The sequence below is a fragment of the Maritalea mobilis genome (assembly GCF_004363175.1).
Lineage (GTDB): Bacteria > Pseudomonadota > Alphaproteobacteria > Rhizobiales > Devosiaceae > Maritalea > Maritalea mobilis.
In genome coordinates this window covers 623,972-737,872 of sequence record NZ_SNYR01000002.1, presented here as the reverse complement: position 1 = coordinate 737,872, position 113,901 = coordinate 623,972, and the positions used below count along the sequence as shown (strand labels likewise).

Here is a 113,901-nt window from a genome sequence, read left to right as displayed (position 1 = left end):
GATTCCAGTGTGCGCCTCGCCGTACCCTTGTTGCTGGCTTGTTTGGCTGGGCTATATTCTGAGCGTTCGGGCATTGTAGATATTGGCCTTGAAGGCAAGATGCTTGGCGCCGCTTTTGCGGCAGCCGCCACAGCTGCGGTCACAGGCAATGTGTGGTTGGGCCTTTTGGCGGCGATGGCCGTGTCGACATTCATGTCTATGATCCATGCTTTGGCTTCCATCAATTTCCGTGGCAACCAGATCATTTCGGGTGTTGCCCTCAACTTCTTGGCAGCAGGCTTCACTGTATTTCTGGGCCATGCATGGTTCCGCCGTGGCGGCACCACACCAAACTTGCGGCCTGATGAACGCTTCTCGACAATTGATTTGCCGTTCGCACAAGAATTCGGCCAAGTTCCGATCATCGGCGAAATTTACGAGCAATTGCTCTCCGGCCATTCGATCATTGTGTATTTCGCCTTCTTGGCGGTGCCGGTCACAGCCTTTGTGCTGTTCCGCACACGGTTCGGCTTGCGCTTGCGGGCTGTTGGCGAAAACCCAAAAGCTTTGGACACAGCAGGTATGTCTGTGTCGCTGTTGCGCTATCAAGCGTTGATCATCACAGGTCTATTGTGCGGCGTTGCGGGGGCCTATTTGTCCACTGCGCAGGGCGCCAACTTTTCTGAGAACATGACCTCAGGTCGTGGCTTTATTGCGCTGGCAGCGTTGATTTTCGCCAAGTGGCGTCCATGGCAAGCCATGTGGACTTGTTTGTTGTTTGGTGTGCTCAGTGCGTCACAAATTCGCTTGCAGGGTGTTGAATTCCCAATGATCGGTGAAGTGCCTGTGCAGTTTATCCAAGCGCTGCCTTACATTTTGACCGTTGTGCTGTTGGCTGGCTTTATCGGCCGCGCCAAAGCACCAAAGGCCATCGGCCAGCCTTATGTGAAGGAACGCTAAAATGGATGCGGTAAACCAAGCCCTTTACGATGCAGCCCAAGCCGTGCGCAAACATGCGCACGTGCCCTATTCCAACTTTCCAGTTGGTGCCGCCATTTTGGCAGATGATGGGCAAATCTATGCGGGCTGCAACATTGAAAACGCGGCTTACCCGCAAGGCAATTGCGCTGAAACCGCTGCTATTTCTGCGATGATTGGTGCAGGTGCGAAGAAAATCCATCGCATTTTTGTCATCGGCAAAGGCGTTGATCCAGTGACCCCATGTGGCGGCTGTCGCCAACGCATTCGCGAATTCGCGACACCTGATACGCAGATCACGTGCACAGGTGAAGATGGTGATGCCAAAAGCTACACCATGGATGAGATTTTGCCGGATTCCTTTGGCCCGGAATTTCTGGAGTAGGGACCAATGACCGCAAAATTTAACATGCGTTTGATTCAAGAACGCGCGGGCGATGAACCTATTGCTGCTGCGCTTGTTCTTGGATCAGGCTTCGCCGCGCTTGGCGAAATGCTGAAAGACCCTGTGACCATCAACTATGATGAGCTGCAGGGCTTTCCCGGTGGCGGCGTAACGGGCCATGGCAAAAATTTGCTGATTGGCGAGTTGGAAGGCAAGCGCGTGGCGCTGCTCACAGGTCGCGCGCATTATTATGAACATGGCAATGCAGCCGCTATGAAAATGGCAATTCAGACACTGGCAGGCTTGGGCATCGATACATTAATGCTCACCAACGCCGCCGGGTCTATTGTCAATGATATTCGTCCCGGCGATCTGATGCTGATCAATGATCACATCAACTTCTCCGGCCTCAACCCATTGATTGGGTTGGCGGGCGATAAGCGCTTCGTCAATATGGTGGACGCTTACGATCCGGCCCTGCGCCAAAAGGCCCTAGATATCGCCGAGCGCGATTTTTTGGACCTTAAACAAGGCGTTTATACATGGTATTCTGGCCCCTCATTTGAAACGCCCGCTGAGATCAAAATGATCCAAGGCTTTGGGGCTCAAGCGGTGGGTATGTCCACCGTGCCAGAATGTATTTTGGGCCGTTACTACGATATGCGCGTTTGGGGATGTTCATTCATCACCAATATGGGAGCGGGCATGTCGGATGAACATCTATCTCACGACCATACGCAAACCATGGTCGCATCTGGCGGAGAGCGCATGCAAAGTTTGCTGACAAAAATGATTGCAGAACTATGAGTTTAAAAGCAGTTGAAATGCCGCACGCGGCAGAAGAGCATAAACGCAATCCCGGTTTTGATTTGGATTTGGGTTGGTTGCGTCATGTGCGGATGAACCGCTCAGCATTGGAACGTCGGGCCGCCACCATCGGCACCCGCCGCTCAGTGAAAAAGCAATGGCAAGCCGCTTGGCTGCTTCACGCCATCACCAATATCGATTTGACCACCTTGAATGGTGACGACAGCAAAGGCCGCGTTGAACGCTTGTGCGCCAAAGCGCGCCAGCCTGTGCGCACCGATATTTTGAAGGCGCTGGGTGTTGAAGATTTGGTCATCACCCCAGGCGCGGTGTGTGTTTATCACAATTTTGTCGCCGATGCGGTGGCCGCGCTTGAAGGCACCAACATCCCGGTGGCTGCCGTTTCAACTGGTTTCCCTGCGGGCCTCACGCCCTTGGAAACCCGTATTGCTGAAATCGAAGCTTCAGTGAAAGCTGGCGCAAAAGAAATCGATATTGTGATCGAACGGCATCAAGTGCTGACGCAAGATTGGCAGGGTCTTTATGATCAGGTCAAAGCCTTCCGCGCTGCATGTGGTGAAGCACATTTGAAAACCATTTTGGGCACAGGCGAATTGGCCACCCAAACCAATGTCGCCAAAGCCTCCTTGGTGTGCATGATGGCCGGGGCTGATTTCATCAAAACCTCAACAGGCAAAGAAAAGGTCAACGCAGACTTGGTGACCTCGCTGTCCATGATCCGCATGATCCGCTGGTTCCATGAGGAAACAGGCATTGAGATTGGCTACAAGCCCGCGGGTGGCATTTCCAAGGCCAAAGATGCAATCACATATCTGGCGATGATGAAGGATGAGCTGGGCAATAAATGGCTCTCGCCACATCTGTTCCGCTTCGGCGCATCCAGCCTTTTGAACGACATTGAGCGGCAGCTCGAACATAATGTCACCGGGCGCTATGCGGCCGATTATCGTCAGCCTCTGGTTTAGGTGGGCAACATGAACGTTAAAGAGATTTTTGAAACCATGGAATATGGTCCTGCGCCGGAAGGCAGCGCCGAAGCACATGAATGGCTTGATGGCTATGGCCGCAAATTTGGTCATTTCATCAATGGCGAGTTCACCAAACCGGGCAAAACATTTGCCTCCACCAATCCTGCCAACGGCGAAGAATTGGCGCAAATCAGCCAAGCCAAAAAGGGTGACATTGATTTAGCCGTTTCTGCCGCACGCAAAGCCCAATCAGATTGGGAAGCTTTGTCTGGCTATGAGCGGGCCAAATATCTTTATGCCATCGCGCGGCAAGTGCAAAAGCATTCGCGGTTGTTTGCGGTGCTCGAGACCCTCGACAATGGCAAGCCGATCCGCGAAAGCCGTGATTTGGATATTCCATTGGTTGCGCGTCATTTCTATCACCATGCCGGGTGGGCGCAGCAGCGTGATCGCTTGTTCCCCAACCAGTCAGCCTACGGCGTTTGCGGACAAATCATCCCGTGGAACTTCCCACTATTGATGTTGTCGTGGAAAATCGCACCAGCCTTGGCTGCGGGTAACACAGTTGTGCTGAAACCAGCCGAATTCACGTCGCTGACCGCACTGTTGTTTGCTGAGATCTGTCAGGAAATCGGCTTGCCGAAAGGTGTCGTGAACATAGTGACGGGTGATGGCGACGCGGGCGAAGCCATCGTCAACCATGCGGGGATCGATAAAATCGCCTTCACGGGCTCCACAGGCGTGGGCAAGGCCATCCGCAACGCCACCGCGGGCACAGGAAAGGGCCTCTCGCTCGAGCTGGGCGGCAAGTCACCGTTCATCGTTTTTGAAGATGCAGATTTGGACAGCGCTGTTGAAGGCGTTGTGGACGCGATTTGGTTCAATCAGGGCCAAGTGTGTTGCGCCGGATCGCGCCTATTGGTGCAAGAAGCTGTTGAAGAGCGTTTCATCAAAAAGCTGAAAGCCCGCATGGCAACGTTGCGCGTGGGTGATCCGCTCGACAAAGCCATTGATATTGGCGCCTTGGTGGCGCCGGTGCAGGTGGCGCGGGTGCAGGATTTGATGAAAAAGGGCGAAGAGCAGGGCGCTGTTCGTTATCAGCCGGATGGCGCAATCCCATCCAATGGCTGCTTCGTTAAACCAACGCTTTACACCAATGTGCAGCCTGCCAACATCATTGCGGAAGAAGAAATCTTTGGTCCCGTTCTGGTCGCCATGAGCTTCCGCACGCCTGACGAAGCTGTAACCTTGGCCAACAATTCAAAATATGGATTGTCTGCCAGTATCTGGACAGAAAATATCAATCTCGCTTTGGATATTGCACCACGGGTGCAAGCCGGCGTTGTGTGGATCAACTCCACCAACAATTTCGACGCGGCTGTCGGCTTTGGTGGCTACAAAGAAAGTGGCTTTGGCCGTGAAGGCGGCAAAGAAGGCATGCGTGCCTATTTGCGTCCTGAATGGGAACTGAAGCTGAAATCTTTGGGCAAAACCCCAGCGCAAGCTAAGCCAAAATTGTTCGCAACCGACGGGATTGACCGCACCGCCAAACTTTATGTTGGCGGTAAGCAGGCTCGACCAGATGGCGGCTACGCCCGTTCCGTGGTGAACGCTGATGGCAAGCTGGTGGGCGAAGTCGGCGAAGGCAATCGCAAAGACATCCGCAACGCGGTGGAAGCTGCGCGTGGCGCGTTGGGGTGGGGAAGCAAAACCGCCCATCTGCGCGCGCAAATCCTCTACTATATGGGCGAAAATCTCGACTATCGCCGCAATGAATTTGCGGATCGACTACGCGAGATGACTGGCGCATCTACTGGGGCCGCGAAGAAAGAAGTTGAGCTTTCCATTGAACGCTTGTTCGCCTTCGCTGGTTGGGCCGACAAATATGACGGGGCGGTGCACAACCCGCCTGTGCGTCAAATGGCGGTAGCGATGGTTGAACCGATTGGCGTGATCGGCATCGCCGCACCAAATGAAAACCCGCTGCTTGGTGCCATCTCTTTGCTCGCGCCCTCTATGGCAATGGGCAACACCAGCGTGTTGATCCCCTCAGAAACCGCGCCATTGGCCATGACTGATTTTTATCAGATTTTGGACACAAGCGACGTGCCTGGCGGTGTTGTAAACATCGTAACCGGGGCCAAAGACGAGCTGACCAAAACCTTGGCCGAGCATGATGGCGTTGACGCCATGTTCTATTGCGGCGATGCTGAGGGTGGCAAAAAAGTTGAGCAATATTCGGTGCACAATCTCAAACAGACCTGGACCAATAAAGGCAAAGCCTTGGATTGGACCGATCGCGAGATTTGCGAAGGCGAATATTTCTTGGAGCGGAGCACTCAGGTCAAAAATGTTTGGGTGCCCTACGGCGCATAGGAGCCTGACCCATGAGCGACAAGGTTGAAGTTGAAAACGTAAACACACCGGGCAAAATCACTCGCGTCGACGCGGCGAAATATAACGCCATGTACAAAGCGATGATGCAGGTTTTGCCTCATGAGGCACCGGGCATGGTCGTCAAAGATGTGATTGCCGAGGCCAAAAAACATCTGCCGGATGATCTGTTCCCCGGGGGCAGCACCGCAGGCTGGTGGGTGAAATGCGTGCAGCTTGATCTTGAAGCGAAAAAGAAAATCGCGCGGGCGGAAAAACCGCCTGTGCGGCTTTATCGCCTAGACTAAAAGCCATCGAGGAAAATCCACATGTTCTTGCCGGCAGAAATCATCGCCAAAAAACGCGATGGTGAAACCCTTAGCCCTGCTGAAATCGGCGCCTTTATAGAAGGCGTGGTCAGCGGTGCGGTAAAGCCGGAACAAGCCGCCGCCTTCGCCATGGCAGTTTATTTCCAAAATATGGATATGGACGAGCGCGTGGCACTCACCTTGGCCATGCGCGACAGTGGTGAGGTGCTCAATTGGGATGAGTTGGACGGCCCCGTTATCGACAAACATTCCACTGGCGGCGTTGGCGACAATGTTTCCTTGATGCTGGCCCCAATCTGGGCCGCTTGTGGCGCTTATGTGCCGATGATCTCTGGCCGTGGCCTTGGCCATACGGGTGGCACGCTTGATAAATTTGATGCCATCCCCGGCTATCAAACCAGCGTAGATAATGCCTTGTTTCGCAAGGTTGTCGCCGAGGCAGGCTGCGCTATTGTGGGGCAAACCAGCAATCTCGCACCCGCCGACAAAATCCTTTACGCCATCCGCGATGTCACCGCGACGGTGGATAATATTTCCCTGATCACAGGCTCCATTCTGTCCAAAAAACTGGCTGCCGGATTAGATGCGTTGGTGCTTGATGTGAAGGTCGGCTCTGGTGCCTTTATGAAGTCAGCGGACGAGGCTAAAGCCTTGGCCGAAAGCCTTGTCCAAGTCGCCAATGGCGCAGGCGTGCGCACAAGCGCCTTGATCAGCGACATGAACCAGCCCCTCGCCAGCGCCGCAGGCAATGCGCTTGAAGTGCGGAACGCCGTGCAATTTCTCACAGGCGAACACCGCGGTGCCAATCTCGAGCAAGTGGTTTTAGAACTGGCCGCTCATGGCTTGATACATGGCGGCCTGTCAGCCAATCTGGATGCAGCACGGCAAAAGGCGCAAGATGTGTTGGATAATGGCAGGGCGGCAGAGCAGTTTGGCAAAATGATCAGCGGCCTCGGTGGCCCGACAGACTTTATGTCGCGAGCAGAACATTATTTGCCCAAGGCCAAAATCATTCGTGACGTGACGCTCGGCCAGTCTGGCTATGTCACCGAAATCAACGCCAAGCAGGTGGGCATGGGCGTGGTGATTTTGGGCGGTGGCCGCAAAGCGCCGGGCGATCCGCTGGATTATGCGGTTGGCTTCGACCAACTTGCCCCGCTTGGCCAAATGATTGAACAAGATACCCCCATCGCGCGTTTACATGCCACTAACGAAGCCCTGGCTGATGAAGCGGAAGAGCGATTGAAAGCGGCGTATAGCCTTGGCGATGCGCCGCAAACCCCGCCATTATTTTATGGCGTGATTGAGCAAAATTAGGAGGCCTTATGCCCCGAGCAATATTATGTGTGTTGGACAGTTTTGGCATTGGCGGCGCGCCTGATGCAGCAGATTTTGGCGACGAGGGCGCCAACACGCTCGGCCATATCGCCGACAAATGCGCCGCAGGTGAAGCCGACAAAGAAGGCTTACGCCAAGGCTCGCTCTTCTTGCCCAATATGGATATGCTGGGACTTGGCCTCGCCGCAAAAGCCGCGGTGGGCACCGTGCCGCCGGGGCTCAGCGAAGAGCACAAAGCAGGCGTCTGGGCACATGCCAAAGAAGTGTCGAAAGGTAAAGACACACCATCGGGCCATTGGGAAATTGCGGGCGTGCCAGTGTCATTCGATTGGGGCTATTTCCCCGAAACAGTACCTTGCTTTCCGCCGGACCTGATCGAAAAATTTATTGAAGAGGCCAGGCTGCCCGGAATTTTGGGCAACAAACATGCGTCTGGCACCACCATCATCGCGGAATTGGGCGAAGAGCATATCAAAACTGGCAAACCGATCTGTTACACCAGTGCCGATAGCGTGTTCCAAATCGCTGCCCATGAGCAGCATTTTGGCTTAGATCACCTTTATGAGATTTGCGAAATTGCTCGCAAATTGCTTGATCCCCTCAATATTGGCCGCGTGATCGCAAGGCCCTTTAATGGCGAAACGCCAGAGGAATTTCAGCGCACGGGCAACCGTCGTGACTTTTCCGTTTTGCCGCCAGAACCAACCCTTCTGGATCGCGCCAAAGAAGCGGGCCGCAAAGTGCTGGCCGTGGGCAAAATCTCGGATATTTACGCGGCGCAGGGCGTGACCCACAAGATCAAAGCCAGCGGCAACATGGCGCTTTTTGATGCGACATTGGATGCGATGGATATGGCGGAAGATGGTGACTTGATCTTCACCAACTTTGTCGATTTCGACATGGAATATGGCCACCGCCGCGATGTGCCCGGCTATGCCGCGGCCTTGGAAAAGTTTGATCGTCGTTTGCCCGAACTGGTCGCCAAAATGCGTCAGGATGATGTGTTGATCCTCACCGCAGATCATGGCTGCGATCCCACCTGGCTTGGTACGGATCATACACGTGAGCAGGTGCCCGTTTTATGTTTTTCCCCAATTTTGCACAAAGCCAGTGCAGGCGGGCGAGAAACATTTGCAGATATAGGTGAAAGCGTGGCAAGTTGGCTAAAACTGCCAGCCGGACCCTATGGTAAGAGCTTTTTGTAAGAGGTAGAATATGGAAAACGTCACCGTTGTCGAACACCCGTTGGTGCAACATAAATTGACCATTATGCGGGATAAAGAAACATCAACGGCGAGTTTCCGTCGGCTCTTGCAAGAAATCGCGCATTTGCTTTGCTATGAGGTAACCCGCGATCTCGAAACCGAGTTGATCGAAATTGAAACCCCAATCCAGAAAATGCAAAGCCCAGCCCTCAAAGGCAAAAAGCTTGTGTTCGCGTCTATCTTGCGGGCGGGCAATGGCTTGCTGGAAGGCATGTTGGATTTGGTGCCAAGCGCGCGCGTCTCCCACATCGGCCTTTATCGCGACCCGGAAACATTGGAAGCGATTGAATATTATTTCAAAGCTCCATCTGACATTGCAGACCGTTTGGTGGTTGTGGTTGACCCGATGTTGGCGACAGCCAATTCAGCCGTCACCGCGGTGGATCGCATCAAACGCCGTGGCGCCAACAATCTGCGCTTCTTGTGCTTGTTGGCTGCGCCAGAGGGCATCAAACGCTTCCAAGAAGCGCATCCAGATGTGCCGATCTACACTGCTGCGATTGACGAAAAGCTTAATGAAAAAGGCTATATCGTGCCGGGCTTGGGCGATGCGGGCGACCGTATGTACGGCACGCGCTAATGCAGCCTGAAGATTTGATGGGCGAGTGGCGGCTTTTGTCCGCCACTTTAACGGTGGCCGGTGAGGCCAATTCGATCCTTGACCCCAATCGTCATTTTATCAAGCTGTTCACTGCCAGCCACTTCGCCTTCTTTTCCCGTTTGCCAGAGCGGCCACGCTACACATTGCCGCCCAGCGATAGCAATCTGATCGCAGGCGGAAAGTCGTTTGATGCTGGCGGCGGTCGTTACGATCTTGAAGGCGACAACTATATTGAGCATATCGATTATTGCTCATTCCCCAATTATGAGGGCATTTCCATCGCCTTCACACTGTCGTTCGAAAATGGTGTGCTTACCCAGCAAGGCACCTATCCTTTGGTGAAATTGGGGCTGGGTGAGGTTGATGGTTATCTCGTCGAAACCTACGAGAAAATCTAAGCCTTTAGCGGCAGGCCCAGTGCGGTCAAATCTTCACGCAACTGTTCAGGGCTTTCAAAATGAATGGCCTTCATGCCGATATGTTCCGCAGCCACCACATTGGGATAGCTATCATCAATGAACACGCAGCTAGAGGCATCAAGGCTATAACGCTCCAAAAAGCGGTGATAAATCCGATAGTCAGGCTTCACCAATTTTTCTTGGCCCGAAACCAAAATGCCATCAAATTTTTGCAAAAACTTATAGTTTTCCAGCGTCAGCTGAAATTTCTCTTTTGAGTAATTGGTGATGGCAAAAGTTGGAATGTCTTCAGCAATCAGCTCTTCGTGGATTGCAACCGTACCCTCAAACAATCCTGCAATTGTTTCCAGCCAGCGCTTATCATAAGCCACAATCTGGTCTGTATAGGCGGGGAAACGGGCACACAACTCAGCAATGCCGTCGGCATAAAGTTTGCCTGCGTCAAACTCTAAATTCCACAAGCTGGAATAAACATTTTCGACAAACCAAATTGCTTCTTCTTCGGTGTCAAACACATTGCGATAAAGATTGAGCGGGTTCCAATCGATAAAAACACCGCCCAGATCAAACACGGGGATCAAATAATCAGACATGATTTTCCTGAAGATAGGGACCAGATGTGGCAACCCTAGATCAGTTGGATGATTCCATCAAACCGAGATCTGAAGAAGTACCGCTCTTTAAAGCTCAAGGTGGAATTGAACACATAGCCCACTACGGGTGACATGGAGTTCCATGCTTCACCCATCACCATATAACGGTTTTTATTGGCAGCGGCCACCTCTGGCGGCATGTCAACAAACTGGCTGCCGACTGACAAAATTGAACCGCCATTGTAGGTGCGTGACCAGATCACCCACGCTTTGCCATCACCGTCGATGCGTAAGCTGGTCACGCGCTGCACCAAATTTGCCGACTTGTAAGGTTTGATGGTGAATTCAGCCGCCTTGAAATAATCGTCCACGGTGGCGATGGCGATTTTGTCTTCCGCTCGGGCAACCAAATCAGCCACAGAACCGGCGACAACAGAAACTTTGCGATCAACAATGATGTAGGTGCTGAGGTCAATTGTACCCAAATAAAGCGTCAGCATCACAGGCAGAATAAGTGCAAATTCAACAGCAGAAACGCCGCGATCATTTGTGCAGAGCCATTTTAGTTTTTGGATTAAGTTGCGCAACATCAATCCACTCCTAAAATGGCTCGTTCATAAACACACGCGATGCGCCCATCAACATGGCGCTATCGCCATCTAAATGTCCTAGCTTGAACCCTAAAATGTTCAAGAAGGTTGGCCATTTATAATAAGTTTCCACCAGCACAACTTGATTGCGGCCGCCAGGTTTAAAACTGCTTGAAATCACCCATTTGCCGTCAGCATCAACAGGGTTAGTGGTTTTAGCGTTAGCAAAGCTATCAACAACTTGAACACGGATGCGAAGCTTATTGCAGTCAAACAAACCATAAGTCTTGTCGCACACTTTGGCCCGGAATTCTGGCATGTTATAGCCGCTGCGTTGCGCCTCTCCCGTGCGGACAACGCGTGTGGCATCCCCAACAGCGGTGTCTAATATCTGCGAAGCGAGCAGCACCAACCCGGTTTCAAGAATTGCGCCAATGATGGCGAAGAAGGGCAGGGCAAGCAGGCCAAACTCAACAACGGTTACGCCGCGCTCATCCGAGGCGAAGCGTTTAGCCTTCAACTGCTTGTAAGCTTTTCGACATGTTCTGGCGACTGACATCACTTGACCCTTGCTCTAAGTGAAGCAAGCATAGCGCTGTAAAATTACTGAATTCTTTCGATAATTCTTTGTAAGTGAAAGTAACAATCGCTTAGCGTGAAGCGGCTTCCACGATAGACTTAGAACCAGCAACTTCACCAAGATAATTTGTATCGTCGCCCATCATCAATGCAGGGCCACAATCTGGTGTGCATGAAACAGTATTGCGTTCTTCACCATTGTAAACCAGCACCAAATTATCTTCTTGCGACACCACTTCAACCTTCAAATCGGCGATTGGGTTGCCCACAGCATCTAGCGCGATCAAGTTGGTGTGCCCAAATGTTTTGCCTGTTAAAACAATGGTTTCTGGGTCTTGGATGGTTGCATCCGCAATGCCTGGATTGCCGATCACGATGGTTGAGGCTGCAGAAGGCAACCGCAAAATGCGCGCCATATTGACCTGCACATCAACGCTACCTTTTGGGTCGGCGGCGAAGCCCGCGCCAGTTGATGAAACCAACAGCCCTGCAACAACGGCTCCCGCGGCGGTCCAGGAACGGAGCACTTTATTGAGACGTATGCCAAGCATGACTTTAACCCTTTATTCAGCAAAAACTTTTCTGCATCATGGGGCAGAATGGTGAATAAAGTGCAAATGTGTTTTGCCCTTCGCATTGCGCAACGCTGAACGAACACATTATCTATATATATAGAACAATAAGGGCTGCTATTTGCCCCATTGATCGACGTGTCTGATGGGGTGGGTAACATGCTGCAAATGGCTAACTATCCAAATTAGTTGCAAATATTCCTGCTTTAACCACTTGATAATCATAAATATAGCAAGTCCGGTTATTATGCGTTGCTGCGTTTCGATTAACACAATTTCAAGACTCCGCGCCTAACGTTGAGCCTGAGTTCGATGGTGAGGATCGGACAATGTTTTGTCACGTTAGGGCGTGACGACGAGCAAGGAGCAACGAAATGAAATTGGTAAAACGTTTTTTGGCTGATGAGTCAGGCGCGACCGCAATCGAGTATGGCTTGATTGCCGCACTTATCGCTGTGGCCATCATCAGTGCTGCAGGCCTTTTGGGTACAAAACTTGATGATTTGTTCTCAGGTATCGCAGGCAAGTTGGTAGCACCTGCATAAGCCTCGGCTTACATGTTATCAAAAAGCGGGGAGCTGCAAAGCTCCCCTCTTTTTTGTCCTATCGCCGGTTTTTAACCTTTGACTAACCATAACTTAGCAGACTGCAGCCACGTCTTTTAAAATAGGTATGACCCCAATGAATGCGATCGTTCTTGCCATTTTTCCCATCATGATGGCTTTTTGTGCAGCTTATGATCTTCTCACCATGCGCATACCAAATTGGCTTTCGGCTGTTTTGATTGCGGGTTTTCTTGTTGCTGCATTGCTGGCGGGCTTTTCTTGGGAAACCATCGGAATGCACTTCGTGGCCTTTTTAATTGCGCTTGTGGTCTGCTTTATTCTGTTCATCCCTGGCTGGATTGGCGGCGGCGATGCAAAATTCGCGGCCAGCACCGTGTTGTGGATGGGCATGAGCCATGCCTTGTCTTACTTCTTTTATGCGGCGATAGCGGGCGGCGTGTTCACCTTGTTGATCTTGGTTTTCCGAAAATTTGTGAACGCAACACAATTGCCCAAATGGGATTGGCTGGTAAAATTGCATGACCCGAAAGTGGGCGTGCCTTATGGCGTGGCTTTGGCCATCGCCGCTCTATTGGCCTTCCCAAGCACCAATATTTTCTCAGCGCTTGCGCTAAGCTAAGCACTTATAATCGTGCAACTTTTCGTTAACGCTATTTGACAAGGCTCCATTAACCAAACCTTGACGCTTTAGGTCGATACTACCCCGGAATATCTGTGCGTATTGGGTGCAGAACCATTGAGTTTAACCGGGGAAATAGAAATGAAGCCGGCGCGTTTGATTCTCGTTTTAGTTGCTTTGATAGCAGGTGGCTTGGCAGCTTTTTTTGCCTTGAATTCAGGCGGGAGCCCAGATCCTTCACCACAAGTTGCTGAGGTCGAGCCCGTTCAAAAGGTCAAAGTTTTGATCGCCAGCCGCACCATTGGCATTGGCGAGCGGTTGGACCCAACAACAGTGATGTGGCAAGATTGGCCAGAAGAGGCCATTCGCCCAGAATTCATCACAGATGAACGCTTGCCAGACGCACCGCAGCAAATGCAGGGCACCATTTCCCGTTTTGAAATTTTTGAGGGCGAGCCCATTCGCGAAGCAAAATTGGTGCGCACAGGGCAAGGCTATTTGTCCGCAGTGATCGGCAAAGGCATGCGCGGCGTTTCCATTGAAGTGTCGGCAGAAAGTGGCGCAGGCGGCTTTATCGTGCCAAATGACCGCGTAGATGTGGTGCTCACACAGCGCAGCCGTACCGGCGATACATCGCAGACTATTTTGAACAATGCCCGTGTGCTGGCCATCGGCAAAAAGCTGGGCGAAGTCGGCCCAAATGGTGGCGGCGGAAATGGCGAGCAGGCCAGCCCAGAAGCGTTTGAAAACAACACAATTGCGACCTTGGAATTAACGCCACGCCAAGCAGAAGCCATCATCAACGCATCTCAAGTTGGCCAACTTTCATTGGTTTTGCGTTCAATCATTGACTTTGTTGATGGTCCGGCAACGGCAGGCACAGGCGATAATGCAAGTGTAAAACTGATCCGCGCTGGCCAGCAAACAAGCGCCTTGGCGGTTTCAGCTGAAAACTCAGCGCAAAACGAAACATCCGAAACAGAACAAAGTACCGGTGGTCCCGTATTTTCTGCGGTCCCAGCCCCGGTGGCACAACAGCCGCAACCAAATAGTGCACCAGCCGTGGTGAAGGAGTAATGGTGATGTCGAAAAATTCACAAGCCATTTTGAAATTCAAGGCATCAAAAGCATTTAGCAAAATGCTGGCGAAAAGCCTTTTGCTGCTCACCATGTTGTTGGCACCTCAAATGCTTATGCCGCAAGCCGCTATGGCCAACGCCACCATGCGTGTGTCCGCCAATCAAATCGGGCAAACTTATGCCGTGGAAGTGGGCGTAAACAAATCGCTCATCATTGATCTGCCTGTGTCTGCAAAAGAAGTGATCGTGTCTGAACCGCGCATCGCTAATGCGATTGTGCGCACTCAGCGCCGGGCCATTGTTCAAGGCCGCGCAGCGGGCGACACGAACATCATTTTCTTGGATGTGAAGGGCAATCCAATCGCTGTGTTGGATGTGACCGTAGGGGCGCAATCTGACGGCGGTTTGGAAAACACATTGGCAAGATTGTTGCCGGGATCATCCATCCAATCCACCATGGCTGAGGATCGTGTGGTGCTTTCTGGCACAGCGCGCAGCGATGCAGATGTGCAAAACGCCATCGCCATCGCCAAGCAATTCACCAACAATGAGGTTGTCTCAGTTGTTGAAGTGTCTGGCGCACAACAAGTCATGCTGAAAGTAATCGTTGCGGAAGTGCAGCGTGAAACCGTCAAACAGTTGGGCATTGATTTGAACGCCAGCCTCAATGTTGGCGGCGTCACCACCTCATTGCTCACCAGTCAGGGTCTTGGCGGCGTGTCGAACACAGTTGCGCCAAACAGCGGTAAACTTGGCTTCTCCTTCGGCAATCTATCTGTAGATGCCACTGTAAAGTCATTGGAACGTCGTGGTGCTTTGCGCACTTTGGCTGAACCGACCTTGACGGCATATTCTGGCAAAAGCGCAGAGTTCTTAGCTGGCGGTGAGTTCCCAATTCCAGTTGCCTTTGAAGATGGCAAAGTCACTTATGAATTTAAGCAGTTTGGTGTTGAGTTGAAATTCACCCCAACAGTTCATTCAAATAGCGACATCTCTATGGATGTTGACACCAAGGTGACCGAAGTGAACGTTGAGGGTGGTTACACGGCTGGCCCGGTCAACATTCCGGCCACCAAAGAGCGTAGCGCCAAAACTTCTGTGAAGCTGCCAACAGGTTCAACATTGGCTATTGCTGGTCTGATTGAAGAGAAAACACGTCAGCAATTCAACGAAGTGCCAGGTATCAGCAAGATCCCAATTTTGGGTGCCTTGTTCCGCTCTCGCGATTTTATTCGCTCTGAAACAGAATTGCTGATCTTGGTTACGCCATATCTGACTGCGCCAAGCCATGTGAACGACTACACATTGCCAACCGACAAACTGGAATTTGCGGGCGATGCGGAAGCCGTGTTCTTGGGCCATATGGAAAAACTATATGGCGTGGGTAATGGCCCTAAAGGCCAAAGCCTTAAAGGTGGCGTTGGATTTGTTCTGGATTGATTGCAAGCACTAAACGAGTTGGAAGTATAAATTATGTCAGATGATATTCGTCAGAATGTGAACGCCACATCGGATATTCCCTCTGGTGCGCGTTTGGTGCCACATATCACCATTCAGGCCTTTTGTGAGAATGCAATCACCGCCCAATCTGTGGAAAGCGCCATCAATGATCGGCGCATGCACAAGGTTGCTCTCACCACCCACAATGGTGGCATTGAAGCAGCGGTCGAAACTTACAAAATCAACCCGACCCCAAACTTGATCATCATTGAATCAAATTTGGCGGGCAATGATTTGCTGTCAGCACTCGATCGGTTGGCAGAAGTTTGCGACGCATCAACACGTGTTGTTGTGATCGGCAATGTGAATGATGTTGAACTCTATCGCCGCCTCATTCGCTATGGCGTTTCCGAATATATGGTCACGCCAGTGGAAACCCCTGCTTTGGTGGACACCATCACAGATTTGTTCGCCTCCGAAGGTGCAGAGCCGATTGGGCGCACCATTGCCTTTATCTCTGCAAAGGGCGGGGCAGGCTCATCCACAATCGCCCACAACACAGCTTGGTCTTTGAGCCAGCAGGTGCGGCGCGACGTGCTGATTATGGATATGGATTTGCCATTTGGCACAGCGGGCCTCAATTTCAATCAGGAACCGCCACACGGCATTGCAGATGCAGTGTTCTCCAATGATGATGTGGACGATGTGGTGATTGAACGCCTCATGTCCAAATGCGCCAACCATATCAATTTGTTGACCGCTCCGGCCAACCTCAATCGCGATTATGATTTCCATGAGCAGGCGTTCGAAAACATCATCGAGATCTGTCAGAAAAACATGCCACTTGTGGTGCTGGATTTACCACATGTGTGGAACGGTTGGGTGCGCCACACGCTTTCGACAGTTGATGAAGTTGTGGTGGTGGCCGAACCCGATTTGGCCAATTTGCGCAATGTAAAATTCATGATGGATACGCTCAAATCTTTGCGCATGTCAGAGGCGGAGCCAGTATTGTTGATGAACAAGGTTGGTGTGCCAAAACGGCCAGAATTGAGCACCTCCGAATTTGCAAACACCATTGAAGTCGACATTTTCGCCGAAGTTGCTTTTGAAGCTGGGCTTTTCGGTACGGCGGCCAACAATGGGCAAATGATCGCGGAAGTGAATGCCACGCACAAAATGAATGAGACATTCAATTCACTTGCGCGCCGGGTAAGCGGCAGAGACGCTTCAACCCATCAAGAGGCAAACGGCCTTTTGCCGGGCATTTTGAAAAAATTAAAGCTGGGATAACCCACGATTTAGCGTGAAGTAAGGTTAGTCATGTTTGGGAAACGCACAAGTTTTGGCGGAAATACAAATCAGCAACAGGCAAAGCCGCAGGCTCAGCCAAAGCCTGCTCCTGCGCCAGCCTCCAAGCCGATGGCGGAAAAGCCAAAAGCGCCGCCACAGGCTGCTGGCAAACCAAACCTGAAGCTGAACACGCCTAAAATTGGCAAGGAAGAAGTGGTTGATGTCGATAAGCCGGCAAAAGACCGGGGTGTCGATTCCGAATATTACAAAACCAAATCCTCCGTCTTCAACGCGCTGATTGACTCGATCGACTTGAGCCAATTGGCGACGATGGAGCAAGATTCCGCACGCGAAGAAATTCGCGACATTGTGTCAGAAATCATCACGTTGAAATCCATCGTAATGTCTATTTCTGAGCAGGAAGATTTGCTGGAAGACATCTGTAACGATGTGTTGGGCTATGGTCCGCTTGAGCCGCTTTTGGCGCGTGATGATATCGCGGATATCATGGTCAATGGCGCTGGCCGCACCTATATCGAGGTGGACGGCAAGGTGCGCCTCACCAATGTGCGCTTCCGCGATAATTCTCACTTGATGAATGTGTGCCAACGCATTGTGAGCCAGGTTGGCCGTCGTGTTGATGAATCAAGCCCGATATGTGACGCCCGTTTGCCTGACGGTTCTCGTGTGAACGTCATCGCGCCGCCACTCGCCATTGACGGCGCATCGCTCACCATTCGTAAGTTTAAAAAAGACAAGCTGACCCTCGACCAGTTGGTGAAGTTTGGCTCGATCTCGCCGGAAGGTGCTCGCGTGCTGCAAGTGCTTGGCCGTGTGCGTGCCAACATTCTGATTTCTGGTGGTACAGGTTCGGGTAAAACCACTTTGCTCAACTGTATGACGGGCTTTATCGAGCCGGATGAGCGGATCATCACCTGCGAAGATAGTGCGGAACTTCAACTGCAACAGCCACACGTTGTGCGGTTGGAAACACGTCCCCCCAACCTTGAAGGGGAAGGGGAGATCACCATGCGGGATTTGGTGAAAAACTGTTTGCGGATGCGTCCTGAGCGGATCATCGTGGGTGAGGTGCGTGGTCCTGAAGCATTTGACTTGCTGCAGGCCATGAACACAGGTCACGATGGCTCAATGGGCACTTTGCACGCCAACTCGCCGCGTGAAGCCCTCAGCCGTTTGGAATCTATGATCACCATGGGCGGTTATTCGCTGCCGTCGCGCACCATTCGCGAAATGATCGTGTCGTCAGTTGATGTGGTGGTGCAAGCAGCCCGTTTGCGCGATGGTTCGCGCCGGATCACCCACGTGTCTGAAGTGTTGGGCATGGAAGGTGACGTGATCGTAACGCAGGACGTGTTCCTCTACGACATTATCGGCGAAGATGCGAACAGCAACCTGATTGGTCGTCACCGCTCAACAGGCATCACCAAGCCGAAATTTGCTGAACGTGCGCGTTATTACAATGAAGAACTGAATCTGGTTGAAGCGCTTGAAGCCGCTGCAGTCAGCGATGATGAAATGAGAGGCTAGCCTATGTCACCGCTTCTTTTATTTTTGCTAACTGTGGTTGCCGTGGGGGCGTTGGGCTTTGCGCTCGTGCCGGGCATTGCTGGCGGCGGACGTGCTGGCAAGCGCATGAAGGCGCTCAAGCAATCTGATGGCCGCGTAAATGGGCGTCGCCAAAGCCGAGCTGATGTCGATGGCCGCAAAAGCCGCGACAAGCGCCGCAAGTCTTTGCAAGAAGTGCTTGATGAGCAAAATGAAGCGAATAAGAAGCGCAAAAAGCGCTCGCTGAAAAAGCGTCTTATCCAAGCGGGTATGAAGGGCAATGTTGCCGCGTTTTACCGGAATTCCGCCATTCTTGGCGTCGCCATCTTCATCTTCACCTGGTTTACGGGCGTGCCGCTTATGTTTGCCTTGGTGTTTGGCGCAGGTGGCTTTTATGTTTTGCCCCGTTGGTATGTGGCCCGCCGCACCAAAAAGTTCCGTTCGCAATTTTTGGATGAATTTCCAAACGCCATTGAAGCCATTGTGCGCGGCGTGAAGGCTGGTATGCCGATCAACGATTCCATGAAAGTGGTGGCAGCCGAAGCCAAAGAGCCAGTGCGCACAGAGTTTTTGCGCGTTGTTGAGCAGCAATCTGTCGGTAAAAATATCGGCGAAGCCATCCTGATTATGTTTGATCGGTTGCCCATTCCTGAAGTGAACTTCTTTGTGGTGGTGATCACGGTACAACAGCAATCAGGTGGTAACTTGTCTGAAGCATTGGGCAACTTGTCCACCGTATTGCGGAACCGCAAAAAGATGAAAGCCAAGGTGAAAGCCATGAGCTCTGAAGCCAAGGCGTCAGCAGGCATCATTGGCGCCTTGCCTTTCGTGGTGGCAGGCCTTGTGTCTTTGGTTAGCCCCACCTATTTGGGCCCACTCTTTTCAACACCTATCGGCAACATCTGGCTGGGTGTGGCTGGCCTGATGATGGGCATGGGCATTTTTGTGATGAACCGCATGGTTCAATTCGAATATTAAGCGCAACGCGAAAGTACGAATATGGAAAGCTTGGTCGAAACACTCACAGATCGTCAGTTCTTGGTAGCTGTGCTTGCTGCCATTTCAGCGGCTGCGATTGTGTTCACCTTTGGCGCCCAGTTCGCTGATGGCAAGGATATGAAAAGCCGTATCCGTAAGGTTGCTAGCGAACGCGAGCGCTTGCGGACTGATGAGCTTGCGCGCTTGCGGGGCGAAGACAAAAAAGCGGGCACCAATGCGCGCCGTAAAGATTTGATCCAGAAGGTCGTTGATAAGTTCTCGCTGAAAAAGGCTTTTGCTGATGAACAGACCGGGCTGAAATTGGCGCAAGCGGGCTATCGAGGCCCCAACGCGGTGATGACCTATGTGTTCTTGCGCTTTGTCATTCCCTTGGGCGTGTTCTTGTTTGCCCTGTTTTACATCAAGTTCATCTTCATGCCCGAAGGCATGTTGTTCTTGCAAATCGTATACGCTTTTGGCGCGGGTATTTTGTCGTCATATCTGCCGGTGATTTTGCTCACCAACCAGATTAAGAAGCGACAAGATTCCATCCGCCGCGCTTGGTCAGATTGTTTGGATCTGATGTTGCTCTGCGTGGAAAGCGGCATGTCGATTGAAGCGGCATTTCAAAAAGTGTCCAATGAAATTGTCAGCCAAAGCCCGGAGTTGGGCGAGGAAATGACCCTCACCACCGCCGAGCTGAACTTCTTGGAAAGCCGCGCAAAGGCTTATGAGAATATGGCGAAACGGATTAATTTGGACGAAGTAAAGTCGGTAATGACCGCGCTGATCCAGTCTGAACGTTATGGTACATCCGTGGGCACCTCGCTGCGTGTGATGGCGGAAGAGGGCCGGAACATGCGCATGATGGAAGCGGAGAAAAAGGCTGCTTCATTGCCGCCGAAGCTTACCGTGCCGCTTATTCTGTTTTTCTTGCCAGTTCTGTTTATCGTGATCATGTCACCTGCGATGATCACCGTTTTCTCAACACCTGGCCCCGCGTAAAACGGTAGTCAGAAGTTTGAATAAAAAAACACCCAATCGGAAAGCGCCGGTTGGGTGTTTTCGTTGATAGCGGTAAAAAGAAGCGCCTAGTTGGAGCTGCCTTTAATGCGGTCCCATTTGTTCTGCTGGGTCAGCAATGCGCGGATATAGGCCATATTGGCTTCAACATCTTCCGGCGGTAGCTCTCTGGCATAAATGCTACGTGCCCCATCAAACCGACCCTGTAGCCCAATCACAAGGGCAAGGTTTAACCGCACCTTGCGTGAGGCTTTCGGGAACGAGATCGCACGGCGAAGCGCTGCCTCTGCCTGATCCAACTGGTTGGACATGGCGAAAGACAAACCAAGATTGGCATAGAGTGATGGCTCATTCGGCGCAATCACCAGCGCTTGATTGTAAAGCGTACGGGCTTCCGCATTGCGGCCCATCTGGTCGAAAATAGCTCCCTTAACGCTCAAGGCGTTCCAATTGGGGCGTTCTGGCCGAATGGTCACATCCAGCACATTCAAGGCGCGATCAAATCGTCCATCTGCAGCCAGCGCCTTTGCGTAGGCGAGGGCCACGTCAAAATCGTTTTTATATTGCAGGCGCGCCTTTTCCAAAACGGAGACCGCTTGGCCAGTTTGGCCAACGGCGCGCAAAGCAGCCGCAAAATAAATTGCAGATTGTTTGTTGGGGCTCTTTTGATATTTCGCCCCCAAATCTTGCACGGCAGCGTGTTTGGCCGCATTGGACATGCCAGAAAAATCTGGCGTCGCAGTGCCACCGCCGCCAGCACCGCGGGGTGAAGCGCAAGCATTCAAGGCAATGGCGGCTACACCAGCAAGCGCCAATACTCTTAGTTTTTGCATTATGCTCTTTTGCCGATCCACCATGCTAACCTCTGCATAAATTGAGTGATGGGCACATTGCGCCATCCTCTTATGCAATAAATCATTAACCCTAATAGTCAGTTAAAATGCCGTGCGAATTGCGATCAGGAACAGGTTTGCATTGGGCAACATATCGCGCTAAATCTTGGTCAAACCAATTCAATCGAAAGCGAAAAAATGTCTGATTCAAAACCGATTATCGTCCATTGTCTTTGGCAGGATGAGGCGTTGCCAGATGGCTTGAATAAGCAGCAAAATGCTTGGGCCCAATCTCACAAATTTTCCGGCAAAAAAGGTGAATTGGTCGCGCTGCCACAAGAAGACGGCGCGGTTTCAGCATATCTGTTTGGCATGGGCGCACGCAAAGGCGCAGATCCTTTTGTCACCGGGTTGGCCGCAGCAGCGCTGCCTGAAGGTTCGTATGAACTGAAGGGCGATTTCGATAATGCGACGTTGGCCGCTACAGGATTCCGCTTGGGCGCCTATGATTTTGATAATTTCCGTAAATCCGCCAAAACTGTTTCGCTCAGCGCGCTTGAAGGTGCGGATGAAGCTGAAACCGATTTGTTGGTTGAAGCCGCCACGTTGGCTCGCGATTTGACCAATCGGCCCGCCAATGATTTGGGGCCGGAAACATATGAAAAAGAAATCCGCGCCTTCGCCGAAGGTCATGGCGCTAAAGTACGCTCAATCGTTGGTGATGATCTGCTGAAAGAAAATTTCCCGATGATCCACGCAGTGGGTCGCGCTTCCGCCGAAGCGCCGCGCTTGCTCGACTTTACATGGGGCGACGAAAGCGATCCAAAAATCACTTTGGTGGGCAAAGGCGTTGTGTTTGACACCGGTGGCTTGGACATTAAACCAGCGCCTTCCATGCTGTTGATGCGTAAAGATATGGGCGGCTCTGCCAACATTTTGGGCTTGGCCCATGCCATCATGAAAGCCAATTTGAAGGTGCGCTTGCGGGTGTTGATCCCCGTGGTAGAAAATGCCATTTCCGGCAACGCATTCCGCCCGGGCGACATTCTCAATTCACGCAATGGCATGACGGTTGAAATCGGCAACACAGATGCTGAAGGCCGCTTGGTGTTGGCTGATGCGCTGAGCTTGGCGGATGAAGAAAGCCCTGAAATGATCATCGACATGGCCACTTTGACTGGTGCTGCCCGCGTGGCGGTGGGCACCGATCTCGGCGCGCTCTATTCAACCGATGATGAATTGGCACAAGAATTTGTGGCCAAAGGTAAAGCCAATTCTGATGCATTGTGGCAAATGCCGCTATGGGATGAATATGACGCCATGCTCAAATCCACCATTGCGGATGTGAACCACATTTCAAACGGTCCCTTCGCGGGCTCCATCACCGCAGCCTTGTTCCTGCGCCGCTTTGTGAAAAACGCGAAAAGCTGGACCCATATGGACATTATGGCATGGTCGCCTACGGCGCGCCCAGGCAGGCCCATGGGCGCCACAGAGCAGGGGCAGCGCGCCGCCTATTTCATGCTGAAAGAACGCTACGGAAAAAAATAGGCGTTATCGCTTAATAGCCTTGAGCGGGGTCAACCACATGATCCAAGTGGCCATCCCGCTCATACTGGGCAATCTGCTTTGCCACCAAATTCACGCCCCCTTCAAATGAAGAAATAGCTGCAATATGTGGCGTGATGTAACAATTGTCCAAATCCCAGAGCGGGCTATCATTTGGCAAGGGCTCAGTTTTGAACACATCTAGGCTCGCTGCACCCAGAGTGCCATCCTGAAGGCAGGCAGCCACCTCTTCTTCATTCTGATGCCCACCGCGCGCGGCATTGATGATCACTGGACCATGCGGCAGCACAGAACGGCGCAGCTTTTCAAAAGTCGCACGACACAAAATGTCCTGCGTATCTGGCGTTAAGGGCAGCAAATTCACCAATATGTCGGTGTTGGCCAAAAAAGTGTCAAACTCGTTGGCGCCTGCATAAGTCGTCACATTCTCAATTTGCTTTTTGCTGCGGCTCCAGCCGTTCACCTGATAGCCAAGTGAGGCCAGTTTGTTCACGGCATCAGTGCCGAGCTGGCCAAGGCCCATCACCCCAACATGTATGTCGGTCGCTGGCGCGGGGTAATATTGGGTCCAATAATGTTTGCGCTGCTCAAATCGATAATGGGTCAGCTCGCGGTGGTGCATGCTCACATTAGCCACCACATAATCACTCATGCATTGCGTCAGCGTTTCGTCCACAAAGCGGGTGATCGGCACATCTTTTGGCAAATGGGGATGCTTCAATATAGGGTCAACGCCCGCGCCGAGCGAGAAAATCACCTCAAGATTTTCCAACCCATCAAACACATCATCGCGGGGTTTCCACACATATAGATATTTGATCTCTTTCGGATCAAAGGCATCGGCGGAGGTCACAACCTTTTGGTCTGGCATCTTCGCCCGAAACGCATCTGCCCACTCATTCTCATCAATGTTGCCCAAATGCACTAAAAGCGTCATGCCACGCCTCCAAATCTGTTGTGAAATAAAAAAAAGACCGCACCCTTATGGCACGGTCTTTTCAATGCATTCAAGCGTTTACAGGCAGCTTAGTTGCTTGTGTCTTCGCTTGTTGTTTCTTCTGCGGCTGGCGCCTCTTCTTCGGTTGCAGCAGGTGCTTCCTCAACTGGGGTAGCTTCCTCTTCAACAGGGGCAGCCTCTTCAGTTGCAGGCGCTGCTTCTTCAGAAGTGGTTTCTTCTGTCATTTCTTCGGTTGAAGTCGCGTCAGCATTCACATCTTCTTCATCAACCACTGCAGCTTCTTCAGCAGCAGGGAATGGAACAGGATTAGCATCCAATGTTTGCAAATAAGCCAACAAGTCAGCGCGATCAGTTTCTTTTCTCAAGCCAGCAAAGCTCATCTTGGTGCCAGCGGCAAAGCCTTTTGGATCTTCCAAGAATGCGTTCAACGCTTCGTAAGTCCAAACTTGGCCTTCAGCGCCTTTGGCGGCCAAATCGTCTGAATAGGTGAAGCCTTCATGCGCGCCGATGGTGCGGCCAACAATGCCGTAAAGCCCTGGGCCAACTTTGTTTGCGCCACCTTCTTCAAAGCTGTGACAAGCGGAACATTTTTTAACAACGTCCATGCCGTCTTCAGCAGAGGCTGCAACAAGCAGATCAGCCAATGGCACAGTTTCTTCTTCCACTTCAGCTACAGCAGCGCCGCCTTCTTCAGGCTCTTCCAATGTGTAGCCGCCGCCAGCGCCAGCATCAGTGTGGTAGATCGCCTCTGACAAAAAGCCAACGGCAAATACAAACACTAGGGTGCCCAAAGCAGCCCCAAAAAATTTTTCCAGATCAATCCGATTCATTGTTCAGCTTTCTCCGCGTCGCTTCCCCGCCAGCGACATATTCCGCCTGAGCCCATCTTTACGGTGAAAAGAGGACTAAATTGATTCTGCACGCCATCATAAACGTGCTTTTGCGCGCGGACCTTATCCATAAGCCGCTTTTTGCGCAACTCCCTTATGGCTTTCTGCGACATTTCGCATGATATTTTCTCAAATTTCCAGCAATAATCGCCACTCAATTGACTTCATGAATAAAAAAAATGAATAGTGCGCGGCGAAAAAACAAAAATTGAGGAAAAATCGATGCTTAAAGTGGCGTTTCAAGGTGAGTTGGGGGCTTTCGGACATGCAGCGGTGCGCGCTACATTTCCAAACGAACAAGAATTCCCTTGCACCACATTTGAGCAAACGGTTGCCGCGGTGCAAAATGGTGATGCCGATTATGCCATGGTGCCCGTGGAAAACTCCCTTTATGGCCGCATCACAGATATCCACCATTTGCTGCCCGAAAGCGGGTTGAAAATCATTGGCGAATATTTCCATCGCGTGAATATGAATTTGCTAGGGGTAAAAGGTGCAACTCTTGAGGACATCAAGGAAGTGCAAAGCCTTTCCGTTGCCCTTGGCCAGTGCCGGAAATTCATCAAAGATCATAATTTGATCCCTGTGAACTCGGTTGATACCGCCGGATCAGCCCGCGAAGTTGCGGAACGCGGCGACAAAAGTCGCGCTGCCATCGCGTCAAAATTGGCTGGCGAAATCTATGGGTTAGATTTGATCGCCAGCGATATTGAAGATGAAGACCATAACACCACGCGCTTTTTGATTATGTCGCGCGAGATGATTGAAGTGGATCCATCCAAACATAAGGTGAAGACCACCTTTGTGTTCCGCGTGCGCAACGTGGCGGCTGCGCTTTATAAAGCCATGGGCGGGTTTGCCACCAACGGCATCAACATGACCAAGCTGGAAAGCTACATGGTGGATGGCAGCTTCACGGCTACTCAGTTTTACGCCGATATTGAAGGCCACCCAGATGATCCAGGCGTGCAGGACGCCTTTGAGGAACTGGCTTTCTTCACCCATCATATTGATATTTTGGGCGTCTACCCGGCGGCAGAAAAGAGCGAATAGGGCGTTTGCGCTGAAAACTTTTGGCGCACCCCCTTGCACTTTAAAGCAAAGTGCATGATATAGGGCGTCGGGAGATTGGCGCGGACGAACCGCTCGCCAATCGGGTCAGGTCCGGAAGGAAGCAGCCCTAACGAGTTAGGAACGGGTCGTTGCCAGTCTCCTTTATATCTTTGCCCAAATATTTTGCGCCCCACCTCAGAATCGGTGTCAAATAGGCGTTAAATATCGAACGCACATCTATCAGGCAGGCAGAGTTGGCAGATCAAAATTCCTCATATGTAGTGCTCGCGCGTAAATATCGCCCAGAGAGCTTTGAGACCTTTATTGGTCAAGAGGCTATGGTGCAGACGTTGAAAAACGCGTTTGAGGCCAACCGGATCGCCCATGCCTTTATGCTCACTGGCGTGCGCGGGGTGGGTAAAACCACCACAGCGCGTATTCTTGCTCGTGCTCTCAATTTTGAAGATGATAATGGCCAACGCCCCAATCTCGAGTTGGCGGAAGAAGGCAAGCATTGCCGCGCGATCATTGAAAGCCGCCATGTTGATGTGGTGGAAATGGATGCGGCGTCGCATACGGGTATTGATGATATTCGCGAGATTATCGACAGTGTGCGCTATGGCCCTGTGTCCGCGCCATATAAAGTCTTTATCATCGACGAAGTGCACATGCTCTCCAAGGCAGCGTTCAACGGCTTGTTGAAAACGTTGGAAGAGCCGCCCCCATATGTGAAGTTTATCTTCGCCACCACCGAAATCCGCAAGGTGCCTGTCACCATTCTGTCGCGCTGTCAGCGGTTTGATTTGCGGCGCGTGGAAAGCGGCACGCTCAACACCTATTTGTCCGGCATTTTGGAACAAGAAGGTATTGCCTTCCAGCCGGACGCGTTGCAAATGATCATTCGCGCAGGCGAAGGTTCGGTGCGCGACAGCCTGTCTTTGCTGGACCAAGCCATTGCCCATGCGGGCGGCGAAATTGGCACAGAAACCGTCAAGCAAATGCTGGGTTTGGCCGACCGGGCTTTGATTTTGGATTTGTTTGAAACGCTCATGCGCGGCGATATGGCCGATGCATTGGAGCAAATGCGCCATCAATATGATGCAGGGGCAGACCCGCAAACCATCATTTCTGATCTGGCGACGGTGACCCATTTGGTCACCCGCTTAAAAGTTGTGCCCAGCGCGACGGACGATCCGGCGCTCACACCTGATGAAAAGCAGCGTGGCCGCGAAATGGCGCAAAAGCTGAGCGTTAAAGTACTGTCGCGGGCGTGGCAAATTCTCAATAAAGGCATTGCTGAGATCAATCACAGCCATGATGCGCTGCAGGCTGCTGAAATGGTGCTGATCCGTTTAGGTTACGCGTCAGACCTACCCTCACCGGATGAGTTGATCAAGAAAATTCAATCTAACCCGCAAGCTGCTGCGGCACCGCAGCATAGCGGCGGGGGCGGTGGTGAAGCACCACGGGCGATGGCAAATGGTGGTGGCATAAACGCCATCGGCCAAAAGGCACCAATGGCCTCGCGCGAGCAAAGTCCTTTGCGCGCCATGGCCACCAATCCAGATCCAACGCCAGCCGCTGTGCAGGAGCCGAAATTGGAGGTCAAATCCTATGAGGAATTGATCCAATTGGCTGGCGAAAACCGCGAATTGGTGCTTAAACATTCGCTTGAAGCGCACGCCAGTCCGGTTTCTTTCGCCAATGGCCGTATCGAATTGGCGCTGACCGACGAAGCAGACCACACATTCGTGCCGCTATTATCTGCCAAACTGCGTGAATGGACCAACCAGACTTGGATGGTGTCGGTCGCGCGGGAAAAGGCGGAAGATACGATTGCCGCCCAGCGCCAGCGCGCGCGTGATGCGCGGCAGAAAAAAGCTGAACAAATTCCTGAAGTGAAGGCCGTTTTGGACGCTTTTCCCGGCGCCAAATTGGTCAATATTCGCTCGTTAATTGATGAAGACCAGCCAGAAGATTGGCTGGATATCGAACTAGATAATGAAGAAGGTGACCAATGAAAGACATCATGGGCATGATGAAAAAAGCGCAAGAAATGCAGGCACGCATGGGCGAAATGCAGGCCGAGCTTGAGGCGCTTGAAGTTGTGGGCACAGCGGGCGGCGACGCCGTGCAAATCACATTGACCGGTAAAGGCGAAATGCGTGGCGTGAAAATCGACCCGAGCCTTCTTAAGGCGGATGAAGCCGAAATCGTAGAAGATTTGATCATCGCTGCCCACGCCGATGCGAAGCAAAAATCAGAGACTTTGGCACAGGAGAAAATGAAGGAAGTCACCGCTGGCTTGCCAATTCCTCCTGGCATGAAGATGCCGTTCTAAGCCAAGGACAATCTAAAATGTCCGGGCGCTCTGGCGGGCCAGAAATCGATCAGCTTATCCAATTGTTGGCGCGACTGCCGGGCCTTGGCCCGCGGTCAGCGCGCCGTGCTGTGCTGCACCTCATCAAGAAAAAAGAAACTTTGATGGTGCCCTTGGCCAGCGCATTAGATCGTGCTGTCGATAGCGTGATGACTTGCCAAAACTGCGGCAATGTCGACACCATTTCGCCTTGCCATATCTGTACTGATCCGAAGCGCATCGCCTCGGGCCTGCTGATCGTGGTGGAAGATGTGGCAGACCTTTGGGCGCTGGAACGGGCGGGCATTGGCGCCGCACTGTACCATGTGCTTGGCGGCACATTATCGCCGCTTGATGGCGTTGGACCAGAGGATTTGAACATCAACAGCTTAGTGCAACGAGTGGAAACTGGCGATATTTCCGAAATTGTGTTGGCGGTGAACGCCACGGTAGATGGACAAACTACCGCTCACTACATCACCGATCAATTGCAATCATTCGGCGTAAAAATTTCGCGACTGGCGCATGGCGTGCCCGTGGGCGGCGAGCTTGACTATTTGGACGAGGGCACCTTGGCCCAAGCGCTAAAGGCCCGCACTAACTTTTAGATTTTCAGCAAGCATCCAAATCCCCACCGCACCAAGCATTGTTCCGAAAATCCGATTGATCATGGTTTGGTTTTCCGGCTTGCGAAATCTTTTGATCAATTGATCTCCGGCAAACGCCCAGATCAAAAACGCGACCAGATTATTTGCCGTGAACAAAATGGCGATCAACACAACGCCAATAGTCGGCGCATTGGGGGCGAGCTGTTCCGGCGCGAACTGGGTAAACATAAGCACCATGATCAAATAGGCCTTGGGGTTGAGCAATAACAACATGGCCCCATCGGTAATGCTCGCGTTTTTCGACATATTTTCAAGCGTAGATAGCTTAGTGGGTGCCATAAAAAACTTAACCGCGAGATAGAGCACATAGAGGCTACCAATCACCCCCAGCAACTGCGCGAGTTGAGGCACGCTATAGAGCGCTTTTAGCAGGCCAAAGCCCACCAAAATGGTCACCGCCAATGTCGCGAAATGATAGCCGATCATCGCGGGCCGGATCGATCCAAAGCCGGTTCGCGCCGCCAATGCCGCAAAAAACAAATTGCCGGGGCCTGGCGAATAGGCAAGCGGAAACAGAAATATAATTAGCGCAATCAGCTCAATCATCGGACATCCTTTTTGATCAGGATGCGGCCGCATGTGAAAATTATCGACCCGATTTTTACTGGTTTTTGCGTTAAACCGAACTCAGCAAGATGCTGGTTTCACTGTTCAAAATATTGTCGATCATCCGCACTTCGCGCAGCACTCGGTCAAACTCTGGCAAGTTCGAGGCTTGGATTTCCACCACCAGATCCCACGCCCCGTTGGTGGAGTGGATATGATGCACTTCAGGCATGCCGCGCAGCTTCTTGATCACGTCGCTTGTGGTCTTGCCCACCACCTCCACCATCATGATCGCCCGCACCATATCGTGCCCATAATCTTCCCGCACCCGCACGGTGAAGCCAAGCAGTGCGCCAACTTCTGTCAGGCGGTCTAATCTATTTTGCACCGTACCGCGCGAAACCCCCAAAATATTGGCCAATTTCGCCAGTGATGCGCGCCCATCGCGGCGCAAAAGGCCAATCAATTCGCGGTCCAACGCGTCATACACATAATGGGGATTCTCAGCCATTTTTGCTCCGGGTGTAAAAGTGCACAATCAAGCTATACAATTTTATCAATATGACTGGCAAGAATTATAAATTATTGCCATTTTTTTTGACCGAACCATTGCGTACAATTTCGCTCAACTCAATAAAGCTTTGAATGACGAGGGATATTCAATGGCCAAATTCCACCGCGACACACTCAATCTGGTGCCGTTTGTCAGCGTCGACAATATGATGAAATTGATCCTGCATATTGGCGTTGAAGAAACCATGGCAGGCATTGCAGAAGCGATTGAAGAAGACTTTGTCCGTTGGGAGTTGTTCGATAAAACCCCACGCGTGGCCTCCCACTCCGCGGAGGGCGTGATTGAGCTGATGCCCACCAGCGACGGTGAGGTTTATGGCTTTAAATATGTGAATGGCCACCCTAAAAACACCAAAGATGGCATGCAGACGGTTACGGCGTTTGGCCTGCTGGCCGATGTAGCGAATGGCTATCCTGTGCTGTTGTCTGAAATGACCATTCTCACCGCCTTGCGCACCGCTGCCATGTCTGCGGTTGCTGCAAAATATCTCGCGCCGAAAAATGCAAAGACCATGGCAATCATCGGCAATGGCGCCCAGTGTGAGTTCCAAGCTTTAGCCTTCCGCAAAATCTGCGGCATCGAAAATGTCCGCTTGTATGACACGGACCCGAAGGCCACAGAAAAAGCCATGTTCAATCTGCAAAATAGCGGCTTGAACCTTACTTCGTGCAGCACGGGTGAAGATTGCGTGGCCGGGGCCGATATCATCACCACCTGCACCGCAGATAAGCAATATGCCACCATCTTGACCGATAATATGGTCGGCTCTGGCTTGCACATCAATGCCATCGGCGGCGATTGTCCGGGCAAGACCGAGCTGCATAAGGACATTCTTTATCGCTCAGAAATCTTCACCGAATTTACCCCGCAAACCCGCATTGAGGGCGAAATTCAACAATTGCCAGAAGATTATGAAGTCACCGAATTGTGGGAGGTCATGTCCGGCAAAAAGGATGGCCGCAAGTCCGACGGGCAAATCACACTGTTTGATAGCGTAGGCTTTGCCGTCGAAGACTTCTCCGCCCTTCGCTATATCTATCAGGCGATCCAAGGCACCCAATTCTATGAAGATTTGGACATGCTGGCCGATCCAGACGATCCGCGCGATCTTTACGGCATGGTGCAACGCGCCGCCAAGCAGAATATGACAGCAGCGGAATAACAAAATAGCCTCGGTTCGCCGGGGCTTTTCTTTGCGCCATTTCGGCGCGACCAAAAGAAAATTCATGACAGTCGCTTAACTGGCGATATATGATTTACCCATGCGACTCCCAAAAATTCTCACCACGATTCAAACCTATAGCTGGCCGCTTTTTCTTGCTGATCTGATCGCAGGCATCACAGTTGCCATGGTGGCACTGCCGCTCAGCTTGGCCATCGCCATCGCCTCGGGCGCAACACCAGAAAAAGGCATCGTCACCGCAATTGTTGCGGGCTTCTTGATTTCACTGTTTGGCGGCAGCCGGGTTCAGATTGGCGGGCCAACAGGGGCTTTTATTGTGGTGGTGTTCGGTGTCATCGCCGAACACGGATATGATGGTTTGGTGCTGGCCACCTTTATGGCAGGCATCATCTTGTTGATCGCCGGATATTTCCGAGCAGGCAATCTCATCGCCTTTGTGCCGGAAGCGGTGGTGGCCGGGTTCACCATTGGCATCGGCATCATCATTGGCACCAGCCAGCTCAACAGTTTCTTCGGCCTGTCCTTGGCAGAAGTCCCGGCAGAATTCTTCGAAAAAGTACACGCTTTCTGGGATGCCCGCGACACGATGAGTTTAGTCACCTTGGCCATTGCCTTGGTCACTTTGGTGATGATTGTCGCCCTGCGCCGCATGGCACCCAAATTTCCCGGCCTTATTGTGGCTGTTGGTATTGGCTCGCTCGCCGTTTTTGCCTTTGCTCTGCCTGTCAGCACACTCGGGTCGCAATTTGGCGAACTGCCCAGCAGCTTGCCCATGCCACAACTGCCCGCGCTTTCATTGGAGCGTATGGTGGAGCTGCTCCCTTCGGCTTTTATCATCGCCTTTCTCGCAGGCGTGGAATCGCTATTGTCTGCCATGGTGGCGGACAAAATGATCGAAGGCCATCATCGCCCAAATGCGGAGCTAACGGCGCAAGGCATCGCCAATATCGGTTCGGCCTTGTTCACCGGGCTGCCGGCAACAGGGGCCATTGCCCGCACGGCAACCAACATCAAAGCAGGCGGCAAAACGCCCGTGGCCGGATTGGTGCACGCTGTCACCATTCTGATCGTTATGTTGCTGGCCGCGCCACTCGCTGGTTATTTGGCCATGCCCGCCCTGGCCGCATTGTTGATGGTCACCGCATGGAACATGATGGAAGTGGACAAATGGGGTGAATATGCCCGAGGCAAAAAGAGCGACCTGTTCCTCTTATTGCTCACACTGGTCCTCACCGTCGCCGTTGACTTAACGGTCGCCATCGGCGTTGGCGTTATCATCGGCTTGGCGCTAAATCTAAACCGACAAAAATCAATCCAAAGCGATTGGCGACCACCTAATCGCTGAAGAACGGCGATCCGCTGCGCTTTGTCCACCATGGGTCTAAAGCGTTTGAATAGCGGGTAATGGCATAGCGCCAAGGCACAATAAACACGAAGGGCACCACAAAGGCGCAGGCAAACAAAACCTCCATTGTTGCTTCGTCCATTGTGCCCGTTTGCCAACGCGGCAGCGCAACAAACAGAACCCAAATCAGTTTCCAGCCCAATTCAAACCAAAGTAGCGGCAACATAAAGATCGGCGCGAATAATCCCAGTATAGAGAGCACAGCCAGCGCACTCAGCATGGCAGTAACAACGCCATCCATCAGCGGCATGTTCACCACAGGCCCAAACAGGTCGGGCACAATTTGTATCGACAGGCCAACCAGCAGCAACAAATAACATCCGCGCAACAAATGAAGGCGCAATAGGGAAGGGCTATTCATGTCTTATGTCCTTCTTGCAATTCGCATCTGGAATAATGATCTTGTGGAGATGGATTTGTAGCTCGGCATCAAAATATGTCCATGATCCAAAGTTGCTTGATATTTGATTTTTTGTAACAGGAGATAAGTTTGGCCCATTCTACGGTATCAGCTGGCTTGGCAGCGGGGCTTCTGGCCTATGCCCAGTCGCGCGGCACTGATGCGGCAAACTTGCGGGCCAAAGTGGGCCTTACTGATAAGGACTTGATTGATCCAGATGCGCGGGTGTCTTTGCGGCAATATCTTGCCTTGATACATCACGCGCAAATCGCAACCAAAGATCCTGCTTTTGCGCTGCATTGGGGGGAAGATGTGGGCATGGCTGACATCTCAATCCTCGGACTGATTATGAATGCAGCACCAACCATGGGGATTGCTTTCCAGCAATTGCAGCGCTATGGGCGGCTGGCGATGGAAATCAATGATCCAACGGGAAGTCCACGCTTTGAACTGTATCAACAGGACGACCGCCTATTTATGGTCTATGAAGGCACCACTGTTCAAAATGTGCCTGAATTGGTGGAAAACGCATTTGTGCGTCTCACCTGTGGCCCAAGGCAATTCCTCACCGCGCCACATATTTTGTCCGTATATTTTACGCACGCCGCACCGTCTTATCAGCACGAATATGAGCGCATTTTTGAGTGCCCTGTGCATTTCGATGCAAAATGGAATGCCATGGAGCTACACCCCGAAGTTGCGTCATGGACTGTAGCGCAAAGCCCGGAATATATGTCCAAACTTCTTCAAGAAAAGGCCGAGCAACTTCTGTCAAACATGTCGGCGCAACAAAGCGTACGCGGTCAAGTTGAACAGGCGCTTCTGCCGCTATTGCATTTGGGCAATCCCGGCGCTGATCAGGTTGCAGCACAATTGGGCATGAGCCGCCAAACGCTATTCCGATATTTAAAAAACGAGGGCACGGCCTATCGTCAGGTGCTTGAGGATTTACGTCACACCAGCGCAATATCTCATCTGAAAAGTCAGACATTAAGTATCGGCGAAATCGCCTATCTTCTTGGGTTCTCTGACCTTGCCGCCTTTTCCCGCGCCTTTAAGCGTTGGACAGGTCAAAGCCCGCGCGATTTTCGGCAAAATCTCTAAGTCAAATCAGAGGCGCCGCCGTGCACCCGAAGGCACAGGCGGCGCAAACAAGCGCTTCACATCTAGCTAAGCCGCGTGTTTAAAACTTAACGTTGCACGTTGACCAACATCCGGCTCTTCATCGGTGATATTGGCTTTGATGGTTTCAAACAAAAACACCGCGCCGCTTTCCGTGCTCAGCCAAATTTCGCCCTCACGTGGGACAAACTTCACCAGCACCAAATCATGGTCCTGCTTGCCTTCGTCAAACCAAGCCGAAGCAACAATGCTCCAAATCTGGTCTAGCTTGCCCTTATCATCCGAAACGCTCAGTTCGCCATTCACATAACCGTGCAACCCAGAACTATTATCTGCCATCGCAAATCGAATGTCCTTGCGCGCGGCGGCTGCCTCAGCAGCGTCAGTGCCCTTGGCCGTGATAAACCAAATCGCCCCATCATCATCCTGCGTCAGGTTCGGCGTCATCGGAAACAACCGCCCCTCCACATCCATCAACCCAGCCTTAACATCGGCCAACCGCTTCCAAAATTCTTTCTCAAAATCAGTCATAATTCCAAGCTCCTTCTGTTGCCAAGAGCAACGAATGGGGAGGGGGGAAGGTTCCTTGATTTTGTGGGGAATTGTGAGCGGTCAAAAAGGCGTTACCAATTGGAATATGAATTGAGACGCCAAGGGAGATGCCAGTAGTGGCTGCGAGTGAAACGCCAAATGTACCGATGCCAGTTGAAGAGTAACATTCGTCTTGCAATGCGCAGAATGGTGAGGCACTTTATGAAAATATTTTTTGAAAGTATTTTATGACTTTAGCGAACAAAATGACACTCGTTGCGGTGCAATTAGTCGGTTTATTTTTCTCTGGCTATCTCGTCTTGGTGACATACACTAATCAGAAACAAGTTGAAGAAAACTTGCAGGAATTTGCAATTGCCGAAGTCGAACGGGCGGTAGAAATAGCATTGCCAAGTTATAGTGATCAGATGAGTAGTGAAAGCCGAACAGAACGTTTGGGAGCGCTCTCACGTCAATTCGGTTTGGATGCAGATGCCATTGACTTGACGCGCAGGCATTTGGTTTCCGCCCTTCTTGCAAACGCATTATCTGCTGAATGTAAAGAAAATTGTGAATTTTGGGTTGCTGCGTCTGCAATGGCTAACAACTCAATGATTAAACGGATTGCAGAGTTGCGAGTTGGACAAAGAACCATTCAAGAGTTCCTTCTTGAGCGATATGAAACTTCCGTAATTGGGTTGCAAACCGACTTACGTCGTTTTGGGCTGGTCAATGTTATCGCCCTCACTCTTATGATCGGTCTTGTTGTTTTTCGAGGTTTGTCTAATTGGCGTTTTGCAACTTTCTCGATTGTCGTTACTGGCTATGTAGCATGGGCAACTTATGACTATGTGTTTGGGCAAAACTGGGCACTTTCCATCCTTTTACAGGACTGGGCAGCGCCGGGCTATAAAGTGGGCATGATTATTTTTTCTTGCCTTTGCTTTGATTGGTTATTTTTACGAGGTACGGTAACTCAAACCATTGCCAATATCATAGGTTCAGCTCTGCCAGCTTGAAGTAGAAGATTCAGCGGAAGCTGGCGCCACCATTGCTTGCAATTAGCTCCATGGTGCAATCGACAAACTCCACCCTAAGTGCATTAATCTAATATCCTACAAGTATCCCGCCTCCACCCGATTTCTAACCAGCTCTAAAATCGCAAGATGGAAGTCCTCGAAAAAGAAATGGTGCCAAAATTTGGCGTAGGGGCCTAGTTTGGAGTTGTCATATGTTTTTGTGGTGAGCGTGAGCCTTGTTTTGCCACCCAAATCTTCAAGTTGATAGCCGCCGGAAATGATGTCGAAATAACGGCCGCCAACTTTGATATGTTGGTCTTCAATGCCCTCTCTCACCCAGCCTTCAGGAAACTCAAAGTCCCAACTTATTTTTCGATCCTGTTCAAATTGGGTGATGACCTCCCTGAAATGAACACCATCGCCCCAATGGGAGTACCTAACGGTGCCCACGGCACTTTCGCGCCAAACCGCATGGGTTGGTTTAGGAACGCCCAGCCAATGCACGGGGCGCGTGGTGATCTCCTCCGGCTCAATGTCAGGAATGTCTTTTAGCATGGCAAACACAGTAGCTGGCGGCGCATCAATCTCGATTGAATTGGAAATTGTGTAATATTCAGCAGGAAACGAAATCATGCTTACTGTGGCTACAGCAAGAACCGGTGCCACGATGGCTTTGAGATGGCTTTGCCCGTAATTCTGCCAGCGCCTTATTGTCAAATAGATCACGCCACCGAGCAATGTGCCCATCAAAATGGGCACGGCGGCCATTGTCACGCAGATCACCCCTTCAAGCCCAGAAAACAAAGAGGCAAGCAAGCTGGCGAGTGCTATGCCAATGATCCAAAGGATACTTTTTCCAAAGCCCCACATTTTGCCAGTGGGCCGAAAGTGCAGGATCACAGCGCCAGCCACAATGGGATAGCCCACTAGAAATGTAAAACTGACCATTTCAATGTTAATTGCAAGGCCAACAATGTATAAGGCCAGCAGCCCGGAAATGAGAGCTATTGCGGGGAGTAAAGTGTGAAATAGTCTCTGCGCAAAAAAATACATTAAAAATTATGGGTGAAATTTTGGTCGCTACCCATCCCCCTCAAGCATCACTTTGGTTTCTTCAAATTCCAACTGCTCAATCCGTTCGCCGCGTTTTGTCACTTTGCCAGTGGAAATCAAAATCTGTTCCACATCACGGTTCGCCTGTTGGAAATGGGTTTGCAGCTTATGCACTCGATCAGAAAGTCGGCCAACATCGGCCAGCAAATTTGTGACTTCTGACTGGATTATATGGGCTTGCTCGCGCATTTTTACATCGCGAAGCAGGGCTTGGATCACTTGGATCGACAGCATCAAAAGCGACGGTGACACAATCACCACGCGCATCCGCAAAGCTTTCTGTACCAAATCGTCAAACTGCTCGTGAATATCTGCAAAAATCGCCTCTGAGGGCACGAACATAAAGGCCGTGTCTTGGGTTTCTCCGGCAATCAGATATTTCTCTGAAATGTCCTTCATATGTTTGGTCATATCTGTGCGGAATTGCGCCATGGCGTTTTTCAATTGCTGCGGCTCCGGTGCGTCTTTAATGCGCTGCCAGCTTTCCAGCGGAAACTTCGCATCGATCACCAAGTCCGGCGCCTCATTGGGCATCAGCACCAAACAGTCAGGCCGCGAATTGTTCGAAAGGGTTGCCTGAAACTGGAACGAACTGGCGGGCAACCCGTCAGATATGATCGCTTCCATCCGCCCTTGGCCAAACGCACCGCGGGATTGCTTGTTGGCCAGAATATCACGCAGCGACACCACTTCGGTCGAAAGCTGAGAAATGTTGGCCTGCGCTCGGTCAATCACCGCCAAACGTTCGTTCAGCTTGGCGAGGCTTTCCTCTGTTTTCGAACGGGTTTCGCTCACCGTTTGCCCCATGCGATGGCTGGCGCTGTCAATCCGGTCCGTCAGCACTTTCGCAAGGTCCGAGGTGCGGCTGCCAAAAATCTCTGACATGGTGTGCATGCGCCCGGTCATTTCACTTTGCACACGCATCAAGTCGGCCAGATGCCGTTCCATTTCATGGTTGCGTTCGGCAATGCGCGCCGCCTCAAGCGCGCGCTGTTGTCCGGCGCGCCAGCTGCCAACCAGCGCCACAATGGCCAAAAGCAGCAACAGGCCAACGCCGATTAAGGTGAGTTCAAGTGCTGTGAAATCATGCCCAAAGGCATTAAAAAGTACATCATCCATAAGAAGAACATATCGTGATTCGTGCGCCCATGCCGCGATAAAGAAGCGGTGGCATTGCCGCAGTCATGATCGTGCCTATATCTAAGGGTAACAGGCACGTAATCTGCCGAATTTCTTGACCCGAACTAGGAATAGGCCTATCCAAGCAGCCAAACTTGAACCAAGAGAATTAGACCATGACCATCCGCCCCATTTTGCATATCCCAAACGATGTTTTGCGCCAGGTCGCCAAGCCGGTTGACGCGGTGAACGACGAGATCAAAACACTGATCAAAGATATGTTTGAAACCATGTATGACGCGCCGGGCGTTGGCCTTGCTGCGCCGCAAATTGGTGAGCTGCATCGGGTGATCGTGATGGACCCGGCGAAAGAAGATGATGAGCCAAACCCTATCGCCATGGTCAATCCGGAAATTACATGGTCGTCAGAAGAAACGTGGGTCTATCAGGAAGGCTGCTTGTCGATCCCTGAATATTATGAAGATGTGGAACGCCCTGTGAAAGTGCGTGTGAAATATCTTGATGAGAAGGGCGCTGAACAAGAGCTGGAAGCAGAAGAGCTTTTAGCTACCATCGTGCAGCACGAGATCGACCATTTGGATGGCAAATTGTTCATCGATTATCTGTCGCGCCTGAAGCGTGATCGTGTCACCAAGAAATTCCAGAAAATCGCCAAACGCGCAGCGGGGTAATATGCGGGTCATCTTTATGGGCACGCCAGAGATTGCCGTGCCAACTTTGAGCGAAATTATTGGCCGTGGTCATGATGTGGTGGCCGTGTACACCCAGCCGCCGCGCCCAGCAGGCCGCGGTAAAAAGGACCGGAAATCGCCGGTGCATGAATTGGCTGAAGGCTTTGGGCTGGAGGTGCGCACACCGCTCAACTTCAAAGACCCTGCTGAGGTGGAAGCATTCCAAGCACTCGACGCCGATGTTGCTGTTGTATTGGCCTATGGCCTGCTGCTGCCGAAGGCGATTTTGGACGCACCGGAAAAAGGCTGCCTCAATCTACATGGTTCATTGCTGCCCCGTTGGCGTGGCGCGGCCCCGATCCAGCGGGCCATCATGGCGGGTGACACGCAAACCGGCATTATGGTCATGCGAATGGATGAAGGGCTGGACACGGGCGATGTGGGCCTGATCGATGAAATCCCCATCAGTGCCAATATGACCGCTGGCGAATTGCATGATGAAATGATGATCCGTGGTGCGGATATGATGGGCCGTGCCCTATCAGCTTTAGAGCGTGATAGTTTGCACTTCACCCCTCAATCCAGCGAAGGCGTAACCTACGCCAAAAAGATCGACAAAAAAGAAGCTCGGATCGATTGGACCCAACCAGCGGAGACAGTGCACAACCAAATTCGTGGCCTGTCGCCATTCCCCGGCGCTTGGTTTGAAATCGAGATCAACGACAAACCTGTCCGCGTCAAAATCATCAAAGCCGCCTTGACTGAAGGCAGCGGCGAGCCAGGAACAGTGCTGGATGATGAGATGCGTATCGCTTGCGGATCGGGTGCTATTTTGCCGCTCACAGTGCAACGCGAAGGCAAAGGCGCGATGGATGTGGAAACATTTTTGCGCGGTCCCGGTTCACTTAAGGGCAAGGTGGCGCGCTAGTGCCCCGCTATAAGCTCACGGTTGAATATTTCGGCACGCCCTATCATGGCTGGCAATCTCAGTTAGATGGCATGGGCGTGCAAGATGCTGTTGAAAAGGCAATCGAAAAATTCTCTGGCGAGCGGGTAAAGGTGCAGGCCGCAGGCCGCACAGATTCTGGCGTTCATGCCACAGGGCAGGTCATCCATTTAGACCTTTCCAAAGAGTGGGATCCTTACCGTATTTCTGAGGCGATGAACCATCACCTCAAACCGCATCCAATCGTCATCACCGCTTATGAAGCGGTGCCTGATAGTTTTGAAGCGCGCTTTTCCGCCTTGGCGCGGCATTATGAATTTATCATTCTCAACCGCAAAGCCCGGCCAGCCATTATGCGCAACCGCGTTTGGCATGTGCCGCACGATCTTGACGCAGCAAAAATGCATGAAGCCGCCCAATTGATTTTGGGCAAGCATGATTTCACCACCTTCCGGGCGTCTCTATGTCAGGCAAACTCGCCCATCCGATCGCTTGATCGGTTGGACGTGGAACGGCGCGGCGACATGATTCATATCTTCGCCTCCGCCCGTAGTTTTTTGCACAATCAAGTGCGCTCCATGGTGGGCTCTTTGGTGGAGGTAGGGCGTGACCGTTGGACGCCAGCAGATTTCCGCGCAGCATTGGATGCAGCCGATCGTTCAGCGTGCGGCCCTGTGTCGCCGCCAGACGGGCTATATCTGATCGGTGTAGATTATCCGTCTCTAGACGCCTGACGGTTGCGTTTGCTGCTGCATGTCCAAGAATGTACTTGGATCAATGCCCGCAGCCGCGAACATGATGTTCACTGAAATCATTGCCGCAATCAGCACCGCCATAATGGTCGCCACAAAAAAGATGATGGTTTGCGGCACCGTAAAGCCCAAAATGATCCGCGATGTGCGCCAAAACACAATGATCGTCAAAATCACAATGATGAAATAGCCAACCGTAGCAAGCAGGTGGAAAATAAAGATCGCCACAATGATCAGGGTGAAAAAGAAGCTCGCCCAGTTATTGACCACCATATAGGGCAACATGCGCTCGCGCTGGCCCACAATGCTCAAAAAGCCATAGGCTACGATAAATGGCGTGGCATAGAGAATTGTATAGCTGACCAAATTGGCCCATGCAGGCACATCAAAGCCATCGGGCGAGGGGCCGGAAAATAGCTCTTGCAGAAACAGGCCGATAAACACGGCGATAAAGCTGCCCACCAGCCCCGCTTGGCTGAAATTGAAATAGCCGAGCTTGTCCTGTTCCCCACGGATCAGCGAAAAGATGCCTTTGGCCGCATCAATCATTTCTTCAAAGTAGGGACGGTTATTCATATCAGCTCTCTAAAAAGGCACGCACATAATCTGTGTAAACGCTTTGCAGCCGTTCCACCATGGCCATAGGCACTTGCTCGTCCACTTGGTGCATGCCTTTGCCCACCAAGCCAAATTCGGCGACCGGGCAATAATCAGCAATAAACCGCGCATCTGAAGTGCCGCCACCAGTGGAGCGGATAGGCGTTATATTGGCGTGTTTTTGCACGGTTTCAATGAGCAAATCTACATCTGCTGAATCATTTGAGACAAATGACCGCGACACTGGGTGATGGATTTTCAATTCCACATCACAGCCATTCGCAGGCACCGCCAAAATTTGCTGGCCCAGCCAATATTCCAGCTTGAACGCATCCCAAATGTCGTTGAACCGAATATTGCCATGCATGGACCCGCGCGCAGGGATCACATTGCCAGCTTTATTGCCCACATCAATGGTGGTCAGTTCCAAATTGGTCGCTTGGAAGTTTTCATTGCCCTCATCCAAGGTCGCATCTGAAAGCTGCGCTGCAATTTTGGAAAGCACAGGCAGCGGATTATTCGCTTTATGTGGATAGGCAACATGGCCTTGGGTGCCTGTCACAGTGATGGTGAAGCTCAATGAGCCACGGCGGCCAATTTTCACCACATCGCCAAATTCTTCTGCGCTGGATGGCTCGCCCACAAGGCCAAAGTCAAATTGATAGCCTTGCTCTTTCGCCCATTGTAGCGCTTTCACGGTGCCATTCACCGCATCGCTTTCTTCATCGCCGGTGATCAGCAGTGAGATCGTGCCTTTGTCGGCTTCACCGCTCTCGACCAGTTCAGGCAGGGCAGCGCAAAAAGCAGCAACACCGCTTTTCATATCCACCGCACCACGGCCCCACATTACGCCATCTAATTCGTCTGCGCTGAAGGGATCATGTGTCCACGCCGCTTCGTCACCTACAGGCACCACGTCGGTATGCCCGGCAAAAAGCAAGTGTCGGCCACCCGTGCCACGGGTCGCAAACAGATTTTGCACTGGATACGAGCCGTCGCCCTCAAAAGTGAGCATGTGGCACTCGAACCCCAAGGGCGTCAGAAAATCTTGCAAAATTTCCAACGCGCCATCATTGGCGGGCGTCACCGATTTACAGCGGATCAAATCCCGTAAAAGATCGAGTGCCTGACTCACTTACGCCTCCCGAAGCAGATCGTTAATTGAGGTTTTAGAGCGGGTGCGCTCATCCACCTGCTTCACAATCACCGCGCAATAAAGGCTTGGGCCTGGTGTGCCATCTGGGAAAGGTTTGCCCGGCATAGAGCCAGAAACCACAACAGAATATGGCGGCACTTCACCCATATGAATTTCACCAGTTTCTCGGTTCACAATTTTGGTGGATTGACCAATGAATACGCCCATGGAAATCACAGAGCCTTTGCCCACGCGCACGCCTTCCACAATTTCAGACCGCGCGCCGATAAAGCAATCATCTTCAATGATCACAGGACCAGCTTGCAACGGCTCCAAAACGCCGCCAATGCCCACACCGCCTGAAAGGTGCACGCCTTTGCCGATTTGCGCACAAGAGCCAACAGTGGCCCATGTGTCCACCATGCAGCCATCATCAACATAGGCGCCAAGGTTCACGAAAGATGGCATCAAAACCACATTGCGGCCAATATGCGCTGATTTACGCACAATTGCGCCCGGCACAGCGCGGAAACCTGCTTCGCGGAAACGATTGTCGCCCCAGCCTGCAAATTTAGACGGCACTTTGTCCCACCATGTGGCGCCACCGGGGCCACCTTCAATCACTTCCATATCGTTCAAACGGAACGACAAAAGCACGGCCTTTTTTAGCCATTGATTGACCACCCATTCGCCTTGATCATTTTGCTCGGCCACGCGGGCTTCGCCGCGGTCCATCAATTCAAGGGCTTCTTCCACGGCTTCGCGGACAACACCTTGTGTTGCAAAAGTGATCTCATCACGATTATCAAATGCACTATCAATAGTTTGAGCCAGTTCGGCGCGATCCATGAGCGGGTCTCCTTAGGGATGGGCAATTTCTTTGGCGCGACATTAGCGTGCAAGGGGCACCTGTCAACCTCGCTTTTTCGCGCTTTGGTCGCAAAATTGCAATCAAGCCAAAACATCTTTAACGCTTCACGCGCAAAGATAAAACAAACCGAAGCACCTAAAAGGGGAAATTTATGGCCAGACGTCGCAGACAGCACCACACGTCGCTTCGCACATCAGAAGAAGATATCAACGTCGCGCGCAGGGTGCCGCGTACGCCACAAACAGAAGCCGCCGCCTATAAGTTGGCTTTTTCTGACGAAGAATTCATGACCGCTGAGGAAACGCGGCCCATTCGTTTGCAGCTTGAAATCCTCAAGCCCGAATTGTGGTTGGCCGAACGCGGCATCAATTCAACCGTGGTTCTGTTCGGCGGTGCACGTTTGCCAGCGCCGGGTGAGGATGCTTGGGCGGCGAAAAACGACGTACAAAAGAAAAATTTGGAAAAGAACTCCAAATATTATGAAGAAGCGCGCAAATTTGCCCGCCTTGCTTCGCTTACCTCCGAAACCTTGGATTATAAGGAATATGTCGTGGTCACTGGCGGCGGTCCCGGCGTAATGGAAGCGGGCAGCAAAGGTGCGGTTGAAGTTGGCGCACCCAATATTGGCCTAAACATCGTTTTGCCGCACGAGCAAGCGCCAAACAAATATGTCACGCCAGATCTTTGCTTTAACTTCCACTATTTTGCCACCCGCAAAATCCATTTCTTGTTGCGTGCGCGGGTAATCGCAGTGTTCCCCGGCGGCTTTGGCACCATGGATGAGTTTTTCGAAGCGCTCACCCTTATCCAAACCGGTCGCATGGAACGGGTGCCCGTCTTGCTGTTCGGCAAAGAATTTTGGTCTCGTGTCATCAATCTTGAAGCGCTGGCCGAAGAAGGCACCATTTCACCAAGTGATTTGGAGCTCTTCCAAACTGTCGATTCCGCCGATGAAGCCTGGTGCATTGTGCGCGAATTTTACAATTTGCCCAAAGTCACTGACGAAGGCTGCTAAGCGAGTTGAGCCCGGCAAATGCCGGGCTTTTTTTTATGCGGTAATTTTATCGATGCTAAAATGCTTCATGCTTTCAACGCTGGCAATTTCCGCCATCATGCCTTGAAAGGCGGGCAGGGTCATCACCTTCTCCGCCGCAGCCTGTGCAGCCTCAAGGTTTGCCCATTCCACCAGATCGACAAATTGAGTTTGGTCTTCCACATTCACCAAAGCATGATAACGCACAAAGCCCTCTAGCTCTTTGGCATGTTCCATGGCGTCGCGCCGCAGCTTGAGGGCAGTTTCGGCATTCTTTGCGGTGTACGTCACCACTTCAAAAACGTGAGACATTTGATTTTCCTTTCCTGTTGATGGAAAGCGATTTAGCATCCCCCTGTTGCCACCCTTGTGGCCACAATGTTGAGTTGGGATCTAATTTATGCGCCGCGCCGAACGTCTATTCCGTATCATCCAAATCATGCGCACCGCCAATGGGGCGCTCACCGCCCAGCAGATCGCAGAGAAATTGGAAATCTCTAAACGCTCCGTCTATCGCGATATGGCACATTTGATCGGGTCAGGCGCGCCCATCGACTCCGAACCCGGCGTGGGTTTTATGCTGCGGGGTGAATTTGATCTGCCACCGTTAAGCTTCACATTTGAACAGTTGGAGGCGCTGGCACTCGGCGCGAAAACTTTGGCGCTGATTGCCGACAAAGACATGTCGGCTGCTGCCAAAGAAGCGCTCGCCAAAATTCGCGATGCTGTGCCACAAGGCCATCAGGAAAAATTGGACAGCCCGCATTTGATGGTGGTCCCCCCTCAAGGCATCACCATGCCGCAAAAAGAACTGCGCCAAGTGCGCAAGGCCATAGACGAAAACCGAATTTTGAGCGTCACCTACCGTGCGCTGGACGACAAGGTGAGCGAGCGTCAACTCTACCCATTGGCGCTCACCAATTTTGGTCCCATCTGGTTGATGACCGCATGGTGTGTCACCAGGCAAGATTTTCGCGATTTCCGTATGGATCGGTTCGACGATATGCAAGTGCAGCGCGAGAAGTTCACCCTCGCGCCGCACCAAACTTTGGAAGCCTATCTCAAAAGATTTGAGGGTTAAGCGCGTCGCGCAAATGGGTTGAGAAACGTGCCTAGATCATCTGTCACGTGATGAATATGCTCCTCATCATCCTTGCGCTCCAGCTCAAATGGCTCCAGCTCGCTGCCGTCAAAATCAGCGCCGGGCACAACATGAACCGTGCGCATGCCCAAGCTGTGCGGCACCTTCAAATTGACTTCCATGTCTTCAAAAAAGGCTGCGCTTGTTGGCGCAACACCATGGTTAGCGATGAACTTCTCATAGGAATTATTGTGCGGCTTCGGCGCAAATTCGGCTTCGATAATGCCGAAAATATCCTCAAACACATCTTCGCCGCCCAACCGCTTCAACACATTTTGCGCATGGCCACGGTCAGCATTGGTGAAAATGATTTTGCGGCCCGGCAAAGCGCGGATCGCATCCATCAAAGCGGGGTTTGGTGCCACGGGCGAATAGTCAATGTCGTGCACCTTTTGCAAATAATGGTGTGGGTCCACATTGCGGGTGGCCATCAGGCCGCTCAATGTGGTGCCATATTCTGCAAAAAATTCCTTCTGCAATTTGCGCGCATCGGCCCAATCATACCCGGTCACATCCACCACATAAGCGGTGATCAGCTTGTCGATTTGGTCAAACAAGCGGCACGTGCGGGGATAAAGCGTATTGTCGAGATCAAAGATCCAACAGTCGACATGCGAAAGGGGCATTAAACAGCAACCTCGTCATTATTCTTGTGAATCAGCGTGCCAGCACCATGCTCGGTGAATAATTCCAATAACACCGCATGCTCGGTTTTGCCATTCACGATCACGACAGCTTCTACCCCATTTTCAGCGGCTGAAATGGCGGTCTCCAGCTTGGGGATCATGCCACCTTTGGCCACGCCATCTTTGATCAGTTTGCGGGCACCATCCACATCCATGTCGGCGATCAGTTCGCCATCCGCGCCCAAAACGCCCTCAACATCGGTCAACAGCAAAAAGCGTTTTGCGTCCATGGCCGATGCGATTGCGCCAGCAAATGTGTCGGCATTAATGTTGAACGTGTCGCCCTTTTTGCCAGCAGCAATGGGTGCAATCACCGGGATAATTTCTTCAGAGATCAGGCGATGCAAAATCTCTGGTTTCACGTCGCTTGGCTCGCCCACAAAACCGAGATCAACAATGCGTTCAATATTGCTATCCGGGTCCATCTGGGTGCGGCGCAATTTCTTGGCGGTCACCATGTTCGCGTCTTTGCCACAAAGGCCAATGGCCCGGCCACCTTCTTGGGTGATGGCCGTTACGATCTGTTTGTTGATCGCCCCAGCGAGCACCATTTCCACCACGTCAACAGTGGCTTGGTCGGTCACCCGCAAGCCGTCTTTAAACTCAGATTGAATGTTCAAACGCTCAAGCATTTTGCCGATTTGCGGCCCACCACCATGCACCACAATCGGGTGCACGCCAGACTGGCGCAGCAACACAATGTCCCGCGCAAAAGCCCGCGCCAAATGTTCGTCACCCATTGCATGGCCGCCATATTTCACCACCACAACGCGATCATCATAGCGCAGCATATAGGGCAGGGCTTGGGCGAGAATGGCGGCTTCTTTGGTTTTATTCGGCTTGGGTTCGCTCGTCATGGATGTGGGGATTCCTTGATGATGGAGTTTGTCACTATCGTGCAGGTTCGCCCCGCTTTGTCCAGACCTTAAAACCCCTCTTGTCAGGTAAAAGTCAATAGTCTTAGATGAGGAAGTCACTTCAAGGTAGCTTTTATGAAAATCACTATTTTACAAACCGGCATTGTGCCGGAACCTCTGCGCGATGAGTTCCCCACTTATGGGGAAATGATGCAAACCATGCTGAGTAAGGCTGGCGGTGATTTTGACTATCAAGTGATCAGCATTGTGGAAGATGAACCTTTGCCATCGATTGATGATGTGGAAGCTCTTTTGATCACTGGCAGTTCGCATGGCGTTTATGATCCTTTGCCTTGGATTGAACCATTGAAAGCCTTTATTCGCGATGCCTATGCGCGCCACATCCCGATGGTGGGCATTTGTTTTGGCCATCAAATCATGGCGGAAGCGCTGGGCGGTCACGTAGCCAAATCAGACAAAGGCTGGGGCGTTGGACGACAGCATTATCATGTGCAAAATCTGCCTGCAGAACTGTCCTTGCCAGACGACGAAATTTACGTCACCGCATCTCATCAGGACCAAGTGTTGGAGGCTCCTACCAGCGCAACGGTATTTGCACAAAGCAGCTTCACGCCCAATGCAGGATTATATTACCCCGAAGGGCCCGCCATCAGCGTACAACCACATCCCGAATTTGAAGATGATTTCTCAACAACCCTATTCACAAAACGCAAAGGGGTGGTGTTCGCGCCAGATGATGTCGACTTCGCGCTCGCCTCTATGGAGAAACCCTCATCATCGGCAGATTTAGGGGCTTTATTCGTCAAATTTTTCCGCCAAATGTAACCAATTTGGGAAAAACATAATCAAAATTTAAGCTTCCCAGCCCTAATCTACCGCGTGCACGAAAGGTAGGGCTGGCCACATAGTGAAAAAGACGGGGCTCAACAGAAACTTCTGGCGAGATAATGTCTGGCATTTGACCAATTTGCCGGCCCTGATTTTTATTGTCCTTTTCATTTTTTTCTGGGGCTATGCAGAAGATCAACGCAACCGCCTTTATCTGCAAGAACAGCGCAACGAAGTGCTGGCGCAAGCCTCAGTCATGCGGGCGGAGCTGGAACACACGGTCAACGCCAATTTGCAGCTAGTTAAAGGCTTGGTCAGCGTCATCGCGTCAGAGCCCGATATGGGGCAGGTGCGCTTCTCATTTTTATCACGCGCACTGTTTGATGATTCAGGCCAATTGCGTGTGTTGGCAGGGGCGCCCAATCTCAAAGTCAAAATGATTTATCCCTATGTCGGCAATGAAAGCGTCATTGGGCTGAATTATTACGAAAATGAACAGCAGCGCGACGCAGCGCTTCGCGCCCGAGATTCAAATGAATTGATCCTCGCCGGACCTGTAGATTTAGTGCAGGGCGGTCGTGGATTTATCGGCCGTTACCCTGTGTTCATCAATCACTTCACTGGCGAAAAAACCTTCTGGGGCATCGTTTCCGCCGTGATCGATGCCGATAAGCTGTATGAACATAGCGGCTTGTTGTCTGAGAGTTTGGAACTCGATATTGCCCTCAAAGGCCATGATGGCTTAGGCGATGCCGGTCGCATTTTTTATGGCGATCCAGCCATTGAAGACCGCAATCCTGTGCGGGTAAATGTAACTTTGCCACATGGCAGTTGGACCATGCTGGTCACGCCGCCAAAAGGCTGGGCAAATGCAGCACCGTCCATTTGGCAACTACGTTCAGTTTTGCTTAGCGCGTTCCTGATCATTTTGTTGCCTTTGGTATTCACAGCACATTTGATCAGATTGCGCAGCCATCAAAATAAAGAGCTCGAAGCGCGTGAGCAGCAATTGGAATTGCTGCATGAGCGTTTGCGCGTGGCCCTTTCCGCATCAGCCATTGGTGTGTGGGAAGTGAATTTACGCACTGGTGAAAATGTGTGGGACGATCGCACCAACCAGCTCTTTGGCCATGAAGATTGCATCTATATTCGCACCGCTAAAGATTGGGAAGATGCGTTGCATCCGGAAGATCGCATGCGTGCACGGCGCGAATTTGAAGTCGCCATCGCCACAAAGGGACACCTCAACTCTCAATTCCGCATCATCACCCCAAATGGTGAAGTGCGCCATTTGCATTCACGCTGCTCTTATTACCACCCAGAAGGTGGTGATCCGAAAATGGTCGGCGTCAATTGGGACGTGACAGAAGAAGTGCAAATGAAAAATGCCTTGGTCAATGCGAAAAAGCTGGCCGAGGGGCAAAACGAAGAGCTAAAGGCAGCGCACCAACAGATCGAACATTTGGCCATGCATGATGAGCTGACTGGTCTGCCGAACCGTCGTCTGTTGGATCAACATTTGCGGGTTATGCAGGAAAAAGCTCGCCCCGGCTCGGGTCTTGCCATCCTGTCTGTCGATCTGGATCGCTTTAAGCAGATTAATGACACTTTGGGCCACCGCGCGGGCGACGCCACCTTGTGCCACTTTGCGGGTGCGTTGCGGGCAAATGCGCCAAAGCAAGGCTTTATTGGCCGCGTTGGTGGAGACGAATTTGTGATCGTCATGGAATGCGATGGCAATTTGAACGAATTGGCCAAGCTTGCCGAGCGCATCATTGAAGCGGCCAACCAACCGCTTAATTTTGAGGGGCAGGTTTGTCGCTTTGGGGCCAGCGTTGGCATTGCATGCACGCCAGATAACGAAGTTGAATATACCAAGCTTTTGGTGCGCTCAGATATTGCGCTCTATCGCGCGAAGCAAGACGGGCGTAATTGCTATTCCTTCTTCACCGATGAATTGCAGACCAGCATCATCCAGTCACGAGAGTTGGCAGATGAAATTTTGCGCGGCATCGAACAACAACAATTCATCCCGTATTATCAGCCGCAATTTGATGCGCACTCGCTCAAAATCATTGGCGTTGAAGCCTTGGCGCGGTGGAACCACCCAACTAAAGGCGTTCTTTCGCCTTATGAGTTTATGGATGCCGCGCGTGATTTGAACGTGATGGACAAGCTCGATCATCTGGTGCTGCAACGGGTGCTAGACGACATGGCCCATTGGCGCGCCAGCGGGGTCGAGGTGCCAAATGCGTCTGTGAATGTGTCCTCCAGCCGTTTGGAAGATGAGGGGCTGATCGACACCCTGTCGCAGTTCAAATTCCAGCCAGGCCAGATCACTTTTGAACTCGTTGAAACCATCTTCTTGGATGAATCTAAAAAGATCGTCGATGAGAATTTGGCCCGCATTCAAGATATGGGCATCGATATTGATATTGATGACTTCGGCACCGGGCATGCATCAATTGTTGGCTTGCTGCGCCTGCATCCAAAGCGCTTAAAGATCGACCGTCAATTTGTGGCGCCGCTCACAGAATCTGCCGAACAGCGCCGCCTGATCAAATCCATCATCGATATGGGCAAATCCTTGAACATTGAGGTGCTGGCCGAAGGCGTCGAAAAAGAAGACCAGGTGCGCATTCTTCGCCTATTGGGCTGCGATGCCTTCCAAGGCTATTTGTTCGGCCGTCCGATGCCCGCAGACGCGATTATGCGCTTCGTTAAAGATCATGAAGCCATGGCCGAGCAGCGAAAGATCGCTTCGCTCTAAACCCCAGTTCTAAGTCACCAACAATTGCGCAATAACCGCGCGCAAATGGTCAATCCCATCTTTCTTCTCTGAAGAAGTGATGATCAATTCAGGGTGAGCCGCACCATGCTTCGACACAATTTTTTGCGTACGCTCAATCACCTTCTCCAGCTCGCTGGCCTTCGGCTTGTCAGATTTGGTGATCACAATCTGATAAGAAACAGCTGCGCCATCCAATTCGTTCATCACGGTTTCATCGGCAGGTTTTGGCCCGTGGCGCCCATCGATCAACACAAAAACACGCCGTAGATTGGGGCGGCCCTTCAAATAAGAATGGATCAGCTTGGTCCAGGTCTCAACGGTCTTTTTGGGGGCCTTTGCAAAACCATAGCCGGGCATGTCCACAATGCGCAGCGGCGCGTCATTGGCTTCAAAAATGTTCAGCTCCTGCGTGCGCCCCGGTGTGTTGGACGTGCGGGCGAGGTTCACCCGCCCGGTAAGTGCATTGATCAAAGATGACTTGCCCACATTGGAACGGCCCGCAAAGGCGATTTCCGTGCGGTCAGCCGGGGGCAGGTCAGAAATGCGCACACATCCCTTGATAAAATCCCAAGGGCGCGCAAACAGCAGCCGACCTGCTTCTAATTCTGCCGGTGAAAACTCAGTCATCGTCTAAACTTGCCTTTTCTAGCTGGGCAATGTCCGCGCCCATAATCGCATTTTTGTGCTTTGTAATCTTTTCCGCCGACCAATGCCACCATGCAATCTGCTCTAAGCGCTCAATTATGTCGTCGCTAAACCGCATTTTTACAATTCTGGCGGGGTTGCCCACCACAATCGCATAGGCAGGCACATCCTTGGCCACAACCGCATTGCTGCCAATAATTACGCCATTGCCAATGGTCACGCCGGGCATAAGGGTGGCATCGCGCCCAATCCACACATCATGTCCCACATGGGTATCGCCTTTAGAATTCTCCACCCATTTGTTGACATCAAATCCCTCCGCCCAATCTTTTGAAAAGATCTGGAACGGGAAGGTGGAGAAGCCATCCATCAAATGGTTGGCGCCATTCATGATGAACTGGCAACCCTGCGCCAAGGCACAAAACTTACCGATAATCAGCTTATCGCCAACAAACTCATAGTGATATTGAACATTGCGCTGTTCAAAATCTTGCGGTCGTTCGCCATCATCATAATAGGTGAAGTCGCCAATTTGGATGTTTGGGTTGGTAATGTGGTTTTTCAAAAAGATAACCCGATCAACATCTTTGATCGGAAAAGGGGTGTTCGGATTCGTGCCGTACATAGGCTGTCCTTTGCAAAAAGAGTGAGCAAATAGCGCGTCCGCAGGAAGTGCGGTGTGTACGGTTATTGAATCATTGGCTGGGCCTACCCCTTAAAACAATTGAGGCGGCCAAATTAGCCGCCTCATTTTTGATCGTCAATTATTTTGCTTCTTTTTCCTCAACGGGCTTTTTCCGTTTGAAGGTAGATTTGATGTTGCCCAGCAAATCCACATCCACCCCGTGGCGCCGCATAATCACATATTGCTGCAGAATGGAGAGGAAGTTGTTCCATGCCCAGTAGATCACCAAACCAGCAGGGAAGCCGGCCAACATAAAGGTGAAGATAACGGGCATCCACGCAAAGATAGCCGCTTGTGTTGCATCTGTTGGCGGAGGGTTCAAACGCATTTGCACGAACATGGTGATACCCATGATCAAAGGCCACGCGCCGAGCGCCAAGAAGCCGCCCAACAAAGGCAAGCCAGTCGGGTCAAACGGCAATAGGCCGAACAGGTTGAACACATTGGTCGGGTCGGGTGACGCCAAATCCTGAATCCAGCCAAAGAATGGTGCGTGACGCATTTCGATGGTCACGAACAACACTTTATAAAGCGAGAAGAACACAGGGATCTGGATCAAAACCGGCCAGCAACCGCTCATCGGGTTGATCTTTTCGCGCTTATAAAGCTCCATCATGGCTTGCTGCTGCTGCATGCGGTCGTCTTTAAAGCGTTCCTGAATTTCTTTCATTTCAGGCTGCACTTTTTTCATCGCCGCCATAGAAGCGTAAGACTTGTTGGCAAACCAGAAGAACGCCGCCTTGATCAACACGGTTACGGCCAAAATCGCCAAACCAAAATTGCCCAAAATGCCATAAAGCATGCGGATCAGATAGAAGATCGGCTTGGTGATAAAGTGGAACCACCCCCAGTCGATCAACAATTCAAAACGGTCAATCCCGAGATTTTGCTCGTAATTGTCGATATATTTCTCAACCTTCGCGCCAGCAAAAACATAGCTTTCAAAGCTACCTGTTTGCTCTGGGCCGATCACAACTGGATCTTGCGCCACATAGCTGGATTGATAAGTTGGGCGACCATTTGCGGTGCGGTAAGAGAAACGCGCATTGATCGCAGTTTCTGGCTTTGGCACAACTGCTGCGGCCCAATATTTGTCGGTAAAGCCGAGCCAACCGCCATTTGCTGAATAGTCTTTGCGGCCTTCTTCAGCCAAATCCTTATAAGACAATTCAACCAAATTATTGTCTGAAAGCACGCCAAGCGGGCCTTCATGCAAAATGAAGAAGCCTGAAGTTTGTGGCGTTTCCTGGCGGGTAACGCGAGAATAAGGGAACAGAGCAATGTCGCCTGTGCCATTGTTCTGTACGGATTGTGTCACCGTGAACAAATAATTCTCGTCCACATTGAATGTGCGGGTGAAAACTTGTCCCGCGCCATTGTCGAAAGTCAGGGTCACAGGTGTGTTTACAGCAAGTGTATCATTGCCTTCCACCTGCCATTTTGTGTCTGCCTTTGGCAGATTGGTTGTTGAGCCTGTTGAGCTGACCCAACCTTGCTCCACAAAATAAGGCTCTGGTGTGCCTTCCGGTGAAAGCAGGGTGATGATCGGGCTGCTGTCATCAACAGTTTCGTGATAGCGCTTCAACCGCAAATCGTCGATCCGGCCACCTGTCAAATTGATCGAGCCTGTCAAAGCCACAGTTTCAATCGTCACGCGATCGCCTTGTGCAATCACATCTTCACGGCTGCCCACAATGCCAGTTGTTTGCGTTGCAACATCTGCGGTCGATCCATCAGCAGATGGCGTTGGCAGGTCAGAAACATCTGACTGGCTTTGCTCTTGTTGTGCAGCAATTTCAGCTTGCCGTTGTGCTCGTTCTAATTGCGGCCCGGCAACAAAAAATTGCCAACCCACCAGCACCAAAATCGACAACCCGATTGCCAGGACGTAATTGCGGCCTTCATTCATGATTTTGACTTCCGATCTATTGCGTGCGAAGCAGCGCTTCTTTCGACATGTATCTTACCAAGGGCCCGCGCGAGGCTCTTTTTAAGTTCATTAAAGGGTTCATGTAACGCTTCTTGCCGACCAATCAACACATAGTTGAATTTTGGGTCGAATTTTTCGGCGAATTCTTGGGAAAGTGCGCGTAAACGACGCTTAACTCGATTGCGTTGCGGGGCGTTGCCCACCTTCTTGGTCACCGTATAGCCTATGCCCGGACCCATGTCACAATCCTCATTGTGCGCAACTGCTTGCAGCACAAAGCCGCGCCGGACAATTTTGCGTCCCCGCGCGGCTTTCAAAAATTGCGCCCTTTTTTTCAACTGGCGCATTGTCGTCATCTCGCTTTTCGGACCCTTATCGTGCCCAAACAGTCACTTAGGCTGACAAACGCTTGCGGCCACGTGCGCGACGTGCATTCAAGATTTTGCGGCCGTTTTTGGTGGCCATGCGTGCGCGGAAACCGTGACGACGTGTGCGAACAAGATTGCTTGGCTGAAATGTACGCTTCATTGCTCTTCAAGACCGCATCTTAAAGGACACGGTTCCTCTTTTACTGTTTAATTCTTGATTGACCAGTGAATGCAATTGGCTTTCGCTTTTGGCAAAACAAAACCAGCCGCACCATTAAAAATGGTCGAGTTGGGCTGGCTTATAGGCAATCACGCCCATGGAGTCAATCAAAACCCTCGCGCGTGAACGTACTTTTTGCGCCCAATGTTTCACACGCGCTCCTCAAATCTGAGTGATCATCCTGTCATTATAATTTACTTGGGTGGGGCGCAATAGGGCGCTAGTTTGCCTTCAATGCAAATATGAAAGAACACCCATGGCTTTATTGACCTCAAATCAATCCTCTTTGATCAAACGCTGGCTGCCCCTGGCGCTTTTGGTGCTGGTGATTGCCGGGCTTTATCTCTCTGGCGCCTATAAATGGCTTTCTATTGAGGCATTGGTGCAAAATTACACAGCGATGTCGCAGTTTGTTGTCGACAATCTCGTGGTCGCCATTTTGCTCTATATGGTGTTTTACGCAGCGGCGGTTGCCGTTTCTTTCCCGGCGGCATGGGTGCTTACAGTGGCGGGCGGTTTGCTATTTGGCTGGTGGTTGGGCGGCCTCGCCACCATTTTTGCCGCCACCATCGGCGCATCGATTCTCTTTTTTATCGCCAAAACATCTTTGGGCGAACATATGCGCAAAAATGCCAAAGGCTATGTGCAGCGCATGCGCGATGGGTTTCAAAAAGACAGTGTGAGCTACATGCTGTTTTTGCGGCTTACCCCGGTGTTTCCCTTTACTTTGGTGAACATTGTGCCCGGCTTGCTCGGCGTGCCCTTCGCAACTTATTTTTGGACAACCCTTGTGGGCATCGCGCCCGGCACCTTTGCCTATGCTTATGCGGGCGAGGGGCTTGATTCCATCGTGCGGGCGCAGGCCGATGCTTATGAAGCATGCGTGGCTGCGGGCAACGCGCCGTGTGGCATTTCTCTTGAGGTGGGCAACATCATCACAACCGACTTGCTGATTGCACTGGGTGCGCTGGGATTGGCATCGCTAATTCCCATTGTAATCAAACGCTTGCGTAAAACGCCCGCATAATCAATGATGACCGAAACGCACCCCGTGCGAGGACAATTTATTTATGGCTAAAATTCTTCAACCTGATTTATGCGTTATTGGCGGCGGCTCTGGCGGGCTCACCGTGGCCGCAGCGGCCCTGTCACTCGGAGCAAGCGTGGTGCTGGTCGAGCGTGATAAAATGGGCGGCGATTGCCTCAATTATGGCTGTGTGCCGTCAAAATCGCTCATTGCGTCTGCAAAGCGCGCGCAATATATGCGCACCGCCACCAAACTCGGCATCGCGGCGGAAGATCCCAAAATCAATTTTGGTCGTGTGAATGAACATGTGCACGGCGTCATCGCTGACATTGCACCACATGATTCGGTTGAGCGGTTTGAAGGCCTTGGCGCAACAGTGTTGCAGGGCGAAGCTAAATTCACTGATCCCAAAACAGTTATGGTCGGTGACCAAGCCATCAAGGCCCGCCGATTTGTGATCGCCACGGGGTCACGCCCCATGTCGCCGCCAATTCCCGGCTTGAGCGATGTGGACTATTACACCAACGAGACAATTTTTGATCTTACCCGCAAGCCACAACATTTGATCATTGTGGGCGGTGGCCCGATCGGCATGGAGATGGCGCAAGCCCATCGCCGTTTAGGCTCTGATGTGACTGTGTTGGAAATGCAAGCGCCGCTTGCAAAGGACGATCCAGAACTGACCAATATCGCCTTAAAGCAAATCCGGCGCGAAGGCGTGGATATTCGCCAAGGGGTGAAGGTGACCGAGGTTGCGCCGAAGGCGAAAAACATTGTCGTCACCATTGAAAAAGAAAATGGCGAAACAGAAGAAATCACGGGTTCGCATCTTTTGCTGGCCGCAGGGCGCAAGCCAAACATCGAGGCCCTCGATCTCGAAAAAGCTAAAGTGAATTTTGATGGTCGCGGCATCAAGGTCAACAAGGGGCTCAAAACGTCTAACAAACGTGTCTATGCCATTGGCGACGTGGCCGGTGGGCTGCAATTCACCCATGTGGCTGGCTATCATGGCGGGCTTGTGGTGCGGAACGCACTATATCGCCTGCCTATCAAAAATGATGCCACCATCATTCCGTGGGCGACCTACACAGACCCTGAAATTGCCAATGTAGGCCTCACCGAAGCCGATGCACGCCAGAAATATGGCGACAAGTTCAAAGTGCTGCGGTGGAGCTTTGCGGAAAATGACCGCGCCCGTGCAGAACATGTGGAAGAAGGCTTGCTGAAAGTGATCACCACACCGTCAGGCAAAATCCTTGGCGCTGGTGCTGTGGGGCACAATGCAGGAGAGCTGATCAACATTTACGCCTTGGCCGTTGCCAACAAAATGAAAATTGGTGCTTTCACCAAAATGGTCGCGCCATACCCCACGCAATTCGAGATTGCAAAGCGCATTGCGGTGGAGTTCTATAAAGATAAGGTTGACCATCCAGCATTGAAATTTTTGCTGCAGCTCAATCGGATGTTAGGCTAAGCGCTAAGGCTGCATAAAGGCATATATGGCGAACGAACAACTGGACACTCCAAAACGGGTTCTTTTCGGCCTGTCGATGAAATTGATCACCATGATCATTGCCATGATTATGGTCGTGGAAGTGTTGATCTATTTGCCCTCTGTTGCCAATTTCCGCATCAATTGGATGGATGATCGGGTGCACATTGCCGGTGTGGCTGCACGGGTGATTGAAACCGTACCCGACACGATGGATTTGACCCCAGAAATGATCAGCCGCCTGCTCAGTTCAGCTGAGGCGGAAGCACTTGTGGTGCGCACCAATGGTCAATCGCAATTGATCGAACGTCCAGATATGCCCATGCCTGTCGCAGCCTATGCTGCAGACACTAGAGAACGCGCGCCGCTCGACCTTATTGCTGGCGCGCTGGAAATCATGTTCTTCGGGTCAAACCGCACCATGCGCGTGATCGGTGTGCCAATGGACAGTCAGGATGTGGTGGTGGAAGTGTTGGTCAATGAAGCATTGCTGCGCGAAGAGCTGATCACCTATTCCCGCAATATTTTCTGGTTGTCCTTGCTGGTCGCCAGCTTCACTTCTTTTGCGATCTTCCTGTTTTTGAACGGGTTGCTCATCCGTCCCATTTCTCGCCTCACCAACAATATGATTGCCTTCCGGCAAGACCCGGACGACGCGCGTAAAATCATTGTGCCGTCTGAGCGGCGTGATGAAGTAGGCGTGGCCGAGCGCGAATTGGCGGCAATGGAAACCAACCTGTTCACCATGCTTAAGCAAAAGCAACACTTGGCAGATCTCGGCTTGGCCGTGGCGAAAATCAATCATGATTTGCGCAACACGCTCGGCTCTGCCCAATTGCTTTCGGATCAGGTGGCCAATCTGGATGATCCACATGTGCAGCGCTTGGCACCGCGTTTGGTGAACACGCTGGATCGCGCAATTAAATTCTGCCAATCGGTTTTGGATTATGGCCGGCAAAAATCAGTGCCTCCAAAATTCGAGATGGTAGACGTGCGCGCCTTGCTAGACGAATCTGCCACAGAAGCTGCTGTGCGCATGCATCCAGAAATTGAATGGCGCAATGGCGTGGAAGATGATGTGATCATCAAGGTTGACCCCGATCAAATTGCCCGCGTGTTCACCAACTTGTTCAAAAATGCCCGCGAAGCACTGGAAACCCATGCTCTGCAGAATGGCGACCATCCCTTTATTGCAGTGAACATGAGCAGCGATGGCGACATGCTGCGCCTTTATGTTGAAGATAATGGGCCGGGCTTGTCACCGCGCGCAAAAGACAATCTGTTCCGCGCCTTTGAAGGGTCGGGCAGGGCAGGGGGCACAGGTTTGGGGTTGGCCATCGCTAAAGAGCTGGTTGAAGCCCATGGCGGCGAGTTGAAATATCTTGATGGGGATAACGGCACAAAATTTGAAATTTGTTTGCCTAGGTAATCCGGGCATTTGCCGCGAAAAATGACAAAGAAATAAAAAAGTTGCGACTGTGGGACTTGCAATCATTTCAAAGCCAGTATATGGCTTTGCGCTGTTGATTGACGGAACAAATTGAGCCGTTAATTTTAAGCACCGGTAGCTCAGCTGGATAGAGCACTAGACTACGAATCTAGGGGTCGGGAGTTCGAATCTTCCCCGGTGCGCCACTTTCCCCAAACATTGATAATATGTTTTGCCAAGGCATTTGTTCGTTGTGGCATATTTGCGTCTGGAACCTTGATCCATGCCGCCACGTTTCCCTCCTAACAGCTCATTTAGGAGGTGACTTATGGCCAACGATAAGAAAACCAATCCAAAAGTTGATGAAGCGCTGGATGAAACTTTCCCAGCCAGCGATCCACCTGCATGGACGCCCGGCAAGCTGAGCGCAAGTCAGGAAAATCGCCTGCCCCAACATCAGGAAAAGCAGCCTGGCATTGAAAGCGAGATGCAGCCGCGTCCGCAGTCATTGATGGAGAATTACCGCGGCGCTGGCAAGCTAACGGGTAAGGTTGCCCTCATCAGTGGCGGCGACAGTGGCATTGGCCGCGCCGTCGCAATTGGTTACGCCAAAGAAGGGGCGAACGTGGCGTTCATCTATTTGGATGAAGATAAAGATGCTGAGGAGACCGTTCGGCACATTGAAGATACCGGGCAAAAGGCGCTCGCCATTAAAGGTGATATTGGTGAGAAGGCATTTTGTGAGGCAGCTATTGAAAAAGTGCTGAAAGAATTCGGCTATCTCAACATCCTGGTCAATAACGCTGCCGAGCAACACATTCAGGAAAAGCTGCAAGATATAACCGAACAACAAGTGCGCCGCACATTTGATACCAACTTCTTTGGCGCGTTCTTCTTAAGCCAAGCCGCGCTGGACTATCTGGGTAAGGATGATTGCATCATCAACACCACGTCTGTTGTCGCCTATCGCGGCAATGATGTGTTGATGGATTATGCGGCCACCAAAGGAGCTATTCTGGGGCTAACCCGGTCACTAGCTTCAAATCTTGCCGAAAAGCATGTGCGCGTAAACGCAGTTGCGCCGGGGCCGATTTGGACACCATTGATCCCAGCATCATTTGATGCAGAGCAGGTTGAGCATTTTGGTGAGGACGCGCCTATGGGGCGGGTCGGCCAGCCCGATGAAGTTGCCCCCAGCTACATTTTTCTCGCCTCCAATGATGCAAGTTACATGACTGGTCAGGTGCTGCACCCCAATGGCGGCAACATTGTTGGCGCTTAAATTGACCCTACAACAACGGAGGAGATGATGAGCTATATACGTTTCTTCGCCATGATCATCACCGCATCCATTGTCATGTATGCGGTGATGTATCTCAACAGCTATGCGCTAGATCATGTCTTTTACAGCCAAACGCGCATGTGGATGACCTTTTTGATGGTAAGCACCATGGCGGTGATCATGTTGGGCTTCATGCTCAATATGTACACCAACAGAAAAGCCAATATCGCAATTGTGCTTGGCGCGATTGTCGTATTTGGCGGGTCTCTAGCCTTAGTTCGTTCTCAAAGTACGGTTGATGATGTCTCTTATATGCGTGCGATGATTCCGCACCATTCTATTGCGCTCCTCACCAGTGAGCGGGCGCAAATATCTGATCCGAGGGTGCGTGAGCTCGCGGACGAGATTATTGCTGCTCAAGAAAAAGAAATTGCCGAGATGAAGGCGCTGATTGCGGATTTGGAAGCAGGTAGCTCAACGCCCGCAGCAAGCGAGAACAGATAATCGCTTTATTAAGGATGTGGATGCCTGCCGTTTGGGCATCCCCATATACGGCTGATTGTTCAGATTTGTTGAATAAATTATCCACAAGCAAAACTATAAATTCTATATCCTATATGTTAGCCTTAATTGCAGTGGCCACCGCTGCGGAGACCTAAAATAAATTAATCTCGTATTGGGGTAGTAAAGATCGAGAATTAATTGGTTTTACAGTCGCAATTGAATATTTTGCTGTAAAATTTTGTCAGAAGAAAATTCCCTTAGAAAATAAGCCGATTTAAACTTCGTTTTATTTTTGGGGAACGGCTGTTCTTTTGATTTTTGTTTCCGTTGCTTGTTGGCCGTGAACGTCTGAGTCAATAGGAGGCTAAATTGACGGAAAACCAAGAACCAGAATTGGACGCGATTCCCGCGCCCGAAGGTCCAACCGAGATCATTGAAAGTGATTATGAGATCGGTCAGGACAATATCGAAACCAATATCGGCCCATTCGGTCTGGATATTCACAATCCAGTATTTGTGATTTCCGGCCTTGCCGTTGTGGCTTTCGTCTTTCTCACTTTGGCATTTCAAGCCGAAGTTGAGCCACTCTTCAACAATATGCGCAATTGGCTGACCCAAACTTTTGATTGGTTCTTCCTCTTGTCAGGCAACATCTTCGTTATTCTCTGCCTTGTGTTGATTGTTACGCCTTTGGGTAAAGTGCGCATTGGTGGGGCGGAAGCCACGCCAGACTTTTCTTACATGGGGTGGTTCTCCATGCTGTTTGCTGCCGGTATGGGCATTGGCCTTATGTTCTATGGGGTGAGCGAGCCAATCTCGCACTTCACCAGCGCATTGGGCGGTACAACAGTTGAAAATGGTGTGCGCACAGACTGGGCGCCACTTGGCGGCGCAGAAGGCAATACAGCCGAAGCTGTGCGTTTGGGCATGGCTGCAACCATTTATCACTGGGGGCTGCACCCTTGGGCAATCTATGCGGTTGTGGCGCTATCTTTGGCGATCTTTTCCTTTAACAAAGGTCTGCCTCTCACCATTCGCTCCGTGTTTTACCCGATCTTTGGCGAACGTGTTTGGGGCTGGACAGGTCACATCATCGACATCTTGGCCGTGTTCGCCACCTTGTTTGGTTTGGCAACATCACTTGGCATTGGCGCACAACAAGCCAATGCGGGCCTCAGCATGTTGTTTGGCCTGCCAGAAGGCAACACAAGCATGGTGTTCCTGATCATCGCCATCACAGGCCTAGCCCTGATCTCAGTGGTTGCTGGCTTGGATGCAGGTGTGAAGCGTCTGTCAGAAATCAATATGGTTTTGGCAATCATCTTGCTTCTGTTCGTGATCATTGTGGGGCCAACAGTGGCCATCCTCACCGGCTTTTTCCAAAACCTTGTGGCCTATGTTGAGTATCTGCCAGCGCTGTCTATGCCATTTGGGCGTGAAGATGCGAACTTCTCCCAAGGTTGGACATCATTCTATTGGGCGTGGTGGATTTCCTGGTCACCATTTGTGGGCATGTTTATCGCCCGCGTTAGCCGTGGCCGCACGGTGCGTGAGTTCATCACTTGCGTATTGATCATCCCATCAATCGTATCTGTATTGTGGATGACGTCTTTCGGCGGGACGGCCATCGACCAGATCGTCAATCAAGGTTACACAGCCGTTGCAGATGCGAGCCTTGAATTGAAGCTGTTTGAGATGCTTGGTCCATTGCCTTTGGCACAGATCACCTCATTTGTGGGCATCTGCTTGGTCATCGTGTTCTTTGTAACTTCATCAGATTCGGGCTCTTTGGTGATCGACACCATGACTGCAGGCGGCAAGGTGAATGCTCCAACACCACAACGTGTGTTCTGGGCTAGCTTTGAAGGTATCGTGGCGATTGCGCTATTGCTTGGTGGTGGCCTCGGAGCGCTGCAAGCTATGGCCGTGTCCACAGGCTTCCCGTTCACCATTGTGATCTTGTTGGCATGTTTTGCCTTGGTCAAAGGCTTAATGAGCGAGCTGAAACACAATTAGGCTTTGTGCTTGATCAAAAAGAAGAAAGCCCGCCATTCCGGCGGGCTTTTTTGTTTAACCGAGCGCCTTTGCCACCGCCGCTCTAACATGTAGATCTGTGCTGTCATAGGTCGGGATGGGGCTATCGTCATCGCCAATCAAAAGCGTAATTTCCGTGCAGCCTAAAATCACCGCTTCCGCACCGCGTGCCATCATGCCCTCAATGGCGCGTTGATAGGTTGCGCGGGATTGATCTGAAATAATGCCGCGACATAATTCATCAAAAATGATGGCATTAAGATTGGTGCGGTCAACTTCCGGCACCACAATATCAAGTCCATGGCTCTGCAAGCGCTCAATCAGAAATGGCTTTTCCATGGTGAAAGCTGTGCCCAACAGGCCAACGCGTTCAAACCCATCTTGAGTTAGTGCATTTGCCGTGCTGTCAGCAATATGAAGCAGTGGGATTTCTGTGGCGGCTTCAATGTGTGGGGCAACCAGATGCATCGTATTGGTGGCCAGCACCAAAAAGTCCGCACCAGCTTGCTCCAATCCTTTGGCATGGCTAGCCAGCAAATCTCCAGCTTCGTCCCATGCCCCATCTTTTTGCATTTGCGCTATGGGGGCAAAATCTACTGACCGCATCAAGATTTCAGCGCTGTGCAAGCCACCCTTTTGGGTGCGCACCAATTCGTTGAGCTGCTTATAATAAAGCGCAGTCGATTCCCAACTCATGCCACCGATCAGGCCGATCACGCTCATTTTTGCTGCTCCGCTTCAATTTGAGGCTGCACCAGCGCCACCAATTCTTCATAGAGCGCTTTTTTAAATGGCACGATCAGGTCAGGCATGTCTTCAATGTCACGCCAGGCCCATTCAGAAAATTCCGCTGGGTGCTCGCCATTCGCGGGCTGCGTCACGTTGATTTCGCTCTCATCACCGGTAAATTTAAACACATACCAGCGCTGTTGCTGGCCGCGATATTTGCCTTTCAGGGCTTTGCCTAAAAGCTCTTCTGGCAAATCATAGCTCAGCCATTTCGGCACTTCATAAATCAAATCGATAGACGAGATATTGGTCTCTTCAAACAATTCGCGCTTGGCGGCGGCAAGTGCATCTTCGCCCTTATCAATGCCACCTTGCGGAAACTGCCATTCAAAAGCCTGCGGCACACCCGCTTTGGGCTTGCGTCGCCCGGCAAACACTTGGCCCGCATCATTTATCAAGCAAATTCCCACACAAAAGCGATAGGGCATGCGTTCGCGATCAATTGCTTTGGGCATAAGATGTCCTAATTATCTTCCATCAAGGCGCTCACGGGCACGAGCACCAAGTCTTTATTGTCCAGCTCTTTGGCCCATTCGGCAATGGTGCGCACGGTCACCGGCAAAGATGTGGCGGTTGCTATTGCGGAACCATTTTCATAAGCCAGAGATTCCAACTTTGCGAGCTGCCGCAAAATCTCACTGCGCGATGGGGTTTCGTCCAAAGAAAGGTTGGCGCGTGCGAAATCTACGCCCGCTTGCTTCGCCAATTGCGGCGCAAGCGAGCGGTTGGAGCTGCCATCGTCAAGATAGGTCAAACCGCGCAAGGCGATTTCTTCCATCACAGGCTGCATATCGTTGGCAGATGAGGTGAACCGTGCGCCCAAGAAATTGATCACGCCCGTATAGCCGCCCAAGCGCGACATCAGCCAATATAGCCGGTCCAAATTGGCCCGCGCGGCTTGGCCAACCAATAAGGTCTGCGGTCCTGGGTCATTTTGCGGATAATCAAAGGGCTCCAGTGGCACCTGCAACATAATTTCATGCCCGCCAATCCGCGCTGCCATGGCCAAGCTGGCCACATCCTTGCCATAAGGGGCAAAGGCCAATGTCACTTCATCTGGCAAGCGTTCGATGGCGGAGCGGGTATTCTCTTCTGAAAGGCCAACACCTTCCACCACAATTGCGATCAGGCTACGCCCATTGGCGCTGGCAGGGGAAATGGAAGCACGGGCATAAACATCTGCAGGGCGGTCACCATTGGTGCCCACTTGCGGAATATAGCCATGTTGGGTTTGCTCCAGCAGTTCGGGCACAGGTGCCGCTGCGCGCGCCGCATCGGCACCTTCAGGGAATTCGTCAATATTGATAAAGGACGGGCTGTCGATTGGCTCTTCGGGCGCAACATTTTCAGCCGGGTCTTCATCGGTCGAAAGGTTGCGGGCAAGATCATTATTGCCTGTTGTGGAAACGCCAACCTCCACCCGAGGGCGGCCTTCAAGCGGACTATCAATAAAGTTAACCCATAAAACGGGTATGGTGATCACGCCGACCAGCAAAACAATAGACACAGGCAAAAGTGGAAACCCGCCCACACGAACAGTTTTCGGTGTGTCTTTGCGTTCCTTCCCCTTGCGTCCAAGGGGCTTATCTAAATTGTCCGCCATATGCCGCCGCAACTCATGTTTGGTGTTGACCCCAATCCCCGCGATTAGGGCCAAACCAGATTATTCGTTTGGATCAGGTGGGAAAGCCTCGTTTGTTTCTTCACCAGTGATCAGGTCAATTGCAAATTGCAGTTGATTGTCTTTTTCCCGGTCAGAAGGCACATAAACAGAAGAGCCCGTTGTTGCTTCATCTTCTGTGCCGCCGCCAATTTGGCCATCAAGCGCTGCCTCGCCGATGATCTCATCGCGGCCCTGCAATTCTTCCGGCACTTCTTGGAAAATTTCAATATCTGGCATAATGCCCGCCGCCTGAATGGAGCGACCGCTTGGGGTGTAATAGCGTGATGTGGTCAACCGCATCGCCCCATTTTGTCCCAATGAAATAATGGACTGCACAGAGCCTTTGCCGAACGAACGTGTGCCCACAAGGGTAGCTCGTTTCTGGTCTTGCAGTGCCCCGGCCACAATTTCTGATGCAGAGGCAGAGCCGCCATTGATCAAAACGATCAATTGCAAATTTTCAACAGACTTGTCCAAATCATCTGGGTTCGCATCATAACGCGCATTTTCTTCAGCTGAACGCCCGCGTGTGGAAAGCACATTGCCGCGATCCAAAAACGCATCAGAGATGAATACGGCTTGGTCCACAAGGCCACCCGGATTGTTCCGAAGGTCCAAAATCAAGCCCTTCAAATCATCGCCGAGTTCTTCCTTGATGTCTTTAATCGCATCTTCCACCCCGGCATAAGCTTGCCCGGTGAAACGCGCCAAGCGGATCACGCCTACATTGTCTTGAGTAAACGAGCGCACGACACGGAACGTGATGATGTCGCGAGTGATGGTCAGCTTGATGGGCTCATCAACACCTTCACGCACAATGGTCAGATCAATATCTGTGCCCACTTCGCCGCGCATCATGTCCACGGCTTCATCAAGTGTTTTGCCACGCACAGGTTCGCCGTCCAGCTCAACAATATAGTCGTTGGCCAAAACGCCGGCTTCCGCCGCAGGTGTGTCATCAATCGGGGAGATGACCTTGATCACCTCATCTTCCATCTGCACTTCAATGCCCAAGCCGCCAAAGGTGCCCTGGGTGTCCTCGCGCACATCTTCATAATCGTCTGGATCAAGATAGCCTGAATGTGGATCAAGGCTGCTCAACATGCCTTGAATGGCGGCCCGCACCAGTTCTTTTTCGTTTGGGGCATCCACATATTCAGAACGGATACGGTCAAAAATTTCGCCAAACAGGTTCAGTTCTTCATAAACCTGCTGCTGGTCAAGCGGCCCCATATCTTCTTGCGCGGCCTCTTGTGCAAATGCAGGCATCGCATTGCCTGCTAAAAGGCCAATTGAGAGGGCAAGAAGAGCTGATTTCATCGTCGATTTCATAAGTTGACTATCCATTCTGTGCTGTTCTGGATCCCTTGTCCCACCATCCGGTTGGGTCAATAGGCGTGTCTTCATTTCGAATTTCAATATAAAGCGTTGGCCGGGAGTTTCCAGCACTGGTCGCGATAGTTTGAGAATTTGTGCGCTCGCCCATTTTTCCCAATGGCTCGCCCATCAACACAAATTGTCCCAACGCCACATCAGCGCTTTCCATGCCCGCCAAGAGCAAATGATAACCTTGGCCCATATTCAAAATGATAATTTGGCCATAATTAAGATAGGGGCCTTTATAAACCACCCAACCATCTGCCGGGGCAACGATTTGGGCTTCGGCCCGGGTCACAATATAGGCACCTTGCGACGTGCCGCCAAACCTGTCATCCGCACCATAAGACACAACTTCAACCCCAACCACAGGCGGGGTTAAATGTCCTTTGCCCAAGGCAAACGGAAAGGCAGGCTCGGTGCGGGATTTATCGGCCAGTGCCAAATCGATCACGCTCTGCTCTAGCTCTTCGCCCACATTGCTTTGCGCAGCATCTGCGGCATCCGCTTCTGCGTTGGCGTCACTCACAGACTGCACTTTATCTTCAAGTGTTTTGATCAATTGGGTGAGAGAGGTGGCGCGGCTCGCCAATAATTCGGCTTCGCGCTGCTCGGCATCCAATTCTTGGTTCACCCGTGCAAGGCCGCGCTTCCGCGCCTCGATCAGGGTGGCAATGCGCAACCGCTCTTCCCGCAAAACGGTCAAATTGGCCACGAGTAATTTTTGCTCAGCTTCCGCTTCTTCGGCAATGGCCAGCAGGGCATCCAATTCAAGCCGTACAGCGTCAGCTCGGCTGGCCAGTTGCGGCAACACAGAAGCGAGCAGGCTACCGGCGCGTGCGGAATTGACCGCATTGCCCGGCTCAATAATCAACGCAGGTGGTGGATTGCGCCCCAATTGCTGCAAGGCGGTGAGCAGGGTGCCAATTTCTTGGTTTTCATCATCCAATGTCGCGCGGATGGTTTCTTCTTCTGCCCGCAACCCGGCCAAGCGTTCGGCAATGGCGCTGGCTTCAATTTCAGCCAACTTCACCCGCTGGGCAGATTCAATCAATGCAGCTGTTTGTTGGGTGCGATCGCCAGAAAGCTCTTCAACCTGTGCTTTCAATTCATTCACGCGCTCTTCGGTCAGCTCAATAGTCAGCTTGACCTGATCCAGTTCAATTTGCGCATCTTGGGTGGTTGTGGGGTCATTAAATTGGCCAAGGCTCGGCACCAGCATCATGGTGCTGAGCAGCAAAATACCCGTGCTCAACCGTGTGGCTTTTCCAATTTGGCGCAAAACAGGACTCACAGGTTACTTTCGGCTCCCGGAAATATGGCGAATCACCACCCTAATGTATCAAAGGCAGTGACTTTGTCGCGTTTAACTTTGACCTTTTTTGGGCTTATTGCAGGTTGCGCTTAGCTGCGATGATAGGGATGGCCGCTTAAAATTGTCATGGCGCGATAAATTTGCTCCGCCAGCATAATGCGCACAATCTGGTGCGGCCATGTCAGATTGGAAAAATTGAGGGTCAAATGCCCTTGCTGTCGCAGTGCTTTGTCCAATCCATCCGCACCACCAATCACAAAATAGCAATCGCGTGCGCCTTGGTCGCGCCAAGCGCCCAATTGCTGGGCAAATTTATCGCTGGTCAAGCTTTTGCCGCGCTCATCCAAAAACACAAGCATTGCACCGTCCTGGGTGATGTCCAGAATGGCATCGGCTTCTTCTTTTTTGCGTTGATCAGCTTGCTTTGCGCGACTTTCGGGCAGTTCACGCACTTCCACATCGCCAAACCCAAGTTGGCGGCCCGTCGCCTTTGCACGCTCTAAATATCGTTGGACAAGCTGGCGTTCGGGGCCGTCTTTCAACCGCCCCACCGCCAAAATATGGACCTTCATGCGCGTCCGCTCTAGTGCGTCGCGTCGTTGGGCATGTTAGCTGCCCACATTTTCTCAATATTGTAGAATTCGCGCACTTCCGGGCGGAAGATATGCACGATCACATCGCCTGCATCCACCAACACCCAGTCACACTGTGGCACGCCTTCAATTTTCGGTTTGCCAAATCCTTTTTCACGCAATTCGCGTGACAATTGGTCGGCAATCGCACCCACATGGCGATTCGAGCGACCAGAAGTCACAATCATATTGTCCGCCAAGCTGGATTTGCCCCGAATATCAATAGACACTGTGTCCTCAGCTTTTGCATCGTCCAAAAGCCCAAGCACAACATCCAAAAGATTTTCCGGTGATGCAGCAGATTTAGGCGCTGCGCCCTTATTGTTGGCTTGTGGTGTCATGCACCAAAACCCAAATCAAGTGAGATAGAAACCATTGTGGCTCGATCATCTTTCACGCTTATTTTCAATGGGTTCAATATGCGCTTTTTATGCGCAATTTTCAAGCCTGCTCCAAAGCCTCAATCGCGGCCCTTTGCCGCTTGCCGCAATTGCGTTGAGGAAAGGTCAGACATAATGCCATGAAGATAAATCCAAGCAGGCGCTGGCCGGTTGGCAAAATCATGGGCATCGCTCTCATCCACCCGCCAGCGTGCCATGGCTTGGGCGGCAGGGGAGAAGGGGGCACTATGGGTGGCGCCGGGGCGCACATAAACCGCAATCGGCATCAGTTTTGCCATGTCCTGCCAGCGATCCCATTTGTGAAAATTCACCAAATTGTCCGCGCCCATAATCCAAACAAATTTGCGTCCGGGTAGCGTTTGTTTCAAATAGGCGAGGGTGTCATAGCTATATTTGAACCCATGTTTGGCTTCAAACCCGGTGATGCGCACCTTGGGGTGATCCACCAATTGCCGCGCCGCAGCGATGCGCTGAGAAAGCGGCTTAAGCTCGCTATGGTCTTTCAGCGGGTTGCCCGGGGTCACCAACCACCAAATGGCATCAAGCCCCAACCGTTTCAGCGCTTGGCGCGAAACAAGCCGATGGCCTTCATGAGGGGGATTAAAGCTGCCGCCGAACAAGCCAATGCGCATGCCGGGGGCAGATCCAGGCAAGCTCAGATCTGCATGGCTGTTTTCAACAATATAAGTCACGGACGCGTATGTCCCTTGCCATGCACTCGATAATTAAAACTAGTGAGCTGTTCCACACCAACTGGGCCACGCGCATGCATTTTGCCTGTGGCAATGCCGATCTCTGCGCCCATACCAAATTCGCCGCCATCAGCAAATTGGGTGGAGGCATTATGCATCAAAATGGCAGAATCCACTTCTTTGAAAAAGCGATCCACAACCGCTTCATCTTCGGCCAACACCGCTTCTGTGTGGTGCGAAGAATAATGGGCGATATGGTCAAGCGCCTGATCAAAATTATCCACCACACGCACAGCTAAAATCGCATCCAAATATTCAGTTTGCCAATCGTCCTCGGTGGCAGGCTTGGCGCGGTCATCCAACGCAACCGTGCGCGCGCAGCCGCGCACTTCGCAGCCCTTTGCGCTCAGCGCATCCATCAGTTGCGGCACAAAAATCGCAGCCACATGCTGATCAATCAGCACAGTTTCTGCCGCGCCACAAATGCCAGTGCGCCGCATCTTGGCGTTCACAATCACTTGCTCTGCCATGTCTAGGTCAGCACTCTTGTCCACAACGACGTGGCAAAGCCCTTCCAGATGCGCGAAAACTGGCACCCGCGCTTCTTGCTGCACCCGGCCCACAAGTCCCTTGCCGCCACGCGGCACAATCACGTCCACATTGCCGTTCAGACCCTGCAACATTTTGCCCACGGCTTCCCGGTCGGTTGTGGGCACCAATTGGATCGCGTCCTTCGGCAGCCCCGCAGCCACTAACCCATCAACCAAGCATTGGTGGATGGCGTTTGAGCTGTAAAAACTGTCAGAACCGCCACGCAAGATCGCCGCATTGCCTGCCTTCAGGCACAATGCGCCCGCATCAGCGGTCACATTAGGGCGGCTTTCAAAAATCACGCCGATTACGCCCAATGGTGTGCGCACCCGATCAATCACCAACCCGTTGGGGCGGCGTATTTCTGCCAGCTTGGTGCCAACAGGGTCATCCAACAATGCAATTTGTTCCAGCCCATCGGCAATGGCTTCAATGCGGGCATCATCAAGCGTCAAACGATCAATAAAGGATGCAGCAACGCCAGCTTCCTTTGCTGCGTCCACATCCTTTTGGTTTGCCGCCAAAATTTCATCTTTGCGTTGGCGCAACAGGGCGGCGCTTTCGCGTAAGGCTTGGTCTTTTTGCTCTGTCGGGGCAATGGCCAATCCACGTGCTGCCAAGCGGGCGCGTTCACCCAGCCCCATCATCAGCGTATGAATATCGGCATGATCATTCATCGTTCAACTTGCCTCCAACACAACCAGATTATCCCGGTGCACCAATTCAGTGCGCGAGACTGGCCCTAAAATATCTGCAATCTGATCCGAGCGTTTGCCCAGCACCATCTGCGCGTCCGCCGCATCAAAATTAGAAAGACCGCGCGCAACTTCTACCCCACTTGGGTCGAAAATGGAAATAGCGTCTCCGCGTCCAAATGCCCCCTCAATTTGGGTCACGCCAATGGGCAGCAGGCTGGTGCCTTTAATCAGCGCTTGTCCCGCGCCTGCATCAATGGTGACGCGTCCAGCGGGCAGGGCAGACATGATCCAGTTTTTCCGCGCCGCACGTTTGGTGCTCGCGGGCACAAAAAAGCTATGTCGACCACCCTCGGCCAGCGCCCGCAACGGATGATCTACCGCGCCCTTGGCGATAATCATCGCCGTGCCAGCATGCACCGCCATCTTTGCGGCTTCAATTTTGGTGCGCATACCACCGCGCGACAAATGGCTGGCCGCCCCGCCTGCCATCGCTTCAATTTCGGGCGTAATGCGCTCTATGCGGGGTAAAAATTCTGCGGCGGGATCAAGATGTGGTGGCGCTGTGTAAAGCCCATCCACATCAGAAAAGATGATCAGCCCGTCACTTTCCACCATCGTGGCCACGCGTGCGCTCAGCCGATCATTATCGCCATACCGAATTTCCGACGTCGCCACGCTGTCATTCTCATTGATGATTGGCACCGCGCCCAAATCCAACAGCGTATTCATGGTGGTTTTGGCATTCAAAAAATGCCGTCTTTGTTCGGTGATGTTTGGCGTCACCAAAATTTGCCCGGCTACAATATTGTGCGTGTGCAAAATATCTCGGAAGGCTTGGGACAGTGCGATCTGCCCCACGGCAGCAGCGGCTTGGCTTTGATCGAGTGGCAGGGTGGTGGCATCAAGCCCCAAAAGGCGACGGCCCAGCGAAATCGCGCCAGAGGACACGATCACAATTTCAACGCCATTGGCTTTCAAGGTGGCGATGTCGGCGGCAAGGCTTTCCAGCCAGGCTTTGCGCAGTGCGCCGCTTTCCGCATCCACCAAAAGGGCAGAGCCAATTTTGATCGTCAGGCGCTTAAACCCGAAAAAATCACGAAACGCATCTGCCATAAATGAATGTCCTAAAAGGCGCCTAGCCTAGGGGGTCCAAGGCGCATTATCCTCTTCTTCAGCGGCCAGCTCAGCTTCCTTGGCGTCGTCCAACTGGCCCAGCACTTCAAACAGCACCTTGTCCACATCTTGGCCCGCCACCGCAGAAATCACATGCACCTTTTTGCCAGCTGCCGCCTCAAGCGCCAGCTTCTTTTCCGCAAGCTCTTCTTCGGTCAGCGCGTCAGCTTTGTTTAGCGCCAAAATTTCGTGCTTCTCCGCCAGCCCATGGCCATAGGCTTCAAGCTCGCCGCGAATGGTTGTGTAAGCATCCACAACATCTTCTTGCGTGCCATCAATCAAGTGCACAATGGTGCGGGTGCGTTCGATATGGCCCAAAAATCTATCGCCAATGCCTGCGCCTTCATGCGCCCCTTCAATCAAGCCGGGAATATCTGCCATCACAAATTCGCGGTTGCCGATTTTCACCACGCCCAAATTCGGGTGCAGGGTGGTAAACGGATAATCCGCGATTTTCGGCTTAGCCGCGGTCACCGAGGCCAAGAAAGTCGATTTGCCCGCATTGGGCAAGCCCACCAAACCTGCATCCGCAATCAGCTTCAGCCGCAACCAAATCCACATTTCCTCGCCCGCAAGGCCAGGGTTGGCGTGGCGCGGTGCTTGGTTGGTGGAGTTTTTAAAATGCATATTGCCAAAGCCGCCATTGCCGCCTTTCAACAACACCATCTCTTGGCCAATTTCGGTGAAGTCCGCCAAAAGCGTTTCATTATCTTCAGCAAAAATCTGCGTGCCCACAGGCACCTTCAAAATAATGTCTTTGCCATCAGCGCCGGTGCGTTGCCGGCCCATGCCGTGGGTGCCGGTGCCAGCTTTAAAATGCTGCTGGTAGCGATAATCGATCAGCGTGTTTAGCCCGTCGACACATTTGATGATGATGTCGCCGCCGCGTCCGCCGCTGCCGCCATCCGGCCCACCGAATTCGACATATTTTTCGCGGCGAAAAGAAACAGCGCCAGCGCCGCCATTGCCCGACTTAATAAAGATTTTTGCTTGGTCTAGAAATTTCATGTCTCGTTACGCAAGGCCGCCAGGTTTGGCGCGGCTTTTTCAAACGCATCCTTTGTCAGTTCTGTATCGATATGCGCGAATTCTTTGTTTTGTGCAAGGGATTGCATAACGGACTGGCCGACCGTTTGAAAGCCCAGCTTTTGCTGCACCCTAAACGAGGCCACATTATAATCGAACACGCCGGACACAATTTTAGGCGCACCGGGCCCATCAAACAGCCATTTGATCAGCGCCCAATTGGCCTCGGTCATCACCCCTTTGCCCCAAGCATCCGGGTGCAAATAATAGCCAAGTGAGGGCAAATCACCCTTATGGGTAAAACCCGTCATGCCGCAAAATTCATCCTCATGGGTAAAAATCGCGAACTTCTGATCATAAGGATGTGCCAATGCGGGCTGCTTCTCCAACCAAACAACAGCATCTTCTAACGCATAAGGATGCGGCACAAACGCCAAATTCTTTGCCACCTCATAGTGGGACAATGCAGCAGTAATCACCGCCGCATCATCCATTTGTGGAGGACGCATATACAATCGATCAGTGGCTAATTTCAGCATGGCGTTCTCTCCGAAGGTTCCAATAGGCTTGCCGGGTTAAAACTGTGTCCACAGCGGTCACGGTTTCGCCGCGGGTTTGGCAATTGAATTGGCAGGTGCCTACTTCTTCAAAACCCAGTTTGGCCTGCAAGCGACGTGAAGCAAAATTGTCTTCAAAGATGTCAGAAACAATAAAGTCCCGATCATCTTCCAAGAAATACCAATCAAGCGCAGCGTGCATCGCTTCGCTCATATGGCCTTTGCCCCAATATTGCTTTTTCAGCCAATAGCCGACATTTACGCCGCGATCTGTTTTGCCAAAATCGATCAAACCGCCCAGTTTCATGGGCTCCACTTCAACGATAAAGGCGATATTGTCGCGCGAGCGATCATGCACAGTCCGGCCCAACCACGCCAAAACATCTTTTGGCCGGCAGGGGGTGGGCACATTTTTCAGGTTCCGGGCAATTTCAAAATCGTTCAACGCCTCGGCAAGGTTCGCCGCATCCCCAATTTCAACCGGACGCAGCAATAGGTTCTTCGTTTCAATGTAAGTCATGATCTATCCGCTCGTCTTTGTGGTTGAACAGGAAATGGTGCATTTCCTTGTCGGCATGTCGGCCGCAATCTTCGGTGAGAGTCTTCTGGTGCACAAAGCCGCACTTGGCGAGCAATGCTGCAGAAGCCTTGTTGGAAACGAGACAACGGGCGAAAAGTTCCGCCCCATTTTCCGTTTCTTTCACCGCGTTCAACAAAGCGGAAATCGCTTCAGAACCAATACCTTGGCCCCAAAAGGGTTCCCCTAACCAATATCCAAGTTCAGGGGCTGGCGTTTCAGCGCTGAAGGTGAGGCCACACACACCAACAAGTGCGTCATCAAGGGTGATGGCCCACACTTTTTCTTCCCCGTCTGAATTGGCCAAATTAATAAAATAATGGGCGTCATCGTCGGTATAAGGGTGCGGCAACCGCGCCAACACATCTGCGATTTTCTTATTGTTTGCGAGCACCACCAGTTGCGCCACATCCTGACCGCCAAGCGGACGCATCACCAAACGTTTAGAACGGATGGTTGAAGGAAGAGTGGTTTTCAAAACTGATTTAGTCATTTTATTGCTCCAAACAAAAAGGGGACCGGTTTTCACCAATCCCCTTTAAAACTTTGAAGCTTTAGCGTGTCATCTGATCCGCCGGGGTTTGGTTAAACCGGCGGATGATATGTGAACCGCCGTTATTCTGCTGCCTCTTGTGGCATCACAGATACAAAAGTCTTGTTGTTGCGACGTGTTGAGAAGGTCACTTTGCCTTCCACAAGCGCATAAATTGTGTGGTCTTTGCCAAGACCCACATTTTCACCTGGATTCCATTTTGTGCCGCGTTGACGCACGAGAATGTTGCCAGGCACTACGTGCTCGCCACCAAATTTCTTCACGCCGAGACGACGACCAGCTGAATCACGACCGTTACGGGATGAACCGCCTGCTTTTTTATGTGCCATTTGTCAGTCTCCTATAACTTACTTGCCAGCCAGCATTTCTTTGGCTTGGCCAATCCAATCTTCGCGTTCAATGCGGCCTTTAAAGTTCAGCTCTGCATCAATGCGTTCAATGTCTTCTTTGGTGAACTCGGCCACTTGTTTCAAAGAAGTCACGCCAGCTGCGTGCAATTTCTTTTCCAATGCTGGGCCAACACCAGAGATCAATTTCAAATCGTCTTGTGCATCTGCTTTAGCAGCAGGTGCTTCGGTTTTCGCTGCCTCTTTTTTAGGTGCAGCTTTCTTTGTTGCCTTTGGCTTTGCGCCACCGGTCAAAATGTCAGTGATGCGCACAACGCTCAAATGCTGACGGTGACCGTTTTTACGACGATAGTTTTGGCGACGCTTCTTTTTGAAGATGATCACCTTTTTATCGCGCTTTTGCTCAACCAACTCAGCAACAACAGAAGCACCTTCAACCAAAGGTGAACCGATTGTCACGTCGCCTTCTGCGCCAACCATCAACACTTCATCAAATGTTACGGTGTCGCCAGCTTCGGCGGTTAGTTTTTCAATCGTCAAGACGTCATCAGCAGCAACTTTATACTGCTTGCCGCCTGTCTTAATCACAGCAAACATATTCTTTCCTTTCAAAAGGCGTTCAACGGCCTTTGTGTTGTCACGCGCTGTGCGGCGCCGGATTTCCGGACTTTATTCAGGCAAACCTGAAAGCCTTAAGCTGCAGTTTTTCCAATGAAAATAGGCGCAACTGTCCCCAGCTACGCTTCAATTCGATGGCGGTTATGATGGAGAATCCCTTTCAAGTCAAGGGAAAAGGCGGTGTTTAACCCACATTTAAATGAAAACGGCGCCTGAAATGGCGCCGCTTTCAATTCAAGATAAGTGGTGTTTACCGGCCACGAATACGTGGGTCCAGCGCGTCGCGCACACCATCGCCAATATAATTGACGCTCAACACGGTGAGGGAGATGGCCAAACCAGGCCAAATTACACGCGCCGGATTAAGGGTCATAAAGTTCGCACCATCATAAAGTAGACGGCCCCAAGTCGGGAAGTCAGATGGGAAGCCAAGGCCCAAAAAGCTCAGCGCGCTTTCGGTGATGATCGCATTGGCAATGCCCAATGTGGCTGACACCATAACCGGGCTCAAAACGTTGGGGAAAATATGCCGTCCAATTGTTTTGAGTGAGCCCGTGCCGATGGAGCGGGCGGCCAACACAAATTCGCGTTCTTTCACCGCCAGCACTTCACCACGCACAATCCGTGCGGTGTTCATCCAACTGGTGATGCCGATCACAAATACAATCAGCAAAAAGATGCCGGTTTCCGGCCCAAAGGCTGAGCGCAATGTGTCGCGGAACAACAGGATGATCACCAGCAAGAGGGGCAAAATTGGCAGCGCCAGGAACAAGTCGGTGGTTCGCATCAACGGCCCATCCAACTTGCGGAAAAAGCCCGCCAAAATGCCGATCAATGTGCCCAGCAACAAGGAGAGTGCCATGGCGGCAATGCCCACCGCCAGCGAAACGCGTCCGCCGCTGAGCACTTGTGCCAGCCCGTCACGCCCCAAATTGTCGGTACCCATAGGGTGTTCCCATGTTGGCCCCAAATTCTTGTTCCGAATATCAAGATATTGCGGATCAATCGTGTGAATATAAGGGCCAAACACCACCGCAAAAACGATGAAGAGAAAAATGACCAGTCCGGCCACGCCGCCCTTATGCTTTAAGAATTGGCGGATCACATCGCCCCAAAGCGAGCGCTGTGGCCGGCCCAATGCTGTGGTTGCTGCCTGATCAGTCATAGCGGATCCTTGGGTCGAGAATGCCATAAATCACGTCTGCAATCAGATTGAACAGCACAATCAGAATGGCGAAAATAAAGGTCAATGTTTGCACAAGTGGGAAGTCACTGCCCTGAATGCCAATAATCAACAATTGGCCAAGGCCGTTCACCCGGAAAATCTGCTCGGTGATGATCGCGCCTGAGAAGATGGTGGGAATGCCCAATGCAATTACCGTCACAACCGGAATAAGTGAGTTGCGCAACACATGGGTCAGCACCACCACTTTTTCGGCCATGCCTTTGGCGCGTGCCGTGCGCACATAATCTTGCGTCAGATTATCAAGCATGGAAGCACGCATAAAGCGAGAGATTTGCGAAGCGTTATAAAGTGCCAACACGGTTACAGGCATCACCATCTGCCGCACTTGCAGCATAAAGGTGTCCCAACTGTTCACTTCCAATGTGGTGTCATAAACCGATGGGAACCATTGCAATTGCACCGAGAAGATCACAATCATCAACAGGCCGGTGAAGAAAGTTGGAACAGAGAAGCCCACCATGGAGATAAATGTCCCCAACTGGTCGAACCATGAATATTGTTTATAGGCTGAAATCACCCCGATCGGCACAGCGATCAGAATGCCAAACACGTAAGAAAGGCCAACCACCCACAATGTTTGTGGAATGCGTTCCATGATCAAATCGAACACGGGGCCACGTGTGGCATAAGAAATAATCCGCGCCCGTTCAGAAGGGTCGCCAATGGTGATGCCAATTTGATCTAGCCAATGCAGCGGCTCATAGACGAAAAAGCCCCGTAGCCATTTGAAATAGGCGATGTGGATCGGTTCACCAACGCCAAGGCTTTCGCGGATTTTCGCGCGCACTTCGGCAGGAATGGTCAGTGGCAGATTGCCGGTCGGATCCCCCGGCGCAAGGTCCAATATCACGAAGATAATGAAGCTGATCACCAACAGGGTAGGGATCGCAAAGAGCAAACGCCTAAGGGTGTAATTCAGCATGAAAGTTCCCCAACACTATATTATTGCCCAAAATTGGGAAGGATGGAGCGCGCCAAGCGCGCCCCATCAGTTTGATTAGTCAAGACGTGTCCACTCTTCAGCGAATGCCAATTCTGAATCCCATGGGTTCAGCACAACATTGCCAAGTGTGTTAGACGCTGCAGATACGCGACCACGGTGGATCAATGGAATAATCACATATTCCTGCATCAGCATGTCGTTCATCTTCTTCGCCAATTCGGCACGCTTCTCGATTGAAGCTGTCTTGCCCATTTCTGCGCTCAAAGCGTTATACTCTTCTGAGCAGAAGCGAGGCATGTTGTTGCCGATCCACTGGTTGGCTGGTGAAGGAATTTCTGAGCATACCCAGTTGCCCATATAGGCTTCGGGGTCAGTACCATCGAAGTTGTTGGTGTACATTTCGATGTCAGCAAAGAACTTCTGGAATGTGTCTGGTGAAGATTGGTCACCACCGAAGAACACGCCAGCGTCGATGTTGCGTAGCTCTGTTTCAACACCAATTTCCTGCCACATCTGCTTGATCAAAGCTTGTGTGCCTTGGCGAACAGAGTTGGTGGATGTTTGGTAAAGGATAGACAAGCGAACGCCGTCTTTTTCACGAATGCCATCTGAACCTGGCACCCAGCCAGCTTCGTCAAGCAGCGCTTTCGCGCCTTCAACGTCCTGTGTTTTACATGCATCATTTGCTGTTGAGGCATAGATTTCAGGTGCAGGCAAAACGTTACATGTCACTTGGCCGTTTGGACCATAGCCAACTTCAACCAAGATATCCCGGTCGATGGCCATTGAAAGGGCCTGACGCACAGCTTTATCGCTCAAGAATGGGTGTGGCCCACCTTCGATTGTTGCGCGCTTGTCGCCCAATGCTGGGTCTGGGTTGGTCAATTGAACCATCAAACGCTCAACTGATGTGCCGAACGCAGAAATGATTTCGCCTTTACCAGCAGCCATCATTTGGTCAAGTACTTCTGGCTCAACCTGAACGTTCCAAGCATAGTCAAACTCGCCTGTTTCAAGCACTGAGCGTGTGGTTGCTGCACTGTCGCCGCCGCCTTTCAACACAACAGTTGCAAACGCAGGCTGTGCTGGATCACGGTAGTTTTCGTTGGCTTTATAGGTCACAACGTCGTTCGCGCGGAACTCGTCCACAACAAACGGGCCAGTGCCGATTGGGCCAAAGTTAGCTTCAGTACATTCTGGTGCTTTCGCGCCCATGCAATCCTTGAATTGTGCTTCTTGGATAACAGGTGCTGTTGCGCCAACAAATGGGCCATATGGGAATGGCTTAGCCACTGAGAAGTTGATTTTCACAGTGTGCTCATCAACCGCTTCAACGCTTTCAACATCAGCAAAGTTTGATGCTGCGTTACAGCCGCCTTCTGGGTCCAAGCAGTAATTTGCTGAGAACACAACGTCGGCTGAAGTAAATGGTGTGCCGTCTGACCAAACAACGTCATCCCGCAACTTCCAAGTGATAGATTTCAAATCTTCTGAAACGCCGCCATTTTCAATGGTCGGAATTTCTGTCGCCAAAGCTGGTTCCATTGAACCATCTGGGCGATAGTTGGCCAAAGGATCCAAGATCAAAGATGAGGCTTCGATATCCTTGGTGCCGCCTGACAGATATGGATTCAAAATAGAAACCGCCTGCCAATAGGCAATGTTCAGGTTTCCGTCAGAACCGCGCTCTGCCAAAGCAGCTGTTGCGAACGTAGACGCCGCAGCAGTAGCCATAATCAGAGTTTTAAGTTTACGCATTATTTCCTCCTGGTTAAGAGCTCGCTCCCTCTTTCTTGTTATTTTGAGGGCGACGAACGCCCAGCCCGAAAGCTGGGGATTTCCCCGACCGGGCTAAACCCGGCCAGAAATGGTTTCTGGCGAATTATTCCGCCAGATGGCAGGCCACAAATTGGCCCGTTTTAAGCTCGCGCAATTCCGGTTCCTCTGTGCGACATTTATCAATCGCAATCGGGCAGCGCGTGCAAAAATTACAGCCTTTGGGTGGGTTGGCTGGGCTGGGCACATCGCCCTTCAGCACAATATGTTCCCGCTTGGCTTCAATATCTGGATCAGGCACCGGAACAGCCGACAAAAGCGCCTGCGTGTAAGGGTGTTTTGGGGTTTTGTAGAGATCGCGCTTTTCCGCCAACTCAACAATTTTGCCCAAATACATCACAGCCACTCGGTCAGCGATATGGCGCACCATGCTCAAATCGTGAGAGATGAACAAATAGGTTAGCCCCATCCGTTCCTGAATATCTTGAAGTAGGTTCACAACCTGCGCCTGAATTGAAACGTCAAGCGCCGCAATTGGCTCGTCACAAACAATAAAGTCTGGATCAAGCGCCAAGGCCCGGGCAATGCCGATACGTTGCCGCTGACCGCCAGAAAATTCGTGCGGATAGCGGTTCACATAATCCCGGTTCATGCCCACCGCATCCAAAAGGGTTTTCACCTTTTCGCGTTTTTCGGCAGTGGACATGTTGGTGTGCTCGTCCAAGGGCTCCGCAATAATGGACCCAACGGTCATGCGCGGGTTCAAACAGGCTTGCGGGTCTTGGAAAATCATTTGCATGCGCGGGCGCATATCGCGCAGCGCGTGCGGGTCAAGGCTGGCAATATCCACGCCTTCAAAATCCAATTGCCCTTCGGTCAGTTCATAAAGGCGCAGCATGGCACGGCCCGCTGTGGATTTGCCACAGCCACTTTCGCCCACAAGGCCAAGGGTTTCCCCTTTGCGAATTTCAAAGGTCAAGCCGTCAACCGCCTTCACGGAGCCAACTTGCTTTCTGAAAATCCCTTTATGGATAGGGAAGTGCACCTTCACATTGTCGGCTTTCACCAACACTTGATCATGTTTGGTCATCGTGGCTCTCCCTTTTCCACGTCCCACCAGCAGGCCACTTGGTGACCATCGCCCATTTCCATCAGAAGCGGGTTCTCTTTCTGGCACCGCTCAAAGGCAAATTCACACCGAGGTGCAAATGGGCAGGCGGTTGGATATTCGTAAAGTGATGGGGGCAGACCGGAAATAGATTTCAACCGGTCTTCGCCTTCATCATCTTCAGTGGGCAGGGTTGCCAACAAGGCGCGTGTGTAAGGGTGCAATGGACGCTTATAAAGGTCTTTCACCTTGGCGTGTTCCACCACAAAACCGGCATACATCACCATGATGCGGTCAGAAATGCCGGCGGCAACGCCCAAATCGTGGGTGATCCATACAATCGCCATGCCAAGCTTTTGCCGCAGCTTTTTCACCAACTCGATAATTTGCGCCTGAATGGTCACATCCAGCGCAGTTGTCGGCTCATCCGCAATCAAAATTTTGGGGTCACACGCCAGAGCAATGGCAATCATCACCCTTTGGCGCATGCCACCTGAAAACTGGTGAGGATAATCATTTAGTCGGTCCGCCGCGCCGGGAATCCCAACCAGTTCTAAAAGCTCAATGGCGCGCTTGCGCGCCTCTTTTTTGGAAAGTCCCAAATGCTCTTGCAATGGCTCCATAATCTGGAAGCCAACATTGAACACGGGGTTCAACGAAGTCATTGGATCTTGGAAAATAAACCCAATATCGCCACCGCGGATTTGCCGCAGTTCTTCAGGGTCTAACTCTAGGAGATTTTTACCATCAAATTCCACCGTACCAGCAACAATTTCTGCTGGTGGTATCGGCAACAATTTCAACAGCGACATCATGGTCACACTCTTACCAGAGCCGCTCTCCCCCACTACGCTTAATAACTCACCTTCCTCAAGATAAAAGCTGATGCCGTTTACCGCGTGCACCGTGCCGTCTTGAGTATGGAACACAGTTCTTAAGTCAGTAACATCTAATACCGGCTTAATCGCTCTTCCCCCCAGATTTTTTTATTTTGGATTGAGCGTAGCGTACTTTCGGCGATTTTCAAGAATAAATTTATGATGATGAATTGGTTTGATCAATTTTCTACATGCTTGATCAAGAATAGATAAATTGGTCCAGCCAATTATCTGCCGGATTCCAAGACTTTTTTCATGAACACTTGTATTCATCGTGCGAATAGGGCGATGATTTTCACCCTGTGAAAAAAGTTCTCGACTATACGAATTTTAGGTCAGTTATACTTACCTTGAGGGTGAATTTCTTCTTTTAGGAAGAAAACTCTTTTTAAATTTAGCGGCGTTCCTGAACGCGCTACATGAAGATAGTTACATAAATTGAGTGCTTACCACATGCTTGTTTTTGCGCGTTCTGGCCATTCTTTGTCGTAACTGTCGCCGTCAAAAGCGCCTTCGGTAATTTCTTTCATCATCTGGCCAGGGGTGGGCAGTTCTGGTGCCGTGTGGGCATTCCAAAGCTCTGCTCGCATAATGGCACGCGCGCACTGAAAATAGGCCTTTTCAATGTGGAGGCGGATCACGCTGCGCGGGGCTTTGCCTTCCATCTCAAAGCTGGTGCAAAGTGCTTCATCAATGTCGATTTCGGCGCGTCCATTTACCCGCAACACATTGCCATTGCCCGGCACCATAAACATAAAACTACAGCGCGGATCGCGCACAATATTGCGCAAACTATCGATGCGGTTATTCCCCCGCCGATCTGGCATCAACAGCGTGCGTGGTGTTTCAATCCGCACAAATCCGGCCTTGTCGCCACGCGGGCTGGCATCGGTGCCCTCGGGGCCAATAGTTGAGAGAATAACAAAAGGCGAGTGGGTGACAAATGCCTGATAGCCAGCGCTTAAAAAGTCGATTTCTTTCACCAAAGATGCGTCAGATACGCCGCTATAAATTGTTTCAAGTTCTTTTTTGCTGCGCACAATCGACATATTTTGACATCCTCAATAAGCTGCTTGCATAACAAGCATCATGTTAGGCGCAACATCAAAGCTAAAAAAGGTAAAAACCATATGTCAGATCAAAAAGTTCTTTTTGCGCAACGCGGTAAGCTGGGTGAGATTAAACTAAACCGCCCCAAAGCGCTCAATTCTCTTGATCTGGATATGATTGATGCAATCACCGCCCAATTGACCCAATGGGAAGAAGATCAATCTGTCTCCCTCATCCTATTGTCAGGCGAAGGTGAGAAAGGGTTTTGTGCTGGTGGCGATGTAAAGGCAGTGCGGTCCGCATTGCTCGCCGACGGGGTCGACGGCGCAACCGCCTTCTTCGACCGTGAATATGCCCTTTATCAGCGCATTGCCAAATCGAACATTCCAATTGTGTCCATGCAGCATGGCATTGTGATGGGCGGCGGCATCGGCCTTTCCGGCCACGCGCAATTGCGCCTCGTGCGCGAGGGGGCGCGCTTCGCCATGCCGGAAAAGTCGATCGGCTTTTTCACTGATGTGGCAGTCAATCATTTGGTCAAGGCTGCGCCGTTCCATCAACGGGTCGCCTTTTTGCTGACGGGGGACTTAGTCGGTCCTGCCGATGCCATGGCGCTCAATCTGTCAGACATTTTGATCGCCGAAAAAGATTGGGACAAAATCCCTGAGCTTTTAGCCCCCTGTGCTGACGAGACAGACCCACTTGCCTCGGCGAAGACGATGCTTTCGGCCCTCGCGCAAAATCCTGCAGAAGCCCCCTTTGTCGCATGGGCGGATCAGCACAAAACCCTGTTTGAGCAAGCCGATCTGCAAGCAATCATTGATGGTTTAGGTCAAGCGGATGACGAAAAGGCGCAAAAGCTACATGCTGCCCTTGTCGCGGGCAGTCCCACATCGCTTGTTTCATCATTTCTGCTCGTTCAGCGCGCTGCCTCGATCAACGAAGTAGGCGAGCAGTTTGCGCTGGAAAGCGAGTTGGCGCGCTACATTGTGGGCCAGCCGGATTTTGCAGAAGGTGTGCGGGCGGTATTGGTCGATAAAGACAATGCGCCAAACTGGCAGCCCGCTAGCATTGCAAAGGTCTCGCGCGAAAATTTGGCGTTTTTACTGCCCCATTAACCACGCTCATCACCAGTATTCATAGAGATTCGCAAAAATAATTTTGCCTAATCGTCATATGGTTAGGAAATCTTAAATAGTTAGCGGCGAAACTGGCGTGGATTGAATCGTGTGTATGGGGGAGAGGCTAGAATGGCCGACGCTCAATTAAAGACAATTGAAATGCCTGCCGTGGCTGATACCGGCGTTGTCGACAATATGCGCGAAGAGATGCTGGATGCGCTTAACGCTGGCAGTCTAGAGATTGAACTTTCGAATGTAGAACGCGTGTCCACAAGCGCATTATTTATGCTGCTAAGTGCTGGCGAGGCGGCCAGACAGCATAATTATGAATTGCGGCTCTCCGCGCCTAGCGAACATTTCTCAAGTGCAGTCTCAACGCTCGGGCTACAAGGCGCATTTGAACCATATATGAAAGGATAGTCGGTTTATGCGTGTACTCACGGTTGATGATTCCCGCACCATCCTCGCCATGCTTCAGCACACGCTTGCTGGCGCCGGGTATGAGGTTTTGCAAGCCGAAAATGGCCAGGAAGGCCTAGACGTGTTGCAAAAAGAAGCCGTTGATGTGGTGATCACAGATATCAATATGCCTGTCATGGACGGCATTGAATTCATCAAGAATGTGCGGGCCTCTGGCAAATTTCAGAGCCTACCAATCCTTATTCTGACAACGGAAACGAGCCAAGATAAGCGCGATCAGGGTCGCGCCGCTGGCGGTACAGGTTGGATTGTAAAGCCATTTGATCCCGATAAGTTGCTGAGCGTAATTAAAAAGGTCAGCCACTAAGTAGTAATAGTAATGGGGCTGGTTAGGCCATGAGTGAATTAGACGAGTTTAAAGCGACGTATTTTGATGAATGTTCTGAGCTCTTGATTGAGCTGGAAGAACAATTTATCGCAATTGAGGAAGGCGATCAGGATACTGAGCGCCTAAACGCTGTTTTTCGGGCCATTCACTCCATCAAGGGCGGCGCTGGCGCATTCGGGTTCCAAAGCCTTGTTGGTTTTGCCCATTCGTTCGAAACTTTGCTTGATTATGTGCGCGATGGCCGGGTGGAACTCACTGAAGATGTGACCACCTTGTGCATTCGTTCTGTCGATTTGGTGGCAGACTTTGTAACCGCTGCACAAGAAGGTCGCGAGTTGGGCGCAGATTATGGCGCCGACGAAAAACGCCAGTTTGATGCTTTGTGCAATCCAGACGCAGCTGACGATGCAGGGGCAGAAGAAGAACCCGAAGATTTTGATATCGATTTTACCCCCGTCATGGTCAGTGTTGGGGATGAACCTGCTGAAGAGAGCGATCAATTCGAAGAATCTCCATTGGATGCTGATTTGAATGCAGCTTTGATGGACGATGTTGATGACAGCGATGAAGAAGCGCTGGCCGAAGAAATCGCCAATGCCGATGTGGTGTTTGAAGGTGATCATCAGCAAGTCGAAATGGCTGAGCAAGATGAAGAAGACGACATTGTAGATATGGCCTATGGCGATTGCTGGCGCGTGGTGTTCACCCCGCTGCCTGCGCTTTATGAGCGTGCAAATGATCCGCTATTGCTGTTCCGTGAAATGTCGATCATTGGCGACACAGTGGTGCACGCCGATCTGCGGCCAATCCCGCCATTGCAAGATTTTGAACCGTTCCAGCCTTATTGTGCATGGACGATCTATCTTAAAGGCGACGACGTTACAGAAGAGCGCATTCGCGAAGTATTTGAATTTGTGGAAGGCGACTGTGAAATCGAAATCACACCGCCAGGCGGCATTTCTGAACAACAAGCAGCCCACTTGGTTGGCGATATCAGCGCCAGCGCCAAAGTGGTCGTAAAGCCAGAAGAAATGACCCCAGCTGTTGATGAACCCGTTGAGGGTGGCGACATCAGCTTTGCTGCATTGGCTGGCGAATTGGGCGTTTCCGGTTTGGGCGATGCGGCTGATGAGCCAGAAGCTCCTGCCACCACGGAAGCTAGTGCCCCTGAGATTGAAGCTCCAGTGGAAGCGCCGGCCGAACAACCATCAGCGCCAGAAGCAAGCGCAGAAGTGGTGAGCGAAGAGGAAGAGGCAGCTGCCGATGCATCTCTGACCGCACTTTTGGATGCGGAGAAAGAAAAAGCACCAGCCCCAGCGCCAACCCCTGCTACAGCCCCGGCACCTGCCGCCGCTGCTACGCCAAAGCCTGCCGCACCGAAAGCGCCTGAAAAAGCGCCAGTCCAATCCATTCGCGTGGATTTGGATAAGGTGGACCGCGTTGTGAATATGGTCGGCGAATTGGTGATCACTCAGTCCATGCTCACCCAGCAGATGGACGAAACGCTTCGCGAGAAATATCAAGAATTGGTGCGCGGCATTGAAGTGCTGGCGCAAACCACCCGTGGCTTGCAGGATAGCGTTATGGCCATCCGCGCGCAGCCAGTGAAATCTGTATTCTCGCGTATGCCGCGTCTTGTGCGTGAACTTGCCTCAAAAACCGGCAAGAAGATCAAGCTTGAGATGGTGGGCGAGCAAACTGAGATCGACAAAACTGTTATTGAACAATTGTCTGATCCACTCACGCACATGATCCGCAACTCTGCGGACCACGGCGTTGAATCTGTAGAAAAACGCGCTGCCTTGGGCAAGCCGGAGCAGGGCACCATTCGCCTTTCTGCGGAACAAGCAGGTGGCAATATTTTAATCATCGTTGAAGATGATGGTGCGGGCATCAACCGTGAACGTGTTTTGGCGATCGCCAAAGAACGTGGCGTGGTGCCTCCAGATCAAACACCTTCTGATGAGCAGATCGACAATTTGATTTTTGCACCTGGCTTCTCAACCGCAACTGAAGTGTCTGACATTTCAGGCCGTGGCGTGGGCATGGATGTGGTGCTCTCCAACATTAAAAAGATTGGCGGCTCGGTTCATGTGCGGTCAAATCCGGGTCGCGGCACCCGCATGACCTTGCGTTTGCCGTTAACTTTGGCGGTGTTGGATGTGATGTTGGTCAGCGTTGCAGGGTGCCCATATGTGGTGCCGCTCTCTTCAATCGTTGAAACAATCCAAGCGGGTAAAGCAGACTTCGGCAAAACGCCAAGCGGCGCGCGCTTGCTCTCTATCCGCGGCGAGTATGTGCAAGTTGCTGATTTGGCAACAAGATTCTCAATGCACACCACAGCAGCCGAACAAGATCGCTTTGTGGTTCTGTGTGAAGCCGACGGTTCTAGTAAGATTGCGTTAGTAGTAGATGAAATTATTGGACAGCAGCAAGTAGTTATTAAGAGTTTAGAGGAAAACTATGAACGTATTGATGGCATTGCTGGTGGTACAATCCTTGGTGATGGCCAAGTTGCGTTGATTGTCGATGTTCAGGGTCTCAAAGGCTCTAATCATCGCAACGCCGCCTAACGGCACAAATGGAGACTGAATATGGAAGCAATTGAAGTCAGCGAAAACGGCCATGAGCCTGGTGGTGCGAACTCAATTCAACTGATCGCCTTTTCAATTGGCGAGCAGGTATATGGTGTGGAAATCACCACCGTGCGCGAAATCCGGGCATGGAACGGGGCAACACCTTTGCCAAACACACGCGAATATGTACGCGGCGTAATCAATTTGCGCGGAACAATCGTACCGATCTTTGATTTGCGCGCCCGCTTTGGTGAAGGCAAAACAGAAGCCACCAAAAACCATGTGGTGGTTGTGTTGGCCGTCGGCGACAAATGGATCGGCATTCTGGTTGATGCTGTGTCTGATATTTTGACCATCCAGCGTGATGACATCCACAATGTGCCGGAAGGCGAAAACATGGATGCAGAATTGCTGAACGGTATCATCACACATGATAACCGCATGGTGGGTCTGATCGATTTGGATACTGTTGTGGGCAGCACTGGCGAAGAAGCCTAAGTTCCCAACCCAACAGTTCTGATAGTTGAATAAGAAAAAGCCCGGCAAATTTGCCGGGCTTTTTCTTTATTTGGTTTTTTGAGTTGTTTGCTTAGAACAACTCAATGTCATCATTATTGCGCTGGGCGACGCCAGAAAGGTTCGGCTTGCGCAACTCGTCCAAAGTTAGGCCAGCCCAAACATCCTCTGCTTCCACCCGGTCAGCAATTTCAACCATTTCAGCCATGCGCCGCGCGGCACCTGCCATATTATCGCAACGCTGCTGAATGCGGTCTTGCATTTGCAAGCCAACAATAATTTTCCGAATGGCCTCTTCGCGTGCAATTTTGCAACCCATGGCCTCATCCATCAAAACGGCTAAGCCGTCGTTCACCCGGTCCACCATTTCCGCTGTTTGGCGGGCTGTTTCTTCCAATTCAATGGCCAGTTTTGCCAAGGACATACGCTATCCCCCGATTAAATAGAAGTTCAGCCTAACCCGCATTTCCTAACCAACGCTTTCAATAACAATCAAAAAAACTTGCAAGTTTTGGTTTTGGTTAGCAGTTCACTAACAATTTCAAGTGTAGATTTGGGAAAACGACTATTTCAGGTGAGTGTAGTGAACCCAAGCGCAAGATCGCCAAGAGATATACCCGCAGGCTCAACCCAACAGGTGCATCAGGGTGACTGCCATGTCACTAAAGACGCGAATGTCGCGTTCTCAACAGTGTTGGGCTCATGTGTTGCCGCGTGTATCCGCGATAAGGTGACCGGTGTGGGCGGCATGAACCACTTTTTGTTGGGCGTTCAGTCCGATAGTTCTCGCGACAGATATGGCGAAAGCGCTCGTTATGGTGCCTACGCGATGGAAGAGCTAATCAACAAAGTGCTCACTCAAGGTTGTGGTCGTCGTGACCAGCTTGAAATTAAAGTATTTGGTGGCGGCAACATCAACCAGAAGATGGACGATGTCGGCGCGAAAAACGCAGCCTTTGTGCGCGGCTTTTTGGCGGCAGAGGGATATAAAGCTGCTGCGGAAGATTTGGGCGGCACCTATGCGCGTCGCGTTGTGTTCCAGCCAGTGGCGGGCAAAGTGTTTGTGAAACACCTCGATAGCTCGATCAACGATTCACTGATCAAGGAAGAAATTTCCAAGGCCAACAAGCCAGCAGTGGAACACGACGATATCGAATTGTTCTAAAATCGACGGCCTTCAAACGGGCCAGAAACTGGAAATATGGGGCGCGTGTTCAACGCGCCTTTTTTCTTGTAATCGTCTCAGTCAAAACCAGTTATTAACCAATATTATTTACCTTTGAATAAGGAATAATGAGGGCAAAAACTGGTAATTCCCCGTCATTTTCTTAACCGTTCATGGTCGCAATTGCTGGTGTGTAAGCATTTACTAAATTTAAGGGTGTGATCCGCCATAATCATTGTGAAAACGTTTGCCAGCAACGGCAGACCACCAGTGAACGGGCTGTTTTGCTTCATTAGAAGCGAAATCAGGGGAAACGAGGCTGAGACCAGTATGGATAATGGTGAGATCTCTTTGTCAGATCGCGAATTTGAAGCGGTAAGAAATAAAGTTTATAAGCTTGCGGGCATTTCAATGAGCGATGCGAAACGCACGCTTGTTGTGTCACGTCTGTCCAAGATCGTGCGAAAACTCAATCTCAGTACCTTTTCAGATTATATTGATTTTCTTGATCGCAATGCATCGCCCGATGACATTCAAGAGTTCATCAATGCACTCACCACCAATTTGACCCGGTTCTATCGTGAAGATCATCACTTTGATCATTTGGTGGAACATGTTGGCCAATTGCTGGAAGACCCGAAAATCAAAGCCAGCAAGCGTTTGCGGTTTTGGTCAGCAGGTTGCTCAACCGGGCAGGAACCATACACCATTGCCATGGCGCTTTATAATGCCTATCCGCAGTTGAAAAGCTGGGATATGCGCATTTTGGCGACAGACATTGATACCGACGTGGTGCGCCGCGCCCAAACAGGCATCTATAAAGAAAATGACTTGGCAGGCCTTAGCCCAGAGCGATCGAAATTTTTCGAACCGCTAGGCAATGGCGATGTGCAAATTCCAGATTTCATTCGCAGAGCTATTGCGTTCAAGCCGTTGAATTTGATGCATGATTGGCCGATGAAAGGCCCATTCGATGCCATCTTCTGCCGCAATGTCGCGATCTATTTCAACAAGCCTACGCAAGAGCGCATGTTCACCCGCATGGGCGAACTGTTGGCGCCTCATGGCTATCTCTATATCGGCCATTCAGAAAATTTGAATTCCGTATCTGAGAAATTCAAGCTTGTCGGCAAAACCATTTATAAACCGAAATCCGAACCGGCTTCTCGGAGCGCAGCATGATCAAAGTACTAATCGTTGACGATTCCGCCCTTATTCGCAGTGTGTTGCAAACATTGCTGAGCGAGGATCCTAACATCCATGTGGTAGGCACCGCATGTGATCCCATGGATGCGCGGGGCAAAATCAAAACACTTAATCCAGATGTGGTGACGCTGGATATCGAAATGCCCAATATGAACGGGCTGGCCTTCTTAGAAAAAATCATGCGCTTGCGTCCAACGCCTGTGGTGATGATTTCAACACTCACCCAAAAAGGCGCGCAAGAAACCTTGCTGGCGCTTGAATTGGGTGCCGTCGATTTTGTGGCCAAGCCGGGGCATGATCTTGAAGGTGGTTTGGAACAATTTGGTCGCGAAGTGCGCGAAAAAGTTATTGCTGCCTCTCACTCTGACGTGCGGGGCCAGGCTATGGCGCGCCAACCTGCTGCGGGCAAACCAGTTGCGCGGGCACAGGTGCCTGCAAAAGTCAATTCTTCCCGCAAAGCCTTGATCGCCATTGGTGCGTCAACCGGCGGCGTGGAAGCCATCAAAACCTTGTTGTCCGGCTTGCCGAAAGATTGTCCGCCAGTGGTGATTGCCCAGCATATGCCGCCTGGATTTACCGAGCGCTTTGCCGCCCGCTTGAACGAGGTGAGCGGCCTCACCGTTGTGGAAGCGAAAGACCGTGAAATTGTAAAGCCAGGCCATGCCTATATTGCGCCAGGTGGTTCTCACTTGCGGGTTGAATATAGTTCGGGCCAGTTGAAATGCCGCATCGGCGCGGATGAAGTGGTGTCTGGTCACCGCCCATCTGTGGATGTGTTGTTCAGTTCAGTGGCGCAACAAGTTGGTGCTTATGCGGTGGGTGCCATTTTGACCGGCATGGGTAAAGATGGGGCCAATGGCCTTTTGGAAATGCGTAAAGCAGGTGCCTATACCATTGGTCAATCACAAGCTTCTGCTTTGATTTATGGCATGCCTGGCGCAGCCAAAAACATTGGTGCCGTTGAAGAAGAAGCGAAAATTGAAGCCATTGCGTCTAAGCTCATTCATGCGCTGGAAGCGAAACGTGACGCTGCGTAAGCGTGAATTGAGAACTTAGTAACGGTTTGGCGTTTATGATACGATTTGAATTAAAGTTAACTAAGAATATGTCAGAGGCCCAAGCGTATGCCTAAAGCCAGTTCTTTGACCGTTTTGATTGTTGATGATCAGCAATCCATGCGCGGGATCTGTAAATTCATCCTGAACCAACTTGGCTTCAAAAATGTAATTGAGGCAAAGTCTGGTCGCGATGCGCTCACCAAGTTGGAGTCGGCCAATGTCGATCTGATTATTTCAGATTGGAACATGGACGATGTAGATGGGCTGACCTTGCTGAAAGTTATTCGCAAGCATCCCCGCACCAACAAAATGCCCTTTATTATGGCCACAGGTCGTGGCGACAAAGAGCAGGTGAAAGAAGCCATTGCTTGTGGTGTAAATAACTATGTCATCAAGCCTTTTGATGCGGGCACCATGAAAAAGAAGATTGAAGCAGTTATTGGCGCATTGACTTAGAGTGCACCGATCCTTCTTTGCAAGTATTAGCGGCTCCTTTGCTTGCCAAAGGGGCCGTTTTTTTAAGACAAGTTTAGCTTTTCCATCTTAAATTGTTTTCTGAATGATTGCGAATTTTGCTCAAATTATCGCAGATTTGGGGGAGATTCTACTTAACGTAGAAAAGGTCGAGCATGTTCAAGAAACTCAAAATGCCATCCATTACAATCGCAAAGAAATTGCCGATTGTTGTCGTGTCGGCGGCGCTTTTGGTGGGCGCCGGTGTTGGTTTTGTGAGCTACCAAGTCTCGCAAAGCACGGTCAATTCACTCACTCAGCAGCGTTTGTCGACCATTGCGTCCATTCGTGCTGAAACATTGACTGATCTTCTTGCGAAAATGTCCAATGATTTGGTGAAGTCCGCAAGTGATCCGAACGTGGTGAGCAACGCCACTGAACTGCGCAAAACTTGGGAACAAGCATCGAAAGGCGTCAGCGGCGCTGATGCTTCTAACCCAACCACCTATTTGCAAGAAGGGTTTATTGATAACAACCCGCATGGCGAGGATGAGCGCCATTTGGCAAATACCGCAAAGCAATTCACCAACTATGATTTTGCGCACTCACGCATTCACCCTGAATTGTCTACGCAAGCTGTAAATGCAGGCTATAAAGACATTTTGATGCTCTCACCTGATGGTGTGGTGGTCTATACAGTCTTTAAAAAGCGCGATTTCGCGACCCAGATTGAATCCGGCACTGCGCTTGACGAGATTTTGAAAAAGGCTGAGGCCGCAGAAGCTGGTGAAGTTGTGTTCACCGACTTTGCGCCATATGTGCATTACGGCAATACACCAGCCAGCTTTATGGGCACCAAAATCGTTGACGATAAGGGCGCATATGTTGGCGTGCTTGTGTTTGGCGTGCCATACCAGTCCATCGCACAATTTGTCAGCCTGAAAAAAGGCTTGGGCGAAACGGGCGAAACATTGCTGATCGGTGCCGACAAGCTGTTGCGTGTTGACTCGTCTCACACTGAAGAAAATGATGCGTTTGTGACCAGCTTGGACACAACTGCCATCGACAAAGCGTTGGAAGGCGAGTCAGCCCAATCGATCACTGTGGATGCACATGGCGATCGGGTGCATGTGGAAGCGGTTCCTGTTGAATTTGCTGGCGTAAAGTGGGCCATGGTGGCCAGCCAGGAAATGTCAGAACTGTTCCAGCCTGTTGTGGAAATGCGCAACATGATGTTGATCGTGGGGGCCATTATGTTGGCCATCGCGGTTGCCGGCGGCCTGTTCTTCACCCGCACAGTGACGGTGCCAATATCACGCCTCACCAAAACCATGCGTGCCTTGGCCGATGGTGACTTGGATGTGGAAGTGCGTGGCACACAGGGCAAAGACGAATTGGGCGAAATGGCCCGTGCCGTTGAAGTGTTCCGTGAAAATGGCATCAAAGTTGAGCAGATGACAGAAGCCGAGAAAGAAGCGTCAGCTTCTCGCGCTGCTGAACGTCAAAACATGATGCGCGAACTGCAAAGTGCATTTGGTGATGTGGTCGATGCGGCTGTAGATGGGGATTTCTCTCGCCGCGTGCAGGCTGAATTCCCAGATCAGGAATTGAACACTTTGGCTGAAGGCGTAAACCGCTTGGTTGAAACCGTAGATCGCGGCATCACAGAGACCGGCAAAGTGCTTTCTGCATTGGCAGATGCCAACCTGACAGTGCGCATGGAAGGCGAATATAAAGGTGCCTTCGATCAGTTGAAAACAGACACAAATCGCGTGAACTCTAAATTGAGTGATGTGATTGGTCAGTTGCGCTCAACATCGCGTGCATTGAAAGTGGCCACCAGCGAAATTTTGGCTGGCGCGAATGATCTGTCCAGCCGCACCAATGAGCAGGCAGCAACCATCAACCAAACGTCTATGACTATGAATGAATTGTCGAAGACTGTTTTGGAAAACGCCAAAGAAGCTTCTGACGCAAGCGCCAATGCTGAGCAAGTGCGCGTCACTGCAGAGCAGGGCGGCGAAGTGATGCGTCAAGCCAATGAGGCGATGGAGCGGATCACCTCTTCATCTAACCAGATCTCGAACATCATTGGTATGATCGATGACATCGCGTTCCAAACCAACTTGCTGGCCTTGAACGCTTCTGTTGAAGCGGCACGCGCTGGTGAAGCAGGTAAAGGCTTTGCGGTTGTGGCGGTTGAAGTGCGCCGCTTGGCGCAATCTGCTGCCAATGCTTCGGCAGACGTGAAAAAGCTGATCGAGCAATCAGTTTCTGAAGTTGAAGATGGTTCAAAGCTGGTGAAAGAGGCTGCCTCAAACCTTGAAACCATGTTGGAAGCAGCACGCTCCAACAATGCGATCATGGTGTCGATTGCAGATAAAAGTAAGGCGCAAGCCACCTCAATTGAGCAAATCACCACCTCTGTATCGCAAATGGACGATATGACGCAGCGCAATGCCGCACTGGTTGAGGAGACCAATGCAGCCATCGAACAAACAGAAGCGCAAGCCTCTGAACTGGACGCGATTGTGGATGTGTTCGTAACCGACAGCAATGCCGAAGCAGCAAAACCAGCTGCTTCCGCGCCAGCAACTCAAGCCACAGGCATTAAAGGCCTGCAGCAAAAAGTTGTTTCTGCTGCAAAGTCTTACCTGACACGCGGCAACGCTGCGGTGAAGCAGGAAGAGGTGATGGACACCCAAGAAGATGATGATTGGAAAGAGTTTTAAACCCCAATTTCATCATTGGAAATAATTGAGGCCCGGTTCGCTTGAACCGGGCCTTTTTTGTCCACGGGCATTAGGGGGGGATGTGGACAAGGATGTCTCAGGCAGGTGACATCTAAATATGAGTATGAAAATCATATTTATTTTCCCCTGTCAACTCGACATGATGCGAAAAAAAGGTGATTCCGTGTCTGATAGTCGATTTTGGCGAATGATATGGTCCGCTGTGGCGTGGACCAGTTTGGGGCTTGGGTTGATCGGTGTCTTCCTGCCCATCTTGCCCACCACTCCCTTTCTCATCCTGGCCGCCTTCGGCTTTGCCCGTTCAAATGAGCGCATTCACAAATGGCTGATTGAGCACCCACAATTTGGGCCGCCCATTGCCGATTGGGAAAAATATGGTGCCATTTCCACCCGCGCTAAAATCACCGCGGTTGCCACAATGGCATTCGTTTTTATGATTTCGGTACTGATCGGCTTGAGTTGGAAATTGCTGCTTATACAAGGCTTGTGCCTTGGCGGCGCGGCCCTGTTTATTTTAACGCGAAAAGCACCGCCTTACGAATAATTCCACAATATGGAATTGATTTCCATTTTTATTGACCTTGATCTATCCCGGCGTTATTCTCGCTGAAAACAATTTGGCGAGGAATAGTGATATGCGCGCACCTGATTATATTGAAATCGGCCAGCTTAAAGTGGCCAAGCCATTGGCCAATTTGGTGGAAAAAGAAATTCTGCCGGGCTTGGATATAAAGGCCGATCAGGTGTGGGGCGCGTTTGAGAAAATCTTGGCTGATCTGGCACCGCGCAACAAAGCGCTTTTGGCCAAGCGTCGGAAATTGCAGCAACAAATTGATGATTACCATTTGGCCCGTAAAGGCGAAGAATGGGACGCTGCGGACTATAAAAAGTTCCTCACAGACATTGGCTATCTCGTGCCCGAGGCAGCAGATTTCACCATCGGCACAGAAAATGTAGACGGCGAAATTGCCAAAGTCGCTGGCCCACAATTGGTGGTGCCGGTCATGAATGCCCGTTTCGCCCTTAACGCGGCCAACGCCCGCTGGGGTTCATTATATGATGGGCTTTACGGCACGGACGCAATATCCACTGAAGGTGAGTTGGCTCCCGGCCGCAACTATAATGAAAAACGCGGTGCCGAAGTTATCGCGTGGGCCGCTGCCTTTTTGGATCAAGCCATTCCGCTCGCCAAAGGCAAGCATGGCGATGCAAGCGGCTATAAGCTTGTCGATGGCCAGTTTGTAGCGCTGTTTGATGGCGATGAAGTCGCGCTGAAATCACCAGAACAGTTTGTGGGCACTCGCGAAACCCGGGCAGGCGAGGGCTATTTGTTCCGCCACAATGGCTTGCATCTGGAAGTCGTGATCAACAAATCCGACCCTATTGGCCAGCAAAGCAAAGCTGGGGTGAAAGACGTTGTGGTTGAAGCCGCGCTCACCACCATTCAGGATTGTGAAGATTCTGTCGCCGCCGTTGATGCAGACGACAAAGCCGAAGTCTATCGTAATTGGCTTGGATTGATGAAAGGCGATCTGCAATCCAGCTTCACCAAAAATGGCAAAGAAATGGTCCGTTCCCTCAGTGGTGACCTGACCTTCACCGCGCCAGATGGCGAGGAATTCTCATTGTCGGGTCGCTCGCTCATGTTGGTGCGTAATGTTGGGCATTTAATGACCAATAATGCCGTGCTTTACGCCAATGATGAAGAAGTGCCTGAAGGCATGTTGGACGCCATGATTACGGTTCTGTGCGCCTTGCACGACCTCAATAAAGAGGATGGGCCGCGCAATTCGCGTGCGGGCTCCATCTATATTGTGAAGCCGAAAATGCACGGCCCGGAAGAAGCAGCATTGACTGACGAGCTGTTTGATCGGGTTGAAGATGCCTATGGTCTCGCGCGTCACACCATTAAAGTGGGCGTGATGGATGAAGAGCGCCGCACCACAGTCAATCTCAAAGAGTGTATCCGCGCCGTCAAAGACCGAGTGGTCTTCATCAACACTGGTTTCTTGGATCGCACGGGCGACGAAATCCACACCTCTATGCAAGCAGGTCCAGTGCTGCCCAAAGGCGACATCAAAGGTGCCACTTGGTTGAGCGCCTATGAGAATTGGAATGTGGATACGGGCTTGGAAACAGGTTTTTCCAAAAAGGCGCAGATCGGTAAAGGCATGTGGGCTATGCCCGACGAAATGGCCAAAATGCTCACCGCCAAAACCGATCATTTGAAAGCCGGGGCCAATTGCGCATGGGTGCCATCGCCAACTGCTGCCGTGCTGCACGCCACCCATTATCATCAAATCGATGTGTTTGATGTGCAGGCCCAATTGAAGGAACGTCAAAAGGCATCACTTGATGACATTTTGACCCCACCCATGTTGGGTGGCCGCAACCTCTCGGCAGATGAGGTGCAAAGCGAATTGGAAAACAACGCCCAAGGCATTTTGGGCTATGTGGTGCGCTGGATTGATCAGGGCGTAGGCTGTTCCAAAGTGCCTGACATTCATGATGTAGGCTTGATGGAAGACCGTGCAACCTTGCGCATCTCCGCCCAACACATTGCCAACTGGTTGCTGCATGGCTTGGTGGATAAAGATCAGGTGATGGCGGCCATGAAAAAGATGGCCAAAATCGTTGATGCCCAAAATGCGGATGACGCGGCATACTCGCCAATGGCCGACAATTTTGACAGCTCCGTCGCCTTTACCGCTGCGTGCGAATTGGTGTTTGAAGGCATCAATCAGCCTTCAGGCTACACTGAGCCAATTCTGCATCGCCGCCGCTTGGAAGCAAAGGCCAAGGCTTAAATGTCAGACACGAAACAACCCAAAAGTGCGGTCCAATCGCTGGATCGCGCTTTTGCGCTTTTGAACATTGTTGCTGCTGCGCCTGAGGGCATCACATTGGGTGCCTTGGCACAGCACGCTGGTTTGGCTCCATCGACCACTCACCGCCTTTTAGGTGCGTTGGAAGGCCATGGCATGGTCGAATTTGATGCCCAGGCGAGCGCTTGGCAAATTGGCTTGGGCGCTTTTCGAATCGGCGCTGGATTTCTCCAACGTCGTGACTTTATCGCTGCCGCCCGTGCGCCTATGCGCCGCTTGATGCAGGAGGCAGGGGAAACAGTAAATCTTGCCATTCTCAATCAGCATCGCGTGGTGTTCATCGCTCAAATCGAATGTGAAGAGGTGATGCGCATGGCGGTGAAAATCGGCAGTGTTGGTCCGCTGCACGCCAGCGCGGTGGGCAAGGCGATTCTCGCGCACATGCCGCAAGAGCATATTGATCAGGCTGTGTCGCAACTCAGTTTTCCGCTTTTGACAGAGAAAACCCTCACCAAACCGACATCCTATTTAAAAGAGCTTGAAAAGGTGCGTCAGTCTGGGTTTGCGCTGGATGATGAGGAGCAATCATTGGGGCTGCGTTGCATCGCTGCGCCCGTGTTCAATGAATTTGCTGAGCCGATTTGTGCCTTGTCAATTTCTGGCCCAACTGTGCGCGTAACCCCGGGGCGCACGGCTGACTTGGCCGCACTTGTGCAGCATGCCGCCAACCGCGTGACGGAAAAATTAGGCGGAAAAATTCCAAAATAAAGGGAACTTCACAAAAAAGTGCGCGTTATACCGTGTGAAAATATAAGGAGTGTGGCATAGATGCTCTATAATTTAACTCAGTTTTATTATAGGTTGCCGGAAATTCTTCACCGTCACGCTGTGGCGGCTTTTTTTGTGGATGAGAGAGAATAAAGTGAAACTATCACGTCGACAGTTTTCGATGCTATTGTCTGGCGCAGCAATGTCCGCTGTGTTGACAGGCTGTGGCGCACAGAGCGCCAAAATGGCCGAAGGGCCGAAAGTCAATACGCCAGATCCGGACCTGTTGCGGTTCGCGTCTTTCACAGACAATGGCTACACCATTCCAGCGATCCCAGCGAATCGCTTGGACCGCAATTTGTGGCGCCAAGTGGTGGATGATCCGTTTGGTGAAGTGCCCGGCACCATCATTGTCGACACCCCAAACCGTTTCCTTTATCTCACCATGGATAATGGTAAAGCCATGCGTTACGGCATTGGCGTGGGCAAAGCTGGCTTCACATGGTCTGGCCGTGCGAAAGTGCAGTTCAAGCGCCCATGGCCAACTTGGACACCGCCAAGCGAAATGATCGAACGTCAGCCAGAGTTGGAAAAATGGCGTCAAGGCCAGCCTCCGGGGTTGGACAACCCATTGGGTGCCCGCGCGCTTTACATTTTCCAAAATGGTCGTGACACACTTTACCGTATTCACGGCTCACCTGAATGGTGGACAATCGGCACAGCTGCCTCATCCGGCTGTATCCGCATGACCAACCATGACATCGTTGATTTTTATGAGCGTGTGCCTTCCGGCTCACCAATCGTGGTTATTCCAGATAACCGCATTCAGATCGATACAATGGCCTAAGGGTCAAAAAGTAAGGCGCGGTTCTCCGCGCCTTTTTTGTTTGCCTATTCGTCTTTCTGGCAATGGGTCAAAAATGTCTCGGCAGATTGCACAATATGCTTGTCCATCTCGCCAATCGCCTCCATGTCACGCCCGGCATAATCAATAGCGGAAACAACGCTTTGAATGGCCCCAATGCGCGCGCGGCGCTTGTCATTTGCGCGGATCACGGTCCAAGGTGCAAATTCAAAGTCAGACCGTTTGAGCATCTCATCCCGCGCAGCGGAATAGTCATCCCATTTGCCCAGCGCCCGCAAATCAACCGGGCTTAACTTCCAATGTTTCAGCGGGCTATGGCGGCGTTCGTGGAACCGTTTGATCTGCATTTCTTGGCCGATATTCAGCCAGAATTTGAAAAAGTGTATTCCCTCTTTCACAATCATATGTTCCACATCAGGCAGCTTTTGATAAAAGCTCTCGGTCTGCTCTGGGGTGCAAAAGCCCATCACAGGTTCCACCACCGCGCGGTTATACCAAGAGCGGTCAAAAAGCACTTGCTCGCCCGCTGTTGGAAAATGCGCCACATAGCGCTGAAAATACCATTGGCCCTGTTCAGTTTCGGTGGGTTTAGAAAGCGCCACCACCCGATTGTGTCGTGGATTTAGATAATGGGTATAACGGCGAATGGTGCCGCCTTTGCCCGCCGCATCGCGCCCTTCAAAAATAAGGATTACGCGCTCGCCACTTTGCTGCAAATGGCTCTGCAATTTGGTCAGCTCAATTTGCAGCGCTTCTAAATGCGCCTCGTATTTTTTCTTTTTCAGCTTGTTGTCATATGGATAATTGCCCGATTGAAAAGCCTGCTCTTCAATGCTGTCCGGCAGTTTCGGATCGTCTAAATCAAAATGAGCCAATTTGCGCTTTTTCCCTTTTCAGTCTATTGGGAGGGCCAAGAGTTCACGGCCAACTGGAAAAAGTTTATGGTCCGGTGAAGCTGGCGTAAAGCCTTGTATGGATTGAAAAAGCCGAAATCGGATTTTGCCGCCCATCATCTATTGCTAAAATGATGTCGTTGAAACTTCATAATGGCTGACTAAATGAGGTCGGATTATTGTCGAGCCATATTTTTTAGGATGTAAAATGAGTGGAATGGACCCAGCCGCACCAAATCGCAGTTTGACTATTCGCTGGCGCGATCGCTTTTATGCCGCGCGCTGGGTGCTGTTGGCATGCTCACTTGTGTTTCTGGTGCTTTATGCAGGCGAAACGCTCACTTTGGCCCAAGCCATCCTCTCATTTGGCATCATCTTTTTGGCTGCTATCGCTGTGCCACGCCGGGCACACTTGGTGCCCTCCATCCGCAATTTAGATCAACAGCCCTCGCTTTGGCCGGATACCTCCACCAAGCGTTTTGCTGAGGCATTGCCAAATCCATGTTTGATCGTCGACCGTCGGGTAATCTTGCGCTACCGCAATGATGCCGCGGCCAGCGAGTTTCCATCCACTTCTATTGGCGACCCATTGTCCTTTTCATTACGCAACCCGCTTTTGCTAAACACCATCGAAAAAGCCATTGCGGATAATGACCGGGCAACTGGCGAGTTTCGCGAAACCGTGCCTGCCGCCAGTTGGTATCAGGTCAGCGCGGTGCCGCTCGAGGTGCAAAAGCCGGGTGTTGCCCCAAGTGAACGCACAAACCTTTTTGTCGTTACCATCATCAACCAAACCGAGCAGCGGTCTTTGGACCAAATGCGGGCAGACTTTGTGGCCAATGCCAGTCACGAGCTGCGCACGCCGCTTACCTCTCTTATGGGCTTCTTAGATACATTGATGGGCCCCGCCGCTAATGATTCAAAAGCGCGCGATCATTTTCTCGGCATTATGCGCGGGCAGGCGGAACGTATGTCGCGCCTGATTGATGACCTGCTGTCCCTATCGCGCATTGAATTGCGCCAGCACCAGCGCCCCACCACCAAGGTGGATTTGGGCAATCTGGCCAAAGAAGCAATTGAAATGCTGCAACCGCAGATCACGTCAAGCAATGTCCAACTGGAGTTTGATAACCAGCTTGAAGGCTTGCATGTGACGGGTGATCGTAATGAGCTGACCCAAGTGCTCACCAACCTAATTGAGAACGCCATTAAATATGGAGAGGAGGGCGGGCAGGTTGATGTTCGCCTCACCAAAGAAACAAACCGTCTCAATTATGGCGTGAGAATCACCGTGAAAGATGATGGCCCCGGTATCCCTGCTGAGCATGTACCGCGCCTCACGGAGCGATTCTACCGCGTTGATGTGGAATCATCCCGCCGCAAAAAGGGCACTGGCCTTGGCCTTGCCATCGTCAAACACATTGTCAGCAGGCATCGCGGCGATCTTGAAATAACCTCAGTGGTGGATCAAGGAACTGAAATTAACGTGCTTCTGCCGTTATAAAATGTGTCATCTTCAATGTTTTTGCACAGAGTGCGTCCTGAAAAGCTGTTTTTTATCAATAGTTTGTGTTGTCATCTAATTGTCATTTAAAAGACATAAAACCATTAGCGCAGAGCAATAGGGTGCCCGCAGATCGGGAGGAAACGGCCAGCAGCAAAAACTGGTTGCCCGACGTGAAAAATGAATTTGAGTGCAAGCTCTAAAGAGGATGACATTATGAAATTCGCCCAATATGCAAGCGTTGCTGCTTTGGTTGTTGCAGGCTCAGTTGCCGCAACTGGTGCACAAGCACGTGACCAAATCTCAATCGTTGGTTCTTCAACAGTATTTCCATTCGCAACAGCGGTTGCTGAGCGTTTCGGTCAAACATCTGACTTCCCAACACCTGTTGTTGAATCAACTGGTTCAGGCGGTGGCTTGAAGCTGTTCTGTGAAGGTGTAGGCGAAGGCACACCAGACATCACCAACGCATCACGTCGTATTAAAAACTCAGAAATCGACAACTGCTTGGCCAATGGCGCCACTCCAGTTGAAGTTAAAGTTGGTTTCGACGGTATCGTATTGGCTGGTGCAAAGTCAGGTGCTGACTTGGCAATTAGCCGCGAGCAAATCTTTGCTGCTTTGGCTAAAAACGTTGTTGTTGACGGCCAAGTTGTTGCAAACCCATACATGAACTGGTCAGACATTGACCCTTCATTGCCTGCAACAAAAATCGAGGTTCTTGGTCCTCCTCCAACCTCTGGCACACGTGACGCCTTTGTTGAATTGGTGATGGAAGAATCTTGTCAAGAAGGCATCGAAGAAGATGCTTGTGGCGAAATCCGTGAAGATGGCGCGTTCATCGACGCTGGCGAGAACGACAACTTGATCGTTCAAAAGCTTGAAGCAAACCCAGCTGCTGTTGGCATCTTCGGTTTCTCTTTCCTTGACCAAAACGCTGACAAAATCAAAGGCGCAACTGTTGATGGCGTAGAGCCAACATTTGATGCCATTGCAGATGGCGACTACCCAGTTTCTCGCTCACTCTACTTCTACGTGAAGAAAGAGCATGTTGGCGTGATCCCAGGTATCCAAGAATATGTTGCTGAATTCACTTCAGAAGCTGCTTGGGGTGATGAGGGTTACTTGACTGAAAAAGGCTTGATCCCATTGCCAGCTGAATCTCGCGAAAAGTTCAAAGCAGACGCTGAAAACTTGGTTGCTGCAGAAAAGATGTAAATCTTTTCACTGAATAAGCGTCGCCTCGGGGCTTTTCCCGGGGCGGCCTATATGCTCTTAAGGGGCATCAATGATTAAAAACGGGGTGGCAAGGTGCAAGGCTGGTTCTTCGTACTCATTTTGGTTTTAACCGCATGCGCGCTTTTTTATATTGGCCGCTCTCGTGCTGTCACCACAGTTGGTGGTGATGCAACAATTCTCCACTCAAAACCCGGCTTTCATGGCGCCTTCGTCATGATTTGCGGCCTCGTGCCCGCGGTGCTGGTGTTTTTGACCTGGCTTTTATTCTCTCGCTATTTGATCAACGCCTATGTCACCGCCCAGCTAGGGGCGGATTTTGCTAATTTGGCGACAATTGAGCAGCAGGCGCTTTTGCGCAATATGCGCTCATTCGCTGATCGGGCAGATTTGAGCTCGCTGGCCGCGCTGGAAGTGGCGGCGGTTGAGCATTATCGCGGTTTTGTGGCCACCGCAGCTTTGCTGGTGCAAGTGATCGTCGCGGCGTTGGTTGTTGTGGGCAGCTGGTTTGCCGTGCGCGCCATCAAGCAAGAATTGCGCGCCCGCCAGTTTGTTGAAAAAACAGTGATGGCTGTGTTGATCGCCGCATCTGGCGTAGCGATCCTCACAACCATCGGCATCGTGCTTTCATTGATTTTCGAAAGCATCAACTTCTTCCAAAAAGTGAACTTCTTGGACTTCTTGTTCGGCACGCACTGGAGCCCGCAAAGCGCGTTTGAAGGCGTGGGCGCAGAAGCGACCGATCGAAATTCAGAAGTATTTGGCGCAATCCCGGTTTTCGCAGGCACATTGCTGATCACCGCAATCGCTATCATCGTGGCAGCGCCGATTGGCCTTATGTCCGCGATTTACCTATCTGATTATGCGTCACCAAAAGTGCGCGCAACAGCCAAGCCGATCTTGGAAATCTTGGCCGGTATCCCAACCGTGGTTTATGGCTTCTTTGCCGCGCTCACCGTTGCGCCATTCTTCCGCAACACGGGCGATGCAATCGGCATTTCCGTGTCATCTGAAAGTGCATTGGCCGCTGGTTTGGTGATGGGCATCATGATCATTCCATTCGTGTCGTCACTGTCTGACGATGTGATCAACTCTGTGCCGCAAAGCTTGCGCGATGGCTCGGCTGGCCTTGGTGCCACCAAGTCTGAAACCATTCGCCGCGTTATTCTGCCAGCCGCATTGCCGGGCATTGTTTCTGCTTTAATGCTCGCCATCTCCCGCGCCATTGGTGAAACCATGATCGTGGTGATGGCTGCTGGCCTTTCCGCAAACATGACCGTGAACCCCCTTGAAGCGGTCACCACGGTAACTGTACAAATTGTAACCCTTCTTGTGGGTGACCAAGAGTTTGATAGTGCAAAAACACTTGCGGCCTTTGCCTTGGGCTTGGTGCTGTTTTGCGTTACTCTGCTTTTGAACGTCATTGCGCTTCGGGTTATCCAGAAATATCGAGAGCAATATGACTGATTTAGCAGGTGGCAACGTGGAACACGTCTCGATCCATACCAGCGAAGGTGCGCGCCAACGTTTGGCGAAACGCTATCGCGGCGAGTCCATCTTTAAATGGCTAGGCCGGTCTGCCATTGGGGTTTCAGTAGCGTTCTTGCTGTTGTTGCTTTCAACTGTGGTGTTTCAGGGCTTGCCCGCTTTCACCTTTAACTTTGTCAATTTGCCGTTCGAATTGACTAAGGAAAAGCTGGACTATGATGGCACTGCCGAAAGCTTGCGCAAAGCCAATTATGACGCTGTGGTGCGCGATGCCATTCGCGAACAATTCCCAACCGTAACGGGCCGCAGCGAGCGGCGCACATTGGGTGGCCTTTTGTCATCTGGTGCTTCTGTTTATCTGCGTCAGCAAGTGTTGAACGAGCCAGATGTGCTGGGCACCAACAAGCGCTTGGAAGTGCCAATCTCTGACTTTGCAGACCTTTATCTTAAAGGCCAGATCACCAGCGACTACACCATTGAAGGCCGCGGTGCCTTGCGGGTGGAGCGCGGTGAAAATGGCATGCGCTTGATCGCAGATCAGGACGTATTTGCAGATGCGTTGTCCCGTGCCAAAGACACATTGAGAGCACAAGAAGCAACATTGCGGGCCCAACAGTCTGGCTTGCAATTGTCACTCAACAAAACGCGCGGCGACATCAAAGCGCTGCAAGAGCGCATTCCTGCCGAAACCAACGCCAATGTGAAGTCGCGTTTGGAAGCAGAGTTGGAACGCTCGGAGTCTGACATCACCGTGCTTGAAGCGCGTATTAAGCAACTTGAAGAGCAAATCACCAACATTGAAAGTCGTGTGGCCAACCCTGGTCTGGGCGAAGACCTCACAGGCGAAATGATGTCAGTGTTGGTTTATGCCGATGGCGCAGTGTTGAAGGTGCAAAAAGTCACCTCAACAACCGCCAATGTTGAGCAATATCTCCCGCTTGATGAAGCTGTGACCTCACTTGATGCCAGCCAATGGTCCATCCGCGTGTTGGAAGTGCCAGAGGCAAACCGCAAATTCACTGACCAAGAAATTGTGTGGACAGATGAGTTGGTTGAGCGCGGCTTTGTTCGCTCTGGCTTGAACACCATCTTCTTCACCCGCGGCGCCAGCCGTGAGCCTGAAATGGCGGGTGTGTTGGGTGCTGCGGTTGGTTCCGCGCTCACCTTGATCATCACTTTGCTTTTGTCATTCCCATTGGGTGTGGCCGCTGCGATTTACTTGGAAGAGTTTGCGCCGAAAAACCGTTGGACCACCTTGATTGAGGTGAACATCAACAATTTGGCTGCGGTGCCGTCCATTGTGTTTGGTTTGCTTGGCTTGGCCGTGTTCCTCAACTATTTCGAGTTGGATCGCTCCGCCCCATATGTGGGTGGTATGGTGTTGGCCTTGATGACCTTACCAACCATCATCATCGCATCGCGGGCCGCTTTGCGCGCTGTGCCGCCATCCATCCGTGAAGCCGCTTTGGGCATTGGCGCCTCTCGCTTGCAAACAGTGGTGCACCATGTGTTGCCTTTGGCCATGCCAGGCATTCTCACCGGCACAATCATTGGCATGGCGCAAGCCTTGGGCGAAACAGCGCCGCTATTGATGATCGGCATGGTGGCCTTTGTGGTGGATATCCCGATGGGCTTTTCTGATCCGTCCACCGTGTTGCCCGTGCAAATCTTTATGTGGGCAGATTTCCCAGAACCAGCATTCCAACAGCGCACATCTGCCGCGATTATGGTTTTGCTCGGGTTCTTGATCACCATGAACGCGCTTGCTGTCGTGCTGCGCAAACGTTTCGAACGCCGTTGGTAGGCCGATATTCGGTTGAACCAAGCATATTGAGGTAGAGAATGAGTGTAGAAGCAAATATGGCCGCCACCGCAGCAAAAGCTCCCGCTGTGAACACCGGTAAGGTGAAAATGAGCGGCAACGGCGTCAACGTGTTTTACGGCGAAAAGCAAGCGCTGTTTGATGTGGATTTGAACATCTACGAAAACCAAGTGATTTCGTTGATTGGCCCTTCTGGCTGCGGTAAGTCCACATTCTTGCGCTGCTTGAACCGCATGAACGACACCATCGATGTATGTAAAGTCACTGGCAATATCATGCTGGACGAGCAAGATATTTACGACAAAAACATCGACGTTGTGGAATTGCGTGCGCGTGTGGGCATGGTGTTTCAAAAGCCAAACCCATTCCCAAAAAGCATCTATGAAAACGTGGCCTATGGCCCGCGCATTCATGGCATGACCCGCACCAAAGACGAGTTGGACGAATTGGTCACCTCTTCCTTGCGCCGCGCTGGCCTTTGGGAAGAAGTGAAAGACCGTTTGGACCAGCCGGGCACTGGCCTTTCTGGCGGTCAGCAGCAGCGTTTGTGCATTGCACGCGCCATTGCCACCCAGCCGGAAGTGTTGTTGATGGATGAGCCATGTTCTGCGCTTGACCCCATCGCCACCGCAATCATTGAAGAACTGATCGACGAATTGCGCGCCAACTTCACCATCGTGATCGTAACGCACTCTATGCAGCAAGCTGCGCGGGTAAGCCAGAAAACAGCCTTTTTCCACCTCGGAAAATTGATTGAAGAAGGCCCAACCGATCAGATTTTTACCAACCCGATCAACAAAAAGACCCAAGATTACATCACCGGACGTATCGGGTAATAATTAAAGCGCGTGGGACGTTGTGATAACGTTTCCCAAAAGCGGCACTAAGCACTAGCGGCGAAAGATATAACAATGGCAACACCAGATAACGAACATATCGTCACTTCCTACGAAGATGAATTGACATCTTTGACTCGTGCCATTTCTGAAATGGGCGGCATGGTTGAGGTGGCAATCACCAACGCCACGCAAGCGCTGGTGCGGGTAGATCATGAATTGGCCAAGCAAACAGCGCAGGCCGATAAACGCGTCGACAACATGCAGCGCTTGATTGATGAGCAGGCTGTATCCATGATCGCACGCCGCCAGCCAATGGCTGGGGATTTGCGCCACATCGTTTCCGCCATTCACGTGGCAAACGATTTGGAGCGCATTGGTGACATCGCCAAAAACCTGTCGCGCCGTACATTGCATATTGATAGCCAGCGCGTGTCTAAGCAGCTTTATAATGGTGTGCGCCATATGTCTGATTTGTCATTGCAGCAAGTCAAACGCGCATTGGACGCATTCACCGCGCGGGATTCAAAAATCGCGATCGATGTTTGCCGTCGTGATGATGAAGTGGACTCGCTTTACATCTCATTGTTCCGTGAATTCCTTACCTATATGATGGAAGATCCACGCAACATCACCGATTGCACCCACTTGTTGTTCTGCGCCAAAAACTTGGAACGCGCAGGCGACCACGCCACCAATATCGCGGAAGCTGCCTATTATCTGGAAACAGGTGGCAATCTTTATAACGATATTGAGAGCGGTAAAGTCTCTCTGGGATAAGTTGAAAATTGTGAGGTTGGGCCCATGTCTCCCCATATCCTGATCGTCGAAGATGAAGCCGATCTGGCTTTAATGCTGCGCTATAATCTGGAAGCTGAGGGCTATAAAGTCTCTGCAGCGGAAAGTGGTGATGAAGCAGCTTTGATCATGCGCGAAGAGGTGCCTGACCTTATTTTGCTCGATTGGATGTTGCCTGGTCTTTCCGGCATCGAGCTGTGCCGCCGCTGGCGCACGCGCGAAGAAACGGCCCGCACACCCATCATTATGATGACCGCCCGTGGCGAAGAAGAAGAGCGCGTGCGCGGTCTTGCCACCGGGGCAGATGATTATGTGGTGAAACCTTTCTCCGTGCCTGAATTGCTGGCTCGTGTGAAAGCGCTGCTGCGCCGATCAAACCCACATCTAACCGCCCAAAGCCTCACCGCTGGCGACATCGAATTGGACCGCGAAACCCACCGCGTGCGCCGCTCAGGTCGCGAAGTGCATCTTGGCCCAACCGAATATCGCTTGCTTGAATATCTCATGCAAAATCCCGGCCGCGTTTACTCGCGCGAACAATTGCTTGATGGCGTTTGGGGGCACGATGTCTATGTGGACGAACGCACCGTAGACGTCCACGTCGGCCGCCTCCGCAAAGCCATCAACCGCGGCCGCTCCAAAGACCCCATCCGCACTGTCCGCGGCGCTGGCTATTCGTTCGACGAAAAGTTTGCCACGGCTTAGAGGCTGAAGGAAGTCATCTTCCATCTGTTGAGCCAAATAGGAGCTCACGGTAAGAAAGATGTTCCTCTGGATAGCTAGTTAGCTTAAGCACTACTGCTGTCTGTTGCACTTCGTCACGCAGCGTGGGGAGCAAATCTTCATCGTCAGTCATTATTGCCAGTTCAACAAATGAACCTAGACCTTCTACGTGATCTAACGTGACGTGAAATTTGTCGATGAAGTAAATATCTCGACGCTTGTGTATTTGTCGCTTCTCAATGAAGCCGAGTGATTTTAACATCGCGAGTGCTTTATCAAAATTGGCAAGATCCATTGCCACACATTCGTCTTTTGCCGGCCCTTTAGAAATCCAAAGTACACGTTCAGAAGGTTGCATACGCCGGAGAGTATGAAATTGGCCGTTAGCCTCAAGTCGTCCATCGGGTAAATCAAGAAATACGTCAGTTTCGGCATTGCCTAGGGTAAACGGAATGGCTGATAACTCTTCAAGGCGTTCTCTCACAGACGCAATATCCGCAACACGGAATTTTCTTTCCACTTCGAAGCGCCCTTTAAAATGATCGCCGGGATCGCATAGCATGCCTTTGGTTTCCAAGTGGTCAGAGCGCTGCTGCATTTAGAAAATCCCTTCTCATCATATAATTTTTATAGTGGCGATGTTTGCCATTTGCCAGCCGGAAACCCGTTAAATTGGTTGTCATTCTGCTAAATCTTGGAGCCTAAAGCGAACCATCTCTGTTCATTCGAACGCCGTAACCCATTTAAAACCATTTCCGATGTAACTTTACTACATCTGCGAATTCGGCCACCCTTCGGTGGAAATCTGATTGCATTGATGAAGAGTTGAAACGCTCGGTAGAGTGGGCGTGGGATGCTGTTGAACGGGAGGATGTTCTGCGGCATTGGAGATTTGGGGAGTAGGGCATGATCAACAAATATAGATGGTATGAAACGATTGGCATCTATTTCGGCATCTTTGTGTTCCTATCCCTTATGCTTGCACCATTCTTTGAAGCGTTCTTGGTGTCGCTGCGGCCGTGGCGCGAAATTGTTTCTATTCCCTATCATGTCTTTACCGAGGGCATGAGTTTTGACGCCTATTTTTCGATCTGGCGACGCATCCCCTTGCTTGGGCATTATATTTGGAACAGCTTCTTTATCGGTATGTCCGTCACGATCCTGACTTTGATCGCCGTAATCCCGGCGGCTTGGGCCTTCGCGCGGTATGAGTTTAAGGGCCGCGACGTCATTCTAACCGGATTTTTGACCGTCACCATGATCGGTGCCACCGTGATGATCCTGCCTTTGTTCAAAATCTTCTTGAAGTTAGGCCTGGTGAATACTTATTGGGCTGTCATCGTGCCGGGCGCTGCCTTTTTGATCCCAACGGGCATCTGGCTGTTGCGCTCATATATGATGAAAATTCCACCCGAGTTGGAAGAGGCCGCATGGGTAGATGGCGCATCGCGGCTCTATATTCTGCGGCGTGTGATTATTCCCATTTCCATGCCCGGCATTGTGGTGGTCGCCATCGCCACCTTCATCGGCGCCTACTCGCAGCAATTTGTGCTGTCTTTCGCGTTCCTCTGGGAACCCGAAATGCAGCCCTTGCCCTTGGGGCTATACCCTTATGCAACAGGTTCCGTTTCCCGTTGGAATGAAGTCATGGCCGCAAGCATAATCGGCATTTTGCCAGTTCTATGCCTATATCCGTTCCTCCAACGGTATATGGTCGCCGGTCTCACTGCTGGCTCCGTGAAGGGCTAGCAAAACCGAATATCGTTTGTGAGGAAAAAACGGACGAGCGCTGCGAGGCTCCCGGCGCACTTTTGCCCACACACGTTTGATCGTGAGTAAAAACAAATTCCTCGGCACTCGCGCCAACTCTTCCGGCACCTAAACAAGGCTTGGGCGGCTCAGCCCGAAACTTTTAAGTTTCGCGCCCGCGCAGGTTAGGCACCGAAAGGTGCCGCTCAACCGCGAGCGAAAAAAACTCCACCCAAAAAAAGGGCCGCACAAGGCGACCCAATTTCAAGTTACGCTGCTTAGTTCTTCTTGCCAGAAGGCCAACTTGTTTGGCCGCGCCCGCGCAGGTTAGGCGATCATCTTTGATCGCCGCTCAACCGAGAGCGAAAAAGATCGGCGCACCTTTCCCCCAAAAAAATAGGGCCGCACAAGGCGACCCAATTTCAAGTTACGCTGCTTAGTTCTTCTTGCGCCGATCAAGGGAGTGGTAAGCGCGCTTGGAGTGAAATTCGCAATAAGGTTTGCCTTCATCGCTGTGGCGACCACAAAAGTGGAAGTCATCAGCAACAGGATCGCCAATTGGCCATTTACACGTATGCTCGTTCAATTCCATCAGGCCAATGCGCTCGGCTTCTGGAATGAAAATTTCAGATTCAGCGTTCAATTCAAAGCTTTGCTCGGCTTCAGTATCCGCACTCATTTTCAGGGCGGTGTTGCCGGCAACTGCTGGTCCGCTTGAACGGCGCGGCGCTGAGGAGGCGGCCGCTGGGCGGCTGCTGCTCGCTGGGCGTGCGCTTGTGTTCGAGGCGGCACCGCTCGGTCGTCTCGGTGTGCTGGATGCGGTTGCCCGTGGCTTGCGCGCCCGTGGCGCTGAAGAAGCGGGTTTTGCCCGGCCAGAAAGTTTAAGCCGGTGCACCTTGCCGATCACCGCATTGCGGGTTACCCCTTCGCCAAGCTCAGCCGCGATTTGGCTTGCACTCAAGCCTTCCATCCATAGTTTTTTCAAAATCGCAACGCGCTCGTCTGTCCACGCCATGGAGGTCCTCCATTTTAATCAAAAGATAGACTCCGGCACCTCACCGAAAAATGCATAAAATCCGGTTCAAATACCATCCATCGTATGTACTTATAGGTCCGCCACACGAGATATCGTGTTCCTATAGCCTCACTTTACAAGACCGGATGAATCCGTGACAAGGCTCACTTTGTTTTTATTCCGGTTATCCAAGACATTTTTTAATGTCGTTGCATTTACGCCATTTCGCAGCCGATTGACTTTTCCCAGTTAAACTGGTCATAAATGCACTGGTTATCGCGTTGCGCCAGCTCGGGCAACGCGTTTTTTGGTTTTGGAACTTGCGCAGCATCGCTGTTTGGACAGAAAGGAACATCAAGAAAATGTCCGCACTCTATAAAAATTATCAACGCGCCGATCTCTCTTTTGAGCGGGGCGAAGGGGTGCGGCTATTCTCGTCAGACGGCGGAGAATATCTTGATTTTGCAGCAGGCATCGCGGTGAACGCGCTGGGCCATGCTGATCCTTATGTTGTGAGCAAACTTAAAGAGCAAGCCGAAAAGCTTTGGCATGTCTCTAATGTCTTCTCCATTCCTGAAGCAGAAAAGCTCGCACAGCGGCTGGTCGACATTTCTTTTGCCGATATGGTGTTCTTCACCAATTCGGGCGCTGAAGCGCTTGAATGTGCCATTAAAACAGCACGGCGCTATTTCTATGATCAAGGTCAGGAAGACCGCTATGAGATCATCACCTTTGAAGGTGCTTTTCATGGCCGGACATTGGGTACCATCGCCGCAGGCGGCAATGAGGCCTATTTAAAAGGCTTTGGCCCCAAGGCTGAAGGCTTCCCCCATGTGAAGGCAGGCGATTTGGACGCGGTGAAAGCGGCGATCAGCGATAAGACCGCTGGCATTTTGCTAGAACCAATCCAAGGCGAAAGCGGCATCAACGTGTTTAGTGCCGAATTTCTGCGCGACATCCGTGCTCTTTGTGACGCCCATGGCATTTTGCTGATTTTGGACGAAGTTCAATGTGGCTATGGCCGCACGGGCAAAATGTTTGCTTATGAATGGGCAGGCATCAAGCCAGATGTGATGGCGCTGGCTAAAGGCATTGGCGGCGGCTTTCCGCTGGGTGCTTGTTTGGCAACAGATAAAGTTGGCGCCTCCATGGTGCCGGGCACCCATGGCAGCACCTATGGCGGTAACCCGATGGCGTGTGCCGTGGGCAACGCGGTGCTGGACCGGATTTCAGAAGATGGCTTTTTGGACCATGTTGAAAAAATGGGCCAACATCTAAGCTGGTCTTTGCAGCAATTGGCGCAAAAATTCCCAGATGAAATTGTGGAAGTGCGCGGCAAAGGTTTGATGGCGGGCATGAAAGTAAAGCAGCCTGCTGCGGAATTGGTGGCCAAAATGCGCGAGCATCATCTGCTTGTCGTTGGCGCGGGTGATAATGTCATTCGCTTTTTGCCACCGCTCATTGTTGAAAAACAGGACATTGATGAGGCGATCAACCGAATGGAAAAGGCGCTCTCGGCCTAAGGCCAAGCCTTCCTTCATTCAAACGATCTTCGCTTCCCCCACAAGCAACTCATGACAAAAGGACAGTCACCATGGCTGCAACACAACATTTTTTGGATCTCGGCCAATTCACTAAAGAAGAGCTGAGAAAAATTCTCGATTTGGCCCACGCCCTGAAAGCAAAATTGAAAGAGGGCGAAAAACCACCTTTGTTGAAAGACAAAGTGTTGGCGATGATTTTCGATCGGGAAAGCACCCGTACCCGCGTTTCATTTGATGTGGGCATGCGCCAGCTCGGCGGTCAAACCTTGATGCTAACCGGTGACGAAATGCAATTGTCGCGCGACGAGACCATCGCGGATACAGCTCGGGTGATGTCGCGTTATGTGGATGCGATCATGATCCGCTTGCTTAGCCATGATGATCTGGAAGAAATGGCCGCGGCGGCCACCATTCCGGTGATCAATGGCCTAACGCGCTTTTCACACCCTTGCCAAATTATGGCGGACATTATGACCTATGAGGAACATCGCGGGTCGATTGAAGGCATTAAGATTGTGTGGCAGGGCGACAGTAACAATGTGTTGATGTCGTGGATTCAGGCGGCAAATCTGTTTAACTGTGAGTTGAAAATTGCTTGCCCTGAACAATATAAGCCTAATCAGGCGATGCAGGCCGAAATAAATGCGACCAATGGTCGGGTGCAAGTCACTCAAGATCCGGTTGCTGCCATGAAAGATGCAGACCTGGTCATCACCGATACGTGGGTTTCAATGGGCGATCTGGATGCCACCATCCGTCGTGAAATTTTGTCGCCGCACCGGGTGACACAAGAATTGATGGATGAAGCCAAGCCAGACGCCATCTTCATGCATTGCTTGCCGGCACACCGGGGCGATGAGGTCACATCTGATGTGCTCGATGGCCCGCAATCGGTTGTTTTTGATGAAGCTGAAAATCGGCTGCACGCCCAAAAAGCAGTTTTGTGCTGGGTGTTCGGCATTGAGGAGCTTAAATGACAGATGATTTTATGAAGGCCGTTGGCCTTGATCGGGCGGAAAGCCTAACTGACAGTGTGGTGCCGTTCGCGGTTGAAAATTTGGATGTGCGTGGCCGTTCGGTAAAGCTGGACGAAGCGCTAAACACCATTTTGACCCGACATGATTATCCAACGCCTGTGGCGCGTCTTTTGGGCGAAGCTATTGTGCTGTCTGCTTTGGTGGGTTCGTCTCTCAAATTTGAGGGGCGGTTCATCCTGCAAACCCAAACTGACGGCCCGGTCAATATGATCGTGGTGGATTTGCAAACCCCAAACGGGTTGCGCGGCTATGCCCGGTTTGACGAAGTTGCGCTCAATGAAGCGGCTGAAAAAGGTGAATTGTCGCCAGAACAATTGTTGGGCAAAGGCATTTTGGCCATGACCATTGATCAGGGCGAAATGACCGAGCGTTACCAAGGCATTGTTCAGTTGGATGGCGTGTCACTGGAAGAAGTGGCCCACCGCTACTTTATGCAGTCTGAGCAAATTCCAACCATTGTGCGGCTGGCAGTGGCTCAGTTCAGCGAAAAGGGCAAGGCGCAAGACCAGTGGCGGGCAGGCGGCATTTTGCTGCAACATTTGCCTGAACATGGTGGCCGCACCATGGCTGATCTGCCAGGTGATGGAGATTTCAACAATCCCGACACAGCAGACAATGAGTTTGAGCCAGAAAACAACTGGGTCGAAGCCAGCGCCTTGTTGCAAACTGTTGACGATCATGAATTGGTCGATCCGGAAATCTCGTCAGAACGGCTTTTGTTCCGTCTCTATCACGAAACAGGCGTACGCGTGTTTGAGCCGATGGATCTGGAAGAAAAGTGCGGCTGTAATGCCGACAAAATTGAAGCCATGCTCGAACAGTTTTCGAACGATGATATCGACGCCATGGTGGTTGATGGGGATATTGAGGTGGTGTGTGAGTTCTGCTCAACCGCTTACCATTTTAATCCGCATCAATTCCGTAAATAAGCGCAGCAAACAGCAAGGGTTGATCCAGCTAAGGCCGATATTACGTAAAGATGGACAAAGTTTAATTTGTTGAATGTGCGCCATAGGCGTAAATTGGGCAAAAAACCGGGATCTTTACTATGGACCGTCATCTGGATCAGCCCAGCGCAACTGATCAAGCCTCTGCCACCACACCTCAAAAAAGTGTGCCCAAGCGGAGGCGCGTGTCCATCTTCGCCATCTTCTTTCGGATTGTCCTAGCCATCGCCATTCTTGGCGGGGCGGGCTTTTTTGCGTTTCAAATGGTGTCCAGTCGGCCCGAACCGCCTGAGCGCCAAGCGCGTGAACGCACGTTCACCGTGCGCACGGTGGAAGTTACCGCACAAACCGCCCAGCCTCATCTCACTTATTTCGGCGAAATTGTTGCTGCGGGTGCTTTGGATGTGCGGGCACAGGTTGCGGGCGAAATTGTTGAAATTCATCCAGACCTTGCAGTGGGTAATGCCATTGCCAAAGGCGATTTGATCGCCCGCATTGACGATTTTACCTATCGCG

At 51.4% G+C, this 113,901-nt stretch carries 115 protein-coding genes, 1 tRNA gene, 1 other RNA gene and 2 pseudogenes (2 of these 119 only partly in view); 69 read left to right on the top strand and 50 right to left on the bottom strand.

Annotation, left to right across the window (positions count from 1 at the left end; all coding sequences use genetic code 11):
• The 10 genes in view from ATL17_RS11435 to ATL17_RS11390 are tightly spaced (at most 21 nt apart) and all read left to right on the top strand, a layout consistent with a single transcriptional unit that may run on beyond the window.
• Window positions 1–939, top strand: partial view of an ABC transporter permease gene (locus ATL17_RS11435; RefSeq protein WP_133572920.1) — the 3' portion only. It extends 30 nt beyond the left edge of the window; 939 of the gene's 969 nt are visible here — the last part of the coding sequence; its start codon lies beyond the left edge, outside the window; its stop codon occupies window positions 937–939.
• A 1-nt stretch (window position 940) separates the two neighbouring features.
• Window positions 941–1,342: a cytidine deaminase gene (locus tag ATL17_RS11430; protein ID WP_133572919.1), complete on the top strand. Its 402-nt coding sequence runs from the start codon at window positions 941–943 to the stop codon at window positions 1,340–1,342.
• A 6-nt stretch (window positions 1,343–1,348) separates the two neighbouring features.
• Complete coding sequence (locus ATL17_RS11425) at window positions 1,349–2,149, top strand: purine-nucleoside phosphorylase (protein ID WP_133572918.1); 801 nt, start codon at window positions 1,349–1,351, stop codon at window positions 2,147–2,149.
• Window positions 2,146–3,135: a deoxyribose-phosphate aldolase gene (gene deoC / locus ATL17_RS11420; protein ID WP_133572917.1), complete on the top strand. Its 990-nt coding sequence runs from the start codon at window positions 2,146–2,148 to the stop codon at window positions 3,133–3,135. The genes ATL17_RS11425 and deoC overlap by 4 nt, the downstream gene beginning before the upstream one ends.
• A 9-nt stretch (window positions 3,136–3,144) precedes the next feature.
• Window positions 3,145–5,514, top strand: coding sequence for an aldehyde dehydrogenase family protein (locus ATL17_RS11415; RefSeq protein WP_133572916.1), 2,370 nt, complete (start codon window positions 3,145–3,147; stop codon window positions 5,512–5,514).
• Between the two features lie 11 nt (window positions 5,515–5,525).
• The gene (locus ATL17_RS11410) at window positions 5,526–5,819 is read left to right on the top strand and encodes a DUF6958 family protein (protein WP_027833966.1); all 294 of its coding nucleotides are present in this window, start codon (window positions 5,526–5,528) and stop codon (window positions 5,817–5,819) included.
• A 21-nt stretch (window positions 5,820–5,840) separates the two neighbouring features.
• On the top strand, window positions 5,841–7,157 hold the full coding sequence (gene deoA, locus ATL17_RS11405; protein WP_133572915.1) for a thymidine phosphorylase: 1,317 nt from the start codon (window positions 5,841–5,843) through the stop codon (window positions 7,155–7,157).
• A gap of 8 nt (window positions 7,158–7,165) precedes the next feature.
• Complete coding sequence (locus ATL17_RS11400) at window positions 7,166–8,383, top strand: phosphopentomutase (RefSeq protein ID WP_133572914.1); 1,218 nt, start codon at window positions 7,166–7,168, stop codon at window positions 8,381–8,383.
• Between the two features lie 10 nt (window positions 8,384–8,393).
• Entirely contained in the window at window positions 8,394–9,023 is a 630-nt protein-coding gene (gene upp / locus ATL17_RS11395; protein WP_133572913.1) for a uracil phosphoribosyltransferase, read from the top strand.
• Window positions 9,023–9,442 carry a lipocalin-like domain-containing protein gene (locus tag ATL17_RS11390; protein ID WP_133572912.1) on the top strand — a complete coding sequence of 140 codons (420 nt, stop codon included), beginning with the start codon at window positions 9,023–9,025 and terminating at the stop codon, window positions 9,440–9,442. Before upp ends, ATL17_RS11390 begins: the two co-directional genes overlap by 1 nt.
• On the opposite strand, the gene ATL17_RS11385 is transcribed toward ATL17_RS11390, so the two are convergent.
• The 4 genes from ATL17_RS11385 to ATL17_RS11370 all read right to left on the bottom strand — a co-directional run bounded on the left by ATL17_RS11385 (window position 9,439) and on the right by ATL17_RS11370 (window position 11,776).
• Window positions 9,439–10,056 carry an HAD family hydrolase gene (locus ATL17_RS11385; protein WP_133572911.1) on the bottom strand — a complete coding sequence of 206 codons (618 nt, stop codon included), beginning with the start codon at window positions 10,054–10,056 and terminating at the stop codon, window positions 9,439–9,441. The two genes, ATL17_RS11390 and ATL17_RS11385, sit on opposite strands and share 4 nt — an antisense overlap.
• A gap of 35 nt (window positions 10,057–10,091) precedes the next feature.
• Window positions 10,092–10,646 (bottom strand): TadE/TadG family type IV pilus assembly protein, encoded by a 555-nt coding sequence (locus ATL17_RS11380; protein WP_133572910.1) that lies wholly within the window; start codon window positions 10,644–10,646, stop codon window positions 10,092–10,094.
• 10 nt (window positions 10,647–10,656) lie between these two features.
• Window positions 10,657–11,205: a TadE/TadG family type IV pilus assembly protein gene (locus tag ATL17_RS11375; protein WP_133572909.1), complete on the bottom strand. Its 549-nt coding sequence runs from the start codon at window positions 11,203–11,205 to the stop codon at window positions 10,657–10,659.
• A 91-nt stretch (window positions 11,206–11,296) separates the two neighbouring features.
• Window positions 11,297–11,776 carry a pilus assembly protein N-terminal domain-containing protein gene (locus ATL17_RS11370; protein WP_133572908.1) on the bottom strand — a complete coding sequence of 160 codons (480 nt, stop codon included), beginning with the start codon at window positions 11,774–11,776 and terminating at the stop codon, window positions 11,297–11,299.
• Between the two features lie 395 nt (window positions 11,777–12,171).
• Here ATL17_RS11370 and ATL17_RS11365 point away from each other — a divergent pair, with 395 nt between their 5' ends.
• The 8 genes from ATL17_RS11365 (at window position 12,172) to ATL17_RS11330 (ending at window position 20,343) form a co-directional block, all read left to right on the top strand.
• Window positions 12,172–12,342 carry a Flp family type IVb pilin gene (locus ATL17_RS11365; RefSeq protein ID WP_133572907.1) on the top strand — a complete coding sequence of 57 codons (171 nt, stop codon included), beginning with the start codon at window positions 12,172–12,174 and terminating at the stop codon, window positions 12,340–12,342.
• A gap of 136 nt (window positions 12,343–12,478) precedes the next feature.
• Entirely contained in the window at window positions 12,479–12,982 is a 504-nt protein-coding gene (locus ATL17_RS11360; RefSeq protein ID WP_133572906.1) for an A24 family peptidase, read from the top strand.
• Between the two features lie 141 nt (window positions 12,983–13,123).
• On the top strand, window positions 13,124–14,059 hold the full coding sequence (gene cpaB / locus ATL17_RS11355; RefSeq protein ID WP_133572905.1) for a Flp pilus assembly protein CpaB: 936 nt from the start codon (window positions 13,124–13,126) through the stop codon (window positions 14,057–14,059).
• A gap of 5 nt (window positions 14,060–14,064) precedes the next feature.
• On the top strand, window positions 14,065–15,501 hold the full coding sequence (locus ATL17_RS11350; RefSeq protein ID WP_166639007.1) for a type II and III secretion system protein family protein: 1,437 nt from the start codon (window positions 14,065–14,067) through the stop codon (window positions 15,499–15,501).
• Between the two features lie 33 nt (window positions 15,502–15,534).
• On the top strand, window positions 15,535–16,794 hold the full coding sequence (locus ATL17_RS11345) for a CpaE/TadZ family protein (protein ID WP_133572903.1): 1,260 nt from the start codon (window positions 15,535–15,537) through the stop codon (window positions 16,792–16,794).
• A gap of 30 nt (window positions 16,795–16,824) precedes the next feature.
• Complete coding sequence (locus ATL17_RS11340) at window positions 16,825–18,342, top strand: TadA family conjugal transfer-associated ATPase (protein ID WP_133572902.1); 1,518 nt, start codon at window positions 16,825–16,827, stop codon at window positions 18,340–18,342.
• Between the two features lie 3 nt (window positions 18,343–18,345).
• Window positions 18,346–19,338 carry a type II secretion system F family protein gene (locus ATL17_RS11335; protein ID WP_133572901.1) on the top strand — a complete coding sequence of 331 codons (993 nt, stop codon included), beginning with the start codon at window positions 18,346–18,348 and terminating at the stop codon, window positions 19,336–19,338.
• A 21-nt stretch (window positions 19,339–19,359) separates the two neighbouring features.
• The gene (locus ATL17_RS11330) at window positions 19,360–20,343 is read left to right on the top strand and encodes a type II secretion system F family protein (RefSeq protein WP_133572900.1); all 984 of its coding nucleotides are present in this window, start codon (window positions 19,360–19,362) and stop codon (window positions 20,341–20,343) included.
• Between the two features lie 86 nt (window positions 20,344–20,429).
• On the opposite strand, the gene ATL17_RS11325 is transcribed toward ATL17_RS11330, so the two are convergent.
• Window positions 20,430–21,194 (bottom strand): tetratricopeptide repeat protein, encoded by a 765-nt coding sequence (locus ATL17_RS11325; protein ID WP_166639006.1) that lies wholly within the window; start codon window positions 21,192–21,194, stop codon window positions 20,430–20,432.
• Between the two features lie 198 nt (window positions 21,195–21,392).
• Here ATL17_RS11325 and ATL17_RS11320 point away from each other — a divergent pair, with 198 nt between their 5' ends.
• Window positions 21,393–22,745, top strand: a complete 1,353-nt coding sequence (locus ATL17_RS11320) for a leucyl aminopeptidase family protein (RefSeq protein WP_133572898.1) — start codon at window positions 21,393–21,395, stop codon at window positions 22,743–22,745.
• Window positions 22,746–22,755: 10 nt separating this feature from the next.
• Here the strand turns inward: ATL17_RS11320 and ATL17_RS11315 are convergent, their stop codons facing one another.
• Window positions 22,756–23,700, bottom strand: coding sequence for a 2-hydroxyacid dehydrogenase (locus ATL17_RS11315; RefSeq protein ID WP_133572897.1), 945 nt, complete (start codon window positions 23,698–23,700; stop codon window positions 22,756–22,758).
• Between the two features lie 89 nt (window positions 23,701–23,789).
• Entirely contained in the window at window positions 23,790–24,551 is a 762-nt protein-coding gene (locus ATL17_RS11310; RefSeq protein ID WP_133572896.1) for a c-type cytochrome, read from the bottom strand.
• A 282-nt stretch (window positions 24,552–24,833) separates the two neighbouring features.
• Between ATL17_RS11310 and ATL17_RS11305 the strand changes: the two genes are divergently transcribed.
• From ATL17_RS11305 to recR, 5 genes are all read left to right on the top strand, one after another.
• A complete protein-coding gene (locus tag ATL17_RS11305) occupies window positions 24,834–25,664 on the top strand; it encodes a prephenate dehydratase (protein WP_133572895.1) in 831 nt (276 codons plus the stop codon).
• Between the two features lie 69 nt (window positions 25,665–25,733).
• Window positions 25,734–25,829, top strand: an RNA gene (gene ffs / locus ATL17_RS11300) — signal recognition particle sRNA small type.
• A gap of 74 nt (window positions 25,830–25,903) precedes the next feature.
• On the top strand, window positions 25,904–27,685 hold the full coding sequence (locus ATL17_RS11295; protein ID WP_342775943.1) for a DNA polymerase III subunit gamma/tau: 1,782 nt from the start codon (window positions 25,904–25,906) through the stop codon (window positions 27,683–27,685).
• Window positions 27,682–28,005, top strand: coding sequence for a YbaB/EbfC family nucleoid-associated protein (locus ATL17_RS11290; RefSeq protein WP_133572893.1), 324 nt, complete (start codon window positions 27,682–27,684; stop codon window positions 28,003–28,005). The genes ATL17_RS11295 and ATL17_RS11290 overlap by 4 nt, the downstream gene beginning before the upstream one ends.
• A gap of 17 nt (window positions 28,006–28,022) precedes the next feature.
• Window positions 28,023–28,631 carry a recombination mediator RecR gene (gene recR, locus ATL17_RS11285; RefSeq protein ID WP_133572892.1) on the top strand — a complete coding sequence of 203 codons (609 nt, stop codon included), beginning with the start codon at window positions 28,023–28,025 and terminating at the stop codon, window positions 28,629–28,631.
• On the opposite strand, the gene ATL17_RS11280 is transcribed toward recR, so the two are convergent.
• Both ATL17_RS11280 and ATL17_RS11275 read right to left on the bottom strand, forming a co-directional pair.
• A complete protein-coding gene (locus tag ATL17_RS11280; protein WP_133572891.1) occupies window positions 28,608–29,237 on the bottom strand; it encodes a LysE family translocator in 630 nt (209 codons plus the stop codon). The genes recR and ATL17_RS11280 overlap by 24 nt on opposite strands.
• A 70-nt stretch (window positions 29,238–29,307) precedes the next feature.
• The gene (locus tag ATL17_RS11275; protein ID WP_133572890.1) at window positions 29,308–29,748 is read right to left on the bottom strand and encodes an Lrp/AsnC family transcriptional regulator; all 441 of its coding nucleotides are present in this window, start codon (window positions 29,746–29,748) and stop codon (window positions 29,308–29,310) included.
• 151 nt (window positions 29,749–29,899) lie between these two features.
• Between ATL17_RS11275 and ATL17_RS11270 the strand changes: the two genes are divergently transcribed.
• Window positions 29,900–30,973 carry an ornithine cyclodeaminase gene (locus ATL17_RS11270; RefSeq protein ID WP_133572889.1) on the top strand — a complete coding sequence of 358 codons (1,074 nt, stop codon included), beginning with the start codon at window positions 29,900–29,902 and terminating at the stop codon, window positions 30,971–30,973.
• A gap of 100 nt (window positions 30,974–31,073) precedes the next feature.
• On the top strand, window positions 31,074–32,339 hold the full coding sequence (locus ATL17_RS11265) for a SulP family inorganic anion transporter (protein ID WP_133572888.1): 1,266 nt from the start codon (window positions 31,074–31,076) through the stop codon (window positions 32,337–32,339).
• Here the strand turns inward: ATL17_RS11265 and ATL17_RS11260 are convergent.
• Window positions 32,329–32,760, bottom strand: coding sequence for a hypothetical protein (locus ATL17_RS11260; RefSeq protein WP_133572887.1), 432 nt, complete (start codon window positions 32,758–32,760; stop codon window positions 32,329–32,331). The genes ATL17_RS11265 and ATL17_RS11260 overlap by 11 nt on opposite strands.
• A gap of 129 nt (window positions 32,761–32,889) precedes the next feature.
• Between ATL17_RS11260 and ATL17_RS11255 the strand changes: the two genes are divergently transcribed.
• Complete coding sequence (locus ATL17_RS11255) at window positions 32,890–33,903, top strand: AraC family transcriptional regulator (RefSeq protein ID WP_133572886.1); 1,014 nt, start codon at window positions 32,890–32,892, stop codon at window positions 33,901–33,903.
• 66 nt (window positions 33,904–33,969) lie between these two features.
• On the opposite strand, the gene ATL17_RS11250 is transcribed toward ATL17_RS11255, so the two are convergent.
• A complete protein-coding gene (locus tag ATL17_RS11250; protein WP_133572885.1) occupies window positions 33,970–34,452 on the bottom strand; it encodes a pyridoxamine 5'-phosphate oxidase family protein in 483 nt (160 codons plus the stop codon).
• 248 nt (window positions 34,453–34,700) lie between these two features.
• Here ATL17_RS11250 and ATL17_RS11245 point away from each other — a divergent pair, with 248 nt between their 5' ends.
• Window positions 34,701–35,471, top strand: a complete 771-nt coding sequence (locus tag ATL17_RS11245; protein WP_133572884.1) for a hypothetical protein — start codon at window positions 34,701–34,703, stop codon at window positions 35,469–35,471.
• A gap of 96 nt (window positions 35,472–35,567) precedes the next feature.
• Here the strand turns inward: ATL17_RS11245 and ATL17_RS11240 are convergent, their stop codons facing one another.
• Both ATL17_RS11240 and ATL17_RS11235 read right to left on the bottom strand, forming a co-directional pair.
• On the bottom strand, window positions 35,568–36,419 hold the full coding sequence (locus ATL17_RS11240; RefSeq protein WP_208111190.1) for an SRPBCC family protein: 852 nt from the start codon (window positions 36,417–36,419) through the stop codon (window positions 35,568–35,570).
• A gap of 132 nt (window positions 36,420–36,551) precedes the next feature.
• On the bottom strand, window positions 36,552–37,703 hold the full coding sequence (locus ATL17_RS11235) for a DNA recombination protein RmuC (RefSeq protein WP_133572882.1): 1,152 nt from the start codon (window positions 37,701–37,703) through the stop codon (window positions 36,552–36,554).
• A 176-nt stretch (window positions 37,704–37,879) separates the two neighbouring features.
• Here ATL17_RS11235 and def point away from each other — a divergent pair, with 176 nt between their 5' ends.
• Genes def through truA form a run of 3 tightly spaced genes read left to right on the top strand, consistent with a single transcriptional unit; the run spans window position 37,880 to window position 40,075 of the window.
• Entirely contained in the window at window positions 37,880–38,395 is a 516-nt protein-coding gene (gene def / locus ATL17_RS11230; RefSeq protein WP_133572881.1) for a peptide deformylase, read from the top strand.
• Window position 38,396: 1 nt separating this feature from the next.
• A complete protein-coding gene (gene fmt, locus ATL17_RS11225; protein ID WP_133572880.1) occupies window positions 38,397–39,323 on the top strand; it encodes a methionyl-tRNA formyltransferase in 927 nt (308 codons plus the stop codon).
• A complete protein-coding gene (gene truA / locus ATL17_RS11220) occupies window positions 39,323–40,075 on the top strand; it encodes a tRNA pseudouridine(38-40) synthase TruA (RefSeq protein ID WP_133572879.1) in 753 nt (250 codons plus the stop codon). Before fmt ends, truA begins: the two co-directional genes overlap by 1 nt.
• Here truA and ATL17_RS11215 read toward each other — a convergent pair.
• The 3 genes from ATL17_RS11215 to dapD are packed head-to-tail and all read right to left on the bottom strand — an operon-like array spanning window position 40,064 to window position 42,674.
• A complete protein-coding gene (locus ATL17_RS11215) occupies window positions 40,064–40,669 on the bottom strand; it encodes a hypothetical protein (protein ID WP_133572878.1) in 606 nt (201 codons plus the stop codon). The genes truA and ATL17_RS11215 overlap by 12 nt on opposite strands.
• Window position 40,670: 1 nt before the next feature.
• On the bottom strand, window positions 40,671–41,825 hold the full coding sequence (gene dapE / locus ATL17_RS11210; protein ID WP_133572877.1) for a succinyl-diaminopimelate desuccinylase: 1,155 nt from the start codon (window positions 41,823–41,825) through the stop codon (window positions 40,671–40,673).
• Window positions 41,826–42,674 carry a 2,3,4,5-tetrahydropyridine-2,6-dicarboxylate N-succinyltransferase gene (gene dapD / locus ATL17_RS11205; RefSeq protein ID WP_133572876.1) on the bottom strand — a complete coding sequence of 283 codons (849 nt, stop codon included), beginning with the start codon at window positions 42,672–42,674 and terminating at the stop codon, window positions 41,826–41,828. It abuts the gene before it with no gap.
• Between the two features lie 173 nt (window positions 42,675–42,847).
• Here dapD and ATL17_RS11200 point away from each other — a divergent pair, with 173 nt between their 5' ends.
• Window positions 42,848–43,711 (top strand): LOG family protein, encoded by an 864-nt coding sequence (locus ATL17_RS11200; protein ID WP_133572875.1) that lies wholly within the window; start codon window positions 42,848–42,850, stop codon window positions 43,709–43,711.
• A 33-nt stretch (window positions 43,712–43,744) separates the two neighbouring features.
• Here the strand turns inward: ATL17_RS11200 and ATL17_RS11195 are convergent, their stop codons facing one another.
• The gene (locus tag ATL17_RS11195; RefSeq protein WP_133572874.1) at window positions 43,745–44,041 is read right to left on the bottom strand and encodes an antibiotic biosynthesis monooxygenase; all 297 of its coding nucleotides are present in this window, start codon (window positions 44,039–44,041) and stop codon (window positions 43,745–43,747) included.
• Window positions 44,042–44,129: 88 nt separating this feature from the next.
• On the opposite strand from ATL17_RS11195, the gene ATL17_RS11190 reads away from it, so the two are divergent.
• Window positions 44,130–44,810, top strand: coding sequence for a helix-turn-helix transcriptional regulator (locus ATL17_RS11190; RefSeq protein WP_133572873.1), 681 nt, complete (start codon window positions 44,130–44,132; stop codon window positions 44,808–44,810).
• Here the strand turns inward: ATL17_RS11190 and ATL17_RS11185 are convergent.
• Together ATL17_RS11185 and argB are read right to left on the bottom strand one after the other, a co-directional pair.
• Window positions 44,807–45,496: a pyrimidine 5'-nucleotidase gene (locus tag ATL17_RS11185; protein ID WP_133572872.1), complete on the bottom strand. Its 690-nt coding sequence runs from the start codon at window positions 45,494–45,496 to the stop codon at window positions 44,807–44,809. The two genes, ATL17_RS11190 and ATL17_RS11185, sit on opposite strands and share 4 nt — an antisense overlap.
• Window positions 45,496–46,413: an acetylglutamate kinase gene (gene argB / locus ATL17_RS11180; RefSeq protein WP_208111189.1), complete on the bottom strand. Its 918-nt coding sequence runs from the start codon at window positions 46,411–46,413 to the stop codon at window positions 45,496–45,498. Before argB ends, ATL17_RS11185 begins: the two co-directional genes overlap by 1 nt.
• 135 nt (window positions 46,414–46,548) lie before the next feature.
• Between argB and ATL17_RS11175 the strand changes: the two genes are divergently transcribed.
• Both ATL17_RS11175 and ATL17_RS11170 read left to right on the top strand, forming a co-directional pair.
• Complete coding sequence (locus ATL17_RS11175) at window positions 46,549–47,259, top strand: type 1 glutamine amidotransferase (RefSeq protein ID WP_133572871.1); 711 nt, start codon at window positions 46,549–46,551, stop codon at window positions 47,257–47,259.
• A 133-nt stretch (window positions 47,260–47,392) separates the two neighbouring features.
• Window positions 47,393–50,032 (top strand): bifunctional diguanylate cyclase/phosphodiesterase, encoded by a 2,640-nt coding sequence (locus ATL17_RS11170; protein ID WP_246028691.1) that lies wholly within the window; start codon window positions 47,393–47,395, stop codon window positions 50,030–50,032.
• 9 nt (window positions 50,033–50,041) lie between these two features.
• Here the strand turns inward: ATL17_RS11170 and yihA are convergent, their stop codons facing one another.
• From yihA to rpmH, 5 genes are all read right to left on the bottom strand, one after another.
• Window positions 50,042–50,680, bottom strand: a complete 639-nt coding sequence (yihA, locus tag ATL17_RS11165) for a ribosome biogenesis GTP-binding protein YihA/YsxC (RefSeq protein WP_133572869.1) — start codon at window positions 50,678–50,680, stop codon at window positions 50,042–50,044.
• The gene (locus ATL17_RS11160; protein ID WP_133572868.1) at window positions 50,673–51,323 is read right to left on the bottom strand and encodes a CatB-related O-acetyltransferase; all 651 of its coding nucleotides are present in this window, start codon (window positions 51,321–51,323) and stop codon (window positions 50,673–50,675) included. Before ATL17_RS11160 ends, yihA begins: the two co-directional genes overlap by 8 nt.
• A 139-nt stretch (window positions 51,324–51,462) precedes the next feature.
• Window positions 51,463–53,292: a membrane protein insertase YidC gene (gene yidC / locus ATL17_RS11155; RefSeq protein WP_133572867.1), complete on the bottom strand. Its 1,830-nt coding sequence runs from the start codon at window positions 53,290–53,292 to the stop codon at window positions 51,463–51,465.
• Window positions 53,289–53,660 (bottom strand): ribonuclease P protein component, encoded by a 372-nt coding sequence (gene rnpA, locus ATL17_RS11150; RefSeq protein WP_133572866.1) that lies wholly within the window; start codon window positions 53,658–53,660, stop codon window positions 53,289–53,291. The genes yidC and rnpA overlap by 4 nt, the downstream gene beginning before the upstream one ends.
• A gap of 46 nt (window positions 53,661–53,706) precedes the next feature.
• Complete coding sequence (gene rpmH / locus ATL17_RS11145; protein ID WP_084633949.1) at window positions 53,707–53,841, bottom strand: 50S ribosomal protein L34; 135 nt, start codon at window positions 53,839–53,841, stop codon at window positions 53,707–53,709.
• Window positions 53,842–54,157: 316 nt separating this feature from the next.
• On the opposite strand from rpmH, the gene ATL17_RS11140 reads away from it, so the two are divergent.
• The 7 genes from ATL17_RS11140 to ATL17_RS11110 all read left to right on the top strand — a co-directional run bounded on the left by ATL17_RS11140 (window position 54,158) and on the right by ATL17_RS11110 (window position 61,651).
• The gene (locus tag ATL17_RS11140) at window positions 54,158–54,928 is read left to right on the top strand and encodes a TVP38/TMEM64 family protein (RefSeq protein WP_133572865.1); all 771 of its coding nucleotides are present in this window, start codon (window positions 54,158–54,160) and stop codon (window positions 54,926–54,928) included.
• 43 nt (window positions 54,929–54,971) lie between these two features.
• Window positions 54,972–56,402, top strand: a complete 1,431-nt coding sequence (locus tag ATL17_RS11135; RefSeq protein ID WP_133572864.1) for a dihydrolipoyl dehydrogenase family protein — start codon at window positions 54,972–54,974, stop codon at window positions 56,400–56,402.
• A 25-nt stretch (window positions 56,403–56,427) separates the two neighbouring features.
• On the top strand, window positions 56,428–57,849 hold the full coding sequence (locus ATL17_RS11130; protein ID WP_133572863.1) for a sensor histidine kinase: 1,422 nt from the start codon (window positions 56,428–56,430) through the stop codon (window positions 57,847–57,849).
• Between the two features lie 129 nt (window positions 57,850–57,978).
• Window positions 57,979–58,055 (top strand) — tRNA-Arg (locus ATL17_RS11125).
• 122 nt (window positions 58,056–58,177) lie between these two features.
• Window positions 58,178–59,131, top strand: a complete 954-nt coding sequence (locus ATL17_RS11120; RefSeq protein WP_133572862.1) for an SDR family oxidoreductase — start codon at window positions 58,178–58,180, stop codon at window positions 59,129–59,131.
• Between the two features lie 27 nt (window positions 59,132–59,158).
• Window positions 59,159–59,635: a DUF305 domain-containing protein gene (locus ATL17_RS11115; protein WP_133573173.1), complete on the top strand. Its 477-nt coding sequence runs from the start codon at window positions 59,159–59,161 to the stop codon at window positions 59,633–59,635.
• Window positions 59,636–60,028: 393 nt separating this feature from the next.
• Window positions 60,029–61,651: a BCCT family transporter gene (locus ATL17_RS11110; RefSeq protein ID WP_133573172.1), complete on the top strand. Its 1,623-nt coding sequence runs from the start codon at window positions 60,029–60,031 to the stop codon at window positions 61,649–61,651.
• Between the two features lie 54 nt (window positions 61,652–61,705).
• On the opposite strand, the gene ATL17_RS11105 is transcribed toward ATL17_RS11110, so the two are convergent.
• The 22 genes from ATL17_RS11105 to ATL17_RS11000 form a co-directional block, all read right to left on the bottom strand.
• Complete coding sequence (locus ATL17_RS11105) at window positions 61,706–62,392, bottom strand: aspartate/glutamate racemase family protein (protein ID WP_133572861.1); 687 nt, start codon at window positions 62,390–62,392, stop codon at window positions 61,706–61,708.
• Window positions 62,389–62,913 carry an RNA pyrophosphohydrolase gene (locus ATL17_RS11100; RefSeq protein WP_133572860.1) on the bottom strand — a complete coding sequence of 175 codons (525 nt, stop codon included), beginning with the start codon at window positions 62,911–62,913 and terminating at the stop codon, window positions 62,389–62,391. The genes ATL17_RS11105 and ATL17_RS11100 overlap by 4 nt, the downstream gene beginning before the upstream one ends.
• Before the next feature lie 8 nt (window positions 62,914–62,921).
• Window positions 62,922–64,061: a divergent polysaccharide deacetylase family protein gene (locus ATL17_RS11095; protein WP_133572859.1), complete on the bottom strand. Its 1,140-nt coding sequence runs from the start codon at window positions 64,059–64,061 to the stop codon at window positions 62,922–62,924.
• 60 nt (window positions 64,062–64,121) lie between these two features.
• Window positions 64,122–65,441 carry a S41 family peptidase gene (locus tag ATL17_RS11090; protein WP_166639005.1) on the bottom strand — a complete coding sequence of 440 codons (1,320 nt, stop codon included), beginning with the start codon at window positions 65,439–65,441 and terminating at the stop codon, window positions 64,122–64,124.
• Window positions 65,442–65,460: 19 nt separating this feature from the next.
• Complete coding sequence (locus tag ATL17_RS11085; RefSeq protein WP_133572857.1) at window positions 65,461–66,780, bottom strand: murein hydrolase activator EnvC family protein; 1,320 nt, start codon at window positions 66,778–66,780, stop codon at window positions 65,461–65,463.
• A 122-nt stretch (window positions 66,781–66,902) separates the two neighbouring features.
• Complete coding sequence (gene rlmH / locus ATL17_RS11080; RefSeq protein WP_133572856.1) at window positions 66,903–67,385, bottom strand: 23S rRNA (pseudouridine(1915)-N(3))-methyltransferase RlmH; 483 nt, start codon at window positions 67,383–67,385, stop codon at window positions 66,903–66,905.
• Window positions 67,386–67,396: 11 nt separating this feature from the next.
• On the bottom strand, window positions 67,397–67,786 hold the full coding sequence (rsfS, locus tag ATL17_RS11075) for a ribosome silencing factor (protein ID WP_133572855.1): 390 nt from the start codon (window positions 67,784–67,786) through the stop codon (window positions 67,397–67,399).
• A gap of 119 nt (window positions 67,787–67,905) precedes the next feature.
• Complete coding sequence (locus ATL17_RS11070) at window positions 67,906–68,538, bottom strand: nicotinate-nucleotide adenylyltransferase (RefSeq protein ID WP_281275884.1); 633 nt, start codon at window positions 68,536–68,538, stop codon at window positions 67,906–67,908.
• Window positions 68,535–69,806 (bottom strand): glutamate-5-semialdehyde dehydrogenase, encoded by a 1,272-nt coding sequence (locus tag ATL17_RS11065; RefSeq protein WP_246028689.1) that lies wholly within the window; start codon window positions 69,804–69,806, stop codon window positions 68,535–68,537. The genes ATL17_RS11070 and ATL17_RS11065 overlap by 4 nt, the downstream gene beginning before the upstream one ends.
• Window positions 69,807–69,809: 3 nt before the next feature.
• A complete protein-coding gene (gene proB, locus ATL17_RS11060; protein WP_133572854.1) occupies window positions 69,810–70,940 on the bottom strand; it encodes a glutamate 5-kinase in 1,131 nt (376 codons plus the stop codon).
• A gap of 27 nt (window positions 70,941–70,967) precedes the next feature.
• Window positions 70,968–72,008 carry a GTPase ObgE gene (obgE, locus tag ATL17_RS11055; protein WP_133572853.1) on the bottom strand — a complete coding sequence of 347 codons (1,041 nt, stop codon included), beginning with the start codon at window positions 72,006–72,008 and terminating at the stop codon, window positions 70,968–70,970.
• On the bottom strand, window positions 72,005–72,565 hold the full coding sequence (locus ATL17_RS11050) for a GNAT family N-acetyltransferase (RefSeq protein WP_133572852.1): 561 nt from the start codon (window positions 72,563–72,565) through the stop codon (window positions 72,005–72,007). The genes obgE and ATL17_RS11050 overlap by 4 nt, the downstream gene beginning before the upstream one ends.
• Entirely contained in the window at window positions 72,546–73,103 is a 558-nt protein-coding gene (locus tag ATL17_RS11045) for a GNAT family N-acetyltransferase (RefSeq protein ID WP_133572851.1), read from the bottom strand. The genes ATL17_RS11050 and ATL17_RS11045 overlap by 20 nt, the downstream gene beginning before the upstream one ends.
• Window positions 73,090–73,653 carry a GNAT family N-acetyltransferase gene (locus ATL17_RS11040; protein ID WP_133572850.1) on the bottom strand — a complete coding sequence of 188 codons (564 nt, stop codon included), beginning with the start codon at window positions 73,651–73,653 and terminating at the stop codon, window positions 73,090–73,092. Before ATL17_RS11040 ends, ATL17_RS11045 begins: the two co-directional genes overlap by 14 nt.
• 122 nt (window positions 73,654–73,775) lie before the next feature.
• Window positions 73,776–74,042 (bottom strand): 50S ribosomal protein L27, encoded by a 267-nt coding sequence (gene rpmA, locus ATL17_RS11035; RefSeq protein WP_133572849.1) that lies wholly within the window; start codon window positions 74,040–74,042, stop codon window positions 73,776–73,778.
• An 18-nt stretch (window positions 74,043–74,060) separates the two neighbouring features.
• On the bottom strand, window positions 74,061–74,657 hold the full coding sequence (rplU, locus tag ATL17_RS11030) for a 50S ribosomal protein L21 (protein ID WP_133572848.1): 597 nt from the start codon (window positions 74,655–74,657) through the stop codon (window positions 74,061–74,063).
• 271 nt (window positions 74,658–74,928) lie between these two features.
• On the bottom strand, window positions 74,929–75,843 hold the full coding sequence (locus ATL17_RS11025; RefSeq protein ID WP_133572847.1) for an ABC transporter permease: 915 nt from the start codon (window positions 75,841–75,843) through the stop codon (window positions 74,929–74,931).
• Window positions 75,836–76,846 carry an ABC transporter permease gene (locus ATL17_RS11020; protein WP_133572846.1) on the bottom strand — a complete coding sequence of 337 codons (1,011 nt, stop codon included), beginning with the start codon at window positions 76,844–76,846 and terminating at the stop codon, window positions 75,836–75,838. The genes ATL17_RS11025 and ATL17_RS11020 overlap by 8 nt, the downstream gene beginning before the upstream one ends.
• 75 nt (window positions 76,847–76,921) lie before the next feature.
• Complete coding sequence (locus ATL17_RS11015) at window positions 76,922–78,625, bottom strand: peptide ABC transporter substrate-binding protein (protein WP_133572845.1); 1,704 nt, start codon at window positions 78,623–78,625, stop codon at window positions 76,922–76,924.
• Between the two features lie 124 nt (window positions 78,626–78,749).
• A complete protein-coding gene (locus ATL17_RS11010) occupies window positions 78,750–79,733 on the bottom strand; it encodes an ABC transporter ATP-binding protein (protein ID WP_133572844.1) in 984 nt (327 codons plus the stop codon).
• The gene (locus ATL17_RS11005) at window positions 79,730–80,680 is read right to left on the bottom strand and encodes an ABC transporter ATP-binding protein (RefSeq protein ID WP_246028688.1); all 951 of its coding nucleotides are present in this window, start codon (window positions 80,678–80,680) and stop codon (window positions 79,730–79,732) included. Before ATL17_RS11005 ends, ATL17_RS11010 begins: the two co-directional genes overlap by 4 nt.
• A gap of 395 nt (window positions 80,681–81,075) precedes the next feature.
• A complete protein-coding gene (locus ATL17_RS11000) occupies window positions 81,076–81,678 on the bottom strand; it encodes a pyridoxamine 5'-phosphate oxidase family protein (RefSeq protein ID WP_133572842.1) in 603 nt (200 codons plus the stop codon).
• An 81-nt stretch (window positions 81,679–81,759) separates the two neighbouring features.
• On the opposite strand from ATL17_RS11000, the gene ATL17_RS10995 reads away from it, so the two are divergent.
• The 5 genes from ATL17_RS10995 to ATL17_RS10975 all read left to right on the top strand — a co-directional run bounded on the left by ATL17_RS10995 (window position 81,760) and on the right by ATL17_RS10975 (window position 86,682).
• Complete coding sequence (locus tag ATL17_RS10995) at window positions 81,760–82,797, top strand: enoyl-CoA hydratase/isomerase family protein (RefSeq protein ID WP_133572841.1); 1,038 nt, start codon at window positions 81,760–81,762, stop codon at window positions 82,795–82,797.
• A gap of 132 nt (window positions 82,798–82,929) precedes the next feature.
• Window positions 82,930–83,220, top strand: a complete 291-nt coding sequence (locus tag ATL17_RS10990) for an STAS domain-containing protein (RefSeq protein WP_133572840.1) — start codon at window positions 82,930–82,932, stop codon at window positions 83,218–83,220.
• A 7-nt stretch (window positions 83,221–83,227) separates the two neighbouring features.
• Complete coding sequence (locus ATL17_RS10985) at window positions 83,228–83,587, top strand: response regulator (protein ID WP_133572839.1); 360 nt, start codon at window positions 83,228–83,230, stop codon at window positions 83,585–83,587.
• Window positions 83,588–83,616: 29 nt separating this feature from the next.
• A complete protein-coding gene (locus ATL17_RS10980; RefSeq protein ID WP_133572838.1) occupies window positions 83,617–86,181 on the top strand; it encodes a chemotaxis protein CheA in 2,565 nt (854 codons plus the stop codon).
• 21 nt (window positions 86,182–86,202) lie between these two features.
• Window positions 86,203–86,682: a chemotaxis protein CheW gene (locus tag ATL17_RS10975; RefSeq protein ID WP_133572837.1), complete on the top strand. Its 480-nt coding sequence runs from the start codon at window positions 86,203–86,205 to the stop codon at window positions 86,680–86,682.
• A gap of 91 nt (window positions 86,683–86,773) precedes the next feature.
• On the opposite strand, the gene ATL17_RS10970 is transcribed toward ATL17_RS10975, so the two are convergent.
• Window positions 86,774–87,124, bottom strand: coding sequence for a hypothetical protein (locus ATL17_RS10970; RefSeq protein WP_133572836.1), 351 nt, complete (start codon window positions 87,122–87,124; stop codon window positions 86,774–86,776).
• A gap of 159 nt (window positions 87,125–87,283) precedes the next feature.
• Between ATL17_RS10970 and ATL17_RS10965 the strand changes: the two genes are divergently transcribed.
• The 9 genes from ATL17_RS10965 to ATL17_RS10925 all read left to right on the top strand — a co-directional run bounded on the left by ATL17_RS10965 (window position 87,284) and on the right by ATL17_RS10925 (window position 97,775).
• Window positions 87,284–87,865, top strand: coding sequence for a chemotaxis protein CheD (locus tag ATL17_RS10965; RefSeq protein WP_133572835.1), 582 nt, complete (start codon window positions 87,284–87,286; stop codon window positions 87,863–87,865).
• Between the two features lie 330 nt (window positions 87,866–88,195).
• Window positions 88,196–89,047 (top strand): CheR family methyltransferase, encoded by an 852-nt coding sequence (locus ATL17_RS10960; protein ID WP_133572834.1) that lies wholly within the window; start codon window positions 88,196–88,198, stop codon window positions 89,045–89,047.
• Window positions 89,044–90,108: a protein-glutamate methylesterase/protein-glutamine glutaminase gene (locus ATL17_RS10955; RefSeq protein ID WP_133572833.1), complete on the top strand. Its 1,065-nt coding sequence runs from the start codon at window positions 89,044–89,046 to the stop codon at window positions 90,106–90,108. The genes ATL17_RS10960 and ATL17_RS10955 overlap by 4 nt, the downstream gene beginning before the upstream one ends.
• A gap of 87 nt (window positions 90,109–90,195) precedes the next feature.
• Window positions 90,196–90,585: a response regulator gene (locus tag ATL17_RS10950; protein WP_133572832.1), complete on the top strand. Its 390-nt coding sequence runs from the start codon at window positions 90,196–90,198 to the stop codon at window positions 90,583–90,585.
• Window positions 90,586–90,776: 191 nt separating this feature from the next.
• Window positions 90,777–93,314: a methyl-accepting chemotaxis protein gene (locus ATL17_RS16940; RefSeq protein ID WP_166639004.1), complete on the top strand. Its 2,538-nt coding sequence runs from the start codon at window positions 90,777–90,779 to the stop codon at window positions 93,312–93,314.
• 184 nt (window positions 93,315–93,498) lie between these two features.
• Window positions 93,499–93,879 (top strand): YbaN family protein, encoded by a 381-nt coding sequence (locus ATL17_RS10940; protein WP_246028687.1) that lies wholly within the window; start codon window positions 93,499–93,501, stop codon window positions 93,877–93,879.
• 91 nt (window positions 93,880–93,970) lie between these two features.
• On the top strand, window positions 93,971–96,142 hold the full coding sequence (locus tag ATL17_RS10935; protein WP_133572831.1) for a malate synthase G: 2,172 nt from the start codon (window positions 93,971–93,973) through the stop codon (window positions 96,140–96,142).
• Window positions 96,143–96,928, top strand: a complete 786-nt coding sequence (locus ATL17_RS10930) for an IclR family transcriptional regulator (protein WP_133572830.1) — start codon at window positions 96,143–96,145, stop codon at window positions 96,926–96,928.
• A 154-nt stretch (window positions 96,929–97,082) separates the two neighbouring features.
• Window positions 97,083–97,775: a L,D-transpeptidase gene (locus tag ATL17_RS10925; RefSeq protein ID WP_246028686.1), complete on the top strand. Its 693-nt coding sequence runs from the start codon at window positions 97,083–97,085 to the stop codon at window positions 97,773–97,775.
• Between the two features lie 44 nt (window positions 97,776–97,819).
• On the opposite strand, the gene ppk2 is transcribed toward ATL17_RS10925, so the two are convergent.
• On the bottom strand, window positions 97,820–98,668 hold the full coding sequence (gene ppk2 / locus ATL17_RS10920) for a polyphosphate kinase 2 (protein ID WP_133572828.1): 849 nt from the start codon (window positions 98,666–98,668) through the stop codon (window positions 97,820–97,822).
• A gap of 226 nt (window positions 98,669–98,894) precedes the next feature.
• On the opposite strand from ppk2, the gene ATL17_RS10915 reads away from it, so the two are divergent.
• From ATL17_RS10915 to phoB, 8 genes and pseudogenes are all read left to right on the top strand, one after another.
• Entirely contained in the window at window positions 98,895–100,190 is a 1,296-nt protein-coding gene (locus ATL17_RS10915) for a sensor histidine kinase (protein ID WP_133572827.1), read from the top strand.
• Between the two features lie 216 nt (window positions 100,191–100,406).
• Complete coding sequence (locus tag ATL17_RS10910) at window positions 100,407–101,408, top strand: substrate-binding domain-containing protein (RefSeq protein WP_133572826.1); 1,002 nt, start codon at window positions 100,407–100,409, stop codon at window positions 101,406–101,408.
• Window positions 101,409–101,501: 93 nt separating this feature from the next.
• Complete coding sequence (gene pstC, locus ATL17_RS10905) at window positions 101,502–102,893, top strand: phosphate ABC transporter permease subunit PstC (protein WP_133572825.1); 1,392 nt, start codon at window positions 101,502–101,504, stop codon at window positions 102,891–102,893.
• Window positions 102,886–103,371, top strand: a pseudogene (locus ATL17_RS17095) (DUF3333 domain-containing protein); the annotation flags it as partial. The gene pstC and the pseudogene ATL17_RS17095, both read left to right, overlap by 8 nt.
• A 408-nt stretch (window positions 103,372–103,779) precedes the next feature.
• Window positions 103,780–104,718, top strand: a pseudogene (pstA, locus tag ATL17_RS17090) (phosphate ABC transporter permease PstA); the annotation flags it as partial.
• Between the two features lie 56 nt (window positions 104,719–104,774).
• Entirely contained in the window at window positions 104,775–105,572 is a 798-nt protein-coding gene (gene pstB, locus ATL17_RS10895; protein WP_281275892.1) for a phosphate ABC transporter ATP-binding protein PstB, read from the top strand.
• 75 nt (window positions 105,573–105,647) lie between these two features.
• Window positions 105,648–106,352 (top strand): phosphate signaling complex protein PhoU, encoded by a 705-nt coding sequence (phoU, locus tag ATL17_RS10890; protein WP_133572822.1) that lies wholly within the window; start codon window positions 105,648–105,650, stop codon window positions 106,350–106,352.
• A gap of 24 nt (window positions 106,353–106,376) precedes the next feature.
• Entirely contained in the window at window positions 106,377–107,075 is a 699-nt protein-coding gene (phoB, locus tag ATL17_RS10885) for a phosphate regulon transcriptional regulator PhoB (protein ID WP_133572821.1), read from the top strand.
• Window positions 107,076–107,088: 13 nt separating this feature from the next.
• On the opposite strand, the gene ATL17_RS10880 is transcribed toward phoB, so the two are convergent.
• Entirely contained in the window at window positions 107,089–107,691 is a 603-nt protein-coding gene (locus ATL17_RS10880) for a class IV adenylate cyclase (protein ID WP_133572820.1), read from the bottom strand.
• Window positions 107,692–107,999: 308 nt separating this feature from the next.
• Here ATL17_RS10880 and ATL17_RS10875 point away from each other — a divergent pair, with 308 nt between their 5' ends.
• The gene (locus ATL17_RS10875) at window positions 108,000–108,842 is read left to right on the top strand and encodes a carbohydrate ABC transporter permease (RefSeq protein ID WP_133572819.1); all 843 of its coding nucleotides are present in this window, start codon (window positions 108,000–108,002) and stop codon (window positions 108,840–108,842) included.
• 436 nt (window positions 108,843–109,278) lie between these two features.
• On the opposite strand, the gene ATL17_RS10870 is transcribed toward ATL17_RS10875, so the two are convergent.
• Complete coding sequence (locus tag ATL17_RS10870; protein WP_133572818.1) at window positions 109,279–109,857, bottom strand: GcrA family cell cycle regulator; 579 nt, start codon at window positions 109,855–109,857, stop codon at window positions 109,279–109,281.
• Window positions 109,858–110,210: 353 nt separating this feature from the next.
• Here ATL17_RS10870 and ATL17_RS10865 point away from each other — a divergent pair, with 353 nt between their 5' ends.
• The 4 genes from ATL17_RS10865 to ATL17_RS10850 form a co-directional block, all read left to right on the top strand.
• Complete coding sequence (locus ATL17_RS10865) at window positions 110,211–111,380, top strand: aspartate aminotransferase family protein (RefSeq protein ID WP_166639031.1); 1,170 nt, start codon at window positions 110,211–110,213, stop codon at window positions 111,378–111,380.
• A 71-nt stretch (window positions 111,381–111,451) separates the two neighbouring features.
• Complete coding sequence (gene argF, locus ATL17_RS10860; RefSeq protein WP_133572816.1) at window positions 111,452–112,378, top strand: ornithine carbamoyltransferase; 927 nt, start codon at window positions 111,452–111,454, stop codon at window positions 112,376–112,378.
• On the top strand, window positions 112,375–113,367 hold the full coding sequence (locus ATL17_RS10855; protein WP_133572815.1) for an Hsp33 family molecular chaperone: 993 nt from the start codon (window positions 112,375–112,377) through the stop codon (window positions 113,365–113,367). The genes argF and ATL17_RS10855 overlap by 4 nt, the downstream gene beginning before the upstream one ends.
• Window positions 113,368–113,486: 119 nt before the next feature.
• Window positions 113,487–113,901 carry the beginning of an efflux RND transporter periplasmic adaptor subunit gene (locus ATL17_RS10850; RefSeq protein WP_133572814.1) on the top strand. It continues 1,019 nt past the right edge of the window, so only the first 415 of its 1,434 coding nucleotides appear in the window; it begins with the start codon at window positions 113,487–113,489; its stop codon lies off the right edge, out of view.

Bases quoted from the DNA above. Each gene is read 5' to 3' on its own strand.
- obgE (WP_133572853.1), bottom strand. From the start codon at position 72,008: ATGAAATTTCTAGACCAAGCAAAAATCTTTATTAAGTCGGGCAATGGC.
- ATL17_RS11185 (WP_133572872.1), bottom strand. From the start codon at position 45,496: ATGCCCCTTTCGCATGTCGACTGTTGGATCTTTGATCTCGACAATACG.
- ATL17_RS16940 (WP_166639004.1), top strand. From the start codon at position 90,777: ATGCCATCCATTACAATCGCAAAGAAATTGCCGATTGTTGTCGTGTCG.
- pstB (WP_281275892.1), top strand. From the start codon at position 104,775: ATGGCCGCCACCGCAGCAAAAGCTCCCGCTGTGAACACCGGTAAGGTG.
- yihA (WP_133572869.1), bottom strand. From the start codon at position 50,680: ATGACTGAGTTTTCACCGGCAGAATTAGAAGCAGGTCGGCTGCTGTTT.
- ATL17_RS11245 (WP_133572884.1), top strand. From the start codon at position 34,701: ATGACTTTAGCGAACAAAATGACACTCGTTGCGGTGCAATTAGTCGGT.
- ATL17_RS11105 (WP_133572861.1), bottom strand. From the start codon at position 62,392: ATGAGCGTGATCGGCCTGATCGGTGGCATGAGTTGGGAATCGACTGCG.
- phoB (WP_133572821.1), top strand. From the start codon at position 106,377: ATGTCTCCCCATATCCTGATCGTCGAAGATGAAGCCGATCTGGCTTTA.
- ATL17_RS11140 (WP_133572865.1), top strand. From the start codon at position 54,158: ATGGCTTTATTGACCTCAAATCAATCCTCTTTGATCAAACGCTGGCTG.
- ATL17_RS11415 (WP_133572916.1), top strand. From the start codon at position 3,145: ATGAACGTTAAAGAGATTTTTGAAACCATGGAATATGGTCCTGCGCCG.
- ATL17_RS11360 (WP_133572906.1), top strand. From the start codon at position 12,479: ATGAATGCGATCGTTCTTGCCATTTTTCCCATCATGATGGCTTTTTGT.
- ATL17_RS11195 (WP_133572874.1), bottom strand. From the start codon at position 44,041: ATGTCTCACGTTTTTGAAGTGGTGACGTACACCGCAAAGAATGCCGAA.
- ATL17_RS11275 (WP_133572890.1), bottom strand. From the start codon at position 29,748: ATGGCTGAGAATCCCCATTATGTGTATGACGCGTTGGACCGCGAATTG.
- ATL17_RS11335 (WP_133572901.1), top strand. From the start codon at position 18,346: ATGTCACCGCTTCTTTTATTTTTGCTAACTGTGGTTGCCGTGGGGGCG.
- ATL17_RS11385 (WP_133572911.1), bottom strand. From the start codon at position 10,056: ATGTCTGATTATTTGATCCCCGTGTTTGATCTGGGCGGTGTTTTTATC.
- yidC (WP_133572867.1), bottom strand. From the start codon at position 53,292: ATGAATGAAGGCCGCAATTACGTCCTGGCAATCGGGTTGTCGATTTTG.
- ATL17_RS11430 (WP_133572919.1), top strand. From the start codon at position 941: ATGGATGCGGTAAACCAAGCCCTTTACGATGCAGCCCAAGCCGTGCGC.
- ATL17_RS10880 (WP_133572820.1), bottom strand. From the start codon at position 107,691: ATGCAGCAGCGCTCTGACCACTTGGAAACCAAAGGCATGCTATGCGAT.
- ATL17_RS11265 (WP_133572888.1), top strand. From the start codon at position 31,074: ATGCGACTCCCAAAAATTCTCACCACGATTCAAACCTATAGCTGGCCG.
- ATL17_RS11330 (WP_133572900.1), top strand. From the start codon at position 19,360: ATGGAAAGCTTGGTCGAAACACTCACAGATCGTCAGTTCTTGGTAGCT.
- rsfS (WP_133572855.1), bottom strand. From the start codon at position 67,786: ATGACACCACAAGCCAACAATAAGGGCGCAGCGCCTAAATCTGCTGCA.
- ATL17_RS11010 (WP_133572844.1), bottom strand. From the start codon at position 79,733: ATGACCAAACATGATCAAGTGTTGGTGAAAGCCGACAATGTGAAGGTG.
- ATL17_RS10995 (WP_133572841.1), top strand. From the start codon at position 81,760: ATGTCAGATCAAAAAGTTCTTTTTGCGCAACGCGGTAAGCTGGGTGAG.
- ATL17_RS10915 (WP_133572827.1), top strand. From the start codon at position 98,895: ATGAGTGGAATGGACCCAGCCGCACCAAATCGCAGTTTGACTATTCGC.
- ATL17_RS10930 (WP_133572830.1), top strand. From the start codon at position 96,143: ATGTCAGACACGAAACAACCCAAAAGTGCGGTCCAATCGCTGGATCGC.
- ATL17_RS11215 (WP_133572878.1), bottom strand. From the start codon at position 40,669: ATGAATAACCGTCCCTACTTTGAAGAAATGATTGATGCGGCCAAAGGC.
- ATL17_RS11050 (WP_133572852.1), bottom strand. From the start codon at position 72,565: ATGCTGAAATTAGCCACTGATCGATTGTATATGCGTCCTCCACAAATG.
- ATL17_RS11325 (WP_166639006.1), bottom strand. From the start codon at position 21,194: ATGCAAAAACTAAGAGTATTGGCGCTTGCTGGTGTAGCCGCCATTGCC.
- argB (WP_208111189.1), bottom strand. From the start codon at position 46,413: ATGACGAGCGAACCCAAGCCGAATAAAACCAAAGAAGCCGCCATTCTC.
- ATL17_RS11410 (WP_027833966.1), top strand. From the start codon at position 5,526: ATGAGCGACAAGGTTGAAGTTGAAAACGTAAACACACCGGGCAAAATC.
- ATL17_RS11260 (WP_133572887.1), bottom strand. From the start codon at position 32,760: ATGAATAGCCCTTCCCTATTGCGCCTTCATTTGTTGCGCGGATGTTAT.
- def (WP_133572881.1), top strand. From the start codon at position 37,880: ATGACCATCCGCCCCATTTTGCATATCCCAAACGATGTTTTGCGCCAG.
- ATL17_RS11160 (WP_133572868.1), bottom strand. From the start codon at position 51,323: ATGTACGGCACGAATCCGAACACCCCTTTTCCGATCAAAGATGTTGAT.
- ATL17_RS11345 (WP_133572903.1), top strand. From the start codon at position 15,535: ATGTCAGATGATATTCGTCAGAATGTGAACGCCACATCGGATATTCCC.
- dapD (WP_133572876.1), bottom strand. From the start codon at position 42,674: ATGGATCGCGCCGAACTGGCTCAAACTATTGATAGTGCATTTGATAAT.
- rlmH (WP_133572856.1), bottom strand. From the start codon at position 67,385: ATGAAGGTCCATATTTTGGCGGTGGGGCGGTTGAAAGACGGCCCCGAA.
- ATL17_RS11100 (WP_133572860.1), bottom strand. From the start codon at position 62,913: ATGCCCAAAGCAATTGATCGCGAACGCATGCCCTATCGCTTTTGTGTG.
- upp (WP_133572913.1), top strand. From the start codon at position 8,394: ATGGAAAACGTCACCGTTGTCGAACACCCGTTGGTGCAACATAAATTG.
- proB (WP_133572854.1), bottom strand. From the start codon at position 70,940: ATGGCAGATGCGTTTCGTGATTTTTTCGGGTTTAAGCGCCTGACGATC.
- ATL17_RS11270 (WP_133572889.1), top strand. From the start codon at position 29,900: ATGGCCAAATTCCACCGCGACACACTCAATCTGGTGCCGTTTGTCAGC.
- fmt (WP_133572880.1), top strand. From the start codon at position 38,397: ATGCGGGTCATCTTTATGGGCACGCCAGAGATTGCCGTGCCAACTTTG.
- ATL17_RS11370 (WP_133572908.1), bottom strand. From the start codon at position 11,776: ATGCTTGGCATACGTCTCAATAAAGTGCTCCGTTCCTGGACCGCCGCG.
- ATL17_RS11425 (WP_133572918.1), top strand. From the start codon at position 1,349: ATGACCGCAAAATTTAACATGCGTTTGATTCAAGAACGCGCGGGCGAT.
- rpmA (WP_133572849.1), bottom strand. From the start codon at position 74,042: ATGGCACATAAAAAAGCAGGCGGTTCATCCCGTAACGGTCGTGATTCA.
- argF (WP_133572816.1), top strand. From the start codon at position 111,452: ATGGCTGCAACACAACATTTTTTGGATCTCGGCCAATTCACTAAAGAA.
- ATL17_RS10955 (WP_133572833.1), top strand. From the start codon at position 89,044: ATGATCAAAGTACTAATCGTTGACGATTCCGCCCTTATTCGCAGTGTG.
- ATL17_RS11025 (WP_133572847.1), bottom strand. From the start codon at position 75,843: ATGACTGATCAGGCAGCAACCACAGCATTGGGCCGGCCACAGCGCTCG.
- ATL17_RS11390 (WP_133572912.1), top strand. From the start codon at position 9,023: ATGCAGCCTGAAGATTTGATGGGCGAGTGGCGGCTTTTGTCCGCCACT.
- ATL17_RS11365 (WP_133572907.1), top strand. From the start codon at position 12,172: ATGAAATTGGTAAAACGTTTTTTGGCTGATGAGTCAGGCGCGACCGCA.
- ATL17_RS10985 (WP_133572839.1), top strand. From the start codon at position 83,228: ATGCGTGTACTCACGGTTGATGATTCCCGCACCATCCTCGCCATGCTT.
- ATL17_RS11310 (WP_133572896.1), bottom strand. From the start codon at position 24,551: ATGAATCGGATTGATCTGGAAAAATTTTTTGGGGCTGCTTTGGGCACC.
- rpmH (WP_084633949.1), bottom strand. From the start codon at position 53,841: ATGAAGCGTACATTTCAGCCAAGCAATCTTGTTCGCACACGTCGTCAC.
- ATL17_RS11200 (WP_133572875.1), top strand. From the start codon at position 42,848: ATGGCCAGACGTCGCAGACAGCACCACACGTCGCTTCGCACATCAGAA.
- ATL17_RS11305 (WP_133572895.1), top strand. From the start codon at position 24,834: ATGCTTAAAGTGGCGTTTCAAGGTGAGTTGGGGGCTTTCGGACATGCA.
- ATL17_RS11235 (WP_133572882.1), bottom strand. From the start codon at position 37,703: ATGGATGATGTACTTTTTAATGCCTTTGGGCATGATTTCACAGCACTT.
- ATL17_RS11135 (WP_133572864.1), top strand. From the start codon at position 54,972: ATGGCTAAAATTCTTCAACCTGATTTATGCGTTATTGGCGGCGGCTCT.
- ATL17_RS11040 (WP_133572850.1), bottom strand. From the start codon at position 73,653: ATGACTAAATCAGTTTTGAAAACCACTCTTCCTTCAACCATCCGTTCT.
- ATL17_RS11045 (WP_133572851.1), bottom strand. From the start codon at position 73,103: ATGACTTACATTGAAACGAAGAACCTATTGCTGCGTCCGGTTGAAATT.
- recR (WP_133572892.1), top strand. From the start codon at position 28,023: ATGTCCGGGCGCTCTGGCGGGCCAGAAATCGATCAGCTTATCCAATTG.
- ATL17_RS11120 (WP_133572862.1), top strand. From the start codon at position 58,178: ATGGCCAACGATAAGAAAACCAATCCAAAAGTTGATGAAGCGCTGGAT.
- ATL17_RS11400 (WP_133572914.1), top strand. From the start codon at position 7,166: ATGCCCCGAGCAATATTATGTGTGTTGGACAGTTTTGGCATTGGCGGC.
- deoA (WP_133572915.1), top strand. From the start codon at position 5,841: ATGTTCTTGCCGGCAGAAATCATCGCCAAAAAACGCGATGGTGAAACC.
- ATL17_RS10980 (WP_133572838.1), top strand. From the start codon at position 83,617: ATGAGTGAATTAGACGAGTTTAAAGCGACGTATTTTGATGAATGTTCT.
- ATL17_RS10970 (WP_133572836.1), bottom strand. From the start codon at position 87,124: ATGTCCTTGGCAAAACTGGCCATTGAATTGGAAGAAACAGCCCGCCAA.
- ATL17_RS11015 (WP_133572845.1), bottom strand. From the start codon at position 78,625: ATGCGTAAACTTAAAACTCTGATTATGGCTACTGCTGCGGCGTCTACG.
- cpaB (WP_133572905.1), top strand. From the start codon at position 13,124: ATGAAGCCGGCGCGTTTGATTCTCGTTTTAGTTGCTTTGATAGCAGGT.
- ATL17_RS11350 (WP_166639007.1), top strand. From the start codon at position 14,065: ATGTCGAAAAATTCACAAGCCATTTTGAAATTCAAGGCATCAAAAGCA.
- ATL17_RS10855 (WP_133572815.1), top strand. From the start codon at position 112,375: ATGACAGATGATTTTATGAAGGCCGTTGGCCTTGATCGGGCGGAAAGC.
- ATL17_RS11130 (WP_133572863.1), top strand. From the start codon at position 56,428: ATGGCGAACGAACAACTGGACACTCCAAAACGGGTTCTTTTCGGCCTG.
- ATL17_RS11190 (WP_133572873.1), top strand. From the start codon at position 44,130: ATGCGCCGCGCCGAACGTCTATTCCGTATCATCCAAATCATGCGCACC.
- phoU (WP_133572822.1), top strand. From the start codon at position 105,648: ATGGCAACACCAGATAACGAACATATCGTCACTTCCTACGAAGATGAA.
- ATL17_RS11375 (WP_133572909.1), bottom strand. From the start codon at position 11,205: ATGTCAGTCGCCAGAACATGTCGAAAAGCTTACAAGCAGTTGAAGGCT.
- ATL17_RS11290 (WP_133572893.1), top strand. From the start codon at position 27,682: ATGAAAGACATCATGGGCATGATGAAAAAAGCGCAAGAAATGCAGGCA.
- ATL17_RS11240 (WP_208111190.1), bottom strand. From the start codon at position 36,419: ATGGTCAGTTTTACATTTCTAGTGGGCTATCCCATTGTGGCTGGCGCT.
- ATL17_RS11020 (WP_133572846.1), bottom strand. From the start codon at position 76,846: ATGCTGAATTACACCCTTAGGCGTTTGCTCTTTGCGATCCCTACCCTG.
- ATL17_RS11000 (WP_133572842.1), bottom strand. From the start codon at position 81,678: ATGTCGATTGTGCGCAGCAAAAAAGAACTTGAAACAATTTATAGCGGC.
- ATL17_RS11250 (WP_133572885.1), bottom strand. From the start codon at position 34,452: ATGACTGATTTTGAGAAAGAATTTTGGAAGCGGTTGGCCGATGTTAAG.
- ATL17_RS11380 (WP_133572910.1), bottom strand. From the start codon at position 10,646: ATGTTGCGCAACTTAATCCAAAAACTAAAATGGCTCTGCACAAATGAT.
- ATL17_RS10960 (WP_133572834.1), top strand. From the start codon at position 88,196: ATGGATAATGGTGAGATCTCTTTGTCAGATCGCGAATTTGAAGCGGTA.
- ATL17_RS10975 (WP_133572837.1), top strand. From the start codon at position 86,203: ATGGAAGCAATTGAAGTCAGCGAAAACGGCCATGAGCCTGGTGGTGCG.
- ATL17_RS11175 (WP_133572871.1), top strand. From the start codon at position 46,549: ATGAAAATCACTATTTTACAAACCGGCATTGTGCCGGAACCTCTGCGC.
- ATL17_RS10875 (WP_133572819.1), top strand. From the start codon at position 108,000: ATGATCAACAAATATAGATGGTATGAAACGATTGGCATCTATTTCGGC.
- ATL17_RS11095 (WP_133572859.1), bottom strand. From the start codon at position 64,061: ATGGCGGACAATTTAGATAAGCCCCTTGGACGCAAGGGGAAGGAACGC.
- ATL17_RS11090 (WP_166639005.1), bottom strand. From the start codon at position 65,441: ATGAAATCAGCTCTTCTTGCCCTCTCAATTGGCCTTTTAGCAGGCAAT.
- ATL17_RS11115 (WP_133573173.1), top strand. From the start codon at position 59,159: ATGAGCTATATACGTTTCTTCGCCATGATCATCACCGCATCCATTGTC.
- ATL17_RS11320 (WP_133572898.1), top strand. From the start codon at position 21,393: ATGTCTGATTCAAAACCGATTATCGTCCATTGTCTTTGGCAGGATGAG.
- ATL17_RS11315 (WP_133572897.1), bottom strand. From the start codon at position 23,700: ATGACGCTTTTAGTGCATTTGGGCAACATTGATGAGAATGAGTGGGCA.
- ATL17_RS11065 (WP_246028689.1), bottom strand. From the start codon at position 69,806: ATGAATGATCATGCCGATATTCATACGCTGATGATGGGGCTGGGTGAA.
- deoC (WP_133572917.1), top strand. From the start codon at position 2,146: ATGAGTTTAAAAGCAGTTGAAATGCCGCACGCGGCAGAAGAGCATAAA.
- ATL17_RS11340 (WP_133572902.1), top strand. From the start codon at position 16,825: ATGTTTGGGAAACGCACAAGTTTTGGCGGAAATACAAATCAGCAACAG.
- ATL17_RS10870 (WP_133572818.1), bottom strand. From the start codon at position 109,857: ATGGCGTGGACAGACGAGCGCGTTGCGATTTTGAAAAAACTATGGATG.
- rplU (WP_133572848.1), bottom strand. From the start codon at position 74,657: ATGTTTGCTGTGATTAAGACAGGCGGCAAGCAGTATAAAGTTGCTGCT.
- ATL17_RS10910 (WP_133572826.1), top strand. From the start codon at position 100,407: ATGAAATTCGCCCAATATGCAAGCGTTGCTGCTTTGGTTGTTGCAGGC.
- ATL17_RS10950 (WP_133572832.1), top strand. From the start codon at position 90,196: ATGCCTAAAGCCAGTTCTTTGACCGTTTTGATTGTTGATGATCAGCAA.
- ATL17_RS10990 (WP_133572840.1), top strand. From the start codon at position 82,930: ATGGCCGACGCTCAATTAAAGACAATTGAAATGCCTGCCGTGGCTGAT.
- ATL17_RS10935 (WP_133572831.1), top strand. From the start codon at position 93,971: ATGCGCGCACCTGATTATATTGAAATCGGCCAGCTTAAAGTGGCCAAG.
- rnpA (WP_133572866.1), bottom strand. From the start codon at position 53,660: ATGCGCCAGTTGAAAAAAAGGGCGCAATTTTTGAAAGCCGCGCGGGGA.
- ATL17_RS11280 (WP_133572891.1), bottom strand. From the start codon at position 29,237: ATGATTGAGCTGATTGCGCTAATTATATTTCTGTTTCCGCTTGCCTAT.